At 75.1% G+C, this 113,691-nt stretch carries 107 protein-coding genes, 1 tRNA gene, 1 pseudogene and 2 riboswitches (1 of these 111 only partly in view); of the genes and pseudogenes, 68 read left to right on the top strand and 41 right to left on the bottom strand.

What is annotated here, in order from left to right:
• Window positions 1–875 carry the 3' portion of a stage II sporulation protein M gene (locus tag JIG38_RS09450; RefSeq protein ID WP_199423552.1) on the top strand. 121 nt of this gene lie to the left of the window's left edge, so only the last 875 of its 996 coding nucleotides appear in the window; its start codon lies off the left edge, out of view; it ends in the stop codon at window positions 873–875.
• 371 nt (window positions 876–1,246) lie between these two features.
• Window positions 1,247–2,194, top strand: a complete 948-nt coding sequence (locus JIG38_RS09445) for a type IV toxin-antitoxin system AbiEi family antitoxin (RefSeq protein ID WP_199423551.1) — start codon at window positions 1,247–1,249, stop codon at window positions 2,192–2,194.
• 178 nt (window positions 2,195–2,372) lie between these two features.
• Here JIG38_RS09445 and JIG38_RS09440 read toward each other — a convergent pair whose 3' ends face one another.
• The 9 genes from JIG38_RS09440 to JIG38_RS21005 all read right to left on the bottom strand — a co-directional run bounded on the left by JIG38_RS09440 (window position 2,373) and on the right by JIG38_RS21005 (window position 11,671).
• The gene (locus tag JIG38_RS09440) at window positions 2,373–3,572 is read right to left on the bottom strand and encodes a winged helix DNA-binding domain-containing protein (RefSeq protein WP_199423550.1); all 1,200 of its coding nucleotides are present in this window, start codon (window positions 3,570–3,572) and stop codon (window positions 2,373–2,375) included.
• A 38-nt stretch (window positions 3,573–3,610) separates the two neighbouring features.
• Entirely contained in the window at window positions 3,611–4,210 is a 600-nt protein-coding gene (locus JIG38_RS09435) for a transcriptional regulator (protein ID WP_199423549.1), read from the bottom strand.
• Entirely contained in the window at window positions 4,207–5,349 is a 1,143-nt protein-coding gene (locus JIG38_RS09430) for a PEP/pyruvate-binding domain-containing protein (RefSeq protein WP_199423548.1), read from the bottom strand. The genes JIG38_RS09435 and JIG38_RS09430 overlap by 4 nt, the downstream gene beginning before the upstream one ends.
• Complete coding sequence (locus JIG38_RS09425; RefSeq protein ID WP_199423547.1) at window positions 5,346–5,747, bottom strand: hypothetical protein; 402 nt, start codon at window positions 5,745–5,747, stop codon at window positions 5,346–5,348. The genes JIG38_RS09430 and JIG38_RS09425 overlap by 4 nt, the downstream gene beginning before the upstream one ends.
• Window positions 5,748–5,841: 94 nt before the next feature.
• Window positions 5,842–7,134, bottom strand: coding sequence for a DUF58 domain-containing protein (locus JIG38_RS09420; RefSeq protein ID WP_199423546.1), 1,293 nt, complete (start codon window positions 7,132–7,134; stop codon window positions 5,842–5,844).
• A gap of 20 nt (window positions 7,135–7,154) precedes the next feature.
• Window positions 7,155–8,240: an AAA family ATPase gene (locus JIG38_RS09415; protein ID WP_199423720.1), complete on the bottom strand. Its 1,086-nt coding sequence runs from the start codon at window positions 8,238–8,240 to the stop codon at window positions 7,155–7,157.
• A 113-nt stretch (window positions 8,241–8,353) separates the two neighbouring features.
• Window positions 8,354–9,535, bottom strand: coding sequence for a DUF4350 domain-containing protein (locus JIG38_RS09410; protein WP_307844760.1), 1,182 nt, complete (start codon window positions 9,533–9,535; stop codon window positions 8,354–8,356).
• Window positions 9,536–9,654: 119 nt separating this feature from the next.
• On the bottom strand, window positions 9,655–10,377 hold the full coding sequence (locus JIG38_RS09405) for a DUF4129 domain-containing protein (protein WP_307844758.1): 723 nt from the start codon (window positions 10,375–10,377) through the stop codon (window positions 9,655–9,657).
• A gap of 1 nt (window position 10,378) precedes the next feature.
• Window positions 10,379–11,671 carry a glycerophosphoryl diester phosphodiesterase membrane domain-containing protein gene (locus JIG38_RS21005; protein WP_199423545.1) on the bottom strand — a complete coding sequence of 431 codons (1,293 nt, stop codon included), beginning with the start codon at window positions 11,669–11,671 and terminating at the stop codon, window positions 10,379–10,381.
• A 157-nt stretch (window positions 11,672–11,828) separates the two neighbouring features.
• Here JIG38_RS21005 and mtrA point away from each other — a divergent pair, with 157 nt between their 5' ends.
• The 8 genes from mtrA (at window position 11,829) to secA (ending at window position 23,705) form a co-directional block, all read left to right on the top strand.
• Window positions 11,829–12,512: an MtrAB system response regulator MtrA gene (mtrA, locus tag JIG38_RS09395; protein ID WP_199423544.1), complete on the top strand. Its 684-nt coding sequence runs from the start codon at window positions 11,829–11,831 to the stop codon at window positions 12,510–12,512.
• Window positions 12,513–12,516: 4 nt separating this feature from the next.
• A complete protein-coding gene (gene mtrB / locus JIG38_RS09390; RefSeq protein WP_199423542.1) occupies window positions 12,517–14,271 on the top strand; it encodes an MtrAB system histidine kinase MtrB in 1,755 nt (584 codons plus the stop codon).
• Window positions 14,271–15,998, top strand: a complete 1,728-nt coding sequence (locus JIG38_RS09385; RefSeq protein ID WP_199423540.1) for an LpqB family beta-propeller domain-containing protein — start codon at window positions 14,271–14,273, stop codon at window positions 15,996–15,998. Before mtrB ends, JIG38_RS09385 begins: the two co-directional genes overlap by 1 nt.
• Window positions 15,999–16,404: 406 nt before the next feature.
• The gene (locus JIG38_RS09380; RefSeq protein ID WP_307844755.1) at window positions 16,405–17,202 is read left to right on the top strand and encodes a ComF family protein; all 798 of its coding nucleotides are present in this window, start codon (window positions 16,405–16,407) and stop codon (window positions 17,200–17,202) included.
• A 350-nt stretch (window positions 17,203–17,552) separates the two neighbouring features.
• The gene (hpf, locus tag JIG38_RS09375) at window positions 17,553–18,185 is read left to right on the top strand and encodes a ribosome hibernation-promoting factor, HPF/YfiA family (protein WP_199423538.1); all 633 of its coding nucleotides are present in this window, start codon (window positions 17,553–17,555) and stop codon (window positions 18,183–18,185) included.
• Window positions 18,186–18,229: 44 nt separating this feature from the next.
• Entirely contained in the window at window positions 18,230–19,597 is a 1,368-nt protein-coding gene (locus JIG38_RS09370; protein ID WP_199423536.1) for a winged helix-turn-helix domain-containing protein, read from the top strand.
• Entirely contained in the window at window positions 19,594–20,625 is a 1,032-nt protein-coding gene (locus tag JIG38_RS21000; protein WP_199423534.1) for a DMT family transporter, read from the top strand. Before JIG38_RS09370 ends, JIG38_RS21000 begins: the two co-directional genes overlap by 4 nt.
• Window positions 20,626–20,780: 155 nt before the next feature.
• Complete coding sequence (gene secA, locus JIG38_RS09360) at window positions 20,781–23,705, top strand: preprotein translocase subunit SecA (protein ID WP_233404740.1); 2,925 nt, start codon at window positions 20,781–20,783, stop codon at window positions 23,703–23,705.
• 53 nt (window positions 23,706–23,758) lie between these two features.
• Here the strand turns inward: secA and JIG38_RS09355 are convergent, their stop codons facing one another.
• Both JIG38_RS09355 and JIG38_RS09350 read right to left on the bottom strand, forming a co-directional pair.
• Window positions 23,759–24,340, bottom strand: a complete 582-nt coding sequence (locus JIG38_RS09355) for an Rv3235 family protein (RefSeq protein ID WP_199423531.1) — start codon at window positions 24,338–24,340, stop codon at window positions 23,759–23,761.
• Window positions 24,337–25,170 carry a LysM peptidoglycan-binding domain-containing protein gene (locus JIG38_RS09350; protein WP_199423529.1) on the bottom strand — a complete coding sequence of 278 codons (834 nt, stop codon included), beginning with the start codon at window positions 25,168–25,170 and terminating at the stop codon, window positions 24,337–24,339. Before JIG38_RS09350 ends, JIG38_RS09355 begins: the two co-directional genes overlap by 4 nt.
• A 134-nt stretch (window positions 25,171–25,304) precedes the next feature.
• Between JIG38_RS09350 and JIG38_RS09345 the strand changes: the two genes are divergently transcribed.
• Entirely contained in the window at window positions 25,305–25,835 is a 531-nt protein-coding gene (locus JIG38_RS09345) for a hypothetical protein (protein ID WP_199423527.1), read from the top strand.
• Here JIG38_RS09345 and JIG38_RS09340 read toward each other — a convergent pair.
• Entirely contained in the window at window positions 25,812–26,063 is a 252-nt protein-coding gene (locus JIG38_RS09340) for a helix-turn-helix transcriptional regulator (RefSeq protein ID WP_199423525.1), read from the bottom strand. The genes JIG38_RS09345 and JIG38_RS09340 overlap by 24 nt on opposite strands.
• Window positions 26,064–26,286: 223 nt before the next feature.
• Here JIG38_RS09340 and JIG38_RS09335 point away from each other — a divergent pair, with 223 nt between their 5' ends.
• From JIG38_RS09335 to JIG38_RS09325, 3 genes are read left to right on the top strand one after another with little or no spacing between them, the layout of a single operon-like run.
• Complete coding sequence (locus JIG38_RS09335) at window positions 26,287–27,006, top strand: hypothetical protein (RefSeq protein WP_199423523.1); 720 nt, start codon at window positions 26,287–26,289, stop codon at window positions 27,004–27,006.
• Window positions 27,003–28,295, top strand: coding sequence for a CpaE/TadZ family protein (locus JIG38_RS09330; RefSeq protein ID WP_199423521.1), 1,293 nt, complete (start codon window positions 27,003–27,005; stop codon window positions 28,293–28,295). Before JIG38_RS09335 ends, JIG38_RS09330 begins: the two co-directional genes overlap by 4 nt.
• A 16-nt stretch (window positions 28,296–28,311) precedes the next feature.
• Entirely contained in the window at window positions 28,312–28,779 is a 468-nt protein-coding gene (locus JIG38_RS09325; protein ID WP_199423520.1) for a DUF6912 family protein, read from the top strand.
• A 3-nt stretch (window positions 28,780–28,782) separates the two neighbouring features.
• Here JIG38_RS09325 and hisN read toward each other — a convergent pair whose 3' ends face one another.
• From hisN to JIG38_RS09305, 4 genes are all read right to left on the bottom strand, one after another.
• Window positions 28,783–29,583 (bottom strand): histidinol-phosphatase, encoded by an 801-nt coding sequence (gene hisN, locus JIG38_RS09320; RefSeq protein WP_199423518.1) that lies wholly within the window; start codon window positions 29,581–29,583, stop codon window positions 28,783–28,785.
• A gap of 62 nt (window positions 29,584–29,645) precedes the next feature.
• Window positions 29,646–30,725 (bottom strand): ribosome small subunit-dependent GTPase A, encoded by a 1,080-nt coding sequence (rsgA, locus tag JIG38_RS09315; RefSeq protein ID WP_199423516.1) that lies wholly within the window; start codon window positions 30,723–30,725, stop codon window positions 29,646–29,648.
• Between the two features lie 22 nt (window positions 30,726–30,747).
• Window positions 30,748–32,073 (bottom strand): 3-phosphoshikimate 1-carboxyvinyltransferase, encoded by a 1,326-nt coding sequence (gene aroA / locus JIG38_RS09310; protein WP_199423515.1) that lies wholly within the window; start codon window positions 32,071–32,073, stop codon window positions 30,748–30,750.
• Window positions 32,074–32,154: 81 nt separating this feature from the next.
• A complete protein-coding gene (locus JIG38_RS09305) occupies window positions 32,155–32,796 on the bottom strand; it encodes a DoxX family membrane protein (RefSeq protein WP_199423513.1) in 642 nt (213 codons plus the stop codon).
• A gap of 144 nt (window positions 32,797–32,940) precedes the next feature.
• On the opposite strand from JIG38_RS09305, the gene JIG38_RS09300 reads away from it, so the two are divergent.
• Together JIG38_RS09300 and rsrA are read left to right on the top strand one after the other, a co-directional pair.
• Window positions 32,941–33,642: a sigma-70 family RNA polymerase sigma factor gene (locus tag JIG38_RS09300; protein WP_372419882.1), complete on the top strand. Its 702-nt coding sequence runs from the start codon at window positions 32,941–32,943 to the stop codon at window positions 33,640–33,642.
• Window positions 33,639–33,953 carry a mycothiol system anti-sigma-R factor gene (rsrA, locus tag JIG38_RS09295; RefSeq protein ID WP_307844750.1) on the top strand — a complete coding sequence of 105 codons (315 nt, stop codon included), beginning with the start codon at window positions 33,639–33,641 and terminating at the stop codon, window positions 33,951–33,953. The genes JIG38_RS09300 and rsrA overlap by 4 nt, the downstream gene beginning before the upstream one ends.
• A 104-nt stretch (window positions 33,954–34,057) precedes the next feature.
• Here the strand turns inward: rsrA and JIG38_RS21245 are convergent, their stop codons facing one another.
• Window positions 34,058–34,132, bottom strand: a complete 75-nt coding sequence (locus tag JIG38_RS21245) for a 50S ribosomal protein bL37 (protein ID WP_155859599.1) — start codon at window positions 34,130–34,132, stop codon at window positions 34,058–34,060.
• 172 nt (window positions 34,133–34,304) lie between these two features.
• Here JIG38_RS21245 and JIG38_RS09290 point away from each other — a divergent pair, with 172 nt between their 5' ends.
• From JIG38_RS09290 to JIG38_RS09280, 3 genes are all read left to right on the top strand, one after another.
• The gene (locus tag JIG38_RS09290) at window positions 34,305–35,393 is read left to right on the top strand and encodes a type IV pilus twitching motility protein PilT (RefSeq protein WP_199423510.1); all 1,089 of its coding nucleotides are present in this window, start codon (window positions 34,305–34,307) and stop codon (window positions 35,391–35,393) included.
• A gap of 201 nt (window positions 35,394–35,594) precedes the next feature.
• Window positions 35,595–36,431, top strand: a complete 837-nt coding sequence (locus tag JIG38_RS09285; protein ID WP_199423508.1) for a DUF4097 family beta strand repeat-containing protein — start codon at window positions 35,595–35,597, stop codon at window positions 36,429–36,431.
• On the top strand, window positions 36,428–37,051 hold the full coding sequence (locus tag JIG38_RS09280) for a PadR family transcriptional regulator (RefSeq protein ID WP_199423507.1): 624 nt from the start codon (window positions 36,428–36,430) through the stop codon (window positions 37,049–37,051). Before JIG38_RS09285 ends, JIG38_RS09280 begins: the two co-directional genes overlap by 4 nt.
• 24 nt (window positions 37,052–37,075) lie before the next feature.
• On the opposite strand, the gene JIG38_RS09275 is transcribed toward JIG38_RS09280, so the two are convergent.
• Together JIG38_RS09275 and JIG38_RS09270 are read right to left on the bottom strand one after the other, a co-directional pair.
• Entirely contained in the window at window positions 37,076–37,684 is a 609-nt protein-coding gene (locus JIG38_RS09275; protein WP_199423506.1) for a GDSL-type esterase/lipase family protein, read from the bottom strand.
• 77 nt (window positions 37,685–37,761) lie between these two features.
• Window positions 37,762–37,911 (bottom strand): hypothetical protein, encoded by a 150-nt coding sequence (locus tag JIG38_RS09270; protein ID WP_199423505.1) that lies wholly within the window; start codon window positions 37,909–37,911, stop codon window positions 37,762–37,764.
• Between the two features lie 93 nt (window positions 37,912–38,004).
• Between JIG38_RS09270 and JIG38_RS09265 the strand changes: the two genes are divergently transcribed.
• On the top strand, window positions 38,005–38,976 hold the full coding sequence (locus JIG38_RS09265) for a GlxA family transcriptional regulator (RefSeq protein WP_199423504.1): 972 nt from the start codon (window positions 38,005–38,007) through the stop codon (window positions 38,974–38,976).
• 45 nt (window positions 38,977–39,021) lie between these two features.
• Here the strand turns inward: JIG38_RS09265 and JIG38_RS09260 are convergent, their stop codons facing one another.
• Window positions 39,022–39,585, bottom strand: a complete 564-nt coding sequence (locus JIG38_RS09260) for a TetR/AcrR family transcriptional regulator (RefSeq protein WP_199423503.1) — start codon at window positions 39,583–39,585, stop codon at window positions 39,022–39,024.
• Between the two features lie 120 nt (window positions 39,586–39,705).
• On the opposite strand from JIG38_RS09260, the gene JIG38_RS09255 reads away from it, so the two are divergent.
• A complete protein-coding gene (locus tag JIG38_RS09255) occupies window positions 39,706–40,425 on the top strand; it encodes an MBL fold metallo-hydrolase (RefSeq protein ID WP_199423502.1) in 720 nt (239 codons plus the stop codon).
• A 28-nt stretch (window positions 40,426–40,453) separates the two neighbouring features.
• Here the strand turns inward: JIG38_RS09255 and JIG38_RS09250 are convergent, their stop codons facing one another.
• From JIG38_RS09250 to JIG38_RS09230, 5 genes are all read right to left on the bottom strand, one after another.
• Window positions 40,454–44,413 (bottom strand): multifunctional oxoglutarate decarboxylase/oxoglutarate dehydrogenase thiamine pyrophosphate-binding subunit/dihydrolipoyllysine-residue succinyltransferase subunit, encoded by a 3,960-nt coding sequence (locus JIG38_RS09250; protein ID WP_199423500.1) that lies wholly within the window; start codon window positions 44,411–44,413, stop codon window positions 40,454–40,456.
• Window positions 44,414–44,555: 142 nt separating this feature from the next.
• Window positions 44,556–45,374 (bottom strand): ABC transporter permease, encoded by an 819-nt coding sequence (locus JIG38_RS09245; RefSeq protein ID WP_199423499.1) that lies wholly within the window; start codon window positions 45,372–45,374, stop codon window positions 44,556–44,558.
• Entirely contained in the window at window positions 45,371–46,354 is a 984-nt protein-coding gene (locus JIG38_RS09240; RefSeq protein ID WP_199423497.1) for an ABC transporter ATP-binding protein, read from the bottom strand. The genes JIG38_RS09245 and JIG38_RS09240 overlap by 4 nt, the downstream gene beginning before the upstream one ends.
• A 40-nt stretch (window positions 46,355–46,394) precedes the next feature.
• Complete coding sequence (locus tag JIG38_RS09235; RefSeq protein ID WP_199423495.1) at window positions 46,395–47,456, bottom strand: HAMP domain-containing sensor histidine kinase; 1,062 nt, start codon at window positions 47,454–47,456, stop codon at window positions 46,395–46,397.
• A 1-nt stretch (window position 47,457) separates the two neighbouring features.
• On the bottom strand, window positions 47,458–48,174 hold the full coding sequence (locus JIG38_RS09230; RefSeq protein WP_199423494.1) for a response regulator transcription factor: 717 nt from the start codon (window positions 48,172–48,174) through the stop codon (window positions 47,458–47,460).
• Between the two features lie 122 nt (window positions 48,175–48,296).
• Here JIG38_RS09230 and JIG38_RS09225 point away from each other — a divergent pair, with 122 nt between their 5' ends.
• From JIG38_RS09225 to JIG38_RS20995, 3 genes are all read left to right on the top strand, one after another.
• Entirely contained in the window at window positions 48,297–49,619 is a 1,323-nt protein-coding gene (locus JIG38_RS09225) for a hemolysin family protein (protein ID WP_199423492.1), read from the top strand.
• Window positions 49,616–50,665 carry a hemolysin family protein gene (locus JIG38_RS09220; RefSeq protein WP_199423491.1) on the top strand — a complete coding sequence of 350 codons (1,050 nt, stop codon included), beginning with the start codon at window positions 49,616–49,618 and terminating at the stop codon, window positions 50,663–50,665. The genes JIG38_RS09225 and JIG38_RS09220 overlap by 4 nt, the downstream gene beginning before the upstream one ends.
• A 208-nt stretch (window positions 50,666–50,873) precedes the next feature.
• On the top strand, window positions 50,874–51,746 hold the full coding sequence (locus tag JIG38_RS20995; RefSeq protein WP_199423490.1) for a M15 family metallopeptidase: 873 nt from the start codon (window positions 50,874–50,876) through the stop codon (window positions 51,744–51,746).
• A 66-nt stretch (window positions 51,747–51,812) separates the two neighbouring features.
• Here JIG38_RS20995 and JIG38_RS09210 read toward each other — a convergent pair whose 3' ends face one another.
• From JIG38_RS09210 to adhE, 3 genes are all read right to left on the bottom strand, one after another.
• Complete coding sequence (locus JIG38_RS09210; RefSeq protein WP_307844746.1) at window positions 51,813–52,766, bottom strand: aldose 1-epimerase family protein; 954 nt, start codon at window positions 52,764–52,766, stop codon at window positions 51,813–51,815.
• A 106-nt stretch (window positions 52,767–52,872) separates the two neighbouring features.
• The gene (locus JIG38_RS09205; protein WP_199423489.1) at window positions 52,873–53,370 is read right to left on the bottom strand and encodes a hypothetical protein; all 498 of its coding nucleotides are present in this window, start codon (window positions 53,368–53,370) and stop codon (window positions 52,873–52,875) included.
• 84 nt (window positions 53,371–53,454) lie between these two features.
• Window positions 53,455–56,175, bottom strand: a complete 2,721-nt coding sequence (gene adhE / locus JIG38_RS09200; RefSeq protein WP_199423488.1) for a bifunctional acetaldehyde-CoA/alcohol dehydrogenase — start codon at window positions 56,173–56,175, stop codon at window positions 53,455–53,457.
• A 253-nt stretch (window positions 56,176–56,428) separates the two neighbouring features.
• Here adhE and JIG38_RS09195 point away from each other — a divergent pair, with 253 nt between their 5' ends.
• Window positions 56,429–56,902, top strand: coding sequence for an Hsp20/alpha crystallin family protein (locus JIG38_RS09195; protein ID WP_372419881.1), 474 nt, complete (start codon window positions 56,429–56,431; stop codon window positions 56,900–56,902).
• Window positions 56,903–56,998: 96 nt separating this feature from the next.
• Here JIG38_RS09195 and JIG38_RS09190 read toward each other — a convergent pair whose 3' ends face one another.
• Window positions 56,999–57,448, bottom strand: a complete 450-nt coding sequence (locus JIG38_RS09190; protein ID WP_199423487.1) for an SRPBCC family protein — start codon at window positions 57,446–57,448, stop codon at window positions 56,999–57,001.
• 176 nt (window positions 57,449–57,624) lie between these two features.
• Window positions 57,625–57,700, top strand: a riboswitch (cyclic di-GMP riboswitch).
• A 16-nt stretch (window positions 57,701–57,716) separates the two neighbouring features.
• Between JIG38_RS09190 and JIG38_RS09185 the strand changes: the two genes are divergently transcribed.
• Window positions 57,717–57,947 (top strand): BldC family transcriptional regulator, encoded by a 231-nt coding sequence (locus tag JIG38_RS09185; protein ID WP_199423486.1) that lies wholly within the window; start codon window positions 57,717–57,719, stop codon window positions 57,945–57,947.
• Window positions 57,948–58,035: 88 nt separating this feature from the next.
• On the opposite strand, the gene JIG38_RS09180 is transcribed toward JIG38_RS09185, so the two are convergent.
• Window positions 58,036–58,407 carry a hypothetical protein gene (locus JIG38_RS09180; protein WP_199423485.1) on the bottom strand — a complete coding sequence of 124 codons (372 nt, stop codon included), beginning with the start codon at window positions 58,405–58,407 and terminating at the stop codon, window positions 58,036–58,038.
• Between the two features lie 104 nt (window positions 58,408–58,511).
• Window positions 58,512–59,333, bottom strand: coding sequence for a hypothetical protein (locus JIG38_RS09175; RefSeq protein WP_199423484.1), 822 nt, complete (start codon window positions 59,331–59,333; stop codon window positions 58,512–58,514).
• Window positions 59,334–59,597: 264 nt separating this feature from the next.
• Between JIG38_RS09175 and JIG38_RS09170 the strand changes: the two genes are divergently transcribed.
• Window positions 59,598–60,038, top strand: coding sequence for a hypothetical protein (locus JIG38_RS09170; protein WP_199423483.1), 441 nt, complete (start codon window positions 59,598–59,600; stop codon window positions 60,036–60,038).
• A 17-nt stretch (window positions 60,039–60,055) separates the two neighbouring features.
• Window positions 60,056–61,480, top strand: coding sequence for a 4Fe-4S binding protein (locus tag JIG38_RS09165; RefSeq protein ID WP_199423481.1), 1,425 nt, complete (start codon window positions 60,056–60,058; stop codon window positions 61,478–61,480).
• A gap of 9 nt (window positions 61,481–61,489) precedes the next feature.
• Here JIG38_RS09165 and JIG38_RS09160 read toward each other — a convergent pair whose 3' ends face one another.
• The 3 genes from JIG38_RS09160 to JIG38_RS09150 form a co-directional block, all read right to left on the bottom strand.
• Window positions 61,490–63,736, bottom strand: coding sequence for a copper-translocating P-type ATPase (locus JIG38_RS09160; RefSeq protein ID WP_199423480.1), 2,247 nt, complete (start codon window positions 63,734–63,736; stop codon window positions 61,490–61,492).
• A gap of 98 nt (window positions 63,737–63,834) precedes the next feature.
• Window positions 63,835–65,001 carry a sensor histidine kinase gene (locus JIG38_RS09155; protein WP_307844745.1) on the bottom strand — a complete coding sequence of 389 codons (1,167 nt, stop codon included), beginning with the start codon at window positions 64,999–65,001 and terminating at the stop codon, window positions 63,835–63,837.
• Window positions 64,998–65,705, bottom strand: a complete 708-nt coding sequence (locus JIG38_RS09150) for a response regulator (protein ID WP_199423478.1) — start codon at window positions 65,703–65,705, stop codon at window positions 64,998–65,000. Before JIG38_RS09150 ends, JIG38_RS09155 begins: the two co-directional genes overlap by 4 nt.
• 151 nt (window positions 65,706–65,856) lie before the next feature.
• Here JIG38_RS09150 and JIG38_RS09145 point away from each other — a divergent pair, with 151 nt between their 5' ends.
• From JIG38_RS09145 to JIG38_RS09135, 3 genes are read left to right on the top strand one after another with little or no spacing between them, the layout of a single operon-like run.
• Window positions 65,857–66,165 (top strand): glutaredoxin, encoded by a 309-nt coding sequence (locus tag JIG38_RS09145; protein WP_199423477.1) that lies wholly within the window; start codon window positions 65,857–65,859, stop codon window positions 66,163–66,165.
• Window positions 66,165–67,100 carry a cytochrome c biogenesis CcdA family protein gene (locus JIG38_RS09140; protein WP_199423476.1) on the top strand — a complete coding sequence of 312 codons (936 nt, stop codon included), beginning with the start codon at window positions 66,165–66,167 and terminating at the stop codon, window positions 67,098–67,100. The genes JIG38_RS09145 and JIG38_RS09140 overlap by 1 nt, the downstream gene beginning before the upstream one ends.
• Window positions 67,097–67,723, top strand: a complete 627-nt coding sequence (locus JIG38_RS09135) for a peroxiredoxin family protein (protein WP_199423475.1) — start codon at window positions 67,097–67,099, stop codon at window positions 67,721–67,723. The genes JIG38_RS09140 and JIG38_RS09135 overlap by 4 nt, the downstream gene beginning before the upstream one ends.
• Before the next feature lie 78 nt (window positions 67,724–67,801).
• On the opposite strand, the gene JIG38_RS09130 is transcribed toward JIG38_RS09135, so the two are convergent.
• Together JIG38_RS09130 and JIG38_RS09125 are read right to left on the bottom strand one after the other, a co-directional pair.
• Entirely contained in the window at window positions 67,802–68,425 is a 624-nt protein-coding gene (locus JIG38_RS09130) for a DUF305 domain-containing protein (protein ID WP_199423474.1), read from the bottom strand.
• A gap of 159 nt (window positions 68,426–68,584) precedes the next feature.
• A complete protein-coding gene (locus JIG38_RS09125) occupies window positions 68,585–69,358 on the bottom strand; it encodes a C40 family peptidase (protein WP_199423473.1) in 774 nt (257 codons plus the stop codon).
• 1 nt (window position 69,359) lies between these two features.
• Window positions 69,360–69,504, bottom strand: a riboswitch (cyclic di-AMP (ydaO/yuaA leader).
• A gap of 300 nt (window positions 69,505–69,804) precedes the next feature.
• Between JIG38_RS09125 and JIG38_RS09120 the strand changes: the two genes are divergently transcribed.
• Entirely contained in the window at window positions 69,805–70,002 is a 198-nt protein-coding gene (locus tag JIG38_RS09120; protein WP_233404716.1) for a hypothetical protein, read from the top strand.
• A 97-nt stretch (window positions 70,003–70,099) separates the two neighbouring features.
• Here the strand turns inward: JIG38_RS09120 and JIG38_RS09115 are convergent, their stop codons facing one another.
• The 3 genes from JIG38_RS09115 to JIG38_RS09105 all read right to left on the bottom strand — a co-directional run bounded on the left by JIG38_RS09115 (window position 70,100) and on the right by JIG38_RS09105 (window position 71,959).
• The gene (locus tag JIG38_RS09115) at window positions 70,100–70,696 is read right to left on the bottom strand and encodes a hypothetical protein (protein ID WP_199423471.1); all 597 of its coding nucleotides are present in this window, start codon (window positions 70,694–70,696) and stop codon (window positions 70,100–70,102) included.
• Window positions 70,697–71,105: 409 nt separating this feature from the next.
• A tRNA-Arg gene (locus JIG38_RS09110) sits at window positions 71,106–71,178 on the bottom strand.
• A 49-nt stretch (window positions 71,179–71,227) separates the two neighbouring features.
• Window positions 71,228–71,959, bottom strand: a complete 732-nt coding sequence (locus JIG38_RS09105) for a FadR/GntR family transcriptional regulator (RefSeq protein WP_199423470.1) — start codon at window positions 71,957–71,959, stop codon at window positions 71,228–71,230.
• 156 nt (window positions 71,960–72,115) lie between these two features.
• On the opposite strand from JIG38_RS09105, the gene JIG38_RS09100 reads away from it, so the two are divergent.
• The 35 genes from JIG38_RS09100 to JIG38_RS08930 all read left to right on the top strand — a co-directional run bounded on the left by JIG38_RS09100 (window position 72,116) and on the right by JIG38_RS08930 (window position 109,117).
• Window positions 72,116–73,411, top strand: coding sequence for an MFS transporter (locus tag JIG38_RS09100; protein ID WP_199423469.1), 1,296 nt, complete (start codon window positions 72,116–72,118; stop codon window positions 73,409–73,411).
• Window positions 73,412–73,437: 26 nt separating this feature from the next.
• Window positions 73,438–75,117, top strand: a complete 1,680-nt coding sequence (argS, locus tag JIG38_RS09095) for an arginine--tRNA ligase (RefSeq protein WP_199423468.1) — start codon at window positions 73,438–73,440, stop codon at window positions 75,115–75,117.
• A complete protein-coding gene (gene lysA, locus JIG38_RS09090) occupies window positions 75,114–76,484 on the top strand; it encodes a diaminopimelate decarboxylase (RefSeq protein WP_199423467.1) in 1,371 nt (456 codons plus the stop codon). The genes argS and lysA overlap by 4 nt, the downstream gene beginning before the upstream one ends.
• Window positions 76,485–76,597: 113 nt before the next feature.
• Window positions 76,598–77,959: a homoserine dehydrogenase gene (locus JIG38_RS09085; protein ID WP_199423466.1), complete on the top strand. Its 1,362-nt coding sequence runs from the start codon at window positions 76,598–76,600 to the stop codon at window positions 77,957–77,959.
• Window positions 77,960–79,030, top strand: a complete 1,071-nt coding sequence (gene thrC / locus JIG38_RS09080; RefSeq protein ID WP_199423465.1) for a threonine synthase — start codon at window positions 77,960–77,962, stop codon at window positions 79,028–79,030.
• A 2-nt stretch (window positions 79,031–79,032) separates the two neighbouring features.
• A complete protein-coding gene (gene thrB / locus JIG38_RS09075; RefSeq protein WP_199423464.1) occupies window positions 79,033–79,974 on the top strand; it encodes a homoserine kinase in 942 nt (313 codons plus the stop codon).
• Window positions 79,975–80,232: 258 nt separating this feature from the next.
• A complete protein-coding gene (rho, locus tag JIG38_RS09070) occupies window positions 80,233–82,341 on the top strand; it encodes a transcription termination factor Rho (RefSeq protein ID WP_199423463.1) in 2,109 nt (702 codons plus the stop codon).
• Window positions 82,342–82,475: 134 nt separating this feature from the next.
• Complete coding sequence (gene rpmE / locus JIG38_RS09065; RefSeq protein WP_199423462.1) at window positions 82,476–82,697, top strand: 50S ribosomal protein L31; 222 nt, start codon at window positions 82,476–82,478, stop codon at window positions 82,695–82,697.
• A 137-nt stretch (window positions 82,698–82,834) separates the two neighbouring features.
• Entirely contained in the window at window positions 82,835–83,923 is a 1,089-nt protein-coding gene (prfA, locus tag JIG38_RS09060; RefSeq protein ID WP_199423461.1) for a peptide chain release factor 1, read from the top strand.
• On the top strand, window positions 83,920–84,858 hold the full coding sequence (gene prmC / locus JIG38_RS09055) for a peptide chain release factor N(5)-glutamine methyltransferase (RefSeq protein WP_199423460.1): 939 nt from the start codon (window positions 83,920–83,922) through the stop codon (window positions 84,856–84,858). Before prfA ends, prmC begins: the two co-directional genes overlap by 4 nt.
• The gene (locus JIG38_RS09050; RefSeq protein ID WP_199423459.1) at window positions 84,855–85,526 is read left to right on the top strand and encodes an L-threonylcarbamoyladenylate synthase; all 672 of its coding nucleotides are present in this window, start codon (window positions 84,855–84,857) and stop codon (window positions 85,524–85,526) included. The genes prmC and JIG38_RS09050 overlap by 4 nt, the downstream gene beginning before the upstream one ends.
• Window positions 85,523–86,644 carry an MraY family glycosyltransferase gene (locus tag JIG38_RS09045; RefSeq protein ID WP_199423458.1) on the top strand — a complete coding sequence of 374 codons (1,122 nt, stop codon included), beginning with the start codon at window positions 85,523–85,525 and terminating at the stop codon, window positions 86,642–86,644. The genes JIG38_RS09050 and JIG38_RS09045 overlap by 4 nt, the downstream gene beginning before the upstream one ends.
• Entirely contained in the window at window positions 86,641–87,105 is a 465-nt protein-coding gene (locus JIG38_RS09040) for a Cg1360 family ATP-synthase-associated protein (protein ID WP_199423457.1), read from the top strand. Before JIG38_RS09045 ends, JIG38_RS09040 begins: the two co-directional genes overlap by 4 nt.
• Before the next feature lie 115 nt (window positions 87,106–87,220).
• Window positions 87,221–88,081: a F0F1 ATP synthase subunit A gene (gene atpB, locus JIG38_RS09035; protein WP_307844744.1), complete on the top strand. Its 861-nt coding sequence runs from the start codon at window positions 87,221–87,223 to the stop codon at window positions 88,079–88,081.
• A gap of 88 nt (window positions 88,082–88,169) precedes the next feature.
• Window positions 88,170–88,397 carry an ATP synthase F0 subunit C gene (gene atpE / locus JIG38_RS09030; RefSeq protein WP_182111652.1) on the top strand — a complete coding sequence of 76 codons (228 nt, stop codon included), beginning with the start codon at window positions 88,170–88,172 and terminating at the stop codon, window positions 88,395–88,397.
• Complete coding sequence (locus JIG38_RS09025) at window positions 88,397–88,999, top strand: F0F1 ATP synthase subunit B (protein WP_199423456.1); 603 nt, start codon at window positions 88,397–88,399, stop codon at window positions 88,997–88,999. The genes atpE and JIG38_RS09025 overlap by 1 nt, the downstream gene beginning before the upstream one ends.
• Window positions 88,999–89,814, top strand: coding sequence for a F0F1 ATP synthase subunit delta (locus JIG38_RS09020; RefSeq protein WP_199423455.1), 816 nt, complete (start codon window positions 88,999–89,001; stop codon window positions 89,812–89,814). The genes JIG38_RS09025 and JIG38_RS09020 overlap by 1 nt, the downstream gene beginning before the upstream one ends.
• 87 nt (window positions 89,815–89,901) lie before the next feature.
• Window positions 89,902–91,530 carry a F0F1 ATP synthase subunit alpha gene (gene atpA, locus JIG38_RS09015; protein WP_199423454.1) on the top strand — a complete coding sequence of 543 codons (1,629 nt, stop codon included), beginning with the start codon at window positions 89,902–89,904 and terminating at the stop codon, window positions 91,528–91,530.
• 1 nt (window position 91,531) lies between these two features.
• Window positions 91,532–92,425, top strand: a complete 894-nt coding sequence (locus JIG38_RS09010) for a F0F1 ATP synthase subunit gamma (RefSeq protein WP_199423453.1) — start codon at window positions 91,532–91,534, stop codon at window positions 92,423–92,425.
• A gap of 117 nt (window positions 92,426–92,542) precedes the next feature.
• A complete protein-coding gene (gene atpD, locus JIG38_RS09005; RefSeq protein ID WP_199423452.1) occupies window positions 92,543–94,015 on the top strand; it encodes a F0F1 ATP synthase subunit beta in 1,473 nt (490 codons plus the stop codon).
• 1 nt (window position 94,016) lies between these two features.
• The gene (locus tag JIG38_RS09000; protein WP_199423451.1) at window positions 94,017–94,301 is read left to right on the top strand and encodes a F0F1 ATP synthase subunit epsilon; all 285 of its coding nucleotides are present in this window, start codon (window positions 94,017–94,019) and stop codon (window positions 94,299–94,301) included.
• 9 nt (window positions 94,302–94,310) lie between these two features.
• Window positions 94,311–94,736 carry a DUF2550 domain-containing protein gene (locus JIG38_RS08995; protein ID WP_233404715.1) on the top strand — a complete coding sequence of 142 codons (426 nt, stop codon included), beginning with the start codon at window positions 94,311–94,313 and terminating at the stop codon, window positions 94,734–94,736.
• The gene (gene nucS / locus JIG38_RS08990) at window positions 94,736–95,431 is read left to right on the top strand and encodes an endonuclease NucS (protein WP_199423450.1); all 696 of its coding nucleotides are present in this window, start codon (window positions 94,736–94,738) and stop codon (window positions 95,429–95,431) included. Before JIG38_RS08995 ends, nucS begins: the two co-directional genes overlap by 1 nt.
• A 22-nt stretch (window positions 95,432–95,453) precedes the next feature.
• Window positions 95,454–96,137, top strand: a complete 684-nt coding sequence (gene pdxH / locus JIG38_RS08985) for a pyridoxamine 5'-phosphate oxidase (protein WP_199423449.1) — start codon at window positions 95,454–95,456, stop codon at window positions 96,135–96,137.
• Window positions 96,138–96,240: 103 nt separating this feature from the next.
• Entirely contained in the window at window positions 96,241–97,491 is a 1,251-nt protein-coding gene (locus tag JIG38_RS08980) for an N-acetylglucosamine-6-phosphate deacetylase (protein ID WP_199423448.1), read from the top strand.
• Between the two features lie 205 nt (window positions 97,492–97,696).
• Window positions 97,697–98,719, top strand: a complete 1,023-nt coding sequence (locus JIG38_RS08975; RefSeq protein WP_199423447.1) for a LacI family DNA-binding transcriptional regulator — start codon at window positions 97,697–97,699, stop codon at window positions 98,717–98,719.
• A 230-nt stretch (window positions 98,720–98,949) separates the two neighbouring features.
• Complete coding sequence (locus tag JIG38_RS08970) at window positions 98,950–100,263, top strand: ABC transporter substrate-binding protein (RefSeq protein WP_199423446.1); 1,314 nt, start codon at window positions 98,950–98,952, stop codon at window positions 100,261–100,263.
• Window positions 100,264–100,348: 85 nt separating this feature from the next.
• Window positions 100,349–101,299, top strand: a complete 951-nt coding sequence (locus tag JIG38_RS08965) for a carbohydrate ABC transporter permease (RefSeq protein ID WP_199423445.1) — start codon at window positions 100,349–100,351, stop codon at window positions 101,297–101,299.
• A 1-nt stretch (window position 101,300) separates the two neighbouring features.
• On the top strand, window positions 101,301–102,221 hold the full coding sequence (locus JIG38_RS08960; RefSeq protein ID WP_199423444.1) for a carbohydrate ABC transporter permease: 921 nt from the start codon (window positions 101,301–101,303) through the stop codon (window positions 102,219–102,221).
• A gap of 118 nt (window positions 102,222–102,339) precedes the next feature.
• The gene (gene yicI, locus JIG38_RS08955) at window positions 102,340–104,622 is read left to right on the top strand and encodes an alpha-xylosidase (RefSeq protein WP_199423443.1); all 2,283 of its coding nucleotides are present in this window, start codon (window positions 102,340–102,342) and stop codon (window positions 104,620–104,622) included.
• A gap of 85 nt (window positions 104,623–104,707) precedes the next feature.
• Window positions 104,708–106,150 (top strand): GH1 family beta-glucosidase, encoded by a 1,443-nt coding sequence (locus JIG38_RS08950; protein WP_199423442.1) that lies wholly within the window; start codon window positions 104,708–104,710, stop codon window positions 106,148–106,150.
• Between the two features lie 57 nt (window positions 106,151–106,207).
• Entirely contained in the window at window positions 106,208–106,510 is a 303-nt protein-coding gene (locus JIG38_RS08945; protein WP_199423441.1) for an Rv1322 family protein, read from the top strand.
• On the top strand, window positions 106,480–107,388 hold the full coding sequence (locus JIG38_RS08940; RefSeq protein WP_307844741.1) for an HAD family hydrolase: 909 nt from the start codon (window positions 106,480–106,482) through the stop codon (window positions 107,386–107,388). Before JIG38_RS08945 ends, JIG38_RS08940 begins: the two co-directional genes overlap by 31 nt.
• Before the next feature lie 11 nt (window positions 107,389–107,399).
• Window positions 107,400–108,218: an alpha/beta hydrolase gene (locus JIG38_RS08935; protein ID WP_233404714.1), complete on the top strand. Its 819-nt coding sequence runs from the start codon at window positions 107,400–107,402 to the stop codon at window positions 108,216–108,218.
• Between the two features lie 74 nt (window positions 108,219–108,292).
• Window positions 108,293–109,117 (top strand): alpha/beta fold hydrolase, encoded by an 825-nt coding sequence (locus JIG38_RS08930; protein WP_233404713.1) that lies wholly within the window; start codon window positions 108,293–108,295, stop codon window positions 109,115–109,117.
• A gap of 34 nt (window positions 109,118–109,151) precedes the next feature.
• On the opposite strand, the gene JIG38_RS08925 is transcribed toward JIG38_RS08930, so the two are convergent.
• Both JIG38_RS08925 and JIG38_RS08920 read right to left on the bottom strand, forming a co-directional pair.
• Window positions 109,152–109,598: a hypothetical protein gene (locus tag JIG38_RS08925; RefSeq protein ID WP_199423440.1), complete on the bottom strand. Its 447-nt coding sequence runs from the start codon at window positions 109,596–109,598 to the stop codon at window positions 109,152–109,154.
• 10 nt (window positions 109,599–109,608) lie between these two features.
• Window positions 109,609–111,906: a coiled-coil domain-containing protein gene (locus tag JIG38_RS08920; RefSeq protein ID WP_199423439.1), complete on the bottom strand. Its 2,298-nt coding sequence runs from the start codon at window positions 111,904–111,906 to the stop codon at window positions 109,609–109,611.
• Window positions 111,907–112,301: 395 nt separating this feature from the next.
• Between JIG38_RS08920 and JIG38_RS08915 the strand changes: the two are divergent.
• A pseudogene (locus JIG38_RS08915) lies at window positions 112,302–113,691 on the top strand (hypothetical protein); the annotation flags it as partial.

The raw sequence follows: 113,691 nt of genomic DNA, 5'->3' as shown, positions 1-113,691 counted from the left end.
TCGCGACCCACCTGTCGACCATCCGCTCCGTCGCACCCGACCCGGCGGTCGTCTCGCGCCTCTCCGACGTCCTCGGGCGCGCCCGGTCGGCGATCGCCGGTACGCACGACCCGTCGTGGTCGGACGTCGTCCGGTTCCTCACCGTCGTCGTGCCCGTCGCGTTCTACCGGGTCCGGTGGTGGACGGTCGCGGTGACCGTCGTGTTCTGCGCGATCGCCGTCGTGGCCGGCGTCCACGTGTACGGGGACACCGACGCGCAGGCCGCGATGGGCACGCCCGCGCAGCTCCAGCAGTACGCGGACGAGGAGTTCGCGAACTACTACTCGAACTACCCGGGCCAGAGCTTCGCGGCACAGGTGTGGACCAACAACGCGTGGATCGCGGCGCAGTGCGTGGCGTTCGGCATCACGGGCATCCTGCCCGTGTACGTGCTCATCCAGAACGCGGTCGCGGTCGGCTCCGCGGGTGCCGTCATGGCGCTGCACGACGGCCTCGGGGTGTTCTTCAGCCTCATCCTCCCGCACGGGCTCATGGAGCTCACCGCGATCTTCGTCGCGGGCGCCGCGGGGCTGAAGATCTTCTGGACGATCATCGACCCCGGCGGCCGGCCCCGCGGGCGCGCGCTCGCGGAGGAGGGGCGCTCGCTCTTCGTCGTCGCGATCGGCCTCGTGGGAGTGCTCGGCGTCTCGGGCCTCGTCGAGGGCTTCGTGACGCCGTCGCCGCTGCCGTGGTGGCTCAAGATCGTCATCGGCGCGCTCGTGCTCGCGGCCTACTGGGTCTACGTGCTGGTGCTGGGCCGCCGTGCGGCCGCCGACGGCGAGACGGGCGACCTGCGGGCCGACCAGAACGTCGACCAGCTGCCCATCGCGGCCTGAGGCCGGGGCCGGCCCGCCGCCCCGGGCCGCGACGGCGGCACCGCGCGCCCTCGCCGCGCGGCACCCCGCCCGCGCACCCCGTGGTGGGTGCGCGGAGCCCCGTGCCCCCGTGCCCCAGTGCGGAGCCCCGTGCCCCTGTGCGGAGCCCCGTGGCCCTGTGCGGAGCCCCGTGGCTGTGCGGAGCCCCGTGGGGAGTGTGCGGAGCCTCGTGCCACGACACGCCGGCGCGCCGCGGCACGAGGCTCCTCGGTCGGTGTGACGGCTGAGGCGCGCGCGAGGTCGCCGGTGCACAGGACGGGGATGCGCGGTGCGCCCCACAGTCCCGTGGGACCCGGGCACCGTGCGTCGTCGCCGGGTCCGATGCTCCGCGGATGGTCATCCCGACGCCGGTCATGGTCGAGCTCTCGAGCCGGGGCCAGCGGGTCCGCGGACCCGCGTTCGGCACGGTGCGGCGCGGTGCCTGGGTCCCGACAGGGACGGACCTCCTCGACCCCGACGTGAGGATCGCGGCTGTGGCGGCGCAGCTGCCGCCGCACGCGGTCGTCGGCGGGTGGTCGGCTGCTCGGCTCCACGAGCTCGCGACAGGTGCCCCGGACCCCGTGTTCGACGGCGGCCGGCGGTGGCAGGAGGCGCGGGCGGATGGTCCGGTCGCTCGGGTCGTCGTGTGCGCGGCCCGGCACAGTCGCCTGGCGCACCGGCCGGACGTGCGGGTGTTCCGGAGCCCGGTGCCGGAGGAGTCCCGCGCGCGGGTCCTGGGCGTCGTCGCGTCGACACCGGCGAGGACCGCTCTCGACATGGCGCGCCTGCTCCCGGTGACGTCCGGAGTGATCGCCGTCGACCGGATGCTCGCCCTCGGCCTGCTCACGGTCGACGAGCTCGCGGCGCTGGTCCTCGCGCCCGGGCAGTGGCAGGGGAGGGCTGCAGCCCGTCGCGTCCTCGACCTGTGCGCACCCGGCACGGAGTCACCGCAGGAGTCGGTGCTCCGGTTGCTCTGGCTCGACGCCGGCCTGCCGCGTCCCATGGTCAACGCTCGGGTGCTCGACCCCGCGGGCCGCTTCGTCGCTCGGGTGGACCTCCTCGACCCGGACGCCGGCGTCGTCGGCGAGTACGACGGCGGCGTGCACTCGGGCAGCGCTCGACGGAGCACGGGCGCAGCACGCCAGGAGTCGCTCGAGGAGCTGGGGCTCCTCGTGGTCAGGGCGACATCCGTCGACGTCGGCGACTCCGGCGCCCGGGCGTGGCAGGCGAGGCTGCGCGCCGCGTACGGACGGGCGAGCCGGCGTCCTGCGGCTGCCCGCCGCTGGGTGGTCGTCCCGTGATCGGCGCACCCGGTCGCCGACGCCCCGCCGCGGAGCCTCGTGCCGCGACACGCCGGGGTGTCGTGGCACCGTGCTCCGCGCATGTGCCACGGGGCTCCGCACTCCGCCACGGTGCTCCGCGGACCCGGCACGTGGCTCCGCGCTCGGCCACGGTGCTCCGCGGACCTGCCACGTGGGGTCAGGCGGCGACCGTGACCGCGTGCACCTCGGCGTCATCGGCGACGAAGCGGACGAACCCCTCGGCCTCCGCGGTGACCTCGGCGCGCTGCCGGGCCGTCAGCGGCACGAACGGCGTGACCTCGAGCGTCGTGGGCTCGCCGCGGGCGCGCCGGACGGCCCACGTCCCCCGGACGTACCCGTCCACGAGCACGCGGCCCGGCACGACGCCGTTCGGGGAGCGGACGCGGTCGCGGTGCTCGGGCTCGACGATGCGCGACCGCTCGGCGTGGGCGAGCCAGACGTCGTCGTAGTCGGCGAGGAACCGGACGGGCGCGGGCGTGCCCGCGGGCGGGCGCGGCGCCCCCGGGAGATCGAGCAGCTCGCGGCCCGGGCGGCCCGCCGGCGTCGGCTCGGCCCGCACGACGTCGAGCCGGTCGCGGAGGCTCGCGACCACGGGTCGCAGCCCGGTGAGGCCCGACCAGTACTGCACGTCCGCGATGCTCGCGGGACCGTAGGCGGCGAGATAGCGCAGGACGAGCCGTTCGAGCGCGGCGTCGCGCACGGGGTCGTCGCCCGGCGCCAAGTCGTCCGCGGGTCCGCCGTACGACGCCGGCTCGGCGCCCAGCCACGCACGCGTCGTCGTCCAGGTGGTGCCGCCCGAGCGGCCCCACACCCCGCGCGGTGTCACCTGGACCAGGGCGTTGGTGCCCCGCGCGGCGTAGGACAGCGCGCCCGGGTCGGTGTCCCAGCGCTCGGCCAACCGTGCGCCCAGCTGCTGCGGGGTCAGAGGCTCGGTCTCGACGAGGTCGCGCGCGACGGCGGCGAGCTCGCCCAGGTCGACGTCGCGCAGGGCCGGGCCGTAGGCGGCGTTGGAGCGCAGGCCCCGGACGAAGAGCGGCCGCAGCAGCTCGGGCAGCTCGAGCGCGTCCCTCGCCGTGAGCAGGTGGATGGTCCCGCGCATGGCGGCGACGCGCACGACGCGCCGGTCGAGCAGCGCGTCGCCGAGGTCGGCGTGCGTGAAGCCCGCGAGCCGGCTCCAGAGGGTCGGGTAGGCGGTCGACGGGTTCTGCGCCTGGAGCCCGACGAGGTGCTCCACGAGGTCCTCCACCGCGCCCGGCGCCACCGCGCCGTCCGGGCTCCCCGCCACGCGCTCGAGCAGGTGCTGGCGTGCGAGCAGCGCCCGGTTGAGGTGCGGCGTGTCGACCACGGTCGCGATCATGGGGGCACCCTAGACCCGCGCTCGGGCACCCCGGCCGGTCAGCGGGTCAGGCCGAGGGTCGCGATGAGGTCCTCGTGGAGCTCGAACCAGACGCGGTGGCACGAGTCGCGGTCGGTCCCGTTGATCCAGGCGGGCTCGGCGTGCGCACGCTCCACCGCTCGGGCGAACCGTGCGTGGTACCCGGCGAAACGGGCGAGGCGGGCGGTGAGCCGCTCCTCGAGCCGGGCGAGGTCGACGGCCGCGGCCTCGAGCCGGGCGACCGTCGCGGGCAGCGACGTGCCGCCCCCGCCGATCCCGAGCTCCGTGAGCTGCCAGGACGTGCAAGCCTCGGCGACGACCTCGTTGAGCGGGAGGAAGTCGCGGTGGACGTCCTCGACGGCGCCCCGGGCGCCCACGGCGTCGAGCTCGGCGGCGAGGAGTGCCTCGCCCCGCACCCGACCGGCCTCGGTGAGCGACCAGCCGGAGTCGCCCGCCCACGAGGAGGCGCTCACCCAGCCCCGGGCCTGGGCGTCGAGGAGGTGCTCGCGCACGTCGTCGTCGCGGAGGCCGGCGCGCCCGGCGACGCGCGCGGTGCTCGCGTAGCCCAGCGTGCGGACGGCGTGCAGCACCCTGACGTCGTCGGCCGACACGTGGCTCACGAGGCGACCTCGCGTCCCTCGGCCGCGGCCACGGTGCCGCGCGTCCCGTCGACGACGACCTCCTGGCCGTCGCGCAGCAGGGTCGTCGCGCCGCGGACCCCGAGCACGGCGGGGATGCCCAGCTCGCGGGCGACGATCGCGGCGTGCGCGAGCAGGCCCCCGGTCTCCGTGACGACGGCGGACGCGACCGCGAGGAGCGGCGTCCAGGCCGGCGAGGTCGTGCGGCAGACGAGGACGTCCCCCGCACCGAAGCGGTCGAGCTCGTCGAGTCCGCCGACCACGCGCGCGGGGCCGGTGGCGCGGCCCGGGCTGGCCGGGGTGCCGACCGCGATCGGCGCGCCGGTGAGGGAGCGGGGCCCGTCGGTCGTCGCCGAACGAGGGCCGCCGCCCGTCGTCACGGGCCGGCTCTGGAGCACCCGCGCCCGGCCGGCCGCCAGCACCCACTCGACGTCCTGCGGGCCGCCTCGCAGCGCCGCGACCCGGTGGCCCATGGCGGCGAGAGCGAGCACCTGCGCCGTCGTGAGCACCGGTCGCGCGTCGCCCGGAGCGCCCGGCACGACGTCGCCCGGACCGCCCGGCACGACGTCGCCCGCACAGCCCGGGCGGCCCGGTCGCACCGTCCACCGGGCGGGGGTCACCGTGCCTCCCACGACGCCGGACCCCGGCCCGGGAGCGGCCTCCACCACGACCTCGTCGGCACCCGTGACGGGGTGCCGGGTGAACAGCACGCCGGACACCTCGGCTGCCACCTGGACCTGGACGAGGACCGGGACGACCGACCCGACGCGGTGGCCGGTCCGGGACGAGTACGCGGCGACCCGCGCTGTGCTGCCCGACGCACCCACCCGGCGCACCTCCCGGATCACGTCGCCGGCAGTCCGTACGCCGAGGGTCGTCGCCAGCTGACCGGCGAACGACGCCGCGGCGCCGTCCTCGCCGCGCGCGGACGAGCGCACGGCGAACGGCCCGTCGCCCAGCGCGCGCAGCGCGTCCTCGAGCGCGCCGGGCCACGCCTCGTCGCCGAGAGGGTCGAGGACGACGACGCCGTCGGGGACGTCGACGCCCGCGCGCCGCAGGGCGCCGAGGGCGGCGGCCTTGCCTCCGCACCGGTCGTCGGCGTCGGTGAGCGGGACGATCACGGCCGGTGCGCGCCGATCGGGCTGCCGGCGCCGTCCCCGCGGCTGAGCAGGCGGTCGAGCCGCTGCTGGGCCGCCTGCGCGGACCCGAGTCCGAGCGACCGCGCGACCTGCGCCCATGTCGTCCCGCCCGCGCGGGCGGCGAAGAGGAGCGCGGCCTCCACCTGGTCGAGCTCGGCGCGCGCCGACGCGAGCAGCCGCAGGCCGGCGTCGACCACGGCGGCGTGGTCGCCGCTCGCGTCGCGCGCGACCCAGGCCGCGAACCGCACTAGCTCCGCATCGGCGTGGGGTTGGCCCGGGTGCTGCCAGGGCCGCGGCGCAAGGGCGTCCGCGCCGGCGGAGCCCACGGTGGCCCGCGCGTGGTCGAGGGCGGCCGCGTCGTCGTGGTCGGTCGCAGGCATACCCCGACCCCACCGCATCAACGTCGCGTTGTCAACACAACGTTGATGCGGAACGCCCTGCGTCGCCGGTCGGACAGCGCCGGGACAGGGCGGCTCAGAGCCGGCCGGCCGCCTTGAGCGCGAGGTAGGTGTCGGCGAGGCGCGGCGCGAGGTCGTCGGGCAGCGCGTCGACCACCTCGACGCCGCGCTGACGCAGGCGCACGGTGACCGCGGCGCGCTCGAGCTCGGTGCGCTCGGCCGCCGCGGCGTCGAACACCTCGTCGGAGCTGCCGCGGCGCGTGCGCAGCTCGGCCACCTGCGGGTCGGCGACCGACGCCAGCACGACCGTGTGGTCCTTCGCGAGCGGGGCGACGACCGGCAGCAGGCCGTGCTCGACGGGTGCGGGCTCGAGGGCCGAGAGGAGTACGACGAGCGCGCGCTGGGACAGGCGCTGCTGGACCGCCGCGACGACGCCGGGCCAGTCCGTCTCGACGAGGCTGGGGTCGACGGGCGCGAGGGCGTCGGCCAGCGCGGGGAGCAGGCGCGGGCCGCCGGCCCCGGCGACCTGGGCCCGCACGCGGCGGTCGTACGCGACGAGGTCGACGCGGTCGCCCGCGCGCGCCGCGAGCGCCGAGAGCAGCAGCGCCGCCTCGATCGACGCGTCGATGCGGGGGAGGTCGCCGATGCGGGCGGCCGAGGTGCGCGACGTGTCGAGCACGATCATCACCCGGCGGTCCCGCTCGGGGCGCCAGGTCCGCACCACGACCTCGTTGCGGCGGGCGGTCGCGCGCCAGTCGATCGAGCGCACGTCGTCGCCGATGACGTACTCGCGCAGCGAGTCGAACTCCGTCCCTGCGCCGCGCACCTGCACGGCCGTCCGGCCGTCGAGCTCCCGCAGCCGCGCGAGCCGGCTCGGCAGGTGGCGCCGCGACGCGAACTCGGGCAGCACCCGCAGGCGGCCGGGGACCACGACCGAGACCTGGCGCCCGGCGAGCCCCAGCGGGCCCACGGTCCGGATGGTCACGCGGTCCGCGAGGCGGTCGCCCCGACGCGTGGGGACGAGCACGGTCACGACCCGCGTCGACTCGCCGTCGGGCAGGTCGACGCGGTGCCGGTTCACCTGGGTGCCCGCCGACGGCTGCCACGCGTCCCGGACGAGGGCGCGCAGGCGGCGTCCCGACCGGTTGGTGAGCGTGAGCGTCGAGCGCGTGCGCTCGGTGAGGCGCACCGAGCCCGGGACGCTGCGCGCCACCTGGACGAGGCGCGGCGACGCCGCGAGCGCGACGTCGAGCGCGCACAGCAGCGCCACGAGCAGTCCCCATGCGAGCGCGACCCCGGTGACGGGGACGAGCAGCACGGGGATCGCGCCCAGGGCGGTGAGGAGGACCGCCCGCGAGGTGATCGCCATGCGTCAGACGTCCGCCCGGCTCACCGGGGGACCGGGACGGCGGCGAGCACGGTGTCGAGCACGCTCTCGGCGGTGACGCCCTCGAGCTCCGCCTCGGCGCGCAGCTGCACCCGGTGACGCAGGGTCGGGTGGGCGAGCGCCTTGACGTCGTCGGGCGTGACGTAGCCCCGGCCGGACAGCCAGGCCCACGCGCGGGACGTCGCGAGCAGCGCCGTCGCGCCACGCGGCGAGACGCCGAGCGACAGCGACGGCGACTGGCGCGTCGCGCGGCACACGTCGACCGCGTAGCCCAGCACCTCGGGGCTGAGCTGGACGCGTGCGACCTCGGCGCGGGCGCGGGCGAGCTCCGCCGCGTCCGTCACGGGACGCACGCCGGCACCCGCGAGGTCGCGCGGGTCGAAGCCCGCGGCGTGGCGCCGGAGCACCTCGACCTCCTGGTCGCGCTCGGGCAGGGGGAGGGTGAGCTTGAGCAGGAAGCGGTCGAGCTGGGCCTCGGGCAGCGGGTACGTGCCTTCGTACTCGACGGGGTTCTGGGTCGCGATGACGAGGAACGGGTCGGGCAGCGGCCGCGGCGTGCCGTCGACCGAGACCTGCCGCTCCTCCATCGCCTCGAGGAGCGACGCCTGCGTCTTGGGCGGCGTCCGGTTGATCTCGTCGGCGAGCAGCAGGTTGGTGAAGACGGGTCCCTCGCGGAACGAGAACTCGGCGGTCCGGGCGTCGTAGACGAGCGAGCCCGTGACGTCACCGGGCATGAGGTCGGGCGTGAACTGCACGCGCTTGGTGTCGAGCGCGAGCGCCGTGCTCAACGTGCGCACGAGCAGCGTCTTCGCGACGCCGGGCACGCCCTCGAGCAGCACGTGCCCGCGGCACAGCAGCGCGATGACCAGGCCCGTCACCGCGGCGTCCTGCCCGACGACGGCCTTGCCGACCTCCGCCCGGAGCGTCGCGAGGCTCTCGCGCAGCTGGACGGACGGGACGAACGAGGCGCCCGGCCCGGCGTGCTCCGGGGCGTGCTGCGGGGCGTGCTGAGGTGCGGCGTGCTGCGGGGCGGAATGCTGAGGGCCGGCGTACTGCGGGGCCGGCTGCTGCGCCTGGCCGCCGACGATGTGCTCGGCGCGCGCCGTCGGGCCGGCCCAGCGGGCGTCGTCGGCGGTCGCCGGCGGCGGCCCGGGCGGGGCCGGGGGTCCAGCGGGTGCCTGCTGCTGCCAGGTGGGTTCGGTCACGTGCGATGAACCTCGCTCTCGAGCTCGTCCAGCTGTCGGGCAAGCAGGAGCAGCCCGGCGTCGTCGTGGGGTGGTGGACCGTACAGCAGGCCGGCGACCTGCTCGGTGGTGCGTCCGGTCGCGCGCGCGAGCGCGTCGATGACGTCGGTCGCGCCCGCCGAGCGGGGCAGGCCGAGGCGCGCCGCGCCGCGCCGCGCGACGCCCGCGCGCAGGGCCGCCGCGGCGTGCCCGCGGGAGCGCCCGCGGCGGTACAGGCGCCCGCGTCCCAGCGTCGTCTCGGACGCGCGCACGGTCACGGGCAGGGGCTCGGTGACGACGGGGCCGAGGCGGCGTCCGCGCCAGAGCGCGAGCACGACGACCAGGACGCCGCCGAGCACCGCGAGCGGGCCGGTCCAGTCCGGGAGCAGGCTCGCGGTCGGCGCGTCCGCGTCGCCGCCCGTGTCGTTGAGGCTGGGCACGTACCAGACGAGGTCCTCGTGGTGGCCGAGCACGCGCAGCGCGAGCGCCGCGTTCCCGTCGTCGAGCACCTCGCCGTTGGCGAGGAGCCCCGGGTCGTCGAGCAGGACCACGCGCCGGCCGTCGTCGTCCCACGACGCGTAGGCGCCGGTCGACGGGTCGCCGGGAGCCGGGAAGCACACGGTGACGGCGGGGTCGAGCGCGGTGAAGCCGTAGCCGCTCGTGGTGAGCTCCTCGGCCGCGCCCGCGTCGGGGTCGTCGCAGGCCGCGTCCCGCTCGCCGGCCGACGGCGAGTAGGCGTCCTGGACGGTGTCGTCCGTGAGGGTCCCGACGTGCCAGCCCTCCGGCCCCAGCACGACGAGGTCCGCCTCCGTCGCCGCGAGGGCCTCGACCTGCTCGTCGAGGAGCAGGTAGGTGCTCGTGACGAGGAGGGTCGACCCCTCGCGTGCGGCGGCGACGGCCTGGCCGGAGGTCCGCACGTACTCGATCCGGACGCCCTGCTCCTCGAGCACCTGCGCGACGGCGCGCGCCCCGACCTCGTTCGGGTTGTCCGGCGCGAGCGGGGTGATCGACGTCTCGGGCCGCAGCAGCGCGGCGACGAGCCCCGCGACGACGAGCAGGCCGAGCGCGACGAGGGGGCCGCGCGCCGCCCGCCACCGCGACCGGGCTCGCGTGGCCGCCGTCGTGCCGTCGCCCATGACGGCGGGACCGGTGGTCCGCACCGCGGCGCTCGTCGCGGCGAACGCCGCGCTCGCGGAGGGTCCGGCGCCCGCGGGCGGCGCAGGCGTCGCGGGGGGTGCGGGGGAGAGTGGCGCCGCGGCGGTCGGTGGCACGGCCGCGCTCATCGCGGGACCACGAGCTCGAGCGGCTGGCCGTCGCGCACGACGACCGGGCGCGTGTCGGCGACGCGGCGGTCGAGGGCGCGCAGCCACGCGTCGTCTTCGGCGGTGGCCTCCGCGTCGCCGTAGCAGACGTCGTCGAAGAGCCGCGCCGCGCGGCCGAGGTCCTCGGCGCACGGCGGCAGCCGGACGCCGGCCTCGCGCGCACCCTCGTCGGCGGTGCGGCCCGGGCGGGGCTCGAGCACGACGCGGTCCTCGAGCGAGCGCAGGAGCGCCCGGAACCGGTCGAGGACGGCGTCGGACCAGCGTCCCTGCGCGGCCGCCGTGTCGGCCGCGGCGCGCAGCTCGGCGGCGGACCGGGTGTCGTCGCCGAAGACGTCGACCGACGCCCGGCGGTCGCGGCGGGCGCGCCGGACGGGCCCCGCGACGACGAGGGCGATCGCCACCGCGACGACGAGGATGCCGACGACGACGAGCGCCGCGAGCCGCGTGTCCATGCCGCCGACGGCCTCCTGCGCCTGCGCGAGCTGCTCGAGGATCCAGTTCCACGCGCGCTGCAGCAGGTTGGGCCGCTCGTGGTAGACCGGGTCGGCCAGCTCGGCGCGCAGCCACTCGCGCGCCGTCTCGGCGTCCGGGTCCACCGGCACGTCCGCCGCGACGGGTCCCGTGCGCGCGCTCGGGACGCGGGCGCTCGGCAGCGGGGCGCCGGTCGGCCAGGGCAGCACGTCAGCGGGCCCCGGAGGTCTCGGCGGCGACCTCGGCGGCGCGCTGGAGCTCGACGTCGAGCCCCTCGCGACGGATGCGGACGTCGACGTAGAGCAGCGCGTTGACGGCCGCCGTGAAGACGATCGCCGGGATGAGCACGAACCCGTACATGATGTTGGTCGCGGCGATGAAGACGGCCTGCGGCGCGAACGCGAGGGTCAGGCCGATGACGATGCCCAGCGGCGCCGACACGAGCTGGGTGATGAGGTTGACGATGAGCTGGGTGAGCACGTAGATGCCGAGCAGGCGCCAGAAGCTGCCGCGGCTCAGCCGCCAGCCGCGCGCGACCGAGGCCCAGACCGGCAGGCCCTCGAGCACGAGCACCGGCGGCACGAGCAGGAGCCGGATCGCGAGCCAGACGCTCGCGACGAACGCAGCGAGACCGCCCACGAGGCCGAGAGCGACGGCCGCGCCCGACTGGCCCGCCGCCGCGAGGGCGACCACGCCGCCGACCAGCAGGCCGAGGACCAGGGTGGCGACGAGCCCGTAGAGGACGCTCAGGCCGACGAGCGCGAGCACGCGCTTCCAGTGCTTCGACCACACGTCCGCGAGCACGGCCTTCTGCCCGATGACCGACTGGCTCACCGACACGGTGAGGATGCCCGTGAGCGCGATCTGGGCGAGCAGCATCCAGGGCAGGACGCCGACCATCGACAGGGAGGCCGCGGTCGACTCGACGAGGGCGCCGTCGCCGTACGGGTCGAGCTCCGCGCCCGTGCCCGTCGTGACGAACCCGGCGAGCGCGGGGATGAGGAGGAACTGCGTGAGGGCGCCGAGGAGCGCGACCACGGCCGCGACGATCGCCGTGAACCCGAACATCACGCGCGGGTTGGCCCGGACGGAGCGGAACGCGCCGTCGAGGATCTCGCCGAGCCCCAGGGGACGCAGCGGGACGATGCCCGGCTGGACCGGCGCGGGCGCGTAGCCCGCGGGCCCCCACGCCGCGCCGCCGTACTGCTGCTGCCCGTACTGGCCCTGCCCGTACTGGCCCTGCCCGAACGAGGGCTGCCCGTACTGCTGCTGGCCGAACTGGCCCTGCGCGTACTGAGGCTGCCCGTACTGCTGCTGTCCGTACTGGGGCTGTCCGTACTGGGGCTGCCCGTACTGGGGCTGCCCGTACTGGGGCTGCCCGGACGTCGGCTGGCCGTGCTGCTGGCCGGACGCGGGCTGACCGTCCTGCGGCCGCGCGCCGTAGCCGGGCGGCTGCGCCGGCGCGGCTCCCCAGCCCTGGCCGACGTCGTTCGGTTCGCTCACGTCACTTCCCTCGTGTCCCGGGCGGCCGGGCCCGGCCCCCGGCGCGCGCACGGTGGCGCGCCCATCGTGCCACGGACGCCCCTGCGTCCGGGGCCGCTGCGTACGCCGGACGAGGGGTGGTGCACGCCGGGTCGTCGGGGATGACACCATGTGCCCCATGAAGGGTCGGATCCTGGTGGTCGACGACGACGTCGCGCTCGCGGAGATGATCGGCATCGTGCTGCGGTCGGAGGGCTTCGAGCCCCTGTTCTGCTCGCACGGTGACGAGGCCATGGGCGCGTTCCGGTCCGGGCAGCCCGATCTCGTGCTCCTGGACCTCATGCTCCCGGGCAAGGACGGCACCGAGATCTGCCGCCTCATCCGGGCCGAGTCGGGCGTCCCCGTCGTCATGCTCACGGCCAAGAGCGACACCGTCGACGTCGTCCTCGGGCTCGAGTCGGGGGCCGACGACTACATCTCCAAGCCGTTCAAGCCCAAGGAGCTCGTCGCGCGCGTCCGGGCGCGACTGCGCCGGACGGATGAACCCACGCCCGAGCACCTGACGATCGGCGACCTCGAGGTCGACGTCACGGGCCACCGCGTCACGCGGGCCGGGGCCCTCATCCCGCTCACGCCGCTGGAGTTCGACCTGCTCGTCGCGCTCGCGCGCAAGCCGTGGCAGGTCTTCACTCGCGAGGTCCTGCTCGAGCGCGTGTGGGGCTACCGGCACGCCGCCGACACGCGGCTGGTGAACGTCCACGTCCAGCGCCTGCGCTCCAAGATCGAGCACGACCCGGAGCACCCCGAGATCGTCGTGACCGTGCGCGGCGTCGGCTACAAGGCGGGCTCCGGCCCGGCGTGAGGCCATGACGGCCCGGACGGCGTCCGAGGGCGCGACCGCACCGGGTGCGCCGTCGCGGCCCGCCCGCGCGTGGGGCGATCTGCGTCGTCGCGTCCGCCGGGCGCGCCTCGGGGCCGGTCGGCTCGCGCGACGCGCGTGGCACCGCTGGCGGGCCTCCCTCCAGCTGCGCGTCATCACGTCGACCCTCGTCGTCGGCATCGCCGCCGTCGGCGTCCTGGGCGGCTACCTCTCGGACCAGATCCGCGACGGGCTCTTCGAGGAGCGGCTCACCCAGGTGCTCCAGGAGAGCGCGCGCTCCACCCAGCGGGCGCAGGAGAGCTTCGACAGCTCGGTCGCGTCGACGGGCACGGAGATCGACGGGCTGTTCCGGCAGACGGTCGGCGCCCTCCAGCTGGGCGGGTCGAGCGACCAGGTCGTGCTCCGGCGCTCGCCGGGCACGCCGCCGCCCGTCTTCGTCAACGACTACTCGTCGTCGCCCGACGCGGGTCTCAGCCGCCTCGTGACGAGCGAGCTGCGCGCCGTCGTGCAGGGCTCGACCGAGCAGCACTGGGTGTCCGTCGCGATCCCCCAGGAGGACGGCGGCGTCGTGCCGGGGCTCGTCGTCGCGTCCGCCGTGACCGCACCCGCCGTCGGGCAGTACGAGCTCTACTTCCTCTACAGCCTCGCGCCCGAGCAGCAGACGCTCGGCCTCGTCCAGCGCGTGCTGGGGCTCGGCGCGCTCGGCCTGCTCCTGCTGCTCGGCTGCACGACGTGGCTCGTCACGCGCCAGACGGTGCACCCCGTGCGCAGCGCGGCGCGCGTGGCGGAGCGCCTCGCCGACGGCCACCTCGCCGAGCGCATGGAGGTCCGGGGCGTCGACGAGATGGCGACGCTCGCGCGCTCGTTCAACGAGATGGCCGAGAGCCTCCAGGACCAGATCCGGCGGATGGAGGAGCTCTCGCGCCTCCAGCGCCGCTTCGTCTCCGACGTCTCGCACGAGCTCCGCACGCCGCTGACGACGGTCCGGATGGCGGCGGAGGTGATCCACGCGGCGCGCGACGAGCTCGACCCGGCCGCGTCGCGGTCGGCCGAGCTGCTCACCGCGCAGCTCGACCGGTTCGAGGACCTCCTGGCGGACCTGCTCGAGATCAGCCGGTTCGACGCCGGCGCGGCGATGCTCGACGCCGAGAGCCGCGACGTCCGCGACGTCGTGATGACGGCGGTCGAGCAGGCCGTGCCGCTCGCCGAGCGCCGCGGCGTGTGGCTCTCGGTCGAGCTGCCGCCGCGCGCCGTCATCGCCGACATCGACCCGAGGCGCGTCGAGCGCGTGCTGCGGAACCTGCTCGTCAACGCCGTCGAGCACGCGGACGGCAAGCAGGTCGAGGTGTGGCTCGGCGCCGACCAGCGCGCCGTCGCCGTCGCCGTGCGCGACCACGGGGTCGGGATGGCGCCCGAAGAGGTCGAGCACGTCTTCGACCGCTTCTGGCGCGCCGACCCGGCCCGCGCGCGGACGACCGGGGGGACGGGCCTCGGCCTCGCGATCTCGATCGAGGACGCCCACCTGCACGGCGGCTGGCTCGAGGCGTGGGGCCGTCCGGGCGAGGGCGCGTGCTTCCGCCTCACGCTCCCGCGCCGCGCCGGCATCGTGCTCGAGCAGTCCCCGGTGCCGCTCGTGCCGCCGGACGTCCAGGCGCCCGTCGCCGTCTCCTACGCGTCGCACGAGGGGCGGCCCGACCTCGACCCCACGTCCGTGCCCGACCTCGACCGGCTGGAGGCCTGATGCCCGACCGTCGCACCCCGGGCCGCCTCGTCCGGAGCCGCCCCGCGCTGGCCCCGGCGGTCGTGGCGCTCGCGGCGCTGCTCCTCGCGGGCTGCGTCGGCATCCCGACCTCGGGCCCGATCCGGACGGGCGACGTCGTGAGCACCGACCAGCCGGGCGTGCCGCTCCAGCTGCCGAGCGACCCCGTCGTCGACGCGGAGCCCGCCGAGCTCGTGCGCGGCTTCCTCCTCGCGGGCGCCGCGGGGCTCGCCGACGAGTTCGTGGTCGCGCGCAAGTTCCTCACCGCGCGCGCGTCGGACGAGTGGGACCCGCGCGCCCGTGTGACCGTCTACCCGCAGCGCGGCAGCGGCCCCCAGCTCGCGCCGCAGGAGGACGGGTCCGTCGTCGTCACCGTGCCGGTCGAGGCGACCGTCGACGAGGCGGGCCGGTACACCGAGGCGGCGCCGGGCTCGCTCGACACCGAGCTCGTCTTCACGCTCGCGCGCGACACCGCGGGGCAGTGGCGCATCTCCGGGCTGCCCGACGGCGTGCTCATGGACGCGGGCAACTTCGAGGTCTCCTACCGGCCCGTGCCGCTGTACTTCGCGTCGCAGGACGGCAGCCACCTCGTGCCCGACCTGCGCTGGTTCGCGACGTCCAAGACGCCGTCGCTCGCGATGAGCGCGCTGCTATGGGGTCCGTCGCCGTGGCTGCGCGACGCCGTCGCCTCGGGTGCGCCCGAGGGTGCGCGGCTGAGCACCGAGACCGTGACGATCTCGGAGGACGGCGTCGCGCGGATCGACCTCGCCGAGATCCCGACGCTGCCCGCGCAGAGCGACCGCAACCTGCTGCAGGCCCAGGTCACCGAGACGCTCGGCCGGTTCCCCGTGCGCGGGGTCGAGATCACCGTCGGCGGCCTGCCGTGGCGCGAGACGAGCGTGCCCGTGCTGCAGCGTGACGTCGCGCCCTCCTCGGGCCCGTACATGCTCGTGGGCGACGTCCTGTCGGTGCTGCGCGACGGCGCCGTCGAGCCGGTCGAGGGCGTGGCGCCGCTGGCCGGCCTCGAGCCCGGGCACCCCGCGATCAGCCTCGACGAGACGATCCGCGTCGTGCTGTCGGGTCAGCGCCGGCTGCTGCTGCTGCCGCTCGACGGCGGCGCACCGGTCGCCCTGCTCGAGGGTGCCGCGCTGGTCCCGCCGTCGGTCGACCGGCACGGGTGGGTGTGGACGGGCGAGCAGGCGTCGACGGGCGAGCTGCTCGCGGTCGACGAGTCGGGCGCGGTCGCGACCCTCGACGCGCCGTGGCTCGAGGGGCGCACGGTGCGGTCGCTGCGGGTCTCGCGCGACGGCGCGCGGGTCGCGCTCGTCTCCGCGGGCGCGGCGTCGGTCGACGTCCAGGTCTCGGTGGCGTCCGTGGTCCGCGACGAGGACGGCCGGCCCACGCTCGTGGGCGCCGAGCCGCTCCAGGTGGGCGCGGCCGTGCTCGACGCCGTCGAGGTCGCGTGGGTCGACGAGGTGACGCTCGCGGTGCTCGGCACCAGCCAGGAGCTCGCGGTGCCGACGACGCACCTCGTGCCGGTGGGCGGGCCGACCGAGGCGCTCACCCTGCTCGAGGGACGCGGCATCGCCGCCGGGCGCGGGCGCCAGGCGATCTTCGTCGTCGACGACGCGGGGACGCTGCTCACGCGGCAGGGCAACCAGTGGAAGAACGTCGCCGAGGGCGTCCGCGACCCGGTCTTCCCCGGCTGAGCGACCGCCACCCACCACCCGCCGCCCGCCGCCGTCCGTCCGCCGCCGCCCGCCGTCCGCCGCCGTGCCGGACCGGCCGCCCGCCGGGACGTGCGGCGCACGTGACGCGCGGGGCGCGAGAGGGACCGGGTGCCGGCCGTGAGGCCACTCCTGCATCTCCAGCCCCGTGCGCCGCACGTCCCGGCGGTGCACGGGCCACCGCAGGCGCGCCCCGTGGCGCCCGCGGCGGGGGGTGGGTGGCTGAGTGGGTGGACGACCGGCGCCTGGGGACGACAGGCCCCTGCGGACGACCGGCGCTGGGGACGACCGGCGCTGGGGACGACCGGCGCTGGACGACCGGCGCCTGGGGACGAGCGGCGCCTGGGGACGACGGCGCGGCGCGACGGCGACGCGCCAGGCTGGGCGCGTGACCCCGCGCCGCACGTCCGAGCACGAGAGCACCGGCACCGCGGCCGGCCGCGCCGCCGTCGTGGGTGCGGCGCTGCGCGACGCCGCCCGCTGGGTGCTGCCGGTCGAGTGCCCCGGGTGCGGCGCCTGGGACGTCCGCCTCTGCGGGCCGTGCTCCGACGCGCTGCGCGGCGCGCCTCGGCGCGTCGAGCTCGCGGTGCCGCGCCTCGACCGCCTGGACGGCGTGCCGCCGCTGCCGGTCTGGGCGGCCGCTGCCTACGCGGGCCCCGTGCGCGGGGTGGTGCTGGCCTGGAAGGACCACGGGCGTGCGGACCTCACGCCGGTGCTCGCGCGGGTCATGCGGGCGGCGGCACGCGCCCTCGCCCCGGACGTCGTCGACGCGGTCGTGGGCGAGCCCCTGCTCGTCGTGCCGGTGCCCACGACGGCGCACGCCCGACGGCGACGCGGCGCCGACCTCGTCGGCGGGCTCGCGGGCGAGGTCGCCGCCGGCCTGCGCGCGGGCGGCGTCCCCGCGTCCGCGGGTCGCGTGCTCGCCCTGCCCCGGCGACGACGTCGGCGGGACCAGGCCGGCCTGGGCGCGCGCGCGAGGGCGACGAACGCCGCGGGGTCGGTGCGCGTGCGCCGGCCGGTCCCCGGTGCCTGGGTGCTGCTCGTCGACGACGTCGTGACGACCGGCGCGACGCTCGCGGCCTGCGCGGACGCGCTCACCGCAGCCGGAGCCCGCGTCCTCGGGGCGCTGACCGTCGCCGCGACGCCCGAACCCGCCCAGGTCGGGACGGATCGGACGGGCACCTGACCGGCACCGACGTCCGACCGGCGGGACGCCGTCGCGTCCTGTTCACCGATTCCCTCGGGGGAGGCTAACGTCGGTGCATGGAGCCGTCGTCGGCCGTCGCACCCCACCGCCCCCCGGGGCGGGCGCGAGGCGAGGGCGGGCCGGCGGGCACGGCTCCACCCCCTCCCTCCTCCCGCGCGGCAGCGTCCGCGGGGACCCGCACGCCCCTGCGCCGGCTCGCCCCTCCGGGCGCGTCCGGGCGCAGGACGGCCCCTCGCCGCGAGCGGAGGTGGTGCGCGCCGTCCGCCCGATGAGGGCGTCCCGAGCAGTTCGCCGGGCGGCCGCGTGCCGCCCCGTCAAGGAGGTCAGCCATGGAGATCGTCGTCGTCGGCCGCCACACCGAGGTGCCCGAGCGTTTCCGCCGCCACGTCGAGGACAAGCTCGCGAAGGTGACCCAGCTCGCCCCGCGCGCGATGCGGGTCGACGTGGAGGTCACCCACGAGAAGAACCCTCGTCAGTCCGAGATCTCGGAGCGGGTGGAGCTCACGGTGCGTGGCAAGGGGCCGGTGGTGCGTGCCGAGGCCAGCGCGGACGACCCGTACGCGGCCCTCGACGCGGCGACGACCAAGCTGATCGAGCGGCTCAGGCGCGCACGCGACCGCAAGAAGGACCATCACAAGGACACCCCCCTCGCGCCCGTGGACGTCCGGCCGCACCAGCCCGTGGAGGAGGCTGCCGACGAGCCGGTCCGCACGGCGGCGCCCGGTGAGTCGGTCGAGTCCACGTGGGGGGACTCGCCCGTGGTGATCCGCGAGAAGACCCACCAGGCCCAGCCGATGACGCTCGACGACGCCCTGTACGAGATGGAGATGGTCGGGCACGACTTCTACCTCTTCATCGACGCCGAGACGGCCCTGCCGTCGGTCGCGTACCGGCGCCGCGGCTGGAGCTACGGCGTCATCCGTCTCGACGCCCCGGTGAGCGTCGCGGCGCAGGCGGTCTGACGGGCCGCGCCCGCGTGTCGGTGGGGGGCGCGAGGATGGGCACCATGCCCGCCTCGCGCCCCTCGTCCGTCCGGCCCGCCGAGCCCGCCCGGGCTGCCGAGGCCGTCCGGCCCGTCGAGCGGCTGACCCTCGCGCAGGCGCGCCGGGTCGCCCTGCGCGCCCAGGGGCTCGACCGGCCGCGGCCCACCGGCGGGGGAGGCGTGACGATGCGCGGCCTCCAGGGCGTCGTCGACCGCCTGGGCCTGCTCCAGATCGACTCGGTCAACGTCCTCGCGCGCGCCCACCTCATGCCCGCGTACTCCCGCCTGGGCTCCTACGACGTCGGCCTGCTCGACCGGGCCGCCGGGCGCGCGCCGCGCCGGCTCGTCGAGTGCTGGGCGCACGAGGCGTCGTTCGTCCCGCCGTCGACGTACCGGCTGCTCGGCTGGCGCCAGCGCGCCTACCGCGAGCACGCCTGGGGCACGATCCGCGAGGTGCCCCTGCAGCACTCGGCAGCGGTCGACGAGATCCGCGCGTTCGTCCGCGAGCGCGGCCCCGTCACGGCGCGCGAGGTTCACGCGGTCTACGAGGCGGAGCACCCGCGCGAGCGCACGGAGTGGGGCTGGAACTGGACGATGGCCAAACGGGTCCTCGAGTTCCTCTTCTTCACGGGCGAGCTCACGGCCGCGCGCCGCAACACCGCGTTCGAGCGCTGCTACGACCTCACCGAGCGGGTCCTGCCGCCCGCGGTGCTCGCGACCCCGGAGCCGTCGGAGGCCGACGCCGTGCGCGAGCTCGTCGCCATCGCCGCGCGCGCCCACGGCATCGGCACCGCGGCGTGCTTCGGCGACTACTTCCGCCTGCGCAGCCTCGAGAAGACGCGCGCCGCGGTCGCGGACCTGGTCGAGGACGGCACGCTGCTGCCGGTGCACGTCGACGGCTGGTCGGACCGGCCGACGTACCTGCACCGCGACGCCTCGCTGCCGCGACGGGCGACGGGGCGCGCGCTGCTGAGCCCGTTCGACCCGCTCGTCTTCGAGCGTCGGCGGCTCGAGGAGCTCTTCGGCATGCGGTACCGCATCGAGATCTACGTGCCCGCGGCGCAGCGCGTCCACGGGTACTACGTGCTGCCGTTCCTGCTCGGGGACCGCATGGCCGCGCGCGTCGACCTCAAGGCCGACCGCGCCGCGGGCGTCCTCCTCGTCCAGGCGGCGCACCTCGAGCCGGGCGCGCCCGCGGGCACCGCCGTCGAGCTCGCTGCCGAGCTGCACGAGCTCGCGGGCTGGCTCGGCCTCGAGGTGGTCCGCGTGCCCGACGGCGCCCCGGGCGACCTCGCGGCGCCGCTCGCCGCGCTGCTCGCGGGCGGGCACGCGCGTCCCGACGGGGTGGTCGGCCGGCCGCTGGCGCCGGTCGGTGCGCCGGAGGACGCGTGAGGACGGAGCCGCTCGGGACGGGTGGGGGCGACGACGCCGTCGTGCCGCTCACCGACGCCCCGGCCGAGGTCCGGGACGCCGCCGCACCGGGCGGCCCGGACCGGGCCGACCCGCGCGCGTTCCTCCTCGTCGTCCTCGGGGCGGTGCTCTGGGGCACGGGCGGCCTCGCGGGCGCGGCCCTCACCGACGCCGGGCTCACCCCGGGCGCGGTCGCCGCGGTGCGCCTGGGCGCGGGCGGCCTCGCGCTCTCGGTCGTCCTCCTGGTCGCGCGCGCCCTGCCGCACCCGCTCGCCGTCCTGCGGGACCGGCGCGCGCTCGTGCGCGTGCTCGTCGTCGCGGCGCTGCTCGCGGCCTACCAGGCGTGCTACTTCACCGCCATCAGCCTCAGCTCGGTGAGCATCGCGACGCTCGTGGCGCTCGGCGCCGCGCCCGTGCTCGTCGCGGTGGCGACGTCCGTGGGTGCGCGGCGGCTGCCCGACGTGCGCGTGGTGGGCGCCATCGCGCTCGCGGTCGCCGGCCTCCTCCTGCTCGTGGCGCCGGGCCTGCGCGACGACGGGTCGGGGGTCGTCGGCGGACCGGCGGGCCCGCTCCTGGCGCTCCTCGCGGCCGCGACCTTCGCGGGCGTGACGCTGGTCAACCGCCGCCCCGTGCCCGGTCTCGACCCCGTGGTCATGACCGCCGTCTCCTTCGTCCTCGGCGGGCTGGTCCTGCTCCCGTGGGCCCTGGTCGCGGGCCTGCCGGGCGTCTCCCGAGGGCCTGGCGAGGCCGTCGACGCCGGCCGCGTCGTCCTGCTCGTCGCCTTCCTCGCCCTCGTGCCCACGGCGGCCGCCTGGGCGGCCTACTTCACCGGCCTGCACGGGGTCCCGGCGACGACGGCGTCGCTCGTCGCGCTCCTCGAGCCGCTGACCGCGGCCGTCGGCGCCGCCGTCGTGCGCGGCGAGCGGATCGGCGCGCTCGGCGTCGTCGGCGGTGTCGCCCTCGCCGCCGCGACGCTCGCGGTGCGGCCACGTCGCAGACGCGGCGCATGAGGGGCGCACGACTCGCCTACGATGGATCCCGGTCTGTGTCGACCGCCGCGGGCGCGCGCCCGGTGGCGGCCGGGACCGGCCCGTGCCGCCCGGCGCGGGCCTGATGAGGAGTCTGGAGCAAACGCGTGCCGTCGATCCTCGACAGAGTCCTGCGCATGGGCGAGGGCCGCATCGTCAAGCGGCTGAGCGGCCTGGCGGACCAGGTCAACGCCCTCGAGGAGAGCTTCGGCGCCCTCACCGACGCCGAGCTGCGCGAGGAGACCGACCGCTTCAAGGCGAGGCTCGACGAGGGCGAGACGCTCGACGACCTGCTGCCCGAGGCGTTCGCCGCGGTGCGCGAGGCCGCGAAGCGCACCCTCGGCCACCGTCCCTACGACGTCCAGCTCATGGGCGGCGCGGCGCTCCACCTCGGCAACATCGCCGAGATGAAGACCGGTGAGGGCAAGACGCTCGTCGCGACCCTCCCGGCGTACCTCAACGCGCTGACCGGCAAGGGCGTGCACGTCGTCACGGTCAACGACTACCTCGCGGGGTACCAGAGCGAGCTCATGGGCCGCGTCTACCGCTTCCTCGGGCTCACCACCGGCTGCATCCTCGCCGGTCAGAAGCCGGCCGAGCGGCGCGAGCAGTACAACGCCGACATCACCTACGGCACCAACAACGAGTTCGGCTTCGACTACCTGCGCGACAACATGGCGTGGCGGCCCGAGGAACTCGTGCAGCGCGGGCACCACTTCGCGATCGTCGACGAGGTCGACTCGATCCTCGTGGACGAGGCGCGCACGCCGCTCATCATCTCCGGGCCCGCGTCGGGCGACTCGAACAAGTGGTACGGCGAGTTCGCCAAGGTCGCCGTGCGCCTCGTGCCCGAGATCGACTACGAGGTCGACGAGAAGAAGCGCACCGTGGGCGTGCTCGAGCCGGGCATCGCCAAGGTCGAGGACTACCTGGGCATCGAGAACCTCTACGAGTCGCTCAACACCCCGCTCATCGGGTTCCTCAACAACGCGCTCAAGGCCAAGGAGCTGTTCAAGAAGGACAAGGACTACGTCGTCATGAACGGTGAGGTCCTCATCGTCGACGAGCACACGGGCCGCATGCTGCCCGGCCGCCGCTACAACGAGGGCATGCACCAGGCGATCGAGGCGAAGGAGGGCGTGGCCATCAAGGCCGAGAACCAGACGCTCGCCACGATCACGCTGCAGAACTACTTCCGTCTCTACGACAAGCTCTCGGGCATGACGGGCACGGCCCAGACCGAGGCCGCGGAGTTCCAGAGCACCTACCAGCTCGGGGTCGTCCCGATCCCGACGAACCGGCCCATGCAGCGCGTGGACCAGCCCGACCTCGTCTACAAGAACGAGGAGGGCAAGTTCGCCGCCGTGGTCACGGACATCGTGGAGCGGCACGCCGCGGGCCAGCCTGTCCTCGTCGGCACGACGAGCGTCGAGAAGAGCGAGCTCCTCTCGCGCCTGCTGCGCAAGCAGGGCGTCCCGCACGAGGTCCTCAACGCGAAGCAGCACGCCCGCGAGGCGTCGATCGTCGCGCAGGCGGGCCGCAAGGGCGCGGTCACGGTCGCGACCAACATGGCCGGCCGAGGCACCGACATCATGCTCGGCGGCAACGCCGAGTTCATGGCCGTCGCGGCGCTCGCCGACCGCGGGCTGGACCCCGCCGAGCAGCCGGAGGAGTACGAGGCCGCGTGGCCCACGGCGCTCGAGGACGCGAAGGCGGCCGTGGCGGCCGAGCACGAGGAGGTCGTCGAGCTCGGCGGGCTCTACGTGCTGGGCACCGAGCGCCACGAGTCGCGGCGCATCGACAACCAGCTGCGCGGCCGCTCGGGCCGCCAGGGCGACCCGGGTGAGTCCCGGTTCTACCTGTCGATGACCGACGACCTCATGCGCCTGTTCAACGCGGGCCTCGCCGAGTCGATGATGAACCGCGCCGGCTTCCCGGACGACATGCCGCTCGAGTCCAAGATGGTCTCGCGCGGCATCCAGAGCGCGCAGGCCCAGGTCGAGTCGCGCAACTTCGAGATCCGCAAGAACGTCCTCAAGTACGACGACGTCCTGTCGCGCCAGCGGTCCGTCATCTACGACGAGCGCCGCCGCGTCCTGCAGGGCGAGGACATGCACGAGCAGATCCAGCACTTCGTCTCCGACGTCGTGACCGCCTACGTCGACGGCGCGACCGCCGAAGGCACGCCCGAGACGTGGGACCTCGAGGGCCTGTGGACGGCGCTCAAGGTGATCTACCCGGTCTCGATCGACGTGGACGAGGTCGTCGAGGAGGCCGGCGGCGCCACGCGCCTGACCCGGTCGCTGCTGCTCGAGGAGCTGCTCTCGGACGCGCGCCACGCGTACGAGAACCGCGAGGAGCAGATCGGCTCCGAGAACATGCGCCAGCTCGAGCGGCGGGTCGTCCTGTCCGTGCTCGACCGCAAGTGGCGCGAGCACCTCTACGAGATGGACTACCTCAAGGACGGCATCGGCCTGCGCGCGATGGCGCAGCGCGACCCGCTCGTCGAGTACCAGCGCGAGGGCTTCCAGCTGTTCAACGCGATGACCGAGGCCATCAAGGAGGAGTCGGTCACGTTCCTCTACAACCTCGAGGTCAAGGTCGCCGAGCCGGCGCCGGTCGACGCGGGTGTGACGTTCACGGACGAGGTGCCGGTCGACGACGCGCCCGCGCCCGTGGACGCGTCCCCGTCGGACGACGTCACGCCGGCCGACGCGGCGGCGCCGACGGACGAGCCCGCCGCGCCGCGAGCGACGCGCAGCCGCTCGCGGGCCGCCGCGGCAGCCGGTGACGCCGCGCCCACCGCAGGCTCGCGCGCCGCACTGCCCGCGGCGTCCGCGCCGACGCTCATCGCCAAGGGCCTCGACGGCCCCGAGCGCCGCGTCCCGCTGCAGTACTCGGCGCCGAGCCTCGACGGCGGCGCCGCGAGCGTGGTGACGGCCGAGGCGACGTCGGCCGAGAAGGACGGCGAGACGTACCCGGGCACGCCGCGCAACGCGCAGTGCCCGTGCGGCTCGGGCAAGAAGTACAAGGCGTGCCACGGGAAGAACGAGGTCGCCTGAGCCGCCAGGCGCTGCCCGTCCCCTGAGCCGCCCGGACCCACGGTCCGGGCGGCTCAGCCGATCTGGAGCACCGTCGCGCACCAGGTGCCGCGGTGGAGCTCCATCCGCACCGCGGCCGCGCGCACCCGGGTGCCGTCGTGCACGACGACGCTCGCCTCCGCGACCGTGGGACCGACCCGGGAGAGCACGGTGCTGCGCACCGTGGGTCGGCGCGCGAGCGACCCGCCGGGCGGCGGGCAGTGGCGCGCGAGCGACTCGTAGACCGCCGGGCCGACCCAGCGCGCGAGCTGCAGCACGGGTCGTCCGCCCGCGAGCGCCTCGACGGCCGCGAGCACGACCGACCCGCACAGCCGCGTCGGGTCGGGTGCGACGTCGTCCGCCGGCGCGGGCGCCGGCACCGGCCAGTAGGTCTCGGTCACCGGGGACGTGACGCGCCGGAGCATCGGAGCCTGGAGCGCCGCCGCGTCCCGCGCCGTCGCGCGGCCCGCGGGTTCCGTGACGGGCGGCAGGAGGAGCCGCGGGAGCGGCGGTGCGGCGCCAGGCCCCGCCGTGCGGAGGCGACGCACCGCGGCGGGCGGTGCCGGACGCGCGGTGCGGGTCGGCGGGACGACGGTGGCTGCGGCGAGCGCGGTCATGGCTGCTCCTGGAGGGACGGCGGGGCGGTGGCGGACGCGGCCGACGGCGCGTGGAGCACCTGGCCGGGGAGGACGAGGTCGGGGTCGTCGCCGACGACGCCGGCGTTCGCGGCGTACCAGCGCGGCCACGCCGCGGCGATCTCGGCGTCCGTGGCGCCGCCGCCGAGGTGGTCGGCGGCGACCGACCAGAGGGTCTCGCCGGCGACGACGACGTGGACGCCCGCGTCGAGGGGCGTGGACGCGGGCGGTGGTGTCCCGGCGTGTGTGCCGGACGTGCGCACGGTGGTCGCCCGGTCCGCGGTGGCGGGTGCCGGGGGCGCCGGGTCCGCGGCGGCCGACGCGAGACCGACCGGGACGGCGGCGGCGACCGGGGAGGCCCCGGCCGGCCCGGCCGTGACCGACGCGGTCCACCCGAGGTCCGGCCCGGCGGGATCGGGCACCGCGGCCGCGGCCGGTCCGGCCACCAGCAGGCCGCCCACGCCGAGCGCGAGCGCCCGACGCAGCACGCGCGGTGTCAGGCGGGCCGCGACCCGCTCGACGCCGGCCGGCACGGCGCCGCCGACGCGCGCTGCCGCGGCGACGACGAGGAGCAGGCAGCCGACGCTGAGGACGGCCGCCGCGGCCGTGCCCACGCCGGTGACCGCGAGGCCGACGCCGGCCTCGAGACCGGCGGCGGTCGGCACGGCCGCGACCGCGGCCGCCTCGTCCCAGAACGCGCCGGTCGCACCGGCGAGGCCGCCGGTCGCCGCGAGCGCCGCGGCCAGGGCGGTCGTCGCCCGCAGGAGCGCGGCCAGCGCCTGCGCCCGCCCCGTGCCTCGTCGTGTCGGCATGACCCACCTTCATTGCGTTTGATGTCGTTTGATGCAGGTGCATGCTGCTGGTTGCACGAAGGTGCTGTCCAGTGCCGTGCGCCGGCTGTGGACAGGCGGGTGCCGAGCCGGGGCAGCCCCGCTACGGTGCGCGGATGCGGTGGGACGCGCTGTTCGCGGACATGGAGCTGCAGCTCGCGGCTGCGGAGACGGACGACCGGCTCGCCGAGGTCGCGGAGCTGACCCGCGCCGAACGTGGCGCGGTGACGCTCGTGGATCGCCTGCGGGCGGCCCGTGGGTCCACCGTGACGCTGCTCGCGGGCGGGGCGGTCCTGCAGGGCGAGCTGGCCGACGTCGGTCCCACCTGGGTGCTGCTGGTCGCGGCCGGCCGCGAGCATCTCGTGCCGCTCGCGGCCGTCGGCTCGGTCGCGGGGGTGGGCGCACCGAGCGCCGGGTCGGCGGGCGAGGTGCACCGGCGCCTCGGCATCGCGCACGCGCTCCGCGCGCTGTCACGCGACCGGAGCGTCGTCCGGGTCGTCACCTCCGCGGGCACCCTGGACGGGCGGATCGACGAGGTGGGCGCGGACCACGTCGCCCTCGCGCTCGTCCGGCCCGACGCTCAGCGGCCGACGGGCGAGGTGCGCCTCGTGCCCTTCGGCGCGCTACAGCTGGTCAGCAGCCTCTGACTCGTCCGCGGCCGCGCCCGCGCCGGACGCGCGCTCGCTGCGGGCGCGCGTCTGCTCGTACATGCGCGCGATGTAGGCCTCGAGCTCGCTCGCCTCGACGCGCCACACGCTCCGGCCGCCGATCTGGATGGCGGGCAGCTCGCCCGACTTCACGAGCGCGTACGCCTGCGGCGAGGAGATGTTGAGGATCTCTCTCACGTCGGCGAGCGTGAGGAACCGGGGCGCCATGGCGGCAGTGTGCCACGCCCCGGACCGGGGTCACGCGCCGTCCACAGGCGCCCGGGGCACACCGGCGGGCGTCGACGCGTCACTCGTCCGGGGTACTCGTCCACACCCGCGGCCCGCGACGCGGCAGGACCCGGCAGAATGCGGCGCGACCCGCACGGACCGGGATGATTCCCTCATCCCGGACGCCCGTGCGCCACGACCTCGGGACGGGCTCGCAGACGACATGGATCGCACCGCACCAACCACCGGCGCGCTCGCGCGCCCCGTCGCGCCCCGCCTGCGGCGGCCGGGCTGGCGCGACCCGCGACTGCTCGTCGGTCTCGTGCTCGTCGCGGGCTCCGTCGCGCTCGGCGGCTGGGCCGTGGGCGCGGCCGCGCGGACGGTCCCGGTCTACGTCGCCGTCGGCTCGCTCGTCCCCGGCCAGGCGCTCGACGAGGCGTCGCTGGCCGTGCGCGAGGTGCGCCTCGACGCGTCGACCGACGCCTACCTCAGCGCGGCGGACCCGCTGCCCGCGGGCCTGGTCGTCCAGCGCACCGTCGCCGACGGCGAGCTCGTGCCGCGCAGCGCCCTCGGCGAGGTCGACGCCCTCGAGGTCCGGCCCGTCGCCGTGCCCGTCGAGGGCGTGCTGCCGAGCGGCCTCGTCGCGGGCGCCGTCGTCGACCTGTGGTTCGTGCCCGAGGTCGGCGCGTCGCCCACCGCGACCGCCACGACGGGAGCGACCTCCGGCTCGCCGGACGACCCCGCAGCGCCGCCGCAGCCGGTCGCGCTCGCCGAGGCGCTGACGGTCGCCGAGGTCGGGGAGGCCGACGGCGCGTTCGCGGTCGGGGGCACGACGACGGTCCACGTTCTGGTGCCGCTCGACCGCCTCACCACCGTGCTCGCGGCGACCGCGGCCGAGGGCGAGCTGCAGGTCGTCGTCGTGCCCGGCCTGGGGTCCTCGTGACGACCGGAGTGGTCTGCGCGGTGCGCGGGCCCGCCGAGACCGTCGTCGTGCGCGAGCTCGCCGCGGCCGGACACCGGTTCGAGGTCACGCGCCGGTGCGCCGACCTGGCCGAGCTGCTCGCTGCGGGGGCCGCCGGTCTCGGCGCGCTCGCGGTGGTCTCGGCGGACCTGCCCGGGCTCGACCGCGAGGCCGTGGCGCACCTGCGCGGCTCGGGTCTGCGCGTCGTCGTCGTGCCCGGTGCACCCGGGGACCGGCTCGGTCACCTCGGTGCGGACGGCGTCCTCGGGGACGCGCACGACGTCGTCGCCGCGCTCGAGGCCGCCCTCGCGGCGCCGGCGGACGTGGCGCCGGACCCCGCCGCCCCGCCGCCCGCGGCGCGCGTCGCGGCGCGGCTGGACGGCCCGGCCGACCCGGTCTCCGCCCCGGGCGCTCCCGCGCCGCCGCCGGGACGCCTCGTCGCCGTGTGGGGGCCGACCGGGGCGCCGGGGCGGACGACGCTCGCGGTCGGGCTGGCCGCCGAGATCGCGGCCGCGCGTCCCGGCGCCGCGGGCGACGCCGCCGCGCGGGACACGCTCCTCGTGGACGCCGACACGTACGGCGGCACCGTCGCCCAGGTGCTCGGACTGCTCGACGAGGCTCCCGGTGTGGCCGCCGCCGCCCGCGCGGCGACGACGGGTCGCCTCGACGTCGCGGTGCTCGCGACCCTCACGCCGGTCGCGGCGCCCGGGCTGCGGGTGCTCACGGGCATCAGCCGCGCGGAGCGGTGGCCCGAGGTCCCCGGGCCGAGCCTCGACCTCGTCTGGGCGGCCGCGCGGGACCTCGCCGCGTGGACGGTGGTGGACACCGGCTTCTGCCTCGAGGACGACGAGATGCTCAGCTACGACACGCGCGCCCCCCGCCGCAACGCCGCGACCCTCTCTGCGCTCGCCGAGGCGGACGCCGTCGTCGTGGTGGGCACCGGCGACCCGGTCGGCCTCCAGCGGCTGGTGCGGGCCCTGGGGGACCTCACCGAGGCCGGCGTCGGCGCCGAGCGCCGGGTCGTGGTCGTCAACCGCCTGCGCGCGTCGGCGAGCGGGCCGCGCCCCGGCGACGCGGTGCGCGCCGCGCTGCACCGCTACGCGGGCGTGGACCACGCGCACCTCGTGCCCGAGGACCGTCCCGCGTGCGACGGCGCGCTCCTCGCCGGCCGGACGCTCACCGAGCACGCCCCGGGGTCGCCGGCGCGCCGCGCGGTCCAGGCGCTCGCGAGGCACGTCGTCGGCGCGCTCACCCCCGTGCCGGTCGGCTGAGCGGCACACTGGTCCCGTGCGCATCTACCTGCCCTCGAGTCTCGACGAGCTGGGGTCCCGCGGCGGCCTCGCCCCGCGCGTGGTCCATGCCGTGACACCCGGGCTGCGCGCCGCGCTGCCCGACGAGGACGACGAGGGCCTCGAGTACGCGGCCCAGCTCCTCGCCGCGGACGACAGCCTCGACGCGCTCGACACCGGGTCGCGCGCGGGCCGCCGGCGCGTCGTCGTCGCCGCGGACGTGCCCGACGCCGTCGTGGACGCGGTCGACGCGGGCGAGGCGCACGCGCCGAGCGCGGTCCGCCTCACGAGCACGGTCGGCTGGGACGACGTCGCGTGCGCGCACGTCGACGAGGCCGCTGCGGAGGCCGACGTCGTGGCCGCCGCCGGGGGCGACGAGGCCGCGCTCGAGCGCCTGGCCGAGCGGGACCTGCTCTGGTACGACGTCAGCGAGCTGTCGCGCCTGGCGAAGAGCGTGCGCGGCTGAGCCTCAGCCCTCGCCGAAGGGGTCGAGCAGCGCGAGCACCTGGTCGTGCAGCAGGCCGTTGGTCGCGACGGCCGAGCCGCCGAACGGCCCCGGCTCGCCCGAGAGCGACGTGAACCGGCCGCCCGCCTCGGTGACGATCGGCACGAGCGCGGCCATGTCGTGCAGCGCGAGCTCGGGCTCGGTCGCGACGTCGACGGCGCCCTCCGCGACGAGCATGTAGGACCAGAAGTCGCCGTACGCGCGCGTGCGCCACACCGACCGCGCGAGGTCGAGGAACGCCCCCTGCCGGCCGCGCGCCTCCCAGCCGTCGAGGCTCGAGTAGGACAGCGAGGCGTCCTCGAGCCGGCTCACCTGCGACACGCGCAGGCGCGACGCCGCGGACAGCGACCGGCCCGTCCAGGCGCCTGAGCCCTCGGCCGCCCACCAGCGCCGCCCCAGCGCGGGCGCGCTGACGAGGCCCACGACGGGCCGCCCGTCGTCGACGAGCGCGATGAGCGTGGCCCACACGGGCACGCCGCGCACGAAGTTCTTGGTCCCGTCGATGGGGTCGATCACCCACTGGCGCGGCCCGTGGCCCGTGTCGGGCAGCTCCTCGCCGACGACGGCGTCGCGCGGGCGCGTCCGGGCGAGCTGCGCGCGGACGATCTCCTCCGCGCGCCGGTCCGCGTCGGTGACGGGGGTCGTGTCGGGCTTGGTGTCGACCTGGAGGTCCTGCGCCTTGAACCGGGCCGTGGTCGTCGAGTCGACCTGGTCGGCGATCACGTGGGCGAGGCGGAGGTCGTCGTCGTAGCCCGAGCGCGTCATGGCTGCACCGTACCGGGCGCGCGGCGTCGGGCCCGGGACCCGGCGCCGGCCCGCCCGCGGCCTCAGGCCTGGTCGGACGCCGTGCGCGCCGCGAGCAGGCGCCGCATCGAGTCGACCCGGACCTCCCGCTGCTCGCGCTCGGGTCCCTCGGCCTCCGCGACCCACTCGTCCAGCGCGCAGTCGGGCGCGTCGGCCGCGTGCGAGCACCCGCGCGGGCAGCGCTCCGTCGCGACCGACGCGAGGTCGGCGAACGCGCCGAGCAGGCTGTCCGGCTGCACGTGCGCGAGCCCGAAGGACCGCACCCCGGGCGTGTCGATGACCCAGCCGGCGCGCTCCGGCAGCCGCAGCGCGACCGCCGACGACGACGTGTGCCTGCCCCGCCCGGTGACGTCGTTGACGCTGCCCGTCGCGCGCCGCGCGTCCGGGACCAGGGCGTTGACGAGCGTCGACTTGCCCACGCCCGAGTGGCCCACGAGCACCGACGTGCGCCCCGCGAGCCGCGCCCGGACGTCGTCGAGCCCGTCCCACCGCTCCTCGGCCTCGCCCACCGCGCCCGCGGCGATCGTCGCGTCGCCGCGCGAGCGCGACGTCACGACGACGTCGACGCCGATCGGCTCGTAGAGCGCGACGAGCGGCGCGGGGTCGGCGAGGTCCGCCTTGGTGAGGCACAGCAGCGCGTCCATGCCCGCGTCGTACGCCGCGACGACGCACCGGTCGATCATGCGCGTGCGCGGCTCCGGGTCGGCGAGCGCCGTGACGATGACGAGCTGCCCCGCGTTGGCGACGATGACGCGCTCGACGGGGTCCGTGTCGTCCGCGGTGCGACGCAGGACGGTCGAGCGCTCGCCGATCCGCACGATGCGGGCGAGCGACCCCGTGGCGCCGCTCGTGTCCCCGACGACGTCGACCCGGTCGCCGCACACGACGCGCTCGCGGCCGAGCTCGCGCGCCTTCATCGCGAGCACCACCCGCTCGTCGTCGCCGCCCGGCCCGACGAGCAGGTGGTAGCGGCCCCGGTCGACGCCGGTGACGAGCGCCTCGACCGCGTCCTCGTGGCCGGGGCGCTGCTTGGTCCGGGGGCGCGAGCCGCGCGGGTTGGGCCGGCTGCGGACGTCGCTCTCGTCGTAGCGTCGCGGGCTCACGCGCGCGTCACCCCCGCCCGGCTCATCGCGCGAGCATCCCCGTCCACATGCCGACGAAGTCCGGCAGGGTCTTGCCGGTCGTCGCGACGTCGACGACCTCGACGCCGGGCACGCGCAGCCCGATGAGGGCGGCCGCGGTGGCCATGCGGTGGTCGCGGTAGGTGCGGACCGTCGCGCCGTGCAGGGGCCGCGGGGTGATGACGAGGCCGTCGGCCGTCTGCTCGGCCTGGCCGCCGAGGCGCACGATCTCGGTCGCGAGCGCGGTCAGCCGGTCGGTCTCGTGGTTGCGGACGTGCGCGATGCCGCGCAGGCGCGTGGGCGAGTCGGCGAGCGTCGCCAGCGCCGCGATGGTGGGGGCGATCTCGCCCGCGGCGTGGAGGTCGACGTCGATCCCGCGGACCGTCCCGGTCCCGGTGACCGCGAGCACGTCGCCGTCGAGCGCCACGCTGCCGCCCATGGCCGTGAGCAGGTCGGGGAGCATCGCGCCCGGCTGGGTCGTGCGCGCGGGCCAGCCGGGCACGCGCACCGTGCCGCCGACCGCGAGCGCGGCGCACAGGAACGGCGCGGCGTTCGACAGGTCGGGCTCGACGCGCACGTCGCGCGCCGCGACCGGACCGGGCTCGACGCGCCAGATGTCCGGCCGCGAGTCGTCGACCACGACGCCGGCCTCCCGGAGCACCTCCACCGTCATCCGGATGTGGGGCAGGCTCGGCAGCGTCGTGCCCGTGTGCCGCACGGTCAGCCCGCGCGGCAGGAGCGCGCCGACGAGGAGCAGCCCGGAGACGAACTGCGACGAGCCGCTCGCGTCGACGCCGACCTGCCCGCCGACGACGGCGGACGACCCCGTGACGGTGAAGGGCAGCGTCCCTCGGCCGTCGTCCTCGACCCGCACGTCGAGCGCGCGCAGCGCGCGCAGGACGGGGGCCATGGGCCGCACGCGCGCCTCGGGGTCCCCGTCGAAGCGGACGGGACGTCCCGTGAGCGCCGCGACGGCGGGCAGGAAGCGCATCACGGTCCCGGCGAGCCCGCAGTCGACGTCGACCGGCTCGCGCGCCCCGGTCGAGCGCGGCAGCGGGTCGACGGCCCAGTCGGTGCCGTCGCGGCGGACCCGCGCCCCGAGCTGCTCGAGCGCGCGCGCCATGAGCAGGGTGTCCCGCGAGGCCAGGGCGCCCCGCAGGCGGCCCGGCCCCTCCGCGAGCGCCGCGAGGACGAGGTAGCGGTTCATCAGGGACTTCGAGCCCGGCACGTCGACGAGGGCGTCGAGCGGTCCGGCGGCGACGGGCGCGGGCCACGGGTCCGCGGGCGCGGCGGTGTCCGGTGCGGTCGGCGCGGTGGGCTGCGAGGTCATGGCCCGAGGCTACCGGCGGACCGTCGGCGTCCGCCGGACCGTCCGCCGACCCCGCGGGACCGGCGCCCCGGCCGTCCGCGCTCAGTGCGCGCGGCGCGCCTCGCGCACGGCGGCCTTGGCCTCGCGCGTCGCCGCCACGACCGCGCGACGGGCCTCCCGGGCGGTCGCGCGGTCGGTGCGCGCGTGGTCGAGCCGCCAGGCCAGCCCCGGACGCCCCTCGTGGTCGAGGCCCGCGATGAGCGCCCCGCCGATCATCGTGAGGTTCCGCACGAAGCGCTCGCGCACCGCGGCGCGGTCGGCCCCGTCGGCGCGCACCGACGCGGACGCGACGCCGCCCGTGGCGCCCACGGGGCGGCCGAAGCGGCTGCGCCCGCGCGCGGCGGTGGCCGCGTCGGAGGCCGTCGCCACGATCCGCGCGGCCGCGCCGAACGGCTGGTTGACGACCGCGAGCGGCACGGTGAGCGCCGCGAGCGCGAGCGCCGCGGTGCGGGGCACGCGGCCGAGGGCGAGGAGCAGCGCGGCGACCGCCATCGCGGCCCCGTGCGCGCGGACGAGGAGCCGCATGCGGTCGTCGTCGGGCGGCTGGGGGAGGCGGCCCCGCCCGAGCGTGTGCCAGGCGGCGTCCGTCCGGGCCAGGTGCGGGTCCGGCCGGCGGACCGCGTCCAGCCCCTCGGAGAGGAACCATGCGGCGAACAGGGGCCTGGCGATCCGGCGGACCAGCATCGACGTCTCCTCGGTCTCGGCGTGCTCCTGACGCTAACGCGTCACCCGCCGGTCGGCACCCGTGTGCGGGCCCCGGGTGTGCGTCCGGCCCGGCCCGGGCCGGACCGGCGGAATGCGCCGCGCCGGGACGCTGTTCTCCCGTGCATGGCCGCAGTCCTCCTCGCCCCGTCGCCCGGCGTCAGCCCGGCGGCGCCGTGGCGGACCCTCCGGCGGGCACTAGGCTCGCGGGTGATGAGCGAGGACACCCAGCGCGCGCCCGAGGAGGACGCCTCCGCCCGCGCCGCGCGGTTCGAGGAGGAGGCGCTGGTCCACGTCGACCAGCTGTACTCCGCCGCCCTGCGCATGACGCGCAACCCGGCCGACGCCGAGGACCTGGTCCAGGAGACGATCGCCAAGGCGTTCGCGGCCTTCCACCAGTACCGCCCGGGCACCAACCTCAAGGCGTGGCTGTACCGGATCCTCACGAACACCTTCATCAACACCTACCGCAAGAAGCAGCGCGAGCCGCTGAAGTCCGCCGCCGAGGACATCGAGGACTGGCAGATCGCGCGTGCGGCGTCGCACACGTCGTCGGGCCTGCGCTCGGCCGAGGCCGAGGCGCTCGACCGGCTGCCGGACTCCGACGTCAAGGACGCGCTGCAGGCGATCCCCGAGGACTTCCGGATCGCGGTCTACCTCGCCGACGTCGAGGGCTTCGCCTACAAGGAGATCGCGGAGATCATGGGGACACCGATCGGCACCGTGATGTCCCGGCTGCACCGCGGCCGGCACCAGCTCCGCGAGCTCCTCACCGACTACGCCCGCGAGCGCGGGCTCGTCCCGGCTGCCGAGGGAGGCACGCAGTGACGCAGGAGAGGCCGTCCGAGGGGACGGAGCAGGGCACCGGTGCGACCGTGGGGGACGGGGCGCACGTCAGGGTCGACTGCGCGGAGGCGCTGAGCAAGCTGTTCGCGTTCCTCGACGCCGAGATCGGCGAGGCCGAGGGCGACCTCATCCGCGAGCACCTCGCGGACTGCGAGCCGTGCCTCGCGGAGTACGACATCGAGGACCACGTGAAGAAGCTCGTCAAGCGGTCCTGCTCCGACTGCGCGCCGCCGGAGCTGCACGTGCGGATCCGTCAGCAGCTCACGGTGCTGCGCACCCAGACGCTGGGCTGATCCGGGGCGGCCGCTGCATCGGCAGCGGGGCGGTCCGGGCGACGGCCTGCGACGGCGGCCGGGCCGGGCGGTGGGGGACCGAGGGCCCGCCCACCGCCGACGGCTCAGGCGTTGGGGCGGTTGCCGTGGTTGGCGGCGCTGCCCTTGCGGGAACGGCGCTTGCGTCCGCGCTTGCTCATCGGGTGCTCCTCGCTGTGACTCCGGGGGCCCGTCCGGGCCCGCGGCGGCGTCCATGGTCCCACACCGCCGGGTGCGTCCGCGCACGGGGGCGTGGTGGCGGTGCGCAGCCCGTGGGCAGGTCGTCGGCCCGGAACGCTCAAGTCGGGGGTCCTGGCGCCCGATTCTTCGGGGGTGAGTGACGAGCCCCAGTCCGTGATCCCGCTCCTGCACGCCCTGACGAGCAGCGGTGGCTCCGACCTGCACTGCAAGGTGGGCTCGGCCCCGCGGGTGCGCGTCGACGGCCGCCTGCGGCGGCTGCAGGTGCCCGACCTCAAGCCCGCCGACACGCGGCACATGGTCGACGAGGTCCTGCCCGACACGATGCGCGAGCAGTTCGAGCGCACGCACGAGGCGGACTTCGCGTACTCGATCCCGGGTGTCGGCCGGTTCCGGGTCAACGCGTACCAGGCCCGCGGCACGCTGGGCATGGTGTTCCGCCGCGTCGCGGTCGGCGCGCAGTCGCTGGTCGAGCTCGGGCTGCCCGAGGTGGTCGGCGAGCTCGCGCTCGAGCCGCGCGGCCTCGTGCTCGTCACGGGCCCCACGGGCTCGGGCAAGACGACGACCCTCGCCTCCATGGTGGACCTCGTGAACACCTACAAGGAGTGCAACATCATCACGATCGAGGACCCGATCGAGATCCTGCACGCCGACAAGAAGGCGATCATCTCCCAGCGCGAGGTGCGCTTCGACACCGCGGACTTCACGGTCGCGCTCCGTGCGGCGATGCGCCAGGACCCCGACGTCATCCTCGTCGGCGAGATGCGCGACGTGGAGACGGTCCGCGCCGCCCTCTCGGCGGCCGAGACGGGCCACCTCGTCATGTCGACGCTCCACACCATCGACGCGCAGGAGACGATCAACCGCATCGTCGACTTCTTCCCGCCGCACGAGCAGAAGCAGGTGCGGCACGCGCTCGCGCAGGCGCTGCGGGGCGTGGTGTCCCAGCGCCTCGTGCGCAAGGCCGACGGCTCGGGCCGCGCCGCGGCGATCGAGGTCATGGTCAACACGGGCCGCACCGCCGAGGCGATCGTGGACCCGTACAACGCACCGCCGCTCGTCGACCTCATCAAGGAGGGCGAGTACTACAAGATGCAGACCTTCGACCAGCACCTGTTCCGCCTCATCCGCGACGGCGTCGTGAGCTACGAGGACGCGTGCCTCGTCGCGAGCAACCCGCAGGACCTCACGGTCGAGCTGCGCGGCGCCGGCATCATGCGCTGACGCGGAGCGACCCGCGCGCCCGCGCACCCGCACCGCCCCGAGGGCCGGCCACGTCGTGTGGCCGGCCCTCGGCGCGTCGGGACCGCCGTGCGCCCGCCCCCGCGGTGTCGAGGAGCGTCGCCACGGACCGTTGCGCCCGCGCACCATGTCGAGATATAACGTGTCATGGCAAACGCGATATATCTCGAACGGAGCGACACCATGCCCACCGAGTCCTGGGTCCTGCCGGGCCCCCAGATCCTCGAGGTCGACGAGGTCCGCGCCCTGCGCGTCCAGCTGGTCGCGGGGCGGGTCGACGTCGTCGTGCACGAGGACCCCGAGGCGACCGGGGCGCGCATCGAGGTGCACGCCGTCCGCGGCCGCCCGCTCGAGGTGACCCTGCGCGACGGCGAGCTCGCCGTCGGCTACAGCTTCACCCTCGGCGGCTGGGAGTCCTTCCTCGACAAGCTGCGCACGTTCGCGGACCGCGACAGCGTCGACGTGCACGTCGCCGTGCCGCGCGGCACGCGCGTGCGGCTGGGCACCGTGAGCGCCGACGCGCTCGTCGCGGGCGTGGGCGAGGACGTGAGCGTCTCGACCGTGTCCGGCCAGCTCGTGACCGACTCGACGCGCGGGACGCTGCACGGCACCACCGTCTCGGGCGACGTCGTCGTCCGCGAGCACGACGGCGACCTGCGCCTCACCACGGTGTCCGGCTCGGTCACGGCCTCGGGCGCGCTGACGCGCGTCACCGCCAACGCCGTCTCGGGCGACCTCACCCTCGACGTGCGCGGCACGCACACCGCCGTCGCGGTCACGTCGGTCTCGGGCGACGTCACCGTGCGGCTGCCCGCGGGATCGGGCGTGCGCGTCGAGGCGCGCAGCGCCGCGGGCCGCACGGTCGTCGACGGCCGCGAGCACCGCGGGCCCTCGCTGGGGGCGGCCACCGTGGTGGAGGAGCCCGGCACGGGCCCGAGCGTCATCAGCACGACGAGCGTCTCGGGTCACGTCACGGTCCTGCGCGGCGTCCCCGTGCCGAGCGAGCCGGTGGACCGGTGACGCCCGTCTTCGCCCACGGCCAGCTGCGGCTGTACCTGCTCGCACTCCTCGAGGCGGGCCCGCGGCACGGGTACGAGCTCATCACCGCGCTCAGCGACCGGTTCGGGGGGACCTACCGGCCGAGCCCGGGCACGGTCTACCCGCGCCTGGCGCGGCTCGAGGAGGAGGGCCTCGTCCGCCGGCACGACGACGGCCGGAAGGCCACCTACACGCTCACGGACGCGGGGCGCGCCGAGCTCGCCGCGCGGCGCGGGGACCTCGCGGCCCTCGAGGAGGACCTGGCCGAGACCGTGCGCGCGCTCGCTGGGCGCCTGCGCGACGACGTCCGCGACTCGATGGCGGGCCTGCGCGCGGACCTCGCGGCCGCGGCGCAGCAGGCCCGCGCCGGCTCGCGCGCGCACGTCCCGCCGCCCGTGCCGCCGCACCCGCACGCGCCGCCGCACCGGCAGCCGCACCACCGGGCCGAGGCCGAGGTGCTGCTGCAGCGCTTCCGCGACGACCTGCGCGCGGACCTGCGCCGTGCGGACCGGCAGGGCGGGGTCGACGCGCTCACCGTCGAGACGCTCCGCACCGTCCTCGACGGTGCCGCGAGCGCGGTGCGCGCGACCCTGCCGCGCTGAGCGGCGGCGACGCGCGGGAAGCGGTCAGACGGCGTCGTCGGGCAGGCCGAGCCACCGGTGCCAGCCGGTGTGCAGCACGAGCCACGCCATGAGGCCGTAGCCGGCCTGGCCGGGGGTGCTGCCGTCGCCGCTCGCGAGGTCGGCGAGCCACTGCTCGTGGCGCGCGAGCGGCGCGTAGGTCTCGACGTAGGGGACGCGGCGTCGCGCCGCGACGTCGGCGAAGGCGGCGGACAGCTCGGCCTGGCGGTCGGCGTCGAGCCGCGCGCTGGGCGGCGGGCCCACGACGAAGGTGCTCAGGCGCTGGGAGTCGGCGACGTCGAGGATGTTGGCCAGGTTGAGCCGGCTGCGGGCGAGCGACAGGCCGGCATCGAGGTCCGCGCGCCCGAGGCCCACGACCAGGTGGTGCTGGCCCTCGGCGGGCGGGGGACCGAGCCGCAGCGCGGTCTCGGCCTGCCACCGGGCCGAGAGCGCCGTCGTCGTCTCGTGCGGCACGGCGAGCGTGAGCACGTGGGGCAGGGGCTCGAGCGGCGTGCGGGCCGCGACCCGGCCCACCCAGCCGAGCGCCTTGGGGTCGCCGGACCCGGCGACGAGCTCGTCGCCGATCACGCAGATGCGCCGGGCGGGGTCCACCACGTCCTCCTGTCAGGTCGGTGCCTGCACAGTGTGGCGGAGGTGGCCCGGCGCCGCGGCCGCGACGCGCGGTGCCCGGGTCAGCGGGCGGGCGCGACGTGGTCGTCGTCCGACCAGTGCGAGGCGGGCGGCGGCCGGTGGCCGTAGCCGTCGCCGCGCACCGCGCCGAGCAGCGTCGCGACGAGCCCGAGGAGGAGGAGCAGGGCGGAGAGGACGAGGAGAGTGGTCATGGCAGAAAGTGTTGCGCCGGTCACATCGTGCCACGAGTGGCAGGACGGCCACACTTCATCGACTTCCTGCCATCGCCGTGGCACACTCGACGCATGCCGCTCCGCACCGTCGCCGTCGTCGTCCTGCCGGGCATCGCGCCGTTCGAGCTCGGCGTCGTGTGCGAGATCTTCGGCATCGACCGGACCGACACCGGCGGGCCGGCCTTCGACTTCACGATCTGCACGCCCGAGCCGGGCCTCGTGCCCACCAAGCTCGGCATGGAGCTCGTCGTCCACGAGGGCCTCGGTGCGACCGCCGACGCCGACCTCGTCGTCATGCCGGCCTACGGCGCGGACCAGGAGGTGCCCGAGGTCGTCCTCGACGTGCTGCGCGACGCCGAGCGCCGTGGCGCGTGGGTGCTGAGCGTGTGCAGCGGCGCCTTCGCCCTCGCCCGCGCGGGCCTCCTCGACGGGCGGCGCTGCACGACGCACTGGATGTACACCGACCAGCTCGCGCGCGAGTACCCGCGGGCGGAGGTCGACCCGGCGGTGCTCTACGTCGAGGACCGGCGCGTGGTGACCAGCGCCGGGACCGCCGCCGGCATCGACGCCGGGCTGCACCTCGTGCGCCGCGAGCTCGGTGCGGCCGCCGCCGCGGCGATCGCGCGCCGCATGGTCGTCCCGCCCCACCGGGACGGGGGCCAGGCGCAGTTCATCGACAGCCCGGTGCCCGCCGCGGGCGACGGCGAGCTGGCCCCCCTGCTCGCCTGGGTCGCCGAGCACCTCGACGAGGAGATCACGGTGCCGGTCCTCGCGCGCCGCGCGCGGATGTCCGAGCGCACGTTCGCGCGGCGGTTCCGGGCCGAGACCGGCACGACGCCCGCGCTGTGGACCGCGCGGCAGCGCCTGCTGCGCGCGCAGGAGCTGCTCGAGGAGACCGACCTCCCCGTCGAGGAGGTCGGTCGGCGCGCGGGCTTCGGCGGGGCGGCGGGCCTGCGCCACCACTTCGCGCGCGAGCTCGGCACGAGCCCCGCGGCCTACCGGCGCACGTTCGGCTGCGACGCGGCGCGCGGGCAGGCCTCCTGACGCACGACGCCGGCCCGCCGGTGCCCGGTGGGCCGGACCCGCGGGTCAGTCGCGCGCGAGCGCGTCCGCGAGCCGGCGCGCCCCGTAGTCGAACGCACGGTCGACGTCGCCGCCCATGCGGAAGGCGCCGGCGAGCTCCATCGCGATGAAGCCGCTCGCCCACGCGGTGAGCGTGCGTGCCGCCTCGAGCGCGTGGTCCGGCCCGGCGAGCTCGGTCGCCACCCGCATCACCACCGCGACGCCGCGCAGCGCGACGCCGGGGTCGGGAAGGGTGGCGGCCGGGCCGGGGGAGAAGATCAGCCGGAAGGCGCCCGGGCGTGCGTGGCCGAAGGCGCGCAGCGCGCGCGCCGCCGCGTGCAGCGCCGCGCGCGGCTCGGTGCCCTCGGGCGCGGCCGCCTCCATCCGTCCGGCGAGCTCGATGACGGCGGCCTCCGTGACGAGGCGCACCAGGTCGTCGCGACCCTGGACGTGCTTGTAGAGGGACGGTGCCCGGACGCCGACGCGGGCGGCGACGGCCTGCATCGTCAGCCCGTCGAGGCCGTCGACCTCGAGGGTCTCGCCCGCGGCGAGGACGATGGCGTCGCGCGACGTGCGGCTCGGTGCGGGCACGGGTCCTCCGGGTCGGCTCTTGCTCGGACGGATATGGCTATGTACATTAGCCATGAAGGCTAAGCAACATAGCCATGATGCCACGCCCCGTCGTCGCACGCCACGTCCCCGGAGGTCACCATGAGACTCGCGCCGCACCTGCACCGCATCGGGGACGACGTCGTCGCCGCCTACCTCGTCGTCGCGCCGGAGGGCGTGCTGGTCGTCGACGCCGGCCTCCCCGGGCACTGGCGGCAGCTCACGGCCGAGCTCGAGGGCCTCGGGCTGTCGGTGGGCGACGTCCGCGGCGTCGTCCTCACGCACGGGGACACCGACCACCTCGGCTTCGCCGAGCGCCTGCGCCGGGACCACGGCGTCCCCGTGCACGTCCACGCGGCCGACGCCGCACGGGCGCGTGGCCTGGAGAAGGCGCCGTCGCCGTCGTGGGGGCCCTGGCGACCCGGGCCCACCGTCGGCTTCCTCGTCAACACGGCGCGCCACGGCGGGCTGCGCACCACCTACGTCCGCGAGGTGAGCGAGGTCCACGACGGCGACGTCCTCGACCTGCCCGGGTCCCCCCGCGTCGTCGGGCTGCCGGGGCACTCGCCCGGCAGCATCGCGGTCCACGTCCCGTCCGTCTCGGCGGTCTTCGTGGGCGACGCGCTGACGACGCGCCACGTGCTCACCGGCCGCCGCGGCCCCCAGCCCGCTCCGTTCACGGACGACCCCGCGCAGGCGCTCGCGTCGCTCGACCGGCTCGCCGGGCTCGACGCGACGTGGGTGCTGCCGGGTCACGGCGCCCCGTGGGGCGGCGGTACCGCGGCCCTCGCGCAGGAGGTCCGCGCCGCCGCCGGTCGCTGAGGGCACGACGGCGGCCGGCGGCCTTGCCTCAGCGCGCGAAGGCCTCCTCGACCAGCGCCGTCTGCTCGCTCGCGTGGGTCTTGCTCGAGCCCGCGGCGGGCGATGCCGACTCCCGGCGCGAGACGCGACGCGTCGGACGCCCGAGGGCCGCCTCGAGCTTCGGGGCGAGGAAGGTCCAGGCGCCCTGGTTCGCCGGCTCCTCCTGCACCCAGACCACCTCGGCGTCGCCGAACGCGCGGACCGCCGCGGTCAGCCCGTCGACGTCGAGCGGGTAGAGCTGCTCGAGCCGGACGATCGCGGTGCGGTCGTCCTCGGCCTTGACCCGCTGCGCGAGCAGGTCGTAGTAGACCTTGCCCGCGCACAGGAGGACCCGGTCGACGCGGCCGGCGTCGCCCAGGTGCTGCTCGGGCAGGACGGGCCGGAAGGTGCCGCTCGTGAAGTCCTCGACGGGCGAGGCCGCCGCCTTGAGGCGGAGCATCGACTTCGGCGTCGCCACGACGAGCGGGCGGCGCGGGCGGTCGTACGCCTGGCGACGCAGCAGGTGGAAGTACGACGCGGGCGTGCTGGGCGCCGCGACCGTCATGTTCTCCTCCGCGCACAGCTGGAGGAACCGCTCGATGCGGGCGGACGAGTGGTCGGGGCCCTGGCCCTCGAACCCGTGGGGGAGCAGCAGCACGACGGACGAGCGCTGGCCCCACTTCTGCTCGGCCGACGAGATGAACTCGTCGATGATCGTCTGCGCGCCGTTGACGAAGTCGCCGAACTGCGCCTCCCAGAGCACGAGCGCGTCGGGCCGCTCGACGGAGTACCCGTACTCGAAGCCCATCGCCGCGAACTCGGACAGCGACGAGTCGTAGACCCAGAACTTCGCCTGGTCGCTCGAGAGGTAGACGAGCGGCGTCCACTCGGCGCCCGTGCGGCGGTCGTGCAGGACCGCGTGGCGCTGGACGAACGTGCCGCGGCGCGAGTCCTGCCCCGCGAGGCGCACGGGCGTGCCCTCGACGAGCAGGGAGCCGAACGCGAGCAGCTCGCCGTAGCCCCAGTCGATGCCGCCCTCGCGGGACATCTGCTCGCGCTTGGCGAGGAGCTGCTCGAGCTTGGGGTGCACCGTGAACCCGGCCGGCGGTCGCACGTGGGCGCGCCCGATCCGCTCGAGCACCTCGGCGTCGACGGCGGTCCGCCAGCCGACCATGGTGCCGGCGTCCTCGCGCTGCGACTCGGGCCGCTCGAGGCCCGCGACGGGCTCGGTCGAGGCCGGCGGCGTGTAGGCGCCCTCGCGCGTCTCGGTGAAGACCCGCTCGAGCTGGTTCTGGTAGTCCTGCAGCACCTGCGCGGCCTCGTCGACCGTGATGTCCCCGCGGCTCACGAGCGCCTCGGTGTAGAGCTTGCGCGCCGAGCGCTTGCCCTCGATGAGGTTGTACATGAGCGGCTGGGTCATCGAAGGGTCGTCGCCCTCGTTGTGGCCACGGCGGCGGTAGCAGATCATGTCGATGATCACGTCGCGGTCGAACTGCTCGCGGAACTCGAACGCGAGCTCGGCGACCCGCACGCACGCCTCGGGGTCGTCCCCGTTGACGTGGAAGACGGGCACCTGGAGCCCCTTGGCGACGTCGGTCGCGTACTGCGACGAGCGCGACGACGAGGGGCCGGTGGTGAAGCCGACCTGGTTGTTGACGATGACGTGGACCGTGCCGCCCGTGCGGTAGCCGCGCAGCTGGGCGAGGTTGAGCGTCTCCACGACGACGCCCTGGCCCGCGAACGCCGCGTCCCCGTGGATGAGGATGGGCAGCACGGAGAAGCCGTCGCCGCCCAGGTCGATCCGGTCCTGCTTGGCGCGCACGATGCCCTCGAGCACCGGGTCGACCGCCTCGAGGTGCGACGGGTTGGCGGCGAGGTAGACCTTCGTGGTCGCGCCGGACTCGGCCGTGAACGTGCCCTCGGTGCCGAGGTGGTACTTGACGTCGCCCGAGCCCTGGACGCTCTTGGGGTCCTGGTTGCCCTCGAACTCCTTGAAGATCTGCCCGTAGCTCTTGCCCGCGAGGTTCGCGAGGACGTTGAGGCGCCCGCGGTGCGACATGCCGATGCAGACCTCGTCGAGCCCGTTCTCGGCGGCGCGCGACAGGACGGCGTCGAGCAGCGGGATGAGCGACTCGCCGCCCTCGAGCGAGAAGCGCTTCTGCCCGACGAACTTGGTCTGGAGGAACGTCTCGAACGCCTCCGCGGCGTTGAGGCGGCGCAGGATGCGCAGCTGGTCCTCGCGCGGCGTGCGCGCGTACCCGGACTCGAGGCGCTCCTGGAGCCAGCGCCGCTGGCGCGGGTCCTGCAGGTGCATGTACTCGATGCCGATCGTGCGGCAGTACGAGTCGCGCAGCAGGCCGAGGATGTCGCGCAGCTTGGCCTTGGGCTTGCCCGTGAAGCCCGCGGTCGGGAACACCCGGTCGAGGTCCCACAGGGTGAGGCCGTGGTTCTGGATGTCCAGGTCCGGGTGCTTGCGCTGGCGGTAGGCCAGCGGGTCCGTCTCGGCCAGCAGGTGCCCGCGCGAGCGGTAGGAGTGGATGAGCTCGGCGATGCGCGCGGGCTTGGCCAGCTCGGTGTCCTGGTCGACGGTGTTGTCGCGGACCCACCGCACCGGCTCGTACGGCACGCGCATCGCGGTGAAGACGCGGTCGTAGAAGCCGCCCTCGCCGAGCAGCTTCGCGCTGACGATCCGCAGGAAGTCGCCCGACTGGGCGCCCTGGATGATGCGGTGGTCGTAGGTCGACGTGAGGGTCAGCACCTTGGAGATGCCGAGGCGCGCGAGCTGCTCGTCCGACGCGCCCTGGAACTCGGCGGGGTAGTCCATCGCGCCGACGCCGATGATGGTGCCCTGGCCGGCCATGAGCCGCGGCACGGAGTGGACCGTGCCGATGGTGCCGGGGTTCGTCAGCGAGATCGTGGTGCCCGCGAAGTCGTCCACCCCGAGCTTGTTGGTCCGCGCGCGGCGCACGAGGTCCTCGTAGGCGGCCACGAACTGGCCGAAGTCCATCCGGTCCGCGCTCTTGATCGAGGGGACCAGGAGCTGGCGGGTGCCGTCCGGCTTGGCCAGGTCGATGGCGAGGCCGAAGTTGACGGCGCCCGGCTGGACGACCGCCGGCTTGCCGTCGAGCTGGGTGTAGGACGCGTTCATCGCGGGCATGTCCGCGAGCGCCTCGACGACCGCGAAGCCGATGAGGTGCGTGAACGAGACCTTCCCGCCGCGGCTGCGCGCGAGGTGGTTGTTGATGACGATGCGGTTGTCGACCATGAGCTTGGCCGGGACCGCGCGCACCGAGGTCGCCGTGGGGACCTCGAGGCTCGCCTCCATGTTGGTGACGACGCGCGCGGCCGGGCCGCGCAGCTTCTCGACCGTGGGGTCGGGGACCGCCTCGGGCTCGTCGGTGCCGGCGACGGCCACCTCGGCGTACGGCGCCGTCGCGGGGGTCGCCGACGCGACCGGCACGCGGTGCGGGTCGGCGGCCGGCTCGCGCGGGGTGCGCGACGTCGCCTGCGCCGGCGAGCGCTGCGCCTGCGCCGCGGGCGCCGGGCGCTCGTCCAGGCCCGCGGGGGCGGACGCCGCCTGCGGTGCCGAGGGCGCGTCCGCCGGAGCGGGGGCGGGGGCGGCGGCGGGCGCCGCGGGGGCGGCCTGCTCCGACGCGGGCGGGCGCGGCGTGCCCGCGGTCTCCGACGAGCCTGCGCTCGTCGCCGTGGCTCCGGTCTCCGACGTGCCTGGGGTGGCGGCGCCGGGGGTGGCCGGCCGCGCGGGCGCCGTCGGCGCCTGGGTCGTGCCGTCCCCGGACGTGCCGCCGCCGTCGCCACCCTCGCCGCGCGGGCGGTAGTCCTCGAAGAAGTCCCACCACGCCGGGTCGACGGCGTCCTTGTCGGTCAGGTACTGCTCGTAGAGCTCGTCCACCAGCCACTGGTTGGCACCGAAGGCCGCTCGCACGGCATCGGACTCCGCCTTCTGGGACACGCCAGGATCGCCCACTTCCACCACGGGACCTCGGACCGTTGACACCGATCCGCTCACGGTCCACCCTAGGCGATTTCTCGGGTCACCACCGTCGCGGCGACGGCGGGTCGCGGGCGCGCCGGGCCGCCGCCGCGCGCTCCCGTCAGGTGATGTCGCGCCGCAGCGCGGTCATCCGCCCGATCGCGGCGAGGACGAGGCCGTAGGCCACGAGCGCGAGCAGGCCCTGCCACCACGGCACGAGGTCGCCGATCCCGGAGGACGCGTAGAAGCTCGCGCCCGTGACCGCCTCGCCGGCGGCGCCCGGGAGCCAGCGCACGATGCCCGCCGTCGGCTCGAACGAGCCGAGGAACAGGCGCAGGAGCGGCTCGACGAACTGCGTGAAGGCGAGCAGGACGACGATGGCCGCGACCTGGTTCGGCATCGCCGCCCCGAACCCGACGCCCACCATCGCCCACACCGTGAGCACGAGCACCGACCGCGCGAGGGTGAGGAGCACGTCCGGGTCGCCGAGCAGGACGGGCTCGCCGCGCAGGGCGAGCACGGCGGCGCCGGTGGCGACGGTCGCCGCCGTCCCGACGATCCCGAAGAGCACGCCGACGGGCAGGCTGGCGGCGAGCTTCGCGCCGAGCACGAGGCTGCGCCGGGGCTCCGCGAGGAGCGTCGGGGTGATGGTCATGTGCCGGAACTCGTTGGTCACCGCGAGCGCCCCGACGATGACCGGGAAGACGTAGCCGAGCGCGGGCGCGAGCGTGTAGACGGTGCGGACGAGGTCCTCGGCGGGCAGCGGCGGCACGGGCTCGCCGCCCATGCCCGCCGTCATGCCGCCCGCGCCCTCCTCGGTGAGGACGAACGCCATCACGGCGCCGAGGAAGGCCATGTACAGGCCCATGCACAGGAGCAGGACCCACCACATGCGGGTCGTGACGAGCTTGCGGTACTCGGACCGCAGGGCGGCGATCACGCGGCACCTCCCTCGGTGCTGGTGGGGCTGGTCGGGCCGGCGCCGGAGCCCGGTGGCGCCCCGCCCGGCGCGCCCGGTCCCGCGCCGTCGCTCGTGAGCTGGAGGAACAGGTCCTCGAGGCCCACGTCGCGCGAGGCGAGCTCGTGCAGCTCGAGGCCCGCGGCGTGCGCGGCCGCGCCGACCGTCGCGGTGTCGACGTCGTCGAGCAGCGCGACGCGGGGGTCCGCCGGCGTGGGCGCGCCGCCCAGCACGGCCGCGAGGCGGGCGAGGCCCGCGGTGTCGGGGGAGGCCACGCGGACGGTCCGCCGCGCGAGGCGCGCGAGCTCGGCGAGCGGCGAGGCGTGCACGAGGCGACCGCGCGCGATGATGACGACGTCGTCCACCGTCTGCTGCACCTCGGACAGCACGTGGCTCGAGACGAGGACCGTGCGGCCCTCGCCCGCGAGGTGGCGCAGGAACGCGCGCAGCCAGGCGATGCCCTCGGGGTCGAGGCCGTTCGCGGGCTCGTCGAGCACGAGCACGTGCGGGTCGCCCAGCAGCGTCGTCGCGAGGCCGAGGCGCTGGCGCATGCCGAGCGAGAAGCCGCCCGCGCGGCGGTCCGCGACGTCGGACAGACCGACGATGCCGAGCACCTCGTCGCACCGGCTGTCGGGGACGCCGACCTGCGGCGCGAGCACGCGCAGGTGGTCGCGCGCGCTGCGACCCGGGTGGAAGCTCGCGGCCTCGAGCGCCGCGCCGACGACGCGCGCGGGGTGCGGGATGTCGGTGTAGCGGCGTCCGGCGACGGTCGCCGTGCCTGACGTCGGCCGCACGAGGCCGAGCAGCATCCGCAGCGTCGTCGTCTTGCCGGCGCCGTTGGGGCCGAGGAAGCCGGTGACGCGACCGGGGTGCACCTCGAAGCTGAGGTCGTCGACGGCCTGGACCGCACCGAACCGCTTGGACAGGTGGTCGACGACGACGTGGCCGTCCGCTGTGCTCATGGCGCCACCCTATTGTTTGCATCGCTCTAGAACAAGCAACTCACGCCGCGATCCGCCCCGTGGGCAGACTGACGCGCATGATGCAGCCGTGCGCCGAGTCGGCGACGCGCACCGTCCCGCCGTGCAGCTGGACGGCCCACCGGACGATCGCGAGGCCGAGGCCGGTCCCGCCCGTGCTCTCGTGGCCGGTCTGCGCGGGCGCGTTGCCCCGGCTGAACCGCTCGAAGACCTGGTCGCGGTCCGAGCGCGGGATGCCCGGCCCCTCGTCGGCGACGTCGATGACGACGTGGTTCCCGGCGCGCCGCGCCTCGACCCGGATCTCGCCGCCCACGGGGGAGTGGCGCACGGCGTTGTGCAGCAGGTTCGCGACCACCTGGTGCAGCCGCTCGGCGTCGGCCGGCACCGTGAGCCCCGGGGGGTGCACCTCGGTGACCAGGCGCAGCTCCTTGGGGGCGGCGAGCGGCTCGGTCGCCGCGGCGGCGTCCCGGAGGAACTCCGCCAGCGGGACGTCCGCGACGTCGAGACCGACGGCGCCCGCCTCGATGCGCGACAGGTCGAGCAGGTACGTCACGAGCCGGCCGAGCCGCTCGGTCTGCGACAGCGCGGCCTGGAGCGACTCCTCGTCGGGCTCGCTCACCCCGTCGACCATGTTCTCGAGCTGCGCCCGCAGCGCCGTGACCGGGGTGCGGAGCTCGTGCGAGACGTTGGCGACCATCTCGCGGCGGAGCAGGTCGACCTGCTCCAGGTCGCGCGCCATGGTGTTGAAGGCCTCGGCGAGCTGGCCGACCTCGTCGCGGCTCGTCGCGCGCACCCGCTGGGAGTAGTCGCCGGACGCCATCGAGCGCGCCGCCGCCGTCATGTCCCGCAGCGGCGACGTCATGCCGCGCGCGAGCACCTGCACCGCCAGCAGGGAGACGAGGACGGCGAGGGGGAGCGTGCGGGAGGGGCCGAGGTGGTTGTAGAGCCCCAGCCAGGTGATGAACGCGCTGAGCGTCACGCTGGCCGCGACGAGCACCCCGAGCTTGATCTTGATCGTCGAGAAGCGGTCCAGCGGACGTACGTCGGGGAGCCGGCCGCGACCGGCGTGGCGCGGCGTCGGCACCTCAGACGCCGACAGGCTCGAACGCGTAGCCGACCCCGTGGACGGTGCGGATGAGGTCGGGCCCGAGCTTGCGGCGCAGCGCCTTGACGTGCGAGTCCACCGTGCGCGTGCCCGACGCGTCCACCCAGTCCCACACCTCGGCGAGCAGGCGCTCGCGCGTGAGGACGGTGCGCGGCGTCTGCGCGAGCGTCACGAGGAGGTCGAACTCCGTGGGCGTGAGGTGGACGACCGCGCCCGCCCGGGACACCCGCCGCTGCGCACGGTCGATGACGACGTCGCCGACCTCGAGCGCGGGCTCGGTCGGCGCGCTCTCGGCGAGCTGGGCGGACCGCTCGACCCGGCGCAGCAGGGCCTTGGTCCGCGCGACCAGCTCGCGCATGGAGAAGGGCTTGGTCATGTAGTCGTCCGCGCCGACCCCGAGGCCGACGAGCATGTCGGTCTCGTCGTCGCGCGCGGTGAGCATGATCACCGGGACCGGGCGCTCGCGCTGGATGCGGCGGCACACCTCGAGCCCGTCGAGGCCGGGGAGCATGACGTCGAGCACGACGACGTCCGGGTCGAGCCGGCTCGCCGCGGCGACGCCGCTCGGTCCGTCGCCCGCGATCTCGACGCGCCAGCCCTCGGCGGTCATGCGATGGGCGACCGCGGTCGCGATCGCGGGCTCGTCCTCGACCACGAGGATCACGGGCGCTGCCTGCTCCGGCCTGCTCGGTGCCATGGGGCCTAGCGTGGCACAGGCGGTTATGCTGACGGGACGATGACGAGCCCGAGTCCGGGCCGGCGCTGCGCTGACAGTGCCGGCTCACCCCACGTCCCGTCCCTCCCGCCGACCGGCGCCCCGTGCTGAGCGAGTGGCTCTACGTCCTCCTGGGCGTCGCGCTCACGGTCGGCACCGCGATCTTCGTCGCCGCGGAGTTCGCGCTCGTCACGCTGGACCCGGCCCTCGTGGGCCAGGAGCACCAGCGTCGCGACGACCGCCGCTCCCGCTCGGTCGTGCGTGCCCTCGCCGAGCTCTCGACCCAGCTGTCGGGGGCCCAGGTCGGCATCACCGTCACGACGATCCTGCTCGGCTACACGACGCAGCCCGCGATCGCCGGCCTGCTCGAGGACGCGCTGGGCGGCACCGCCCTCACCGAGGGGCTCGCCACGGGCATCGCCGCGGTGGGCTCGATCGTGCTGGTCAACGGGTTCTCCATGCTCTTCGGCGAGCTCGTCCCCAAGAACCTCGCGCTGAGCCGGCCGCTGCCCACCGCCCGGACGGTCGCGCCGCTCCAGCGCGGGTTCACCACCGCGCTGCGCCCCCTCATCACCGTGCTCAACGAGAGCGCGAACGGCCTGCTGCGCCGCGTCGGCGTCGAGCCGCGCGAGGAGCTCTCGGGCGGCCGCTCGCCGCAGGAGCTCGCGTCGCTCGTGCGGCGGTCCGCGGAGGTCGGGACGCTCGACGAGGGCACGGCGACGCTCCTCACCAACTCGATCGAGCTCGACACGCTCACGGCCGTCGACGTGATGACGGACCGCACGCGGATGGAGGTCGTGCGCCGGGACCACACCGCGGCCGACGTCGTCGCGCGGGCCCGGGCCACGGGGCACTCGCGCTTCCCGGTGATCGACACGTCGCACGACGACATCGTCGGCCTCGTGCACCTGCGGCGGGCGGTCGCGGTGCCGTTCGAGCGCCGCGGGGACGTCCCGGCCGCCGCGCTCATGGACGTGGCGCCGCGCGTGCCCGAGACCGTCCGCCTGGGCCCGCTCCTCGTCGAGCTGCGCGAGCACGGCATGCAGATGGCGGTGGTGGTCGACGAGTACGGCGGCACCGCGGGCGTCGTCACGCTCGAGGACGTCATCGAGGAGCTGGTGGGCGAGGTCGCCGACGAGCACGACCCCCGCCGCGCGGGCGTCCACCGCACCGCGGACGACTCGTGGAGCGTGCCCGGCCTCCTGCGGCCCGACGAGCTCACCGAGTCCACCGGGCTCACGGTCCCCGACGACGGCGCGTTCGAGACGCTCGGCGGCCTCGTCATGGAGCGCCTCGGGCGCATCCCGCACGCGGGTGACGTCGTCGAGGTGCCGGGCGTCGTGCTGCAGGTCGAGCAGATGGACGGCCGGCGCGTCGAGCGCCTGCGCGTCCGGGCCGACGAGCACGACGGCGAGGACGGCGCATGAGCACCGGCCTCGCGATCGCCCTCGGCGTGCTGCTGCTCGCGGCGAACGCCTTCTTCGTCGGCGCCGAGTTCGCGATCATCTCGGCGCGCCGCAGCTCGATCGAGCCGCTCGCGGCCGCGGGGTCGCGCCGCGCGCGCGTCGTCCTGTGGGCCATGGAGCACGTCTCGCTCATGCTCGCGTGCGCGCAGCTGGGCATCACGGTCTGCTCGACGTCCCTCGGCGTCGTGGCCGAGCCGGCGATCGCCCACCTCATCGAGGGTCCGCTCGAGGCGGCGGGCCTCCCCGAGGGTGCGGTGCACCCCGTCGCGTTCGTCGTCGCGCTCGCCGTCGTGGTGTACCTGCACGTGGTCCTCGGCGAGATGGTGCCCAAGAACCTCGCGGTGGCCGGGCCCGACCGCGCGGTCCTGTGGTTCGGTCCGCCGCTGGTGTGGGTCGCGCGGGCGGTGAGCCCGCTCATCACCGCGCTCAACTGGCTCGCGAACCACCTGCTGCGGCTGTTCGGCGTCGAGCCCAAGGACGAGGTCGCGTCGGCGTTCACCGCCCAGGAGGTCCAGTCGATCGTCGAGCGGTCGCAGGCCGAGGGCCTGCTCGACGACGCGCAGGGCCTGCTCACCGGAGCCATCGAGTTCAGCGACCGCACGGCCGCGGACGTCATGGTCCCCGTGGACGCCCTCGTGTCGGTCGAGCGCGGCTGCTCGGTCGCCGACGTCGAGCGGCTCGTCGCGCGCACGGGCTTCAGCCGGTTCGTCGTCACCGACGGCGCCGGCGTCCCCGTGGGCTACCTCCACCTCAAGGACGTGCTGTACGCGCGGCCGGACGAGCGGGACCTGCCGGTGCCGGACTGGCGCGTGCGCGCTCTCGCGCAGGTGGGCCCGGCGGACGAGGTCGAGGCGGCGCTCGCGGCGATGCAGCGGTCGGGCACCCACCTCGCCCGGGTCGTCGACGAGGACGCGGGCGGTGTCGTCGGCGTCGTGTTCCTCGAGGACATCCTCGAGGAGCTCGTCGGCGAGGTGCGCGACGCCATGCAGCGCGGGCAGCTGCACTGAGCCCGCCGCCCCGGCGGTCCGGGGCGGGACCAAGGGCGCTTGGAACCTGGCCGGGCAGCCGTTACTGTTTCGACATCTTCTCGTCGTGCCTGGGTCACCCCTGTGCCCGGCGGCGAGGGGATGCGCTCCCACCACCGTCGTCCGACGGTCGTGCGCGAGCGCTCGGCCAGGGCGGGAACGATCGCCGCACGCTGACGTCGGAGGTGTCGTGGAGGCAGGGCGGTCCGGGTCGTCGCACCCCTCGACGACCCCGGAGCAGGCCGTCCCGGCCTCGACCGCTCCCGTGCCCCCGGCGTCCCGCCGCTCGCGCCGCGCGCGAGCGGGCGCGTCGCCTGCCGTCGCCGTCCTGGCGACCGGCGCGGCGCACCGCAGCGCCCGCACCTGGCTGCCGCGCGCGGGCGTCCTCGGCGCCCTCGCCGTCGCGACCATCGCGGTCCCGCTCCTCGACCACCGGGCCGAGGTCGCGACGGTCGACGTCGAGGCCGTCACGGTCGCGGACCCGGGCTACCCGAGCGCGTACGAGGTCCTCGCGGGCGACGGGGCGGCTGCGACGGCGACGTCGGTGCTCGCCGCGGTCCGTGGCACCGAGCGCGTCGCCGCCATGGCCAGCCGTGCCTACGACCGCGACCCGCTGCCCGGGTGCGACGGCGAGGCCCGGCCGGCCGGACAGAACGGCCTCATCCCCGAGTCCGACCTGTGCGAGCTGTGGGTCTCGGGCCAGAGCCTGCGGGGCGACGCCGCCGTCGCGCTCGCCGAGCTCAACTTCAACTTCCGCGCCGCCTTCGGCCGCGACCTGTGCCTCACGGACTCCTACCGGTCCCTCGCGGACCAGCGCCGGGTCGCCGCCCTCAAGCCGGGCCTCGCGGCCTCGCCGGGGACGTCGAACCACGGCTGGGGCCTCGCGATCGACCTGTGCACGTCCGAGAACCGCTCCACGTCGGTGATGTCGTGGCTCCAGGACAACGGGCCCACGTTCGGCTGGGACAACCCGCAGTGGGCCCGTGCGGGCGGCTCGGGCGCGTACGAGCCGTGGCACTGGGAGTACGTGCCCGGCACCTCGGAGATGGGCACCAACTACTGAGCCCGCCGGGCGCCCGGCGGTGGCCGATGGGACCGCCGTGGCCCGGCGCCGGACGGTCCCGCCCCGTCAGAGCAGCGTCGCGCCCCAGGTGACCTCGTGGCTCTCGCCGGGTGCGAGCCGGACGAGCCGGTCGCCCGTGCGGAAGGCGTCCGCGATGCAGCTCATCGGCTCGGCGGCGACGCCCGTGCGTCGCACCTCGACGGGGCTGATGTGGTCCCCGGTGCAGATCTGCCACGTGTCCATCGACTCGTCCATCCACACGGCCGCCGTGCGTCCGTCCGGGGCCGCGAGGCGGATCCACGACAGGCCGTCCTCGTCGCGCAGCACGTCGACGTAGGCGTCGTCGAGGTCGAGCCCGCGCAGCGAGCGCGGCTCGCGCAGGTCGTACGGGCCGGCGGCGGGCCCGGTGCCCGTCGGCAGCAGCCGGTCGTCGACCGTGACGCGGGTCGTGGCGTCGAGGCGGATGGTGCAGTCGTCGAGCGACGCGCCGCCGGGGGAGAGCCACGGGTGGAACCCGACGCCGTAGGGCGCCGTCCGCGTGCCGAGGTTCGTCGCGGTCGTCTGCACGTGCAGGCCGGCCGCCGTGAGGCGGTACGTCACCTGGAGCAGCAGGTCGAACGGGTAGCCGGCGCTCGGGGCGAGCCGCAGGCGCAGCGTCGCCGCGTGGCCCGCCGCGTGCGCCTCGTCCACGCCCCCGAGCACCTCCCAGCGCTGCCACATGACGAGGCCGTGCAGGGCCGTGCGCAGGGCGGGCTCGGAGAGGTCGAGCTGGAGCTCGGTGCCGTCGACCTCGTACCGGCCGTCGCGGATGCGGTTGGGCCACGGCGCGAGCACGGCGCCGTGCCCGGCGGGCGCGACCTCGTCCGCGCCGAAGGGCGTGAACACGTCCCGCCCGCCCACGGCGTACCGACGCACCTTGGCGCCGACGTCGGTGATCGTCGCCTCCTGGTCGTCGAGCCGCAGCTCGACCTGGTGACCGGAGAGGGGGGACGGGGTCGTCGCTGCGATGGCTCGGCTCACGACCCAGAACGCTAGCGGCTCGTGCGGGGTGTCGCGTGGGACGACGCGTCCCGGACGCCGGCGTGCCGCCGTCCGGGACCGCCGTCCGGGACCGTGCGGGGCGCGGTCAGGCGGCGTCGAGCTGCGCGCCCAGCGCGGCGATCTGCTCGCCGAGCTCGGCGAGCGCGGTCGCGAGCGCGCCGTCGGCGTTCTCGGCGGCTGCGGCGACCTCGTCCTGCGCGTCCTCGAGGGCCGTCCGGGCGTCGGCGACGGCCTGCTCGGCCTCGGGCCCCGCGTCGTCGGCCGCGCCCTCGACGGCCGCCCGGGCCTGGTCGATCGCGTCGGTCGCGGACGCCATGGCGTCCTCGACCTGGGTCCGGGCGTCCTCGTCGATCGTCGCGCCGTCGAGCGCGCTCTCGAGCTCGTCGAGGGAGCCGCGCGCGGCGTCCACGCCCTCCTGGACGTCCTCGCCGATCCGGTCGAGGTCCACCTCGGGCAGGTCCTGTCCCTCGCTGCAGCCGGCCAGGACGCCGGCGACGAGCGCCAGGGACGCCGACGCCCGGACGACCGCGGTGGTGCTGCGGGTCCGGGCGGGGGTGGTCGCGTGGGTCAGGGTGGTGCGCACGGTGGCCTCCGGGGGGTCGGGGGTCACCAGTCTGACGGAGGTCGGGTGTGCCCGCTCGCGCGACCGAGCGGGCACACCCTGCGGTCAGGGTGCGGAGACAATCTCCTGGGCGGACTGCTCCGCCGTACCTGCCGCCGTGCGACGTTCGCGCACGTCCTGCAGCGACGTCCCGTAGAACGCCGCGGTCATGAGGTCCTTCATGTCGGCCAGCATCGGCATCCGCGGGTTGGCGGGTGCGCACTGGTCCTCGTACGACCGCATCGCGAGGTCGTCGAGCTTGCCGATGAACGCCTGCTCCGAGACGCCCTGCGCCGCGAAGGACGACGGGATGCCGACGGCGTCGCGCAGCTTCTCGACCGCGAGGGCGTAGGACTCCACGCCCTCCTCGGGCGTCGAGGCCGGCAGGCCGAGCATCTTCGCGATCTCCTGGAAGCGCTCGGGGGCCACGTAGTGCTCGTACTTGGGCCAGCTCGTCAGCTTGGTCGGGACCGTGCCGTTGTAGCGGATGACGTGCGGCAGGAGCGTGGCGTTGGTCCGGCCGTGGACCAGGTGGAAGCTCGAGCCGATGGTGTGCGCCATCGCGTGCACGATCCCGAGGAAGGCGTTGCCGAACGCCATGCCCGCGATGGTGCCGGCGTTGTGCATCTTCTCGCGGGCCACGACCGCGGACTCGCCGCCCGTGACGGACGCCTCGAGGTTCTCGAAGATGAGGCGGATCGCCTGGAGCGCCATGCCGTCGGTGAAGTCGTTCGCGTAGACGGAGACGTACGCCTCGGTCGCGTGCGTCAGGGCGTCGAAGCCCGAGTCCGCCGCGAGCGACGCGGGCATCTTGCCGGTGAGCGCCGGGTCGATGATCGCGACCGTCGGCGTGAGCGCGTAGTCGGCGAGCGGGTACTTGATGCCCGTCTTCTGGTCGGTGATGACCGCGAAGGGCGTCACCTCCGCGCCGGTGCCCGACGTCGTCGGGATGCAGACGAGCTTCGCCTTCTCGCCGAGCGTCGGGAACTTGAACGCGCGCTTGCGGACGTCGAAGAACTTCTCGCGCATGTCCGCGAAGACGATCTCCGGGTGCTCGTAGCGCAGCCACATGACCTTGGACGCGTCCATCGGCGAGCCGCCGCCGAGGGCGATGATCGTGTCCGGGCCGAACTCGCGCATCTGCTCCGCGCCGCGGTCGACGGACGCGATGGAGGGCTCGGGCTCGATGTTGTCGATGATCTGGAGCGCGACCTTCTCCGGGCGGCGGGCCAGCACGTCGAGGATCTTGTCGACGAAGCCGAGCTTGGTCATCGTCGCGTCGGTGACGATCGTGACGCGGTGCACGTCGGGCATGTCGGCGAGGTAGCGGATCGCGTTCGGCTCGAAGTAGGTCTTCGCCGGCACCTTGAACCACTGGAGGTTGTTGTTGCGCCGGCCGATCCGCTTGATGTTCACCAGGTTGACCGCCGAGACGTTGTTCGAGACGGAGTTGGCGCCGTAGCTGCCGCAGCCGAGCGTGAGGGACGGGATGAAGGCGTTGTAGATGTCGCCGATGCCGCCGAGGGACGAGGGCGAGTTCCAGATCACGCGGATGGCCTTGACGCGGCCGCCGAACTCCTCGACCAGGTCCTTGTCCTCGGAGTGGATCGCGGCGCTGTGCCCGAGGCCGTCGAACTCGACCATCTGCTCGGCGAGGCGGATGCCGTGCTCGCGCGACTCGGCGCGCAGGACCGCCAGGACGGGGCACAGCTTCTCGCGCGTGAGGGGCTCGGCCGGGCCGACGAGGCTCACCTCGGCGAGCAGGATCGACGTGCCCTCGGGGACCGTGAAGCCGGCCTGCTCCGCGATCCACTGCGGGCTCTGGCCGACGACCGCCGCGTTGAGCTTCGCGCCGCCGCAGTTGGCGTCGCGGGCCTGCACGCCGAAGATGAACTGCTCGAGCATCGCCTTCTCGGCAGGGCTGCACCGGTAGGCGTGCAGCACGGCGAACTCGGCCATGGCGGCGTCGTAGATCTCGTCGTCGAGGATGACCGCCTGCTCCGACGCGCAGACCATGCCGTTGTCGAACGCCTTGGAGAGCACGACGTCGTTCACGGCGCGCTTGAGCTTGGCGGTGCGCTCGATGTAGGCGGGGACGTTGCCCGCACCGACGCCGAGGGCCGGCTTGCCGCACGAGTAGGCGGCCTTGACCATCGCGTTGCCGCCCGTCGCGAGGATGAGCGCGACGCCCGGGTGGTTCATGAGCTCGTTGGTCGCGGCGATGGACGGCTCGGCGACCCACTGGATGCAGTGCTCGGGCGCACCCGCGGCGACGGCCGCGTCGCGGACCACGCGGGCGGCGGCCACGGAGGACTCTTGCGCCGAGGGGTGGAAGGCGAAGATGATCGGGTTGCGCGTCTTGAGCGCGATGAGCGCCTTGAAGATCGCGGTCGACGTCGGGTTCGTCACGGGCGTGATGCCGGCGACCACGCCGACGGGCTCCGCGATCTCGACGATGCCGTTGAGGTCGTCGCGGCCGACGATGCCGACCGTCTTGAGGGAGGCCATCGAGTTCGTCACGTGCTCGCACGCGAAGATGTTCTTGACGGCCTTGTCCTCGAAGACGCCGCGCTTCGTCTCGGCGACCGCGTGCTGCGCGAGCACGCCGTGCTGGTTGAGGGCCGCGACCGACGCCTTCTTGACGATGTGGTCGACGTCCTCCTGCGTGAAGGAGGCGTACATGGCGAGCGCCTTCGTGGCGCCCGCGACGAGCGCGTCGATCGGTGACGCCGCGGCAGCCCTCGCCGGGGCCTCGGCGGCCTTGTTCGGAACGGATCGTGCAGCCACGGGATCTCCCGGTGTCTCGGCTTCGATGGAAGGGGATCTCCGTTGATCCGCTGTTCACGCTAGGCGGCGGCGTCGCGCCCGACCTGTGCCAAAGGTCCCCAGGACCCACGTCCCGGACCGTTGGCACTCGACCCCCGAGAGTGCTAGAACTGGAGACGTAGCCGCCCGGCCGCAGCACCCCTCGGGGTGCCTCTGCGGGCCGGAGCGCCCGTGCCCCGGAGGGTCCGGGGCACCTCGGATGGAGGTGAGTCGCGTGGCTACCCGTCTGGACCCGTTCGTCGACCCGACGCGCTGGATGGACCAGATCCTCGGCACCGTGCGAGAGGCCGCCGGCCCGCAGGTGCCCACGATGCCGATCGACCTGTACCGCGCCGGCGACCACTACGTCATGCACGTCGACATCCCGGGCGCGGACCCGGGCTCGGTCGACGTCAACGTCGAGGACCGCACCCTGACGATCCGCGCCGAGCGCACGGGGCGCACCGACGCGGACGCCCAGTGGCTCGCGCGCGAGCGCGGCACGGGCACGTACGTCCGCCAGCTCACGGTCGGCCGCGGCCTCGCCCTGGACCGCGTGGAGGCCGCGTACGCCGACGGCGTGCTGACCCTCACCATCCCGGTGGCCGAGGAGGCCAAGCCCCGCCGCATCGAGATCCAGCACGCGAGCGCCGGGACGCCGCTCGGCTCGGGGGAGCACCGGCAGGTCGAGCAGTCGCAGGCCGGCTGACGCCGTCCGCGCACGACGACGGGCCCGGTCCGCACACGGTGCGGACCGGGCCCGTCGGCCTGTCTGCTGGTCCCGGGTGCGAGCCCGGGGACGGCGTCAGCTCACGTCGCCGCGCCAGGCCCCGGTCTCGGTGCCGCGGGCCTCGATGAACTCCTTGAACCGCTTGAGGTCGCCCTTGACCTGGGCGTCGTCGACGCCGACGACGGCGCCGACCTTCTCGGTGAGCGACTCGGCGGCCCAGTCGATCTGGACCATGATCCGCGTGGTCGTGTCGCTCAGGCGGTGGAACGTGACGACACCCGCGTGGGTCTTGCCGTCCACGCTCTTCCAGGCGACCCGCTCGTCCGGGTGCTGCTCGGTGATCTCGGCGTCGAACTCGCGCTCGACCCCGCCGATCTTCGTCCGCCAGTGCGTCCGCGTGTCGTCCAGCTGCGTGATCGACTCGACGCCGCCCATGAACTGGGGGAACGACTCGAACTGCGTCCACTGGTTGTAGACCGTCGTGACGGGGACGTCGACGTCGATGGACTGCTCGATGGTGGGCACGTCCGCCTCCTGCGTGGGTCGTGGGATCGGTCGGAACGGCCACGGTAGGTCGGGGCGGCGCGACCCGCCCGACGATCATGGAAGCCTCGGCGCGACCTCAGCCGGACGAGTGAATTCCGGCCGGACCGCGGCGAGGGCTTTGCATGGATGTCCGGATTGTGTGACCCTGTCCCTGTCAGCGAGAAGGGCAAACCCACCGCGAGGTGGGGACGCAAAGCCACGGGACCCCAGAGGTCGGCCGGGCTCACCGAACGACGAAGGAGTTGCCATGACGCCTCAGATCTCCGCAACCACCAGCCGCACCGACGCGCCCGGCGCGCTCCTGACCCCCTCGGAGGTCGCGAGCATGTTCCGCGTCGACCCGAAGACGGTCACGCGCTGGGCCAAGGCGGGCAAGCTCTCCGCCATCCGCACGCTCGGCGGCCACCGCCGGTACAGCGAGGCCGAGGTCCGCAGCCTGCTCCACGGCGTGCCGCAGCCGCGCGACGGCGAGGCCTGAGCCCGCACGAGCATGACGAAGGGCCCCGACCGGCACCGCCGGTCGGGGCCCTTCGTCGTCAGGGCCCGACGTCGTCGGGCCCCGCGACCTAGCGCGTGCGCGTGCGCAGCGCGTCGGCGGCCGCGGCGAGCAGTGCTCGGGTGGGCGCGATCGCGTAGCCGGGCCGCGCGAGCGCGATCCCGTCGAGGTGGACGTGCTCGGCGCGCAGGACGGGCTTCTCCCCGCGGGCGCGCCGGTCGAGCTCCTCGGCGACCCGCTCGACGAGGCGCTCGACCGCCTCGTGGCGGTACCCGCGGCGCAGGGAGCTCAGGGGCAGGGCGGCCAGCGCGGCGCGCAGGTCGGCACCGCTGCCCGGGGTGATGGTGCCGGCGGGCGCGACGGCCGTCGCGGCGCGGGCGAGGTCGCGGCGCAGGGGGGTGAGCGCGGCGACCGGGACGGCGTCACCCGTGAGGTGTGTCATGGCGGCTCCTTCGACGCTGACGTTGCGGACGTACCACGCGTATCGGCGCGCCGGGCAGGACGGTTGACCCGCCGGACGGGTGGTTCGTGATCGAGGTCGCGTGCTCAGCAGGCGTCCAGCGTGGCCGTCCAGCCGTCCGCGGCGGTCCACACCGCGTCGACGCGCGTGCCGCCGACCGTCCCGGTCAGGACGGTCGCTCCCGGCGCGGCGCCGTCCCAGACGACGGGGGACAGCGCCGTGGCGACGTACCCGCCGCACCCGGCGCACCCGGAGTTGCGCAGGTCGATCTCCTCGAGCCGGGCCGCGAGGTCCGCGCCCGCCCGCGCGCCGGGCGCGACGGCCCCTGGCGGGGGAGCCGTCCGAGCGGCCGCGCCCAGCGCCTCGAGGTCCGCGTCGAACCGCGCGGCCGCGGGCGACCCGTGACCCAGGCAGGCGAGCAGCTCGTCCGCCTCGGTGCCCGGCCGCGGGTAGGTCGTGGCGGCGACGCCGGCGTAGGCCATCGCCGCACGCCGCGACACCAGGTCGCTGTACACGGTCAGCACGGGCACCAGGACGGGTGCCGCCAGACCGGCGGGGATCGCCTCGCGCACGGCGGCGAGGTCGACCGCCTGGACCGCCGCGACCGTCTCGTCGTCGAGGACCACCGCGTCCTCGCGGACGGTGCCGTCGATGTGCGTCGCGGCGTGCCGGAGCGCGACGTCGGCGGCGCGTGCGGCCTCGACGAACGGGGCGAGCGCGTGCTCCGCCGAGTCCGGGGCGGGCGACGTCGGCCCGGTGGTCGGCGTCGTCGGCCGCGGGGAGGCGGTCGCGGCCGACGACGCCCTCGGGGCGGCGGTCGTCGCGTCCGACGGCGACGCCGCGGGCGCGGTCGGGGCGCCCGCGCACCCGGCCAGGCCCAGCGCCGCCAGGACGGCGACCGCTGCCACGGCTCTCCGGGCCCTGCACATCGCGCACTCCCTCGCGTCGCGCCGGCGCTCACCGGCGGCGTCCGGGCTCGACGCTAGGACGGTCGGCCGGCGCGCGGCAGAGGCGAAGGACCGTGATCGTCGGGGCCGGCCGTGGGCGCGGGGCGGCCTCACGGGTGCCGCCCGATGAAGGTTCGATGGAGGTTCCCCGTCCGGGCCCGGCACGTCCTACGGCGAGCCCCCCGGACGGCAGGAGAGTTCCGGGGACCCCTCCGGAGGAACCCCATGCACCCGATGCTCGTCACGCTCCCTGCCGCCGCGCTGCTCGCGCTGCCGGCCGTCGGGGACGCGACCGCGCCGGACCTCACCGTCCAGCGCGCCCACGCCGTGGAGGCGACGTCCGAGCACGACGACGGCGCCGCCGCGGAGCACGACGGCGGTGCGGACCACGAGGAGGACACCGCCGTGCACGACGACGGCGCCGCCGCGGAGCACGAGGGCGGTGCGGAGCACGACGAGGGTGCCGGGGAGCACGACGAGGCGGGCGAGGGTCACGACGAGTCGGGCTCCGCGTCCCCACGCCCGCGGGCCGCGGTGCTCGGGAGCTTCGCAGGCGTCAACGCCGCGGTCCTCGTCGGCGCCGCCTGGCTCCGCCGGAGGGACGCCGCCAGACCGCGCCATCGACCGAGGGCGGCCGGCGCGCCCGCCGCCACCCCGACCGCCTGATCCGCGAGGAGAGCACCATGACCGCCCCCACCGTGACGGACGCCCCGCCGCCCGCACCGGACCCGGACCTCGCCGGCCCGGACACCACGCCACCGCCCGTCGGGCGCAACCTCATGACCGTCCCGTGGGTCGCGCGCACCCTGCGCAGCGGGTGGTACCCCAAGATCCTGCAGATCCCGGTCGCGGCCGTGTTCGGGCTGGTGGCCTTCCAGCTGCTGGTGGGGCCGGACGTCGCGCACGAGAACGCCGGGACCGCGCTGATGTGGGTGCTGTGGTGGCCGGTGATCCCGATCGTGTTCGTCCTGCTCGGCCGGTTCTGGTGCGCCGTGTGCCCGTTCGGCGCGATCTCGGACGTCGTGCAGAGGTGGGTCGGCGTCAACCGCCCGGTGCCCCGCTTCCTCAAGAGCTACGGCATCTGGATCATCGACGCGTCGTTCCTCCTCATCACCTGGGCCGACCACGTCTGGGGCGTCGTGGAGTCGCCGTGGGGCTCGGGCGTGCTGCTGCTGATCCTCACCACCGCGGTGATCGCGTCCGGAGCGCTCTTCCAGCGCCGCACCTTCTGCCGGTACCTGTGCTTCCTCGGCGGGCTGTCGGGCAACTACGCCCGCGTCGGGATGGTCGAGCTGCGCGCGGACTCCGCGATCTGCCGGACCTGCACGGCCAAGGCCGTCTGCTACAACGGCGACGACAAGGTCGCCGGGTGCCCGCTGTTCACCTTCCCCCGCACCATGGAGGACTCGGCGAACTGCAACCTGTGCGCCAACTGCATCAAGAGCTGTCCCAACGACGCCATCCAGGTCCGGCTGCGCAGGCCCACCTCCGAGCTGTGGTTCATCACCAGGCCGAAGCTCGAGCAGTCCTACCTCGCGATGGCGATCATGGGCATCGTCCTCATCCAGAACATCACCATGCTCGAGGTCTGGCAGGACGTCCTGGCCTGGATCGCGGCCACGACCGGGATCACGAGCTACCCGGTCATCTTCACCGTCGCCTTCGCGGTCGCGGTGACCGTCCCGGTGGGGCTCCTCGCGGTCGCGTCCAGGGTGGCGGCCGGCAGGAACCTGGAGACGACGACGACGAACGTCGCCCGGTTCGGGTACGCGCTCATCCCGCTCGACGTCGCCGGGCACCTGGCGCACAACCTGTTCCACCTGCTCGCCGAGGGCGGCTCGGTCTACTACACGACCGCCGCCCTGTTCGGCTCGACCGCGACCGGCGATCCCGCCCTCGTCAGCGCAGCCACGATCCAGGTCCTGCAGTTCGCCCTGCTCGCCCTGGGTGTCGCGGGCTCCGTCTACACGGCTCGCCGGATCGCGCACCGTCGGTACCGGACCGCCGCCCGTCGCCGCGCGACGGTCCTGCCGTTCGTCGTGATCATCGCCCTGCTCGGCGCCGTGAACGTGTGGATGTTCCTGCTGCCGATGGCCCACCGCATGTGAGCCACCCGATCAGCGGGCGCCGGCGGGCACCGGAGGTCGCGGGGCGGCCTCGGCCGCGCCGCCCGAGGGTCGCGGCAGGTGCTGCTCGGGCAGCCGGAGGCGCTTGAGAACCAGGGCGTTCACGGTGACGATGACCGTGGAGCCGGACATGGACAGCGCCGCGATCTCGGGGCGCAGCATCAGCTCGAACGCGGGGTAGAAGACGCCCGCGGCGATCGGCAGCGCGATCGCGTTGTAGCCGATCGCCCACGCCAGGTTCTGCCGCTCCTTGTGCACGGTCGCCCGGCCGATGCGCAGCGCGACCGACACGTCCAGCGGGTCGGACCGCATGAGGACGACGTCCGCGGTCTCGATCGCCACGTCGGTGCCGGCGCCGATCGCGATCCCGACGTCCGCCATCGCCAGCGCGGGAGCGTCGTTCACGCCGTCGCCGACCATCGCGACGGTCCGGCCCGCCCTCTGCAGCGCGGCGACCTCCTCGGCCTTGTCACCGGGGAGCACCTCCGCGATCACCCTGTCGATCCCGAGCTGGTCGGCGATGCGTCGAGCGGTCGCCTCGTTGTCCCCGGTGAGCATGACGACCTCGACGCCGGACCCGTGCAGCGCGGCCACCGCGGCTGCGGCGGTCTCCCGCGCCGCGTCCGCCAGGCCGATGACGCCGACGGCCCGACCGTCCACGGCGACCAGGACCGCCGTGCGGCCGGAGGAGGCGATCTCGTCGCGCCGGCCCGCCAGTCGACCGAGCTCGACGTGCTCGGCCGCCATGAGCCGCCGGTTGCCCACCAGCACCCGGCGTCCGTCGACCACGGCCACCGCGCCGTGCCCCGGCACGGCGAGGAAGTCGACGGCGGCGCGGACGGGTACCCCGACCTGTGCGGCGTGCCGCTCGATCGCCCTCGCCAGCGGGTGCTCGGACTCGCGCTCGACGGCGGCGACGAGCGCGAGCAGCTCCGCCTCGTCGATGCCCTCGGCCACGACGTCGGTCACCTCGGGCTCGCCCCGCGTCAGCGTGCCGGTCTTGTCCATGACGACCGTGTCGATCCTCGCCGTGCTCTCGAGCGCCGTGGCGTTCTTGAACAGCACGCCACGCTGTGCGCCCAGCCCGGTACCGACCATGATCGCCGTGGGCGTGGCCAGCCCGAGGGCGTCCGGGCAGGTGACCACCACGACCGTGATGGCGAAGAGCATCGCCGTCGCCACCGGGGCCCCGGCCAGCATCCAGACCGCGAAGGTGGCCCCGCCCCCGGCGAGCGCGACGAGCACCAGCCAGGACGCCGCCCGGTCGGCCAGGCGCTGGCCGGGCGCCTTGGAGTTCTGGGCCTCCTGGACCATCGCGACGATCTGCGCGAGCGCGGTGTCCGCCCCGACCTTCGTCGCGCGGGCGCGCAGCGTGCCGGTGGTGTTGATCGACGCGCCGATCAGGCCCGCCCCGGCCGCCTTGGCCACGGGCATGGACTCCCCGGTGACCATCGACTCGTCGACCTCGGACTCGCCGTCCTCGACGACCGCGTCGACGGGGATCTTGGACCCCGGCCGCACCAGGAGGAGGTCTCCGACGACCACGTCCGACGTGGCGATCTCGACAGGGCCGCCGTCGCGGATCACCACTGCGCGGGCCGGGGCGAGCTCGAGCAGCGTACGCACGGCGTCGTTGGCCCCGCCCCGCGCGCGCATCTCCAGCCAGTGACCGAGCAGGACGAAGGTGGTCAGCACGGTGGCGGCCTCGTAGAAGACCTCTCCGCCGCCCGTGAGGGTCACCGCCACGCTGTAGAGCCAGCCGGCGCCGACACCGACGGCGACGAGGACCATCATGTCGAGGGTCCTCGCCCGCAGCGCCCGCACGGCGCCGTCGAAGAAGAGCGCTGCCGAGTAGGACACCACGGGCACGGACAGGAGCAGCGAGAACACGTCGTCCCGGAGCCCGAACGGCGCGGGGAGATCGAAGCCCAGCACCTCGCGGCCGATCGGCGACCAGAGCAGGATCACCACGGACAGGGCGGCCGCGACGACGAACCGGTTCCGCATGTCGCGGGCCATGTCCGCCATGGACCCGCCGTGGCCGCCGTGGCCCATCGCCTCGTGCGCGGAGTGGCCGAGCGGTGCCTCGTCGTGCGCAGGCCCGTGGTCCTCAGGGTCGCCCTCGCTGGGCTCGACCGGGAGGACCCCCCGCCGGGCCGGCGGGACCGTCGGGACGACGTGCTCGGACGTGGCCGGGTCTGGGCCTCCCACCGCGAGCACCGTGGACTGACGTCGCATGGCCGTGCACCTCCTGTGAGTCCTGCATACCCCTGTGGGGTATGCAACCACCTCACGCCCCCGAGGCTTCCCGGATCACCGCACGCCCGATGAAGATCTCATGAAGTGCGCGGCTCCTGGCGGCGGGGACGCTCCGCGGTCCGCGGCTCGAGCGCGGGGAGGTCGACCTCGAAGCGGGCGCCGGTCCCGGGCCCTCGGCTCGAGGCGCGGACGTGCCCACCGTGGGCCGTGACGATCGCGCGCACGATCGCCAGGCCGATGCCCGACCCGCCGTGATACCGGTCGCGTGCCGTGTCGACGCGGTAGAACCGCTCGAAGACGTGCTCGAGGTGCGCGGCCTCGATGCCCTCGCCCGTGTCGGTCACGGCGAGACGCACCGTGTGCTCCTCGGCCCGGGTGGCGCTGATCACGACCTCGCCGTGGGGCGGCGTGTGCCGGAGCGCGTTCTCCAGCAGGTTGGCCAGGACCTGGCCGATGCGGTCCAGGTCCACCGTGACCGGGGGAAGGTCGGGCTCGACCTCGACGTCGAGCGTCACGCCTCGTGCGGCGCACTGCTCCTGGGCCGCCGCGCGCGCCCTCTCGACGATCTCCGCCGCCGACGCGGGCTGGAGCACGAGGACCAGGTCACCGCCCTCGGCCCGGGTGACGGACGCCAGGTCCGTCGCCAGGCGGGTCAGGCGTGACCCCTGGTCGCGCAGGACGGCGAGGGTCTCGGGGCTCAGGCTCTCCACGCCGTCCTCGACCGCCTCGAGGTAGGCGTTGAGGACGGCGACGGGCGTGCGCACCTCGTGGGCGACGTCCGAGAGCAGTCGTCGCCGCAGCGCGTCGCTCTCACGCAGCCGGTCGGCCATGTCGTTGAACGCCTGCGCCAGCTGCTCGAACTCGTCGCCCAGTCGTGGGGTGGCGACGCGGGAGTCGAAGTGCCCGGCAGCGACCCGGGTGGCGGCCGTCGCGAGCGTCCGCAGCGACAGGGAGATGCGCCGCGTGAGGACGAGGCTCACCGCCAGGGACGCCAGCACCGACGCGCTCAGGGCGATCGTCAGGGCCAGGGCGCTCGACGACCGGAACGCCTCCTCGGCATGGAGCACGGCGGGTGTCTCCTCGTGGAGGCCCGCCTCGATCATGTGGTCGTGGAAGACCGCCGGCCCGACCGCCCCGGCGACGAGCCAGGCGGTGAGCCCACCCGCCAGGACCACCAGGGCGAGGGCGCCGAGCAGGCGGGCGGCGAGGCCGTGGGTGGGGTTCGACCACCCGTGCGTGCTCACTCCCCGGACCCCAGCCGGTACCCGACGCCACGGACCGTCCGCACGAAGCGCTGCGCTGCTGCGGTGTCACCGAGCTTCTGCCGCACGTGCAGCACGTGCACGTCGACGAGGTGCTCGTCACCGACCCAGTTCTGCCCCCAGACCTCGTCGATGAGCGCCCGGCGGCTGAACACCCGTCGGGGGAAGCGGGCCAGCGTGCTGAGGACGTCGAACTCCGTCCTCGTCAGCGCGACCACGGAGTCGTCGACCCTCACCTCGCGGGACTCGAGGTCGAGCGTGAGCGGGCCCACGCGCAGCGGCTCGGCGCCCGGCGCCGGGCTCGCGGCCCGGCGCGGGCGTCGGAAGAGGGTCGAGACACGGGCGACCAGCTCACGCGGGCTGAAGGGCTTGGTCATGTAGTCGTCCGCCCCGACCGACAGGCCGATGAGCGTGTCGATCTCCTCCGACCGTGCCGTGAGCATCACGACGTAGCAGTCCGAGAACGTCCGGAGCAGGCGGCACACCTCGATGCCGTCGAGCCCGGGAAGGCCCAGGTCGAGCACGACGAGGTCGGGGTCGACGGACCGCGCCCGCTCGAGACCGTCGTGACCGTCGTGGGCGAGGTGGACCTCGAAGCCCTCGCGCTCGAGGTACCCCCCGACGAGCGAGGCCAGCGCCCGCTCGTCGTCGATGACCAGGGCGCGGCGTGTCGTCGAGGGAGCCATGGTCCCCATTGTGCGGGCGCCTCCGCCGCCGACGGCGCCCGCGGTGCCCGCTCGCCGCGGGCTTCACGGAACGTTGATCGAACGACGACGGGAGCGCAGCACGTACCCGGGACCGTGGTCGGGAACGACCCCCTGCCTCCCGGAGAGCCCGATGACACCGACGCCCGACGTCCCCGCCGTCCACGTGACCGTCGTGCACGCACCGGCGTGCCACTTCTGCGACGACGCGACCCGCACGTTGGCCGAGCTCGGCGAGACGTGGCCCCTGGCCGTGCGCGTCGTGGAGCTCGAGTCCGCCGACGGGGCGCAGCTGGTGCGGCGGCACCGGCCCGCCATGAACCCCCTGGTGCTCGTCGAGGGGGAGTACTTCAGCTCGGGGCGCCTCCCGCGCAGGAAGCTCGCGAAGCTCCTCGCCGCTCGTGCCGCTGCACGCCCCGCCCCCCGCGTCGTGAGCGCCTGATGGGCGCCGAGCTGCTCACCACGGGGAGCATCCTCGCGGCCTTCTTCGCCGGGGGCGTCGCGCTCTTCGCGCCCTGCTGCATCGTGTTCCTCGCGCCCAGCTACCTCGCGGGAGCCGTGAAGAACCGCCGGTGGCGGCTCCTGCCGCTGACCTTCGTCTTCGCCGCCGGTCTCGCGGTCGTGCTCGTCCCGATCACGCTCGGCACGAGCCTGCTGGCGGGCGCGATCGCGCGCTACCACGTGCCCCTCTACATCGCGGGCGGCGTGCTCATGTTCGCCCTGGCCGCGCTCTCGTTCTCGGGCACCATGTGGTCGCTGCCGACCGTCCTCCGCGCGCCGGACACCTCGCGGGGCGACACCGCGAGCTTCTTCGCCCTCGGCGTCTTCTCCGGTGTGGCGTCGAGCTGCTGCGCCCCCGTGCTCGCCGGCGTCATGACGCTCTCGGTCCTGTCCGGGTCGGCCGTCGGAGGCCTGGCCCTGGGCCTGGCGTACGTCTTCGGCATGGTCTTCCCGCTGTTCGTCATGGCGCTGGTCTGGGACCGGGCACGGCTCGGCGAGCGGCAGCTCCTGCGCGCCCGTCCCGTGCGCGTGCACGTCGCGGGCCGGGCGATCGCGACGAACAGCCTGAACATCGCCGTCGCCCTCGGCTTCGTGGTGATGGGTGTCTTCGTCATCGCGCTCGCCGGCGACACGGACATGACGGGCGGGACGGCCGCTCAGGACGTCGCCGCGAGCACCCTCACCGACGTCCTCCTCGCCGTGCAGGCCTGGGTGAGCCCGGTGCCCGAGCCGGTCCTCGGGACGGCACTGCTCGCTCTCGCCGCCGTGTTCGTGTGGGCGACGCTTGCCGGCCGCCGCGGACCGCACCCCTCCACCGCGCCGGCCGACGCCCCCAGCTGCCACAGCACCACCACCGAAGGAGACGTGGTCCGATGACCTCCGGAACCGCAGTCCGTCGTCAGGCCGAGCGTCAGGAGATGCTCGACGAGCTCCGCGGGGGACGGCTCGCCACGGCCAGGCGACGGCACCGCATCAGCCTGGCGGCGTGGGGTGCGGCGCTCGTCGTCGTCGTGACCCTCGTCGTGGCGGCGCTCCTCGCGTCCAGGCCGGTCGAGTCGTCGGACGCCCGCGTCGCCCCCGACTTCACGCTGCCGACGTCGGACGGCCGGACGGTGACGCTCTCCGAGCTGCAGGGCTCGCCCGTCGTCCTGTACTTCAACGAGGGCGCCGGCTGCGACTCGTGCCTCATGCAGATGGCCGAGATCGAGAAGGACCCGGCCTTCGCCGAGGCGGGGATCACCGTCCTGCCGATCGTGATGAACACCGCCGAGCAGATCAATGCCGAGCGCACCCGGCTCGGCGTCGCGTCGGACTTCCTGCTCGACGACGGCACCGTCTCCGAGCAGTACGGGACGCTCGGCACCGGCATGCACCCGGGCCTCCCGGGTCACGGGTTCGTCCTCGTCGACGCCGAGGGCGTGCAGCAGTGGTACGGCAGCTACCCGTCGATGTGGCTCGCGCCCCAGGACCTCCTCGACGAGGTGCAGAGCCGGCTGTGACGACGACCGCTCCCACCTCACGGCTCGCGCCATGTCACTGGCTGCGACGGGGGAGAGGACCTCCGAGTCGGAGGCCGGCTACAGCGTCGCGAGGAGGTCGGTCATCTCGGCGATCTCGGTGGTCTGGGCGTCGATGATGTCGCCGGAGAGCTGGATCGCCTCCGGGTTCCGACCCTCCTCACGGTGCTGCTCGGACATCGAGATGGCGCCGCGGTGGTGCTCGATCATGAGCTCGAGGAAGCGCCGGTCGAACTCGGCGCCCGTGAGGTCGGAGAGCTGGCCCATGACCATCTCCTGGTCCATGCCGTCCATCTGCATGTCGCCGTGGTCCATGCCGCCCATGTCCATCCCCGCGGGGGCCTCCTCGCCCCACGCCTCGAGCCAGGACGTCATCGTGTCGATCTCGGGGCCCTGGGCGGCGGCGATGCGTTCACCGAGGGCCCGGACCTCCTCGCTGCCCCCGCGCTCCACCGCGAGCTCGGCCATCTCGATGGCGCCCTCGTGGTGCACGACCATCATCTGGGCGAACTGGGTGTCCGCGTCGTTGTGCGCGTCCGCCGCGGCGGTCTCGTCCGCGGACGGGGACGCCGACGTCTCCGCCGCCGGACCCGTCTCGTCCGCGGTGCCGGCGCACGCGGTGAGCGAGGCCGCGAGGAGCAGCGCCCCGCTGACGGCGGCAAGGGATCGGCGGGTTCGGGTCATCGGTGGGTCTCCTCGCGTCGGTCGCCCCTGGACGACGGCACGACGTCGCCCGGGGAGGGGCGTGCTTCAAGCCTGCGCCACGACGGGGCACGTCCGCTCGCGCGTCGATGAAGATCCCACGAAGGCTGGTCCGCCCCGGGCTGCGACGGTGCGGGCGCGTCAGCCCACGCGGATGAACACCGGGTCCGACTGCCAGATCTCGCGGATCTGGATCGTCTTGCCCGGGACCGGGGCGTCCACCTGGAGGTTGCCCCCGGCGTAGATCGAGATGTGGCCAGGGGACCAGATCAGGTCACCGGGCTGCGCCTGGTCGAACGGCACGACGGTGCCGGCGTAGCGCTGGTCCGCGGACGTGCGGGGGAGGGTGATGCCGACCTGGGCGTAGACGTAGGACGTGAAGCCCGAGCAGTCGAAGCCGTCGGGGGTCGTCCCGCCCCACACATAGGGCACGCCGACGTAGCGCGAGGCGATCTCGACGATCGCGCTCCCGTTCGCGCTCGCCGGCGCGGGCGCACCGATCGACGTCTCCGGCGCGGGCGTCGCGCGCTCCGCCCCCCGCGACGCGGCCGGCTCCGGCTCCGGCTCGGGCTCCGGCGGCGGCGGCGGCGGGTCGGCGACCACGGTGATCGCCGGGACGTCGAACGTCCAGGCGGCGTCCACGGGCACCGACACGGGCGCCGAGACCGCGAGGGCCTGCTGGGCCGGGACCGTGAGCGACGCGGTGTCGACGGTCGGCAGGTTCGGGTGGTCGGCCGGGGCGGCCGCAGCCGGTCCCGCCAGCATCGACGCGACCAGACCGGACGCACCGACGACGACGACGGCGCGGCGCCCGGTGCCCTCGACGACCTGCGCGGTACCTGCGGCGACGTCGTGCAGGATCGTGTGCGGTCCGCCTGGGGCGCGGTGGCGCGCCCGGGCACAGGGTGCGGGCATGGGAACCTCTCCGGTCGCCTACGAGGTGAGCTGTCGGGTTCGGGCGGGAGTGCGCCCGGCCGGACGGTGTCCGGCTTCACCCCAAGGCCGACGACGAGGTCGCGGCCGCGATGTGGTTCCCCCGCTCCTGCCGGCGGTTCGAGCTGTCCCCTCGGCGGTGGCAGGACTCGGCGGTCCGCCTCGGGACGCCCGGGACGACCCCGAGCGCGCACATGGTAGGCAGGCGTCCGTCCGATTGTCACGAATCGGTGACGACGGGCGCTGCGCGGGCGTTCGACGGGGCGGGCGGGTCGCCTCGCGTCTTCAGCGACTCTTCACCGGATCCCCGGTGCTTCTTGACCCGTCCCCGAGACGGTGGACGCAGGCGCCACGGGGCGCCCGGGAGAGAGCGGGAGACGGCCATGGGTCCGTGGTGCGGTCAGATGGCGGCCGGAGGATGGCTCTCCATGATCGCGTTCTGGGTCGTCGTGGTCGGCGTCGTCGTGGGGGCGGTGAGTCGTCTGTTCCCGGCCCAGGCCGAGCCGGACGCGCGTGCCGTCCTCGACGCGCGCCTCGCGGCCGGCGACATCGACGTGGAGACCTACCGGGAGGTCAGGGAGGAGCTCGCCGCGGGGACCGACGCGGGGAGGAGAGCACCGACGTGACGCTCGACGGTCGCTGAGCCGGCCCGCCCGCGGCGAGGGACCTCACCTGCGGCCCTCTGCTCGCGGAGGCGAGGCGCACCGCTCGCCGAGCCGCTGGTCAGGTGTGGGTGCGGACGAACTCGCCCTGCCGCACGATCGCGACGGCGGCGAACTCGAAGACCAGGTCCGGCGTCCCTGCGACCGTCGCCGCTCGGGACGTGCTGTGGTCGGTGGACGTCGACGAGGTCCCACCCGGGTCGCGCACCGTCTGTCGGATGTGCTGACGCGAGATCGGTCCGGTTCCGGTGAAGGTCAGGTCGAGTGCCACCGTGCCGGCGGACGTGCCGTCCGAGAAGACCATCGGGACGCTTGCCACGAGCCGGCCGGTCGACAGGTTCGGGCGAACGTCGAGGACCTCGGGCGTGGCGGTGCCTTCGGCGAAGCTGCCGCTGTCTCCGCCGCAGATGTCCACGCGTGAGTCCAGGACGACGACGAACGGTCGTCCCTGGTCGTCGACGAACGCCTGGACGAACAGGTGCTGCTCGATGCACCCGTCGACCACGTCCGCCTGCGCCTGGATGAGCGGGCCGCGGATGTCGGTGCGGATCACCTCGGTCGCCGCGCCCGCAGGGCTCGCGAGACCGAAGGTCATCAGGGCGGCGAGGGCGGTCAGTGCGAGCGCGCGTCGCGGGCGTCGTGCGGAGGAAGTTCTCACCGGGGGCCTCTCGGTTCGCTCCGCGCCCGCGGTCGGTGGGCGCGGCGCCCTGACGCCTGCTGAGCCGGTGGGGCTCTCGACGTGCGGGGCGGGCGGCGGCGCGTCGCCGCGGTCGCCGTGCTGGTGGCTGCTGGTTCGACCGGCCAGAGCAGAGGGTCGAGCGTGCGCCCGGAGCCTGGCGGCCGGACGTCGGTGGAGCTCGCGCATCGTTGCGGGCTCGTCGCGGGACGGCGCCGTCGGCACCCGCCCACCGTCACGGTAGCGACCTGGCGCCCGGCTGAACAGATCCACCACCGCCACAGGGTCCCGCCGCGGGCGAGGACGTCGAGCTCGGGTCGGCCGTCCGACCTCGACGGACGGGGGGACGACGAAGCCCCGGCCACCATCGGTGGACCGGGGCTCATGAGGGTGCCCGCGGCAGGAATCGAACCTGCGGCCTTCTGCTCCGGAGGCAGACGCTCTATCCCCTGAGCTACGCGGGCGGGGCGGTGCAGAACACTACCAGCCCTCCGGGCGCGCCCGTCCCTGCCGTCAGTCGAGGGCGATGCCCGCGGACGCGCCGCCCGCGAAGAGGCCGTCCGTCGCCTCGTCGCCGGTCTCCGTCGGGCGCAGCTCCTCGCCGATGAGGTCGGACAGGTACCGGTCGATCTCCCGCATCGCGCCCTCGGCGTCCGCCGCCGCCACGGCCTCGACGAGCGCGTGGTGGGAGTCGTCGTCGTGCACGGGGTGCTCGAAGTTGAAGCGGATGTTCTCGCTGATCGCGTCCTGGAGGTTCTCGTAGAGCGCGAGCAGCACGGGGTTGTGCGCCGCGCGCGCGATCGTGCGGTGGAGCGCGAGGTCCGCCTCGACCATGCGGTCGAGCTCGCCGCTCGCGTAGGCGGCCGACCGCGCGTCGCGCAGCGCGCGGAGCTCGGCGACCTGCTCGTCGGTGCGGCGCAGCGCGGCAAGGCGCGCGGTCTCGACCTCGAGGCTGCGGCGCACCTCGAGCACGTCGCGCTGGTGGGCGCCGGCGATCTGCCGGCCCATCGCGTTGCCGAGCTCGGAGTCGGAGATGACGTAGGTGCCGGAGCCCTGCCGACGCTCGAGCATCCCGGCGTGGACGAGCGACTGCACCGCCTCGCGCACCGTGTTGCGGCCCACGCCGATGAGCTCGGTGAGCTCGGGCTCGGCCGGGATGCGGGTGCCGACCTCCCAGGCGCCGGACGTGATCTGCTGCCGCAGGCGCCCGACAGCGAGGTCGATGAGGTTGGTGCGGCGGCTCATCGCGTCTCCGGGCGTCTCGGGGGGTGGGAGGCAGTCAACACCGCCGGGCGGTGTCCGCGCATCCTCCACCCTCGTGGCGCGCGTGGGACGGGACGTCCGGCTCGCGGGCCCGTCACGTACAGTCGCGCCGAACCCCACCGCTCGTCGAAGGCCGGCATGCCCGCACCGCACGTCCCGGACGTCGCCTCGCAGCACCCGCGGCACCCGTGGCGAGGCCGCATCCTCGTGCTGGTCGGCATCCTCGTCGTCGCGCTCAACCTCCGGATCGCGATCGCGTCCGTCTCGCCGATCCTCGACCGCGTGGGGTCCGACCTGGACCTCACGGAGGTCCAGGCCGGCCTGCTCGGCACGGTGCCGGTGGCGTCCTTCGCGCTCTTCGGCTCGGTCACCCCGGCCCTCGCGCGCCGCGTCGGCCTGGAGCCGCTGCTCGTGGCGGCCATGCTCCTCTCGGCCGCGGGCGAGGTCGTCCGCTCGACCGTCGCGACGTCGTCCGCGTTCCTCGGGTGGTCCGTCATCGCGCTCGCCGGCATGGGCATGGGCAACGTGCTGCTCCCGCCGCTGGTCAAGCGCTACTTCCCCGACCGGATCGGGCCGGTCACGGCCGCCTACTCCGTCGCGATGTCGTTCAGCACGGCGGTGCCGCCGCTGCTCGCGGTGCCCGCCGCCGAGCGCCTCGGCTGGCGGGTCTCGCTCGCGGTGTGGGCGGTGCTCGGCGTGCTCGCGGTCGTGCCGTGGGTCGTCGTCGTCGTGCGGTCGGCCGCGGCGCGCGCGGCGCTCGCCGACGTGCTCCGGCGGTCGCCGTCGGGCACCCAGCGGCTCGAGTCGCGGCACCGGCACGCGGGCCGGGTGTGGCGCAGCCCGCTCGCGTGGGGCCTCGCGGTCGCGTTCGCGATGAACTCGCTCAACTCCTACGTGGTGTTCGCGTGGCTGCCCCGCCTGCTCGTCGACGCCGGTCACGACCCCGCCGCCGCGGGGTCGTGGCTCGCGCTCGTGGGATTCCTCGGCCTCGTCCCGTCGCTCGTCGCGCCGCCGCTCGGCGTGCGCCTGCGCAACCCGTACGTCGTCGTCGTGGTGTTCGTCGCGCTGTACGTGGTCGGCTGGTCGGGCATGCTCGTGGCGCCCGAGCACGCGCTGCCCTGGTCCGTCGGCCTGGGGCTGGGGGTCGGCACGTTCCCGCTGCTCCTCGCGCTCATCAACCTGCGCACGCGCACCTCGGCCGGCGCCTCGTCCCTCTCGGGCTTCACGCAGGGCGTCGGCTACGCGATCTCGGGGGCGGGCCCGGTGCTCGTGGGCGTGCTCTACGGCGCGACGGGCGGCTGGACCGCGCCGTCGGGCGTGCTCGCGGTCTCGAGCGCCGTGCTGCTCGTCGCGGGCTGGGTCGCGTGCCGCCCGGCGATGCTCGAGGACACGTGGTCGCCCCGCGGCCGTCCGGCGGACGCACCGTCGGGCTGACCTGCGCGTCTCGATACCCTGGGACCGTGACCCCCGCTGAGCTGTCCGAGGCGCTGCGCGCCGTCCTGACCGCCGCCGTCGACGACGGCACGCTCCCCGTCCCGGCCGACGCGCTGCCCGCGACCGTGACCGTCGAGCGCCCCCGCTCGCGGGAGCACGGCGACTGGGCGACGAACGTCGCGATGCAGCTGGCGAAGAAGGCCGGCATGGCGCCGCGCGCGCTGGCCGAGACGCTCGCCGCGCGGCTGGGCGAGGTGCCGGGGGTCGCGGCCGTCGAGGTCGCCGGCCCCGGGTTCCTCAACATCACGCTGGACACCGCGGCGGCCGGCGGGCTCGCGCGTGCCGTGGTGGAGGCGGGGGAGCGGTTCGGCCGCACGACGGGCCTCGCCGGGCAGCGGATCAACCTCGAGTTCGTGTCCGCGAACCCGACCGGCCCGCTGCACATCGGCGGCGTGCGCTGGGCCGCGGTCGGCGACGCGCTCGCGCGCGTGCTCGAGGCGAGCGGCGCCGACGTCACGCGCGAGTACTACTTCAACGACCACGGCGCGCAGATCGACCGCTTCGCCAGGTCGCTCCTCGCGCGCGCCCGGGGGCTCGAGGCGCCCGAGGACGGGTACGGGGGCCAGTACATCGCGGACATCGCGACGCAGGTGATCGCGGACGCGACCGCGGCGGGGGAGCCGGACCCCACGACCCTGCCCGACGACGAGGCGCAGGAGGCCTTCCGAGCGCGCGGCGTCGACCTCATGTTCGCCGAGATCAAGCAGAAGCTGCACGACTTCCGGGTGGACTTCGACGTCTACTTCCACGAGGACCACCTGCACGAGACCGGCGCGGTCGAGCGCGCCGTCGCGCGGCTGCGCGAGCTCGGCCACATCTTCGAGGCGGACGGCGCCACGTGGCTGCGGACGACGGAGTTCGGGGACGACAAGGACCGCGTCATCATCAAGTCCGACGGCGACGCCGCCTACATCGCGGGCGACCTGGCCTACTACCTCGACAAGCGCGAGCGCGGCTTCGACCGGGCGATCATCATGCTCGGCGCCGACCACCACGGGTACATCGGCCGGATGATGGCGATGTGCGCGGCCTTCGGTGACACGCCGCACGTCCACCTCGAGATCCTCATCGGCCAGATGGTCAACCTGCTGCGCGACGGCGAGCCGCTGCGGATGAGCAAGCGCGCGGGGACGATCGTCACGCTCGACGACCTCGTCGACGCCGTGGGCGTCGACGCCGCGCGGTACTCCCTCGCGCGGTCGTCGGCGGACCAGACGATCGACCTCGACCTCGACCTGCTCAGCCGGTCGACCAACGAGAACCCCGTGTTCTACGTCCAGTACGCCCACGCGCGGACGGCGAACGTCGCGCGCAACGCGGCGGACCTGGGGGTCCGGCGCGAGGACGGCTTCGACCCGGCGCTGCTCGACCACCCGAGCGAGTCGACCCTGCTCGCGAAGATCGGCGAGTTCCCGCGCGTGGTCGCGCAGGCGGCCGAGCTGCGCGAGCCGCACCGCGTCGCGCGCCACCTCGAGGAGCTCGCCGGGGCGTACCACAAGTGGTACGACCAGCGGCGCGTCACGCCGTTCGGCGACGAGGAGGTCTCCGACACCCACCGCACCCGCCTGTGGCTCAACGACGCGACGCGTCAGGTGCTCGCCAACGGGCTCGGCCTGCTGGGCGTCACCGCGCCGGAGCGTATGTGAGCACGGGCACGACGCACGCCGTCCCGCCCCACCTCGACCCGGCGGTCTGGCCCGCGAGCGCGCAGGTCGGCGTCGACGGTGCGGTGAGCGTGGGCGGCGTCGACCTGCGCACGCTCGCCGCGGACCACGGCACGCCCGCGTACGTGCTCGACGAGGCCGACTTCCGGGCCCGTGCGCGGCACTTCCGCACCGCGTTCGCCGAGGCGTTCGCGCCGCTCGGGGTGGGCGTGGACGTCTACTACGCGGGCAAGGCGTTCCTCAGCGTCGCGGTCGCCCGCTGGGCGCACGAGGAGGGCCTGCGCATCGACACCGCCACGGGCGGCGAGCTGGCCGTCGCGCTGCGCGCCGGCGTGCCCGGGCTCGACGTCGGCCTGCACGGCAACAACAAGTCGGACGCCGAGCTCGACCGGGCGCTCGCCGCGGGCGTCGGGCGCATCGTCCTCGACTCGCTCGAGGAGGTCGGGCGCGTCGCCGACGCCGCGGCGCGCGCGGGCACGCGTGCCCCCGTCATGGTCCGCGTGACGACGGGCGTGCACGCGGGCGGCCACGAGTACATCTCCACCGCGCACGAGGACCAGAAGTTCGGCCTGTCGGTGACGGGCGGGCAGGCGCTCGCGGCGCTCCGCGCGGTGCTCGCGCGCCCCGAGCTCGAGCTGCTCGGGATCCACTCGCACATCGGCTCGCAGATCCTCGACCCGTCGGGCTTCGAGCTCGCGGCGCACAAGGTCATGGCGCTGCGGGCCGAGCTCGCGGCGCTCACGGGCCACCTCGTGCCCGAGGTCGACCTCGGCGGCGGCTTCGGGATCGCGTACCTGCCGGGGGAGGTGCCCCTCGACCCCGAGCGCGTCGCGAAGGACACCGCCCGTACCGTGGCCGAGGCGTGCGCGTCGCTCGGCACACCTCCGCCGCGGATCTCCATCGAGCCCGGCCGCGCGATCGTCGGCCCGACGACCCTCACGCTCTACACGGTCGGCACGGTCAAGCCCGTCAGCGTGACCGAGGACCTCGTGCGTACCTACGTCTCCGTCGACGGCGGCATGAGCGACAACCTGCGGCCCGCCCTCTACGGCGCCGCGTACACGGCGGCGGTCGTCTCGCGCGCCGCCGAGGCGGCCACGGTCCGGGCCCGCGTCGTGGGCAAGCACTGCGAGAGCGGCGACGTCGTCGTGCGCGACGTCGCACTGCCCGCCGACGTCGCGCGGGGGGACCTGCTGGCGGTGCCCGCCACCGGTGCCTACGGGCGGTCGATGGCGTCCAACTACAACCACGTCCCGCGCCCGCCGGTCGTCGCGGTGCGCGACGGCGTCGCGACGGTGATCGTCCGGCGCGAGACCGAGGACGACCTGCTCGGGCTCGACGTCGGCTGACCCCGCGGGGGCCGTCGGCGCCGCCGTCCCACGGGCGGGACACGCGTCCGGCGGCGCGCGGGCCGCCCCTATCCTGGGTCCCGCCCGCGACCGGACGACGAGAGGTGGACCCCGTGGCTGTCCCCGACGGCGCCGTGCGCGTCGCCCTGCTGGGTTGCGGCGTGGTGGGCACCGAGGTCGCCCGGCTGCTGCTGACCCAGGGCGACGACCTCGCCGCCCGCGTGGGCGCGCGGCTCGACCTCGTCGGCATCGCGGTGCGGGACACGAGCGTCCCGCGCGACCCGGTCGTCGACCCCGCGCTGCTCACCACCGACGCCGAGGACCTCGTGACGCGCGCCGACGTCGTCGTCGAGGTCATGGGCGGCCTCGAGCCCGCGCGCGGGCTCCTGCTGCGCGCCATCGAGCACGGCGCGGCCGTCGTCACGGCCAACAAGGCGCTGCTCGGGGCCGACGGGCCGACGCTCTACGCCGCGGCCGACCAGGCCGGCGTGGACCTGTACTTCGAGGCCGCGGTCGCGGGCGCGATCCCGCTGGTCCGGCCCGTGCGCGAGTCCCTCGCCGGGGACCGCGTCACGCGCGTGCTCGGCATCGTCAACGGCACGACCAACTACGTGCTCGACCAGATGACGACGAGCGGCCTCGAGCTCGACCAGGCCGTGAAGCAGGCGCAGGAGCTCGGGTACGCCGAGGCGGACCCGACCGCCGACGTCGAGGGGTACGACGCCGCGGCGAAGGCCGCGATCCTCGCGTCGCTCGCCTTCCACACGCGCGTCGCGGTGGACGACGTCCACCGCGAGGGCATCCTCGACGTCACGGCCGACGACGTCGCGTGGGCGCGGCGGACCGGCCACGTCATCAAGCTGCTCGCGATCGCCGAGCTCGTCGAGCCCGAGGGCACCGAGGGTGCAGCGCCGGGCGTGCCGGGCGTCGTCGCGCGGGTCCACCCCGCGCTCGTGCCGCTCGACCACCCGCTCGCCGGCGTCCACGGCGCCTTCAACGCGGTGTTCGTCGAGGCGCAGGCCGCGGGCGAGCTGATGTTCTACGGCCGCGGCGCGGGCGGCGCCCCGACGGCGAGCGCCGTGCTCGGCGACGTCGTCACGGTCGCGCGCCACCGCGTGCTGGGCGGCAAGGGTCCCGTCGAGTCGCGGTACGCCGAGCTGCCCGTGCACGGGGTCGGCGAGGCGCTCACGCGCTACCAGGTCCACCTGCGCGTCGAGGACCGCCCCGGTGTCCTGGCCCAGGTCGCGCAGGCGTTCGCGGCGCACGGCGTCTCGATCGAGACCGTCCGTCAGGGCCGGGCCGCGACCGACGGCCCGCCCGTCGCCGGCGACGCCGACGGCGCCGGTGACCGTGCGGACATCCTCGTCGTGACCCACCAGGCGCGCGACGCCGACCTCGCGGCCACGGTCACCGAGGTCGGCGCCCTGCTCGTCGTCCGCTCCGTCCTGTCCGTGCTGCGCGTCGAAGGAGCCTGAGTGGCCCACCAGTGGCGAGGCGTCATCGCCGAGTACGCCGACCGACTCCCGTCCCACCTCACCGAGCGCGTGGTCACGCTGCGCGAGGGCGGGACACCGCTCGTCCCCGCGCCCGCGATCGGCGAGCTCGTGGGCGCCGAGGTGCACCTCAAGGTCGAGGGCATGAACCCCACCGGCTCCTTCAAGGACCGCGGCATGACCACGGCCATGTCCGCCGCCGCCGCGCGCGGCGCCCGGGCGGTGGTGTGCGCCTCGACGGGCAACACCTCGGCCTCGGCCGCGGCCTACGCGGCCGTCGCGGGGATGACGTGCGCGGTCCTCGTGCCGGACGGCAAGATCGCGATGGGCAAGCTGAGCCAGGCCGTGGCCCACGGCGCGCGCCTGCTCCAGGTCGACGGCAACTTCGACGACTGCCTCGTGGCCGCGCGCAAGCTCGCCGAGGCGTACCCGGTCGATCTCGTCAACTCGGTCAACCCCGACCGGATCGAGGGGCAGAAGACGGGCGCGTTCGAGATCGTCGACTCGCTCGGCGACGCGCCCGACATCCACGTGCTGCCCGTCGGCAACGCCGGCAACATCACGGCGTACTGGAAGGGCTTCACCGAGTACGCCGCCGACGGCCCCGCGACGCGCACGCCCGCGATGTGGGGCTTCCAGGCCGCGGGCGCCGCGCCCATCGTGCTCGGCCACCCGGTCACCGAGCCCGAGACGATCGCGACCGCCATCCGGATCGGCAACCCCGCGTCGTGGCCGCAGGCGCTCGCGGCGCGCGACGAGTCCGGCGGGCTCATCGAGTCCGTGACCGACGAGCAGATCCTCGCGGCCCACCGCCTCCTGTCGAGCCGTGCGGGCGTGTTCGTCGAGCCCGCGTCGGCCGCGGGCGTCGCGGGACTGCTCGCGCTCGCCGCGCAGGGCCGCGTGCCGCAGGGCGCGCGGATCACCGTGACGGTGACCGGGCACGGCCTCAAGGACCCACAGTGGGCGCTGCGCACGGCCGACGGCTCCGAGGTGCGACCCGACCGGGTCGGCGCCGACGTCGTGCAGATCGCCGACGCGCTCGAGCTGGCCTGACCGTGCGCCTCGGCAGCGACCACGTCCGGGTGCGCGTCCCCGCGACGAGCGCCAACCTCGGCCCGGGCTTCGACGCCCTCGGGCTCGCCGTCGCCCACTACGACGAGGTCGAGGTCAAGGCCCTCGGCAGCGCCGAGGTGACCGTCGAGGTCACGGGCGAGGGCGCGGGCGAGCTGCCGACGGGGGAGGACCACCTCGTCGTGCGGGCGATCCGGGCCGCGCTCGACGAGGTCGGCGCGCCCCAGGTGGGGCTGCACCTCACGTGCGTCAACCGCATCCCGCACGGGCGCGGCATGGGCTCGTCCGCGGCCGCCGTCGTGGCGGGCGTGCTCGCCGCGCGCATGCTCGTGGCCGAGCCGCAGGCGCTGTCCGACACGGTGGCGTTCCGGCTCGCCTCCGCGTTCGAGGGCCACCCCGACAACGCCGCACCGGCGATCCTCGGCGGCGCGACCGTCGCGTGGACCGCCCCGGACGGGCCGCACGCGACCGCGCTGCCCGTGCACCCGGGCGTGACGCCCGTCGTGCTGGTCCCGCCGCACGCGTGCTCGACGCGGACCGCGCGCGGGGTGCTGCCGGCCATGGTCCCGCACGCCGACGCCGCGCACACGGCCGGACGCGCCGCGCTGCTGGTCCAGGCCCTGTGCCACCGCCCCGAGCTGCTGCTCGCGGCGACCGAGGACCGCCTGCACCAGAGCTATCGCGCGCAGGTCATGCCGGGCACGGCGGAGCTCGTGCGCGCGCTGCGCGAGGCGGGCCAGGCGGCCGTCGTCAGCGGCGCCGGGCCGTCGGTGCTCGTGCTCGAGGACGCGACGTCGGGTGACGCGGGCGCGCGCGGCCGCGCCGCGCTGCTGGGACCCGTCGCGCCCGACGGGACGACGCCGTCGGGCTGGCGCGTCCTGACCCCCGGCATCGCCACCCGCGGGGCGCTCGCCGAGCGTCTCTGAGCACGACCCGCCGAACGGGGGACCCGGGACCGGCGCCGGTCGTGCGGTGCTACGCTGGCAGCATCCCCCCGGCATTCCGAGCGGAGCTCGCGCACCCTTCGTGCGACGCCGCCGGTGCGGAGGGACAAGCCACCACTCGGTCGACCACCGGCGTACGACCACCCGCGGCTTGACCCGACCGGGCGACGCGCCCGGATCGAACCATGCGGCCCCCCACCTGTGCGTGTGCAGGCCGCCGACGAGGGGGAAGGATCCTTCGTGTCAGACACCATCGAGGCCGTGGACGGCGCTGCGACCGCAGAGACCGCCCGCGGCACCGGCCGCAGCGGCGCCCTGTCGACGCTGCGGCTGCCCGAGCTCCAGGCGCTCGCCGCCGAGCTCGGCGTCACCCAGACCTCCGCGATGCGCAAGAGCGACCTCGTGAACGCGATCCGTGAGCGTCGGGCCTCGGGCAGCGGCGCCCCGGCCCCTGCCGCGGAGAAGGCGCCCGCCGCCCGCGCGGCACGCGAGACGTCCCGCGCTCCGCGCACGACGTCGCCCGAGCGCGCGACGGCCCCCGAGCCGGCGACGGCCCCCGAGCGCGGGACGGAGCCGCGCGAGCCCCGTGCGGGCGCCGTCCGCGAGGAGGCGGCCGCGCGCGCCGAGCGCACGGCCCCGACGCTCGACCTGGACCTCCCCGTCCGGTCCGAGCGGGCCGACGAGCGTCGCGACGAGGACGGCGGACCGCGTCGCACGCGGACGCGCGCCGAGCGCGCGGCCACCGCGGGCGACGAGTCGGCCGACGAGCGCGCCGCGCGCGCCGCGGCGGCCGCCCGCGCGGTGACCGAGGGCCGGCGTCCGCGCCGCGCCGGTCGCGGCGAGGGCTCGCCCGCCGACGGCGAGGACCGCGCCGACCGCACCGACCGCACCGACCGTACCGACCGCTCGGATCGCGCCGACACGGCGGAGGCGGCGACCGCCGACGGCCAGCGCACGCAGCGTGAGGCGCAGGGTGCCGCGCGCACCGACCAGCGGGCCGCGCAGCAGGGCGGCCAGCGTCCGGACCAGCAGCGGGACCAGCGCCCGCGCACCGACGGCTTCGAGGACGAGGAGGGCGGCGGCCGGCGTCGTCGGGGGCGCTTCCGCGACCGCGACCGCACCAAGCGTCGCCCGGGCACGCGCGGCGGCGAGCTCGCGGGCCTCGAGGACGTCGAGGTCCACGAGGACGACGTGCTGCTCCCCGTCGCGGGCATCCTCGACATCAAGGACAACTACGCGTTCGTGCGCACGTCCGGCTACCTGCCCGGCGACAACGACGTGTACGTGTCGATGAACCAGGTGAAGAAGAACGGCATGCGCAAGGGCGACGCGATCGTCGGCGCCGTGCGGCAGCCGCGCGACGGCGAGCCGCTGCCCCAGGGCCGTAGCTCCAAGGTCAACGCGCTGGTGCGGCTCGACTCGATCAACGGCATGTCGCCGGAGGAGTCGCGCACGCGTGCCGACTTCGGCAAGCTCACGCCGCTGTACCCGCAGGAGCGCCTGCGCCTCGAGACCGCGCCGAACGTCCTCACGACCCGGGTCATCGACCTCGTCGCGCCGATCGGCAAGGGTCAGCGCGGCCTCATCGTCTCGCCGCCCAAGGCCGGCAAGACGCTCGTGCTCCAGGCGATCGCCAACGCGATCACCACCAACAACCCCGAGGTCCACCTCATGGTCGTGCTCGTCGACGAGCGCCCCGAGGAGGTCACGGACATGCAGCGCACGGTCAAGGGCGAGGTCATCGCCTCGACCTTCGACCGGCCCGCCGACGACCACACGACGGTCGCCGAGCTCGCGATCGAGCGGGCCAAGCGCCTCGTCGAGCTGGGCCAGGACGTCGTCGTGCTGCTCGACTCGATCACCCGCCTGGGCCGTGCGTACAACATCGCCGCGCCCGCGTCGGGCCGCATCCTGTCCGGCGGTGTCGACTCGAGCGCGCTGTACCCGCCGAAGCGGTTCTTCGGCGCCGCGCGCAACATCGAGAACGGCGGCTCGCTGACGATCCTCGCCACCGCGCTCGTCGAGACGGGCTCCAAGGCGGACGAGGTCATCTTCGAGGAGTTCAAGGGCACCGGGAACATGGAGCTCAAGCTCTCCCGGCAGCTCGCGGACAAGCGGATCTTCCCGGCCGTGGACGTGGACGCCTCGGGCACACGCCGCGAGGAGATCCTCATCCCGGCGGACGAGCTCAAGATCAGCTGGAAGCTGCGCCGCGTGATGAGCGCCCTCGACCAGCAGCAGGCGATCGAGCTCCTGCTCAACAAGCTGCGCGAGACGCACAGCAACGTCGAGTTCCTGCTGCAGGTCCAGAAGACGACGCCGACCGCCCCGGGCCACCGGGACGACTGAGCGCCACCCCACGCCCGGTCGTCGGGGAGGGAAGATCCGTGCCCTCCCCGACGTTCTGGCAGACTGTTCCCCCGGTTCCGGTTCACGTGCGCGAGCCCGCGCACGACCCGGCGACCACGACGAGGAGATCCCCAGTGAAGAAGAGCATCCACCCGGACTACGTGGCCACCACGGTCACGTGCACGTGCGGCAACACGTTCACCACGCGCAGCACCGCGACGTCGGGCCAGATCCACGCCGACGTGTGCAGCGCCTGCCACCCGTTCTACACGGGCAAGCAGAAGATCCTCGACACCGGTGGCCGCGTGGCCCGGTTCGAGGCGCGGTACGGCAAGAAGGCCGACGCCGCCAAGTAGCACCCTCGACGCCGGCGGGCCACCGTCCGGACGCACCCTCCATGGTGCGCCGGAGCGGACGGACCGCCGGCGTCGTCGTGCCCGCGGTCCCCGGGCAGCCCGCAGCAGACCCGTCCACCCCGCGCCGGGAGGCACCCATGAGCGACACGTCGGACGCCGTCGCGCCGCTGCTCGCGGAGCACGCCGAGATCGAGGCGCAGCTCGCCGACCCGTCGGTGCACGCCGACGCCGCGCGCGCACGCCGCCTCGGCCGCCGCTACGCCGAGCTGGGGCGCGTCGTGGCCGCCTACCGCGCGTGGGAGCAGGCCGAGGGCGACGCCCAGGCCGCGGCCGAGCTCGCCGAGGCCGACGCCGCCTTCGCGGCCGAGCTGCCGTCGCTGCGGGCGGTCGCCGACGAGGCCGCGACCGCCCTGCACCGGGTGCTGGTGCCGCGGGACCCCGACGACGCCCGGGACGTGCTGCTCGAGATCAAGGCGGGGGAGGGCGGCGAGGAGTCCGCCCTGTTCGCGGGCGACCTGCTCCGCATGTACCTGCGGTACGCCGAGCGCCGCGGCTGGAGCGCGCAGGTCATCGACGCCACGCAGTCGGACCTCGGCGGGTACAAGGACGTGACGCTCGCCGTCAAGGCGCGCGGGACGGTCGCGCCCGAGGACGGCGTCTGGGCGCACCTCAAGTACGAGGGCGGCGTGCACCGGGTCCAGCGCGTCCCGGTCACGGAGTCGCAGGGCCGGATCCACACGTCGGCGGCGGGCGTCGTCGCGCTGCCCGAGGCCGAGGAGTCGGGCGAGGTCGAGATCGACCCGAACGACCTGCGGATCGACGTCTACCGGTCGTCCGGCCCGGGCGGCCAGTCCGTCAACACGACCGACTCCGCGGTGCGCATCACGCACCTGCCCACGGGGCTCGTCGTCTCGTGCCAGAACGAGAAGTCGCAGCTCCAGAACAAGGAGCAGGCCCTGCGCATCCTGCGCGCGCGGCTGCTGGCCGCGCAGCAGGAGGAGGCCGCCGCCGCGGCGAGCCAGGCGCGCCGGTCCCAGGTCCGCACGGTGGACCGCTCCGAGCGCATCCGCACGTACAACTTCCCCGATAACCGCATCGCCGACCACCGCACCGGCTACAAGGCGTACAACCTCGACCAGGTGCTCGACGGCGACCTCGACCCCGTCGTGCGCTCGGCCATCGAGGCGGACGAGGCCGCGCGCCTCGCCGAGGTGGGCGCGGGATGACCGCGCGGTCCGAGCCGGCCGGCCCCTCCGGGACGACGGACGCCCGCCCGCTCGCCGAGGCGCTGCGGGCGGGGGAGCGCGTCCTGCGCGAGGCCGGGGTGCCCTCGCCCCGCGTCGACGTCGAGCTCCTCGCCGCCCACGCGCTCGGCGGCACGCGCGCCGACGTGCACGCGGCCGCCGTCCTCGGGCGCCCGGCGCCGGACGGCCTGGTCGAGCTCGTCGCGCGCCGCGCCGCGCGCGTCCCGCTGCAGCACCTCACCGGGCTCGCCCCCTTCCGCGACCTCGAGCTCCACGTGGGTCCGGGCGTCTTCGTGCCCCGCCCCGAGACCGAGCAGGTCGCGCAGGTGGCCGTCGAGGCGGCCGCGGCGGTCGTCGCGGAGCGCGGCGCGGCCCTCGTCGTCGACCTGTGCACCGGGTCGGCCGCGATCGCCCTCGCCGTCGCGCACGAGGTGGCGGGGACGAGAGTCCACGCGGTCGAGCTCGACGCCGAGGCGCACGCGTGGGCCGCGCGCAACGTCGCGGACCACGGCGGGGTGCACCTCGTGCGCGGCGACGCGCGGACCGCGCTGCGCGACCTCGACGGCACGGTCGACGTCGTCGTGTCCAACCCGCCGTACATCCCGCCGGACGCCGTCCCGCTCGACCCCGAGGTGCGCGAGCACGACCCGGGGGTCGCGCTCTACGGGCTCGGCCCGGACGGGCTCGAGGTGCCGCGCGGCGTCGTCGCCGCGGCGGCGCGCCTGCTGCGGCCCGGCGGCACCCTCGTCATGGAGCACGCCGAGGTGCAGGCGGCGGCGGTGCGCGCGCTGGTCGTGCGCACCGGGGCGTTCGCCGAGGTCCGGACGGCGGCCGACCTCGCGGGCCGGGACCGGATGGTCGTGGCGGTCCGCGGCGCGTCGGCGCCGGCCGGCGACGTGAAAGACTCGCGGCCGTGAGCGCCGTCCTCGACTGCACCGACCCCGCGACGTGGGGGTCCTCGCTCGACCAGGCCGTGCACGCGGTCGCGCGCGGCGGCCTCGTCGTCCTGCCGACCGACACCGTCTACGGCATCGGCGCGGACGCCTTCACGCCCGACGCCGTCGCGGCGCTCCTCGCCGCCAAGGGCCGCGGGCGCCAGATGCCCCCGCCCGTCCTCGTCCCGGACGCGCGCACGCTCGACGGCCTGTGCACGGACGTGACCGACGACGTCCGGGCGCTCGTCGAGGCGTTCTGGCCCGGCGGCCTGACGATCATCTGCCGCGCGCAGCCGTCGCTCGCGTGGGACCTGGGGGAGACCCGCGGCACGGTCGCCGTGCGGATGCCCGACCACCCCGCCGCGCTCGCGCTCCTGCGGCGCACGGGGCCGCTCGCGGTGTCGAGCGCCAACCGTACGGGCCACCCCGCGGCCACGACGGCGGCCCAGGCGCACGACCAGCTGGGCACGTCGGTCGCGGTCTACCTCGACGGCGGGACCGCGCCGGGCGGCGTCGCGTCCACCATCGTGGACGCGACAGGGCCGCTGCGCGTCGTGCGGGCGGGCGCGATCGGCCTCGAGGCGCTGCGCGCGGTCGCGGACGTCGCGGGGCCCGCCGCGCCGGACGACCCGCCGGGCGGCGCCGGGTGAGGGTCTACCTCCTCGTCATGCTCGTCGCCGCCGCGGTGACGTACCTGACGACACCGCTCGCGCGGTGGGTCGCCCTGCGTTCGGGCGCGATCACGGCGGTCCGGGACCGCGACGTCCACGCCACGCCGACGCCGCGGATGGGCGGCGTCGCGATGCTGCTCGGCATGGCCGTCGCCATGGTCCTCGCCTCGCGGATGCCGTTCCTCCGGGACGTGTTCGGCGACTCCGACCAGGCGTGGGCGATCCTCGGCGGGGCGGCGCTCGTGTGCCTGCTCGGCGCCGCGGACGACATCTGGGACCTCGACTGGATGACCAAGCTGGTGGGGCAGGTGCTCGCCGCGGGCCTCATGGCGTGGCAGGGCGGCGTCCAGCTCGTGTCGCTGCCCATCGGCGAGCGCGTCATCGGCTCGAGCTACCTCTCGCTCGCGGTGACGATCCTCGCCGTCGTCGTGGCGATCAACGCGGTGAACTTCGTCGACGGCCTCGACGGGCTCGCCGCGGGCCTCATCGCCATCGGCGGCGCCGGGTTCTTCGTCTACACCTACCTGCTCACGCGCGACATCAGCTCCGACGACTACTCCAACCTCGCGAGCGTCGTCGTGGCCGTGCTCGTCGGGTCGTGCCTCGGCTTCCTGCCGCACAACTTCCACCCGGCGCGCATCTTCATGGGGGACTCGGGCTCGATGGTCATCGGGCTGACCATCGCGGCCGCAGGCATCGTCGTCACGGGCAAGATCGACCCCGACGTCGTGTCCGACCGGCAGGCGATCCCCGCCTTCCTGCCCCTCGCGATCCCGGTCGCCGTGCTGCTGCTGCCGCTGCTCGACATGGGCCTCGCGGTCGTCCGCCGCCTCGGCGCGGGGCGCTCGCCCTTCCAGCCGGACCGCCTGCACCTGCACCACCGGCTGCTCGAGCTGGGGCACTCCCACCGCCGGGCCGTCGTCATCATGTACCTGTGGACCGCCGTGTTCGCCTTCGGCGCCGCGGCGCTCGCGGTGTGGACCACGACGACGGTCCTCGTCGCCCTGGGCGCGGGGGTGCTCCTCGCGCTCGTCCTGACCCTGGGCCCGCTGCGCGGCAAGGTCCGCCGGTCACCCGCCACCCGAGGAGCCGCATGAACGAGCCGACCGTCGACCCGACCCCCGCCCCCGCCGGCGACCCGGTGCGGGACGTCCTGCGCCGCGCGCTGCGCGGGATGCTCGTGCTCGTCGGCGTCCTCGCCGTCGTGGGCATCGTCGCCGGGTACCTCGTCGCCGGCGTCCCGGGCGTCTGGGGCGCGGTGATCGGCGTGCTCGTCGCCCTGGTCTTCAGCGGCACCACGGTCGTGAGCATGCTGCGCACGACGCAGTCGTCGGCCACCACGACGGGCGCCGTGATCCTCGGGGCGTGGCTCGTGAAGATGATCGTGCTCGTCGCGCTCTTCGCGGTGCTCGACGACCTCGACTTCTACGACCGGGGCGTGCTCGTCGCGGTCGTGCTCGTGGGCGTCCTCGGGTCGGTCTACCTCGACTACCGGGCCGTCCAGGGCGGCCGCGTTCCCTACGTCCAGCCCGAGGCCGGACCGCCCGCCGCGCCGTGAGCGATGCCGCCCGAAACGTCTTGTGATCGGATGCACAAGATGCGGGACGACGGCAGGGCCCGAGGTCCCGATGGGTTAGGATTCCCACGATCCACACAAGGCCTGGTCCGACGGCGTGCCCGCACAGCGGTACGTGTCGCACCCAAGACCCGGGGAGTACGCCCTGACCACCGTCGCGACGAACCCGCTGCTCGCCGCCTCCGGTGAGGGCGGCGGGTTCCACCCGCCGTCGATCGCCGAGTTCTTCCCGGCGCCGTTCCTCTTCGAGGGCACGCCCTTCGAGATGAACCGCATCATCCTCGTGCGGCTCGTCGTCACCGTGGTCCTGGTGCTGGTCTTCGTCCTCGCGGCGCGCCGCGCGACCCTCGTGCCCGGGCGCGGGCAGAACGTCGCCGAGATGGCGCTGGACTTCGTCCGCGTCAACATCGCGCAGGAGACGCTGGGCCACAACGCCCGCCGGTTCCTCCCGATGCTCACGACGATCTTCTTCGCGGTCCTCGCGATGAACCTCACGGGTGTCGTGCCGTTCCTCAACATCGCGAGCACGTCCCTCATCGGGATGCCGCTGGTCCTCGCGGCCTGGGTCTACGTCATGTACCTCGCGGTGGGCATCCGCAAGTTCGGCGTCGGCGGCTACCTCAAGAACAACCTCTTCCCGCCGGGGCTGCCGCCGTTCCTCTACGTGCTCGTCACGCCGATCGAGGCGCTCCAGGTCTTCGTGTTCCGGCCCGCCACGCTCGCGCTGCGACTCACGGCCAACATGATCGCCGGGCACCTCATCCTCGTCCTGTGCTTCGGCGCGACGCACTTCTTCCTCTTCGAGGCCGGCGGCGCGCTCAAGGCGGCGTCCGTGATGTCGCTCGCCGCCGGCGTGGCGTTCACGCTCTTCGAGATCCTCGTCGCGGCGCTGCAGGCCTACATCTTCACGCTCCTCGCCGCCGTGTACCTCAACATGGCGGTCGAGGAAGAGCACTGAGTCTCGTCCCCACGCGCCCGCGCCGTCAGCGCGCGGGCACCGACACGACGTCCGGGTCCCCGGGCGCCTCACGGAAGGAACACCCCTAGTGGACACCACCACGCTCGCCGAGGTCACCGGTAACGTCGCGACCATCGGGTACGGCCTCGGCACGCTGGGCCCGGGCATCGGCCTCGGCATCCTCATCGGCAAGGCGCTCGAGGGCATCGCGCGTCAGCCCGAGGTCGCCGGCCAGCTCCGGACGACCATGTTCATCGGTGTCGCGTTCGTCGAGGTGCTCGCGCTGCTCGGCCTGGTCACCGGCTTCCTCTTCTGATGAAGACCGTCCTCGACGCGGCGGCGCTGCTCGCCGCCGAGCCGGGCGAGGAGGTCGAGGGGATCAATCTCCTCATCCCCGCCGACTACGACATCATCTGGTCGCTCGTCGCGGCCGCGATCATCGCGTTCGGCTTCTACAAGCTCGTCCTGCCCAAGTTCACGGCGGTCCTGGACGAGCGCACGGAGAAGATCGAGGGCGGACTGGCGAGGGCCGAGGACGCCCAGGCGCAGGCCGCGGCGGCGCTCGAGGAGTACCAGCGCCAGCTCGCCGAGGCTCGGGTCGAGGCCGCGCGCATCCGCGAGGAGGCGCGCGCCGAGGGCGGGCAGATCGTCACGGAGCTCCGCCAGAAGGCGAGCGACGACGCGGCGCGCATCCTCGAGAACGCGCAGCGCCAGATCGAGGCCGAGCGTCAGCAGGCCGCCGTCGCGCTCCGCGCGGAGGTCGGCACGCTCGCGACCGAGCTCGCGTCGCGCATCGTCGGCGAGTCGCTCGCCGACTCCGCCCGGCAGTCACGTGTCATCGACCGCTTCCTCGACGACCTCGAGGCCAGCACGGCCGTGGGCGCCACGGCGCCGGCAGCCGGACGCCAGGAGGTCTGATGCGGGGCACGAGTGCGTCGTCGGCCCGGCGCGTGGCGACCGGCTTCGAGCCGGTGCTGCGGGCCGCGGGCCCCGACTCCGCGACGCTCGGCGCGCAGCTGTTCGCCGTCGTCGACGCGCTGGACTCGTCGGGCTCGCTCCGCCGGGCGCTGAGCGACCCGTCGCGCGCCGCGGACGACAAGGCGGCCCTCGTGCAGGGCCTGCTGCGCGGCAGGGTGGACGACCGGGTCGTCGAGGTCGTGTCCGCGTTCGCGCGGGCGCGCTGGTCGGCCGAGGGCGACCTCGTCGAGGCGCTCGAGGAGAGCGCGTTCGACGCGCTCCTCGCGGGTGCGCAGTCGGCGGGTCAGCTCGAGCAGGTCGAGGACGAGCTGTTCCGGTTCGAGCGCGTGCTCGTCGGTCAGCGGGACCTGCGGCGCGCGCTCACCGACCGCGCCGCCGGGGCGGAGCACCGCGGTGCGCTCGTGCGCCGGCTCCTCGACGGCAAGGTGACGCCGACGACGCTCCAGACCGTCGAGCGGCTCGCCGTCGCACCGCGCGGACGCTCGGTGTCGGCGCTCCTCGGGCTCGTCGGCCGGCTCGCCGCGCAGCGGCGCCAGCGGCTGGTCGCGACGGTGTCCGTCGCCGCGCCGCCGACGTCGGCCCAGCTCACGCGGCTCTCCGGGCTGCTCGAGCGCGCGTACGGCCGCCCGGTCCAGCTCAACGTGTCCGTGGACCCCCAGGTCGTCGGCGGCATGCGGATCCAGGTCGGCGACGAGGTCGTCGACTCGACGGTCCTCGCCCGTCTCGACGACGCACGACGCCGGCTGGCCGGCTGACCCCCATCACACGGGCCCGGCTGCGACCGGTCCCCGCAGGACGCAGACGACTCCACAGCCGTGGGGTCGCACGACAGGAGAGAGACCATGGCTGAGCTGACGATCAGGCCCGAGGAGATCCGGGCTGCGCTGGACAGCTTCGTGAAGTCGTACGAGCCCCAGGGCGCCGTCCGCGAAGAGGTCGGCCGCGTCACGCTGGCCGGCGACGGCATCGCGCAGGTCGAGGGCCTCCCGGGCGCGATGGCCAACGAGCTGCTCGAGTTCGAGGACGGCACGCTCGGCCTCGCGCTCAACCTCGACGTCCGCGAGATCGGCGTCGTCGTCCTCGGCGAGTTCACGGGCATCGAGGAGGGCCAGGTCGTCCGGCGCACGGGCGAGGTGCTCTCCGTGCCCGTCGGCGACGGCTACCTCGGCCGCGTCGTCGACCCCCTGGGCAAGCCGATCGACGGCCTCGGCGAGGTCGCGACGGAGGGCCGCCGCGCGCTCGAGCTCCAGGCGCCGGGCGTCATGGCGCGCAAGAGCGTGCACGAGCCCCTGCAGACCGGCCTCAAGGCCATCGACGCGATGATCCCGATCGGCCGCGGGCAGCGTCAGCTCATCATCGGCGACCGCCAGACGGGCAAGACGGCGATCGCGATCGACACGATCATCAACCAGAAGGCCAACTGGGAGACGGGCGACCCGACGAAGCAGGTCCGCTGCATCTACGTCGCGATCGGCCAGAAGGGCTCGACGATCGCCTCGGTGCGCGGCGCGCTCGAGGACGCCGGCGCCATGGAGTACACGACGATCGTCGCGGCCCCCGCGTCCGACCCGGCCGGCTTCAAGTACCTGGCGCCGTACACGGGCTCGGCCATCGGTCAGCACTGGATGTACGACGGCAAGCACGTCCTCATCATCTTCGACGACCTGTCCAAGCAGGCCGAGGCCTACCGTGCCGTGTCGCTCCTCCTGCGCCGCCCGCCGGGCCGCGAGGCCTACCCGGGCGACGTCTTCTACCTGCACTCCCGCCTGCTCGAGCGTTGCGCGAAGCTCAACGACGAGCTGGGCGCGGGCTCGATGACCGGCCTGCCGATGATCGAGACGAAGGCCAACGACGTGTCGGCCTACATCCCGACCAACGTCATCTCGATCACCGACGGGCAGATCTTCCTCCAGTCGGACCTCTTCAACGCCGACCAGCGCCCCGCGGTCGACGTCGGCATCTCGGTGTCGCGCGTCGGTGGCTCGGCCCAGGTCAAGGCCATGAAGGCCGTCTCGGGCACGCTCAAGATCGACCTCGCGCAGTACCGGTCGCTCGAGGCGTTCGCGATGTTCGCGTCCGACCTGGACGCGGCGTCGCGCCAGCAGCTCACGCGCGGCGCCCGGCTCATGGAGCTGCTCAAGCAGCCCCAGTACTCGCCGTACCCGGTCGAGGAGCAGGTCGCGTCGATCTGGGCGGGCACCAAGGGCAAGCTCGACAAGGTCGCGCTGTCCGACGTGCGCCGCTTCGAGCGCGAGATGCTCGAGCACTTGCGCCGCCACGGCGAGGTGCTCGCGACGATCCGCGAGACGGGCCAGCTGAGCAAGGAGACGGAGGCGGCGCTCGAGGCCGCGATCGACGACTTCGCGAGCGGCTTCCAGTCGGGCGACCAGGCTCCCGTCGACTCCCCGGTCGAGGGCGACCTCGAGGCGGACATCGAGCAGGAGCAGATCGTCAAGCAGAAGCGGGGCTGAGGTGGCGGGTCAGCAGCGCGTCTACCGGCAGCGGATCCGGTCGACCCAGTCGCTGAAGAAGATCTTCCGCGCGATGGAGCTCATCGCTGCCTCGCGCATCGGGAAGGCCCGCGACCGCGTGACCGCGGCGTCGCCGTACGCCCGCGCGCTCACGCGCGCCGTCTCGGCCGTCGCCACGCACGCCGGGGTCGACCACCCGCTGACGACCGAGCGCCCCGACGCCCGGCGCGTCGCGGTCCTGCTCGTGACCGCGGACCGCGGCATGGCGGGCGCCTACTCGGCGTCGGTCATCCGCGAGGGCGAGCGCCTCATCCAGCAGCTCACGGACGAGGGCAAGGAGGTCGCCCTCTACGTGACCGGCCGGCGCGCGGTGTCGTACTACAGCTTCCGCCACCGCGAGCTGTCGGGTCAGTGGACCGGCTCGTCCGACGCGCCGTCGGCCGAGACGGCCGCGGAGATCGCCGACGTGCTCCTCAGCGCGTTCCTCGCGGACGTCGCCGACGGCGGCGTCGGGGAGCTGCACGTGGTCTACACGCAGTTCGTCAACATGGTCACGCAGACGCCCCGCGTGGTCCGGATGCTCCCGCTCGAGGTCGTGGAGGGTGTCGCCGAGCCCGGCGACGAGCCCCTCCCGCTGTACGACTTCGAGCCGTCGCCGGAGGAGGTGCTCGACGCCCTCCTGCCGCGGTACGTCCAGAGCCGCATCTACAGCTTCCTGCTGCAGGCCGCGGCCTCGGAGCTCGCAGCGCGCCAGCGCGCGATGCACACCGCGACGGAGAACGCCGAGGAGCTCATCCGCACCTTCACCCGGCTGGCCAACCAGGCCCGCCAGGCGGAGATCACCCAGGAGATCAGCGAGATCGTGTCCGGCGCCGACGCGCTGGCCTCGTCCTAGCGCGGCCGGGGGAGCGCGGCCCACGCCGCGCGGCACCGGCACCGCAGCACCGAAGACATCGAAGACACGCACCAACCACCGGGGACCAGGCTCCCGGTCGAGCGAAGCGAGAGAGACATGACTGCCACCACCACCGGCACCGCGGCGTCCGCCACGGGCGGGAGCGGCACGGGTCGGGTCGCACGGGTGATCGGCCCGGTCGTCGACATCGAGTTCCCGACCGACGCGATCCCCGAGATCTACAACCTGCTCGAGGTCGAGATCGACCTCTCGGCCGCCGGCCAGGGCACCAGCACGCTCCGCCTCGAGGTCGCTCAGCACCTCGGTGACTCGCTCGTCCGCGCCATCGCCCTCAAGCCCACGGACGGCCTCGTGCGCGGCGCCGTCGTGCGGGACACGGGCGCGCCGATCAGCGTCCCCGTGGGCGACGTGACCAAGGGCCACGTGTTCGACGTGACCGGCGAGATCCTCAACGCGAAGGAGGGCGAGCGCATCGAGATCACCGAGCGCTGGCCCATCCACCGCAAGCCTCCGGCCTTCGACCAGCTCGAGTCGAAGACCCAGATGTTCGAGACCGGCATCAAGGTCATCGACCTCCTCACGCCCTACGTGCAGGGCGGCAAGATCGGTCTCTTCGGCGGTGCGGGCGTCGGCAAGACGGTCCTCATCCAGGAGATGATCTACCGCGTCGCCAACAACCACTCGGGCGTCTCGGTGTTCGCCGGCGTCGGCGAGCGCACGCGTGAGGGCAACGACCTCATCGACGAGATGACCGAGTCGGGCGTCATCAAGCAGACCGCGCTCGTGTTCGGCCAGATGGACGAGCCGCCGGGCACGCGTCTGCGCGTCGCGCTGTCGGCGCTCACGATGGCGGAGTACTTCCGCGACGTGCAGAAGCAGGACGTGCTCCTGTTCATCGACAACATCTTCCGCTTCACGCAGGCGGGCTCCGAGGTGTCGACCCTCCTCGGCCGCATGCCGTCCGCGGTCGGCTACCAGCCGAACCTCGCCGACGAGATGGGCCAGCTCCAGGAGCGCATCACGTCGACCCGCGGCCACTCGATCACCTCGCTCCAGGCGATCTACGTGCCCGCCGACGACTACACCGACCCCGCGCCGGCCACGACGTTCGCGCACCTCGACGCGACGACGGAGCTCTCGCGCGAGATCGCGTCGCGCGGCCTGTACCCGGCCGTCGACCCGCTCGCCTCGACGTCGCGCATTCTCGACCCGCGCTACGTGGGGCAGGCGCACTACGACGCCGCCGTCCGCGTCAAGCAGATCCTCCAGCGCAACAAGGAGCTGCAGGACATCATCGCGATCCTCGGCGTCGACGAGCTCTCCGAGGAGGACAAGATCGTCGTCTCGCGTGCGCGCCGCATCCAGCAGTTCCTCTCGCAGAACACCTACATGGCGACCCAGTTCACGAACGTCCCGGGTTCCACCGTGCCGATGAGCGAGACCATCGAGGCGTTCACGAAGATCGCGGACGGCGAGTTCGACCACATCGCCGAGCAGGCGTTCTTCAACATCGGTGGCCTCGAGGACCTCGAGCGCAACTGGGCCCGCATCCAGAAGGAGATCGGCTGACGTGGCCAACCTCGAGGTCGACCTCGTGGCGGCGGACCGGAGCGTCTGGTCGGGCGAGGCCCGCATGGTCAGCGCTCCGGCCGCCGACGGCGAGATCGGCATCCTGCCCGGGCACTCGCCCGTGCTGACGGTGCTGCGCCCGGGCACGGTGCGGATCACGCCGGTCGACGGCACGGTCCGGGCCGTGCGGATCGACGCCGGCTTCATGTCGGTCGACACCAACCGCGTCACGGTCGTCGTCGACACCGCCGAGGACGCGGGCTCCGGCTCGGCCGGCGCGCGCTGAGGCACGGCGTTGGAGCTGCTCGTCGCCGCGCTCGGCGTCGCTGCGCTCCTGCTGGTCGCCGTCGTGCCCGTCGGGCTCTACGTGTCGCGGCAGCGCACGCTGTCGCGGCGCGTGGGCTCCTTCACGTGCCTCGCCCGGCCGGACGAGCCGGGCGCCGCGTGGACGGCGGGCATCGCGCACTACGGCGCCACGCAGCTCTCGTGGTGGCGCACGCTGTCGCTCGCCCCGCGGCCCGCGCGGTGCTGGTCGCGCGCGACGCTGACGCTCCTCGAGCGCGTGCCGGTCGACCAGCCCGACGACCGCGGTGAGCCGCAGGTGCTGCTCCACTGCGCTCACGGCGACGACCGCTTCCAGCTGCTCATGTCCGCGCCGGCGTGCGCGGGGCTGGTCTCGTGGTTGGAGTCCGGCCCGCGGCCGGTGGGGAGGGTGATCTGATGCGGCTCGTCGTCGCGACCTGCGCGGCCCGGTACACCGGGCGCCTCTCGGCCCACCTGCCCCTCGCCACGCGCCTGCTCGTGGTCAAGGCGGACGGGAGCGTGCTGCTCCACTCCGACGGCGGCTCGTACAAGCCGCTCAACTGGATGAGCCCGCCCTGCTCGCTCGCGGTCACGGCCCCCGACGCGGACGCCGCCGAGCGCGGCGTCACGCAGGTCTGGCACGTGCAGCACGCCAAGTCCGACGACCGGCTCGAGATCGACCTGCACGAGGTGCTGCACGACTCGGCGCACGAGCTCGGGGTCGACCCGGGTCTGGTCAAGGACGGCGTCGAGGCCCACCTGCAGGCCCTGCTCGCCGAGCAGATCCACGTGCTCGGCGACGGTCACGTCCTCGTCCGGCGGGAGTACCCGACGGCCATCGGTCCGGTCGACATCCTCGCGCGGGACGCGAGCGGCGGCACGGTCGCGGTCGAGATCAAGCGCCGGGGCGACATCGACGGCGTGGAGCAGCTCACGCGCTACCTCGAGCTGCTCAACCGCGACCCGCACCTCGCACCCGTGCGGGGCGTGTTCGCGGCGCAGGAGATCAAGCCGCAGGCCCGGGTGCTCGCGCACGACCGCGGCATCGCGTGCGTCGTGCTCGACTACGAGGCGCTGCGCGGCATGGACGACGTCGTCGCCCGCCTGTTCTGACCGCACCACCCCGGGGAGAGCCATGGAGCAGCACGCGCCGGTCGGCCTCACGGACGCCGAGCGGAAGGCCCGTCTCGCGGCGCTGCGGCGCAGCTACGAGCGCTCGAGCCTCGACGAGGCCGACCTCGCGCCCGACCCGGTGACGCAGTTCCAGCGCTGGTTCGACGACGCCGTCGACGCGGGCATCGTCGAGCCCAACGCGATGGTGCTCGCGACCGCCACCGCCGACGGCGTGCCGTCGTCGCGCACCGTGCTGCTCAAGGGCGTGGACGAGCGCGGGTTCGTGCTCTTCACCAACCACGGCTCGCGCAAGGGCCGCGAGATGCTCGCCAACCCGCACGCGTCCCTGACCTTCCCGTGGCACGAGATGGACCGTCAGGTGATCGTCCAGGGCGAGGTCGAGCAGGTCGACCGGGACGAGACGGAGGAGTACTTCCGCAGCCGCCCGCACGGGTCGCAGGTCGGTGCGTGGGCGAGCGAGCAGTCGAGCGTCGTCCCGGACCGCGCCGCCCTCGACGCGCGGTACGACGAGCTGGGCGCGCGCTGGCCCGAGGGGACGGCGGTGCCCGTCCCCGCCCACTGGGGTGGCTTCCGCGTCCGACCGGTGAGCATGGAGCTCTGGCAGGGGCGGTCCTCGCGCCTGCACGACCGGCTGCGCTACCGGCGCGCCGGCGGCGGCTGGGTGATCGAGCGACTCGCGCCCTGACCCGCGCCCGGTCGCGGCGCGGGTGCCCGGGGACCCGGACCGGGCGCGCGACGCGCGTCGCGGACCGGCCCCACCGGGCGCCCCGCACCGCCAGAATGGGGCCATGACGCCCGCCGCCGTGCCCGCCCGTCCGACCGGTCCGACGGGGGAGCGGCTGGTCCTGCGCGGCCGGCTCGTGCTGCCCGACGCGGTCGTCGAGGACGGCGTCGTCGTCGTCGAGGGCGACCGCCTCGCCTGGGTGGGCCCGGTCGCGGCGTTCGCGGACGCGCAGGACGACGCGCTGCCGGCGCCGTCGTCCGACACGATCCTCCCGGGTCTCGTCGACCTGCACTGCCACGGCGGCGGTGGCGCGAGCTTCCCCGACGCGGCCGACGCGGCGGGCGCGCGCGCGGCGGTCGAGGAGCACGCGCGGAACGGCACGACGAGCCTCGTCGCGTCGCTCGTCACGGCCGCTCCGGAGACGCTCCTCGCCCGGACCGCCGTCCTCGCCGAGCTCGCCGACGCGGGCGAGCTCGCGGGGATCCACCTGGAGGGACCGTTCCTGTCCGCGGCCCGGTGCGGGGCGCAGGACCCGGCGCTCATGCAGGCCGGCAGCGCCGCGCTGGTGCGGGACGTCGCGGAGGTCGCGCGCGGTCACCTGGCGACGATGACGGTCGCGCCCGAGGTGGAGGGGGTCCTCGGGCCCGACGGCGCGGTGGCCGCGCTGGCCGCGGCCGGGGCGGTGCCGTCGATCGGGCACACCGACGCGACCGCCGAGCTGGTCGACGAGGCGCTCGCGGCGGCGCGCGCCGCGCTCGGCGCGTCCGGCGCCCGGTCGGGCCGGCCGACGGTGACCCACCTGTTCAACGGCATGCGCCCGCTGCACCACCGCGACCCGGGTCCGGTCGCGGCGTGCCTCGCGGCGGCGGCCGAGGGCGCGGCCGTCCTCGAGCTCGTCGCCGACGACGTGCACCTCGCGCCCGCGACCGTCCGGTCCGTCTTCCGGATCGCGGACCGACGCTCGGTGGTGCTCGTCACCGACGCCATGGCGGCCGCGGGCATGCCCGACGGCGAGTACCGGCTCGGCTCCATGTCCGTGCGCGTCGCGGGCGGCGTCGCACGGCTCACCGAGGGCGGCGCGATCGCGGGCGGCACGGCGCGGCTTGTCGACGTCGTGCGGGCGACCGTGGCCGCGGGGGTGCCGCTCGTGGACGCGGTGCGCGCCGCGGCGACGACCCCGGCCGAGGTGCTGGGCCGCACGGACCTCGGCGCGCTCGAGGCCGGCCGCCGCGCCGACGTCCTGGTGACGACGGCCGACCTCCGTCCCCGCGCGGTCCTGCGCGCGGGTCGCTGGCTCGTCCCGCCGCCCGCCTGAGGCGCCGGCGTCGGGACCGCTCCGGGCCCCCGCGTCCTCCGAACGGTCGGGGGCGTCCTGCGCGGAGGTTGGTTCAGGGGGTTGACGCAATTCCTCCCGGTGCGTCAGACTCACCGTCGAAGCGCTTCGTCGAAGCGCTTCGACGGATCTTCGACCCGCCCTTCGAGTGCGGCAGCGAGGACGACGACGACGTCGGAGGTGGCGCATGGCGACGATGCAGGACGTCGCGACGCTCGCGCAGGTGTCGCTCAGCACCGTCTCCTACGCGCTGAGCGGTGCGCGTCCGGTCTCCGCGGCCACCAAGGCGCGCATCGAGGCCGCGATGGCCGAGCTCGGGTTCCGGCCGAACGCCCTCGCCCGGGGGCTGGCGAGCCGCCGCAGCCACACCCTCGCGCTGACGTTCCCGGCGATGGAGACGGGCATCGGCGGCACGGTCGCCGAGTTCGTCCGCAGCGCCGCCGAGAGCGCGCGCCGGCACGGCTACCACCTCGTGCTCTGGCCGTTCGGGCCGCACGAGGCCGACGAGATCCGCGACCTCGCCCAGCAGGGCATGGCCGACGGCGTGCTGCTCATGGAGGTCTGCCTGGACGACGCGCGGGTCGACGCCCTCCACGCCGCGCACGTCCCGTTCACCATGATCGGCCGCACGCGGGACACCTCGGGCCTCACCTTCGTCGACGTCGACTTCGACCGCACGACCGAGGAGGCCGTCGACCACCTCGTCCGCCTCGGTCACCGGCGCATCGGCTTCGTCAACCACTCGGCGGCCAGCCGCGACGCGGGCTACGCGCCCACCGTCCGCGCCGAGCAGGGCTTCCGCGACGCCATGGCGCGGCGGGACCTCGTCGCGCACGCCGTCCACAGCGACGAGAGCCCCGGGGCGGGCCGGGCCGCGATGTCCGCACTGCTCAACGCCGAGCCGGGCCTGACCGCCGTCGTGACGATGAACGAGATGGCGACCTTCGGGGCGACGGTCGAGCTCCAGGCCCGCGGACTGCGCATCCCGGACGACGTCTCGGTGCTGTCGATCGTCACCTCGCCCGGTGTCGGCGCCATGAGCAACCCCGTCCTCACCACGATGCACGCGCCCGGCGCGGAGCTCGGCAGCGCGGCGGTCGAGGCGCTGCTCGGCCTGCTCCTCGGCGCCACTCCGCCGGACGCGCCCGTCCTGCTGCCCTGTCGGCTCGAGCCCGGCGCCAGCACGGCGCCGGCGCGCGACCGGACCTGACCCCCGGCCGGGCCACGAGCGCCCGGCCGGCCGCACCGCACGACCCGTCGGACCCGACCAGCACCACCACCGCACCACCAGCACGACCCGGCACCGGCACCACCCGGGCCACCGCACCACGTACCACCCGCACCACCCGGCTCCCGGGGCGCAGCGCCCCCGCCGGCACCCCCAGCGTTCGGGGCTCGCACCACGGTCCCGACCGCAGTACCACTCAACGAGGAGACACCATGGCTGCACTGAGGAGAGGCCGGCTGGTCGCCGGGCTCGTCGTCGTCCCGCTCGCGCTGACCGCCTGCGGCGGGGGCGGCGGCGAGGACGCCGGGGGCGACGGCGGCGAGGGCGGCGGTGGCGACACGCTGACGCTCTGGCACTACGAGGGCGAGGACTCCGCGATGGGGATCGCCTGGGACGAGGCGATCCGCGTCTTCGAGGAGGAGACGGGCGCGACGGTCGAGTTCGAGCGCAAGGCCTTCGAGCAGATCCAGCAGAGCGCCGGCATGGTGCTCAGCTCGGACGAGGGCCCGGACATCATGGAGTACAACAAGGGCAACGCGACCGCGGGCCTCCTGTCCTCCCAGGGCCTGCTCACGGACCTCACCGACGTCGCCGAGGAGCGCGGCTGGGCCGAGGCCCTGCCCGAGAGCATCCAGACGACCGCGCGCTACGACGAGAACGGCGTCATGGGCTCGGGCCAGTGGTTCGGCGTCCCCAACTACGGCGAGTTCGTCACCGTGTACTACAACAAGGCCCTCTTCGAGGAGCACGGCGTCGAGGTCCCGACGTCGCTCGAGGAGATGGAGGCGGCGATGGGCACGTTCGTCGACGCCGGCATCACCCCGCTCGGCATGGCGGGCGCCGAGTACCCCGCGGGTCAGCTCTTCTACGAGCTCACGCTCGCCGAGGCCGACCGCGACTTCGTCACGGCCTACCAGACCTACACGGACGACGTCGACTTCCAGGCCGACCCGCTCAAGCAGGGCGCCGAGCGCTTCGACCAGTGGGTCAAGGCCGGGTACGTCTCGCCCGACTCGGCGAGCCTCAAGGCGGAGGACATGGGCGTCTCGTTCATCAACGGGACGGTGCCGATGATGGTCTCCGGCTCGTGGTGGTACGGCCGCGTCGTGGCCGAGGCGCAGTTCGACTGGGGCGTCTTCAACTTCCCGGGCAACACGCTCAACGCCGGATCGAGCGGCAACCTCTGGGTCGTCCCCGAGAACTCGCAGAACAAGGAGCTCGCGTACGAGTTCATCGACATCACGATGCGCCCCGAGATCCAGGCGATCCTCGGCAACAACGGCGGCCTGCCGCTCGCGGCGGACCCGGCCGACGTGACCGACCCCAAGAGCCAGGAGCTCATCACGGCGTTCAACGAGGTGCTCGAGAACGACGGGCTCGCGTTCTACCCCGACTGGCCGGTGCCCGGGTACTACGACGTCCTCGTGGCGGGCTTCCAGTCGCTCATCAACCAGTCCAAGTCCCCCGAGGAGGTCCTCACCGAGATCGGGACCGCCTACGAGGACGGCGTCGCGAACATCGGCTGACGCCCCAGGCAGGGCCGGCCGTCCGCACCTCGCGGCGGCCGGCCCCGCCCCCGGCCGTCCCGGTTCGCTGCCCGAGGGAGACCTGATGACCACCCTGTCCCGGCGCGCCCCCGTCGCGCTCCGCCCGTCCCGCTCGCGTCGCACGCCCGGCGGGCGCGGCGTCTACTGGGCCTACCTCGTCCCCGGGGCCGTGCTCTTCGTCGGCGTGATCGTCGTGCCGTTCGTCATGAACCTCTACTACTCGATGACGCGGTGGCCGGGGATCGGCGACCCACGCTGGATCGGCTTCGACAACTACACCCGGCTCTTCGCGGACGAGACGTTCTGGACGTCGTTCCGCAACTCCGTCGCGATGATCGTCGCGATGGTCGTGGTGCCCACGCTGCTGGGCCTGCTCCTCGCCGCGGTGCTGTTCGACTACCTGGGCAAGCGGTTCGGCGGGGGAGTCGCGAGCGTCCTGCGCGCGACCTACTACCTGCCCCAGATCCTGCCCGTCGCCGTCGCGGGCATCCTGTGGAGCTGGATCCTCAACCCTCAGACAGGCGGCCTCAACGTCGTCCTCCGGTCGGTCGGGCTGGACGCGTGGGCGCTCAACTGGCTCGGCGACACCACCACGGCGATGCCGACGGTGATGACCGTGATGATCTGGGTCCAGATCGGCTACCCCGTCGTCATCTTCATGGCGGCGCTCCAGCGGGTGGACCCCGAGCTCTACGAGGCGGCCGAGCTCGACGGGGCGGGGTGGTTCCGCCGCTTCCGCGCGATCACCGTGCCGCAGATCCGGCCCGAGACCTTCGTCGTGACGCTGACCTGCACGATCGCGGCGCTCAAGGTGTTCGGCCCGGTCTACGTGCTCACGCGCGGCGGGCCCGAGAACTCGACCAACGTGCCGTCGTACTTCGCGTACCAGAACTTCTTCCCCAAGTCCCAGGTCGGCTACGGCGCGGCCATCGCCACCGTGCTCACGCTCATCGTCGTCGTCGTCTCCGTCGCGTTCATCCGCGCGCAGGCGGCCGGCGAGCGCAGGGAGGGCTGACATGACCGTCGCACCCGTCACCGCCGCCGGCACCGCCGGCCCCGCCGGCACCGCAGGGCGGACGCGCTCCACGCCCGCGACCCGCACCACCGACCGGCTGCACCGCGGCGCGCTGCGGTGGGTCGTGCTCGCGCTCGCCGTCCTCGTCGCGCTGGTCATGATGGCGCCGTTCGCGATCATGCTGCTCAACGCGTTCAAGTCGCCCGCCGAGTACTCGGCGTCCGGCCCGCTGACGCTGCCCACCGAGCTCTACACGGACGGGCTCGTCAACTTCTGGAACCGGGTCGACTACCCGGGCAAGCTCGCCAACTCCGTGCTCATCAGCGGCGCCGTGGCGGTCCTCGCGACCGTCGTCTCGCTGCTCAACGCGTTCGCGCTCGGCATCGGCCGGGTGCGCGGGCGGATGTGGATCGTCACGCTCTTCCTGCTGGCCAACATGCTCCCGCAGGAGGCGCTCATCTACCCGCTCTACTTCCTGGCCAAGGAGGTCGGGCTCTACAACACCCAGCTCTCCGTGATCATCATCTTCACGGTGATCCAGAGCGCCTTCGGCACGTACCTGCTCGCCTCGGTGCTCTCGACGTTCCCGCCCTCGGTGCTCGAGGCCGCCGCGCTCGACGGGGCGAACAGCTGGCAGGTGCTCTGGCGCGTCGTGTTCCCCATCACGCGCCCGACGCTGTCGGTCTTGGTGATCTTCTTCTTCATCTGGACCTGGAACGAGTTCTTCATCCCGCTCGTGATGCTCATCGACAACGCGACGCAGACCATCCCGGTCGCGCTCGCGTCCCTCCAGGGCGACCGCCTCATGGACGCGCCGACGATCAACGCCGGCTCGCTCGTCAGCCTGCTGCCGGCGGTGATCTTCTTCTTCGTGTTCCAGCGGACGCTCACGCGCGGCATCACCGCGGGTGCGGTCAAGTGACCGCCCCGGGCGCCGCGCCACCGACGACACCGACGGTACCGAAGACCCCGTCGACCCACCCGACCCACCCCAGCCGCCCGCTCGCGCGGGCGCACCGCGCAGGAAGCGACCCGACCCCATGAAGTTCACGGACGGCTACTGGATGGTGCGCGAGGGCATGCACCCGCTGCACCCCGCCGAGGCCTACGACGTCTGGTCCGACGAGCGGACGATGACCGTCTACGCCCCGACCGCACCGATCCGGCGCCGCGGCGACACGCTCAACCGACCCGTCGTGACGATCACGTACAGCTCGCCCATGCCGGACGTCATCCGTGTGCGGATCGACAACCACGTGGGCGGCGGCCGGCCGGGACCGCGGTTCGCGGTCGCGGACGAGGCGCCGCCCGTCAAGGTCGAGGTCGACGAGGCCGCGGGCGTGCTGACGTCCGGCAGCCTGTCGGTGCGCGTCGACCGCGAGCACTGGCGCGTGGACTTCCTCCACGACGGCGAGGTCCTCACGTCGAGCCCGCACAAGGGCACCGGCGTCGTGACGTCCGACGACGGCAGGCGCTACGTCCACGAGCAGCTGACGCTCGGCGTCGGCGAGCGCGTGTTCGGGCTCGGCGAGCGCTTCGGCCCGTTCGTCAAGAACGGCCAGAGCATCGACATCTGGAACGCCGACGGCGGCACGTCCTCGGAGCAGGCGTACAAGAACGTCCCGTTCTTCCTGTCCGACGCCGGCTACGGGGTGCTCGTCGACCACCCGGGGCGGGTCTCGTTCGAGGTGGCGTCGGAGATCGTCACGCGCACGCAGTTCAGCGTCGAGGGGGAGTCGCTCGAGTACCTCGTCATCGGCGGCCCGGAGCCCAAGGACGTGCTGCGGCGGTACACCGCGCTCACGGGCCGGCCGCCGCGCGTGCCCGCCTGGTCGTTCGGCCTGTGGCTGTCGACGTCGTTCACGACCGACTACGACGAGGCGACCGTGACGTCGTTCATCGACGGCATGGCCGAGCGCGGGCTGCCGCTCAGCGTCTTCCACTTCGACTGCTTCTGGATGCGCGAGCTGAACTGGTGCGACTTCGAGTGGGACCCCCGGACGTTCCCCGACCCCGAGGGCATGCTCGCGCGGCTCAAGGCCCGCGGGCTGCGCGTGTGCGTGTGGATCAACCCGTACATCGCCCAGCGGTCGCCGCTCTTCGCCGAGGCGGCCGCGGCCGGCTACCTCGTGCGCCGCCCGGACGGCTCCGTGTGGCAGTGGGACCTGTGGCAGGCGGGCATGGGCCTCGTGGACTTCACCAACCCGGCGGCCTCGGCCTGGTACACGGCCCAGCTCGACCGCCTGCTCGACATGGGTGTCGACGCGTTCAAGACCGACTTCGGCGAGCGGATCCCGACCGACGTCGTGTGGCACGACGGGTCGGACCCCGAGCGCATGCACAACTACTACGCGCAGGCCTACAACAAGGCCGTCTTCGACCTCCTCGTCGAGCGGCGCGGCGAGGGCGAGGCGGTCCTCTTCGCGCGCGCCGCGACGGCGGGCGGGCAGCAGATGCCCGTGCACTGGGGCGGGGACTGCTGGTCCTCGTTCGAGGCGATGGCCGAGTCGCTGCGCGGCGGCCTCTCGCTCGCCCTGTCCGGGTTCGGCTACTGGAGCCACGACATCGGCGGCTTCGAGGGGACGCCGGACCCCGAGGTGTTCAAGCGCTGGCTCGCGTTCGGCCTGCTGTCCTCGCACAGCCGGCTGCACGGCTCGACCTCCTACCGCGTGCCGTGGGCGTTCGACGAGGAGGCGGTCGACGTCGCCCGGACGTTCACGCACCTCAAGATGCGCCTCATGCCCTACCTGGCGCGCGTCGCCGAGGAGGCGCACACCGACGGCCTGCCGATGATGCGCCCCATGCTGCTCGAGTTCCCGCAGGACCCCGGCGCCGCCGGGGTCGACACCCAGTACATGCTCGGCGACGCGCTGCTCGTGGCCCCGGTCCTGCGCCCGGGCGGCCGCGCCCAGTACTACGTGCCCGAGGGCACGTGGACCCATCTGCTCACGGGTGCCCAGGTCAGCGGGCCGCGCTGGGTGCGCGACGAGCACGACGTCCTGTCGCTGCCCCTGCTCGTGCGGCCCGGGACGGTCGTACCGCTGGGGGCGCGCGTCGACGGGCCCGAGTACGACTGGGCCGACGGAGTGCTCCTGCGCGTCGTCGAGCCCGAGGACGGTGCCGAGGTCGAGGTCGTCGTGCCGCGCGGCGGCAGCGGTGTCCCCGCGGCCCGCTTCCGCGTCGCACGTGAGGGCGCGTCGGTGCGGGTCACGGCGACCGCGGCACCCGCCGCCTGGTCGGTGCAGGTGACGTCCGGCGGGCGCACGGGCGACGTCGTCGCGGCGGCGTCGGGTGCGGACGAGCTCACGGTGGACCTCGCATGACCGCCGCTCGCGCGCCACGTGGTGGCGCTCCCATCTCGTGGACATCGCGACCCGAACCGATTCGACTGCGGCAGGATGTGGCCTCATGACGACGACGCCATCGGTCCGGACCTTCCCCGCGAGCTTCGTCTGGGGGGCGGCGACCGCCTCGTACCAGATCGAGGGCGCGGTCACCGAGGACGGCCGCGGCCCGTCGATCTGGGACACGTTCTCCGCGACGCCGGGGCGCACGCTCGACGGGCACAGCGGCGAGGTCGCGGCGGACCACTACCACCGCACGGCCGAGGACGTCGCGATGATGAAGGACCTCGGGCTCGACGCCTACCGGTTCTCGCTCGCGTGGCCCCGGATCCAGCCGACGGGCTCGGGCGCGTTCAACCCCGCGGGCCTCGACTTCTACTCGCGGCTCATCGACGACCTGCTCGAGGCGGGCATCGACCCGGTCGTCACCATGTACCACTGGGACCTCCCGCAGCCGCTCGAGGACGCGGGCGGCTGGCCGGCGCGGGACACGGCGCTGCGGTTCGGCGACTACGCGCGCCGGGTCGTGGAGACCTACGCCGACCGCGTCAAGGTCTGGACGACGCTCAACGAGCCGTGGTGCTCGTCCTACCTCGGCTACGGCTCGGGCGTCCACGCCCCCGGCCGCACGAGCGAGGTGGACGCGCTGCGCGCGGTGCACCACCTCAACCTCGCGCACGGGCTCGGCGGGCGCGCGGTGCGCGAGGTCCTCGGTGACGCGGCCACCCTCTCGCTCACGCTCAACCTCCACGTCGCCCGGGCCGACGACCCGACGTCGGCGGAGGACCGCGACGCCGCGCGCCAGATCGACGCGCTCGCCAACCGCGCCTTCCTCAACCCCGTGCTCGACGGGTACTACCCGGCGGACCTGCTCGAGGACACGGCGCACCTCACGGACTGGTCGTTCGTGCAGGACGGCGACCTCGACGTCACGCGCACCGGCCTCGACGTGCTCGGCGTGAACTTCTACTCCACGCAGCGCGTGCGCCGGGTCCCGCCGGGCGTCGAGAAGTCGATGAACGACGGCCACGGCGCGTCGTCCGCGACGGCGTGGCCCGGCGCCGACCGGGTCGAGTTCCTCCCGCAGCCCGGCCCGTACACGGCCATGGGCTGGAACATCGACCCGACGGGCATGACCGAGCTCCTCGTCGGCCTGTCCCGCACCTACCCGGGCCTGCCGCTGATGATCACCGAGAACGGCGCGGCGTTCGAGGACGTCGTCTCCGAGGACGGCCGGGTGCACGACCCGGACCGCGTCAGCTACCTGCACCGCCACCTCGACGCCGTGGGCGAGGCGATGGACGCGGGCGCCGACGTGCGCGGCTACTTCGTGTGGTCGCTCATGGACAACTTCGAGTGGGCCTACGGGTACCACCGCCGCTTCGGGATCGTCCGGATCGACTACGACACGCTCGAGCGCATCTGGAAGGACTCCGCGTACTGGTACCGCGAGCTGGTGCGCACCGACGCCCTGCCCGCGGTCGAGAGCGCGCCCGACCTCGCCTGACCGCACCCGCCGGCCCGGGCCGCGCCCGGGCCGGCGCGCGTGGGGGAGGATGGACGCATGCCGAGCGGCCGACGGTCCACCAGGCGCCCGTGGGCGCAGGACCACCCCGAGCTCGACGTCGAGCGCGTGCGCGGCGGCCGCAGCACCGAGTCGGCGGCGGACGGCGAGTGGGTGGTCCAGCGGGTGAGCGGTGCGTCGGGCAAGGCCTACACCTGCCCGGGGTGCCGCCAGGAGATCGCGTCCGGCACGGCGCACGTCGTCGCGTGGGCGACGGACGACCTGCTGGGCGCCGAGGCCGGCGTCGCGGGGCGCCGGCACTGGCACGCGTCGTGCTGGTCGCACCGCGCGCGACGCCGGTGACCGGCACCGCGCGCGTGCCGCGGCTCGTGGCGACCGACCTCGACGGCACCCTGCTGCGGGACGACGGCAGCGTCTCGCCCCGCACCCGCGCCGCGCTGGGCCGCGCGCACGACGCCGGCCTCGACGTCGTCTTCGTCACCGCGCGGCCGCCGCGCTGGGTCGACGCGGTCGCGCACGCCGTCGCGGGGCACGGCGTCGTCCCGTGCCTCAACGGCTCGTTCGTGTACGAGCCCGCGAGCGGGGCGGTGCTCCAGGCCTCGACCATGCCCGACGACGTCGTCCAGGCGCTCGTCGCCGACCTGCGCGCCGCGCTGCCCGGGGTCGCCTTCGCGGCCGAGCGGGCCGCAGGGTTCGCCGCGGAGCACGGCTACCGCAACCACCACCCGGTCCCGCCGGGTGCGCCCCTGGCCGCACGCCTCGAGGACGTCCTCGACGGTGCGACCGGCAAGCTCCTGGCCCGGTGCGAGCGGGTCCCGGACGCCGAGATCGTCGCGCTCGTCGAGGCGGTCCTCGCGGGCCGCGCCGTCGTGGCGGACTCGGGTGCGCCCGGCCTCGCCGAGATCACCGGGCCCGGGGTCACCAAGGGTGCCGCGCTCGCGCGCTGGGCGGCCGAGCGCGGCGTGGCCGCGGCCGAGGTGTGGGCGTTCGGGGACATGCCCAACGACCTGCCCATGCTCCGGTGGGCGGGACGCTCGGTCGCCGTGGCGAACGCGCACCCGGACGTCATCGCCGTCGTCGACGAGGTCTGCGCGTCCAACGAGGACGACGGCGTCGCGGGCGTGCTCGAGCGGCTGCTCGGCGCCACGGAGGGCACGGGAGGCACGGAGGGCGCGGGGGACGCGCCCGTCCGCCGGGCCCCGCCCGTCGGGCGTCGATAGGCTCGGCCGTGATGAGCACCGACAGCGCGACGCCCGCCCCCCGCCCCGCCGCGGCGCCCACGCCGGCCCCGGACGGCACCGGCACGCCGATCCGCGCGCTCACCGTGCTGCCGGCCGTGCGCGAGGACATCGAGCTCCACACCGCCGACGGACTCACGCTCGTGGGAGAGCTCGCGCGGCCCGTCGACCGCCCGCCGGTCGCGACGCTCGTCACGCTGCACCCCCTGCCGACGCACGGCGGGTTCATGGACTCGCACGTGCTGCGCAAGGCGGCCTGGCGACTGCCCGCGCTCGCCGACCTCGCCGTGCTGCGGTTCAACACGCGCGGCACGTCGAGCCCGCGCGGCCGCAGCGGGGGCACGTTCGACGGCGGCGTCGCGGAGCACTACGACGTCGTCGCGGCGATGGAGTACGCCGAGTTCCACGACCTGCCGCGGCGCTGGCTCGTGGGCTGGTCGTTCGGCACCGAGCTCGCGCTCATGCACGGCGCCGACCCGTCCGTCGAGGGCGCGATCCTCCTCTCGCCGCCGCTGCACCGGGCGACGGACGAGCACCTGGCGGCCTGGGACGCGACCGGCAAGCCGCTCGTCGTGCTCGTCCCCGAGCTCGACGACTACCTGCGTCCCGCCGAGGCGCGCGAGCGCTTCTCGGCGGTCCGGGCGGCCGAGGTCATCGGCGTCGACGGGGCCCGGCACCTGTGGGTCGGTGAGGCCGCCGTGCGGCGCGTGCTCGACGAGATCGTCCAGCACGTGCTGCCCGGGCACGCGCCCCTGCCGACGACCTGGGACGGCCCGGTCGAGACCGCGACCGACGACGACGAGACCCGCTGAGGCCGGCCGGCACCCTCGACACCGGCCGCGGTCCCGCCGCGGCCGACACCACGACGAAGACGGAGAGACGACCGATGACGACGGACGGCATGCCCCAGGTCCACACCGTGCGCCGCGGCGCACCGGGGCGGCTGCCCCTCGTGCTCCTGCACGGCTTCCCGCTCGACCACCGGATGTGGCTCGACGTCGTCGACCTCCTCGCGGGCGACCCGACCGTGCTCGCGGTCGACCTCCCGGGCTTCGGCGCGTCGCCGTCGGGTCCCGACGTCGCGCAGGCGCTGGGTGCCGGGCCCGAGCCGTCGCTCGAGGTCGTCGCGGACGGCGTCGCGGCGGCGCTCCGCGCCGAGGGCGTCGACCGCGCGGTCGTCGCGGGCCTCTCGCTGGGCGGGTACGTCGCGATGGCCATGGTCGAGCGGCACCCGGAGCTCGTCGCGGGCCTCGGGCTCGTCGACACCAGGTCGACGGAGGACACCGACGAGGCGCGCGAGCGCCGGCGGGAGGTCGCGCGCACCGTGAGGGCGGAGATGCGCGTCGACGCGGTGCTCGGGATGCGCACGGCGCTGCTCGGCGCGACCAACCGCGTCGCGCGCCCGGACCTGTCCGAGCGCCTCGAGCGCTGGATCCGGGACCAGGGCCCGGCCGCGATCGCCTACGCCCAGGAGGCGATGGCCGTCCGGCCGGACCGGACCGCGGTCCTCGCGGGCTACCGCGGCCCGGCGGTCGTCGTCGTCGGCGACGAGGACGAGATCGCCCCCGTCGCGGCCGCGCAGCACATGGTCGACGCGCTCGCGGACGCCGAGCTCGTCGTCGTGCCGCAGGCGGGGCACATGACGAGCAACGAGAGCCCCGAGCCGGTCGCGGCCGCCCTCGGCAGCCTGCTGGCCCGCGCGCAGGGCTGACGCGCCGCGGGTGGTCCGGGCGCGGTGACGCGCCTCAGCCCTGGCGGCGCTGCTGCGTGCCGAGGGCGATCGCGAGCGCGTCGACGAGGTCGATCGACTCGCCGTCGCGCGCGCCCTTGCCGAGCACGAGCGGGGGGTCGCTCGGCTCGGGCCGCGCGCCCGTGACGAGGGAGCGCAGGCTGCCGGGCACCGAGAGCACGTAGAACTCGCCGTCCGTCCCGACCGCGACCGACTCGTTGCGGCGCAGGTACCAGCCCGTCAGCGGCGTCCGGTAGCGGCTCTGCCCGTCGTAGCTCCGGGCCTTGAGCGGCACGGGCGCGACGCCCCGCTCGCGCGCCTCGCGCACGAAGTCGGCGATGAGCGCGCGCGCCCGGGCCGACTCGGCGGCCCGGGCCCGCTCGAGCGCGTCGGCGTGGGCCGACGCCGCCTCGCTCCGCTGGTCCCGCCAGGCGCGCGCGGCGTCGGGGGAGTCGGCCGTCATGAGGTCGCGCTCAGCCGCGCTTGCGCGCCTTGGCGCCCGCCTGCGCGCCGACGGCGTCGCGCGGCGACCCGTCGCGCGGCTGGGGCACGACGCCGTCGGTGCCCTCGGCCTCGTCGGACCCGTCGACCTCGGCGGTGCCGGCGTCGGAGGCGTCGGACGTCTCAGTGACGGCGGCGTCGGCGGCGTCGGTGGCGTCGGTGGCCTCCACGTCGGCGGCCGCGTCGGCGTGAACGTCGGTGGCGTCCGCGGCCTCGACCGGCGTCTCGCGCCCGGGCCCGTCGGCGGTCGCGACGCCGTCGACGGCCGCGGCCTCCTCGAGGTCCTGCTCGAGGTCCACCGGGTCGGTGCCGCCCTGCTCGACGTCGACCTCCGCGTCGTCGGAGGCCCCGGCGTCCGCGGCCTCGGCGAGCGGGACGGCGCCCGCGGCGCCGCCGGCCGACGCGGCGAAGCGGGCCTCGACGTCGTCCGCCCGCTCGAGGATCGCGCGGGACGGCGCGCGGTCGTGCCCGAGCAGGTTGCGCAGCTCGTCGAGGTAGGACGTGATCGACTCGCGCTGGCGGTTGAGGTCCTCGACCTGCCGCGCCGCGCTCGTGCGCTCGCGCTCGGCCTCGGTCATCGCCTCGGACAGCGTGCGCTCGGCGTGCTCGCGGGCCTCGGCCACCACGCGGTCGGCGTTGCGCCGCGCGTTGGCGAGCAGGTCCTTGGCGTGCGCGTCCGCGTCGCGGCGGATCTTCTCGGCCTGCTCGAGCGCGTTGGCGACGCGCTGCTCGGCCTCGGCGGCGTGCGCCTCCGCGTCCCCGACGAGCCGCTCGGTCGCGGCGCGCGCGGCCTCGTGGCGCTCGGCGTCGGCGCGCTCGGCGGCCTCGCGGCGCGTGGCGATGTCAACCTCGGCGTCGGCGAGCAGCCGGCGGACCTGGTCGCGGATCGCCTCGGCCTCCTCGGTCGCGGCGCCCGTGAGCTCGGCCGCGGTCCGGCGGGCCTCCGTGAGCAGACGCTCCACCTCGAGGCGGGTCGTCTCGCGCAGCTCGGTCGTCTCGCGCTCGGTCGTCGCACGGAGCTCGGCCGCCTCGCGCTGCGTGGTCTCGCGGAGCTCGGTCGTCTCGCGGGCCGCCGTCGACCGCAGCTGGGCGACCTCGCGGTCCGTGGTCTCGCGCAGCTCGGTCGTCTCGCGCTCGGCCGACGAGCGCAGCTCCGTCGCGTAGAGCTCCGCCTCGGCGCGGAGCGCCGCGACCTCCTCGGCCGCGGCGTTGCGCTGGGCCGCGAGCTCGTCGGCGACGGCCGACCGCTGCTCGGCGACCTCGCGGTCGGCGGTCGCGCGCACGAACGCCGAGTACTGGTCGGCCTCGGTCCGCAGCGCGGTGGCCTGCGTCTCCGCACGCTGGAGCACGCCGCGCGCCTCGCGGTCGGTCACCGCGCGCACCGTGTCGGCGTACTCCTGGGCGTCGGCACGCATCGCGGCGACCGCCGCCTCGGTCGACGCCTGGAGGTCGGCGGACTCGGTCTGCACCTGGGTGCGCAGCGCGGCCGCGTACTGCTCGGCGTCGGTCCGGAGCGCTGCCGTCTCGGCCTCGGTCGTGCGGCGCAGCTCGGACGTCTCCGCGTCGGCCGCCGCCCGCAGGTCCTGGGCGTACCGCTCGGCCTCCTCGCGCTGGCGGCTCGTCTCTGCCTGGGTGGTCGAGCGCAGCTCGGCCGCGGCCTGCTCGGTCGTGACGCGCAGCTCGGTCGTCTCGCGCTCGACCGTCGCGCGCAGCGTGCCGAGCTCGCGCTCGAGGCCCGTGCGCCGCTCGTTCTCCTCGGTCGTGACGGCGCTCGAGATGCGGGCGGCCTCGCGCTCCGCGGAGCTGACGAGCTCCTCGGCCCGGCGCTGCGCGGCGACGAGGGTGCTCTCGGACTCCGACGCCGCGGTGCTGCGCACCTCCTCGGCCTCGCGGTGGGCGGTCGCGAGCATCTCGGCGACCTCGTTCTCCGCGCGTGCCCGCAGCTGACCGGCGGCGAGCTTGGCGCGCGCCATCGCGTCCGAGGCCTGGGCGTTGGCCTGGGCCATGACGTCGGACGACTGCTCCTCCGCCGAGCGCAGGAGCTGCTCGATGCGGGACCCGAGGCCGGAGTAGGTGGGCCGCTCGGCCTCGCGGAGCTGGCGGTGGGCCTCGGAGAGCTCGCCCGAGACCTGCATGGCGCGCGCGTCGAGCTGCTCGACCTGGGTGCGCGCGTCGGCGAGCTGCCGCTCGAGGGCCTGGAGGCGCTGCTCGACCTGGGTGCGCTCGTAACCGCGCATGACCACGGGGAACAGCGATCGCTCGTCGGGCACGGGTCCTCCTGGGTGTGCACGGGGCACTGACGGCACTGACTGGCACTGACTGGCTGACTGGCACTGACTGGCTGACTGGCACTGACTGGCTGACTGGCACTGACTGGCTGACTGGCACTGACTGGCACGGACTGGCTGACTGGCACGGACTGGCGCTGAAGGGGCTGCTGCAGGCGCCGCACGAGGGTGGCGCGACGGCCGCGGGGGCCGGGCGCCGACGGTCACGCGCGGCGGAGTCACGCCCAGGGTATCGGTCCGTCACGGCCCGCCACACTCGGTCCGGACGCTGCCCGCGGCGGCGCGCGCGCTGCCCTCGGCCGCCCCCGCGACCCGCTCCGGGGGAAGGCTCGCACCGCCTCCCCTATGGTGGAACGTCACGTCTGAAGGGACGGCTCGTGCTCCAACGCGCTCTCGCGTCGCTGCTCTGCCTGCTCGGTGCAGCGTCCATCGGCCTGGGGATCGCCTCGGCCACGGTCTGGCGACCCTCGGACACCCTCGTCGCCTCGGCGTCGGCCCCCGACGGGACGACGCTCCTGCTCACCGAGCCCGGCGTCCTCGACCTCGCGGCCGAGGACGTCACGATCCGCGCGACCGCCGACGGCGGGGCCGACGTCGTGCTGGCGGTCGGACGGACCTCGGACGTCGAGGCGTGGGTCGGCGACGACGCGGTGACGCGGGTCACGGGCCTCGCCGACCGCGAGACGCTCGCGACCGACGACGTCGCGGCGGCGGCTCCCGAGCCGACCGAGGCCGCACCGACGGAGCCGGCCGAGCCTGCCGAGCCGGCGGACCCCGCGACCGCGCCCGAGGAGGCCGTGCTGCCGCCCGACCCGGCCGGAGCGGACCTCTGGCTCTGGGAGACCGGCGGCCAGGGCGAGGCCACGCTGGAGTGGACCGCGCAGGACGGCCGGTGGAGCCTGCTCGTCGCGACCACGGGGGAGGACGCCCCGCCGCCGGTGCTGACCCTGACGTGGCCGCAGGTCGTCACGACGCCGTGGTACCTGCCCGGCGTGCTGGTCGGCGCCGCGCTGCTCGTCGCAGGGCTCGCGTGGTGGGCCGTCCTGCTCCTGCGTGCGCGGAGGCCCGCGCGCGCCGCCGCCCTGGCGCCCGCAGCACCGCGCACGCCGGCGACGACCTCGCCCGCGACGGCGCCCGAGGAGGCACCGGTCGCGCCGACGACGGCGGCTGCTGCGTCGGCCCACGCGGAACGCGCGGGCAGGACGACCGGTCCCCAGGGCGCCGCGGGCCCGCTCACCCGGCGCCAGCTGCGCGAGCTGGAGCAGCAGCGCGCCGCGGAGCGCGCGGCCGAGCACACGCGCGCGCTCCGGCTCCCGTCGCTCCGGCGCGCCGAGACCACCGACACCGGCGGCACGCCCGTGGCGCCGGTGACGGCTCGTGCCGCCGACCCCGCCCCCGCGGCGGGCCCGCAGCAGGCGCTGCCGACACCTCCCGGCCGGACGCCCGACGTGACCCCCAGCACGACGCCCAGCCTGAGCCCGCCCGCCGCGGCGTCGGCGCCGCGCGGCTGGACGCCGTCGGCCCCCGCCCCGGCCGCCGTGCCACCGGCCGCAGGTCCCGCCGGGCCGGCCACGCCGTCACCGACGGCGTCACCCGTCCGTCCTCCCGCCGGGGCGCCCAGGCCCGGGGGGCGGCCGGCGCCGAACCAGAGCTGGCGGTTCTCGGGCGCGTCGGGCCGGTCGTGGCGGAAGCGCCCGACGGCGGTGTTCGCGGACCACACGAGGGCCAGCAGGCTCTCGCCCGCGCGCAGCGTCCGCCCGCCCAGCT

It is taken from the genome of Actinotalea solisilvae (assembly GCF_016464425.1).
In the GTDB taxonomy this organism is placed as follows: domain Bacteria; phylum Actinomycetota; class Actinomycetes; order Actinomycetales; family Cellulomonadaceae; genus Actinotalea; species Actinotalea solisilvae.
This window is presented reverse-complemented; position numbering and strand designations above follow the sequence as displayed.

Excerpts from the sequence above, each read along its gene's own strand:
- atpD (WP_199423452.1), top strand. The coding sequence starts at position 92,543 with ATGACTGCCACCACCACCGGCACCGCGGCGTCCGCCACGGGCGGGAGC.
- hpf (WP_199423538.1), top strand. The coding sequence starts at position 17,553 with ATGGAGATCGTCGTCGTCGGCCGCCACACCGAGGTGCCCGAGCGTTTC.
- JIG38_RS09025 (WP_199423456.1), top strand. The coding sequence starts at position 88,397 with ATGAAGACCGTCCTCGACGCGGCGGCGCTGCTCGCCGCCGAGCCGGGC.
- JIG38_RS09440 (WP_199423550.1), bottom strand. The coding sequence starts at position 3,572 with ATGATCGCGACCGTGGTCGACACGCCGCACCTCAACCGGGCGCTGCTC.
- JIG38_RS09420 (WP_199423546.1), bottom strand. The coding sequence starts at position 7,134 with ATGGCGATCACCTCGCGGGCGGTCCTCCTCACCGCCCTGGGCGCGATC.
- aroA (WP_199423515.1), bottom strand. The coding sequence starts at position 32,073 with ATGACCTCGCAGCCCACCGCGCCGACCGCACCGGACACCGCCGCGCCC.
- JIG38_RS09340 (WP_199423525.1), bottom strand. The coding sequence starts at position 26,063 with ATGGCGCCCCGGTTCCTCACGCTCGCCGACGTGAGAGAGATCCTCAAC.
- JIG38_RS09125 (WP_199423473.1), bottom strand. The coding sequence starts at position 69,358 with ATGCCCGCACCCTGTGCCCGGGCGCGCCACCGCGCCCCAGGCGGACCG.
- hisN (WP_199423518.1), bottom strand. The coding sequence starts at position 29,583 with ATGACGCGCTCGGGCTACGACGACGACCTCCGCCTCGCCCACGTGATC.
- JIG38_RS09335 (WP_199423523.1), top strand. The coding sequence starts at position 26,287 with ATGGATCGCACCGCACCAACCACCGGCGCGCTCGCGCGCCCCGTCGCG.
- JIG38_RS08930 (WP_233404713.1), top strand. The coding sequence starts at position 108,293 with ATGACGACGGACGGCATGCCCCAGGTCCACACCGTGCGCCGCGGCGCA.
- nucS (WP_199423450.1), top strand. The coding sequence starts at position 94,736 with ATGCGGCTCGTCGTCGCGACCTGCGCGGCCCGGTACACCGGGCGCCTC.
- JIG38_RS09020 (WP_199423455.1), top strand. The coding sequence starts at position 88,999 with ATGCGGGGCACGAGTGCGTCGTCGGCCCGGCGCGTGGCGACCGGCTTC.
- JIG38_RS08970 (WP_199423446.1), top strand. The coding sequence starts at position 98,950 with ATGGCTGCACTGAGGAGAGGCCGGCTGGTCGCCGGGCTCGTCGTCGTC.
- JIG38_RS08960 (WP_199423444.1), top strand. The coding sequence starts at position 101,301 with ATGACCGTCGCACCCGTCACCGCCGCCGGCACCGCCGGCCCCGCCGGC.
- JIG38_RS09345 (WP_199423527.1), top strand. The coding sequence starts at position 25,305 with ATGCGGTGGGACGCGCTGTTCGCGGACATGGAGCTGCAGCTCGCGGCT.
- JIG38_RS09180 (WP_199423485.1), bottom strand. The coding sequence starts at position 58,407 with ATGACACACCTCACGGGTGACGCCGTCCCGGTCGCCGCGCTCACCCCC.
- JIG38_RS09385 (WP_199423540.1), top strand. The coding sequence starts at position 14,271 with ATGCCCGACCGTCGCACCCCGGGCCGCCTCGTCCGGAGCCGCCCCGCG.
- JIG38_RS08925 (WP_199423440.1), bottom strand. The coding sequence starts at position 109,598 with ATGACGGCCGACTCCCCCGACGCCGCGCGCGCCTGGCGGGACCAGCGG.
- JIG38_RS09040 (WP_199423457.1), top strand. The coding sequence starts at position 86,641 with ATGAACGAGCCGACCGTCGACCCGACCCCCGCCCCCGCCGGCGACCCG.
- prfA (WP_199423461.1), top strand. The coding sequence starts at position 82,835 with ATGAGCGACACGTCGGACGCCGTCGCGCCGCTGCTCGCGGAGCACGCC.
- JIG38_RS09165 (WP_199423481.1), top strand. The coding sequence starts at position 60,056 with ATGACCGCCCCCACCGTGACGGACGCCCCGCCGCCCGCACCGGACCCG.
- mtrA (WP_199423544.1), top strand. The coding sequence starts at position 11,829 with ATGAAGGGTCGGATCCTGGTGGTCGACGACGACGTCGCGCTCGCGGAG.
- JIG38_RS09140 (WP_199423476.1), top strand. The coding sequence starts at position 66,165 with ATGGGCGCCGAGCTGCTCACCACGGGGAGCATCCTCGCGGCCTTCTTC.
- atpA (WP_199423454.1), top strand. The coding sequence starts at position 89,902 with ATGGCTGAGCTGACGATCAGGCCCGAGGAGATCCGGGCTGCGCTGGAC.
- JIG38_RS09355 (WP_199423531.1), bottom strand. The coding sequence starts at position 24,340 with ATGACCGCGCTCGCCGCAGCCACCGTCGTCCCGCCGACCCGCACCGCG.
- mtrB (WP_199423542.1), top strand. The coding sequence starts at position 12,517 with ATGACGGCCCGGACGGCGTCCGAGGGCGCGACCGCACCGGGTGCGCCG.
- pdxH (WP_199423449.1), top strand. The coding sequence starts at position 95,454 with ATGGAGCAGCACGCGCCGGTCGGCCTCACGGACGCCGAGCGGAAGGCC.
- JIG38_RS09100 (WP_199423469.1), top strand. The coding sequence starts at position 72,116 with ATGCCCGCACCGCACGTCCCGGACGTCGCCTCGCAGCACCCGCGGCAC.
- JIG38_RS09305 (WP_199423513.1), bottom strand. The coding sequence starts at position 32,796 with ATGCTGGTCCGCCGGATCGCCAGGCCCCTGTTCGCCGCATGGTTCCTC.
- JIG38_RS09160 (WP_199423480.1), bottom strand. The coding sequence starts at position 63,736 with ATGCGACGTCAGTCCACGGTGCTCGCGGTGGGAGGCCCAGACCCGGCC.
- JIG38_RS09220 (WP_199423491.1), top strand. The coding sequence starts at position 49,616 with ATGAGCACCGGCCTCGCGATCGCCCTCGGCGTGCTGCTGCTCGCGGCG.
- JIG38_RS08965 (WP_199423445.1), top strand. The coding sequence starts at position 100,349 with ATGACCACCCTGTCCCGGCGCGCCCCCGTCGCGCTCCGCCCGTCCCGC.
- JIG38_RS09145 (WP_199423477.1), top strand. The coding sequence starts at position 65,857 with ATGACACCGACGCCCGACGTCCCCGCCGTCCACGTGACCGTCGTGCAC.
- JIG38_RS08975 (WP_199423447.1), top strand. The coding sequence starts at position 97,697 with ATGGCGACGATGCAGGACGTCGCGACGCTCGCGCAGGTGTCGCTCAGC.
- JIG38_RS09105 (WP_199423470.1), bottom strand. The coding sequence starts at position 71,959 with ATGAGCCGCCGCACCAACCTCATCGACCTCGCTGTCGGGCGCCTGCGG.
- JIG38_RS09445 (WP_199423551.1), top strand. The coding sequence starts at position 1,247 with ATGGTCATCCCGACGCCGGTCATGGTCGAGCTCTCGAGCCGGGGCCAG.
- JIG38_RS09170 (WP_199423483.1), top strand. The coding sequence starts at position 59,598 with ATGCACCCGATGCTCGTCACGCTCCCTGCCGCCGCGCTGCTCGCGCTG.
- JIG38_RS09230 (WP_199423494.1), bottom strand. The coding sequence starts at position 48,174 with ATGGCACCGAGCAGGCCGGAGCAGGCAGCGCCCGTGATCCTCGTGGTC.
- JIG38_RS08935 (WP_233404714.1), top strand. The coding sequence starts at position 107,400 with ATGAGCACCGACAGCGCGACGCCCGCCCCCCGCCCCGCCGCGGCGCCC.
- JIG38_RS09270 (WP_199423505.1), bottom strand. The coding sequence starts at position 37,911 with ATGACCACTCTCCTCGTCCTCTCCGCCCTGCTCCTCCTCCTCGGGCTC.
- JIG38_RS09130 (WP_199423474.1), bottom strand. The coding sequence starts at position 68,425 with ATGACCCGAACCCGCCGATCCCTTGCCGCCGTCAGCGGGGCGCTGCTC.
- yicI (WP_199423443.1), top strand. The coding sequence starts at position 102,340 with ATGAAGTTCACGGACGGCTACTGGATGGTGCGCGAGGGCATGCACCCG.
- JIG38_RS09120 (WP_233404716.1), top strand. The coding sequence starts at position 69,805 with ATGATCGCGTTCTGGGTCGTCGTGGTCGGCGTCGTCGTGGGGGCGGTG.
- JIG38_RS08945 (WP_199423441.1), top strand. The coding sequence starts at position 106,208 with ATGCCGAGCGGCCGACGGTCCACCAGGCGCCCGTGGGCGCAGGACCAC.
- JIG38_RS09150 (WP_199423478.1), bottom strand. The coding sequence starts at position 65,705 with ATGGCTCCCTCGACGACACGCCGCGCCCTGGTCATCGACGACGAGCGG.
- JIG38_RS09240 (WP_199423497.1), bottom strand. The coding sequence starts at position 46,354 with ATGAGCACAGCGGACGGCCACGTCGTCGTCGACCACCTGTCCAAGCGG.
- JIG38_RS09265 (WP_199423504.1), top strand. The coding sequence starts at position 38,005 with ATGCCGCTCCGCACCGTCGCCGTCGTCGTCCTGCCGGGCATCGCGCCG.
- JIG38_RS09185 (WP_199423486.1), top strand. The coding sequence starts at position 57,717 with ATGACGCCTCAGATCTCCGCAACCACCAGCCGCACCGACGCGCCCGGC.
- prmC (WP_199423460.1), top strand. The coding sequence starts at position 83,920 with ATGACCGCGCGGTCCGAGCCGGCCGGCCCCTCCGGGACGACGGACGCC.
- JIG38_RS09135 (WP_199423475.1), top strand. The coding sequence starts at position 67,097 with ATGACCTCCGGAACCGCAGTCCGTCGTCAGGCCGAGCGTCAGGAGATG.
- JIG38_RS09285 (WP_199423508.1), top strand. The coding sequence starts at position 35,595 with ATGCCCACCGAGTCCTGGGTCCTGCCGGGCCCCCAGATCCTCGAGGTC.
- JIG38_RS08950 (WP_199423442.1), top strand. The coding sequence starts at position 104,708 with ATGACGACGACGCCATCGGTCCGGACCTTCCCCGCGAGCTTCGTCTGG.
- JIG38_RS09425 (WP_199423547.1), bottom strand. The coding sequence starts at position 5,747 with ATGCCTGCGACCGACCACGACGACGCGGCCGCCCTCGACCACGCGCGG.
- JIG38_RS09350 (WP_199423529.1), bottom strand. The coding sequence starts at position 25,170 with ATGCCGACACGACGAGGCACGGGGCGGGCGCAGGCGCTGGCCGCGCTC.
- JIG38_RS09300 (WP_372419882.1), top strand. The coding sequence starts at position 32,941 with ATGGCCGCAGTCCTCCTCGCCCCGTCGCCCGGCGTCAGCCCGGCGGCG.
- JIG38_RS09255 (WP_199423502.1), top strand. The coding sequence starts at position 39,706 with ATGAGACTCGCGCCGCACCTGCACCGCATCGGGGACGACGTCGTCGCC.
- secA (WP_233404740.1), top strand. The coding sequence starts at position 20,781 with ATGGGCGAGGGCCGCATCGTCAAGCGGCTGAGCGGCCTGGCGGACCAG.
- JIG38_RS08980 (WP_199423448.1), top strand. The coding sequence starts at position 96,241 with ATGACGCCCGCCGCCGTGCCCGCCCGTCCGACCGGTCCGACGGGGGAG.
- JIG38_RS09370 (WP_199423536.1), top strand. The coding sequence starts at position 18,230 with ATGCCCGCCTCGCGCCCCTCGTCCGTCCGGCCCGCCGAGCCCGCCCGG.